We start from the raw sequence: 115,343 nt of genomic DNA, 5'->3' as shown, positions 1-115,343 counted from the left end.
AGGATGCGCTCGGCCTTGGGCGCGGCATCGGCAATGCCGGCAAGTTCGAGCACGTTGACGATGTAGGCGCGGTACGCCTCGCGCATCTGCGCCATGCGCCCGCCATCCAGATAGAAGCTGCGCTCGGGCATGCCCAGGCCGCCTTGCACCAGGTACGGCACATACCGCTGCGGATGATGCAGGTCTTGCGACACCCATAAGCCGAACAGGCGATCGGTGTAGAAATCGGTGGAATTGAGCAGGTCCACATCGGCGCGCAATTGACCGCCAAGGGTGCGCGCCAAGGCTTGCTTGTCCTCGAGTTGCGCGATGGCATCCAAGGCCGGTTGCACCGGGCTCACGCCCTTGGCCTCGATGCCGGCCTCGTCCATGTAGGCGGCGTAGTAGTCGCCAATCTGCTTGTCTTCGCCGGTGACGCGGTCGTTGGCGGCGTCGCCTTCGATGATGTCGCGGCTGTGCTGCTCGGTCTTCACGGTGATGCTGGTGAAGCTGTTGAAGCTGGAGCGGTCTTCCGGAATCTGCGTGGTCTTGACCCAGGTGCCGTTGGCGTAGTCGAAGAAGTCGTCGCCCGGCGCCACGCTGCGGTCCATGCCGGCCACATCGAAACCGAAGTCGCCCAGTTGCGGAGTGCTGGGCGCCGCCTTGCTGGCATTGTTCGCCGCCGAGGTGCCGCCATCGTGGTGGCAGGCGGTCGTGACCAGCAGCGTGGCCATGGTGGCGGCGATCAGGACAGGGCGGTGCAAAGAGACCATGCGGTGCAACTCGAAACCGGAACAGACTTCGCAGTGTAGGTCTCTGGCGCAGTCGCGTCCTGGCTCTGGCGGGTGGTTCGCGTGAGGACGGGTCTTGCGGACACGCCTGGTTCAGCGCCGCCGTTGATACCAGAAGCCCAGCGCGTCGCGGGTCTGCAACATGCGCCGCCCGCGCCACAGGAACCGCAACAGCAAGCCCACATGCTCGCGCTTGGAAAAACTGCGCAGCTTGCGATCGGAGGTGTGCACGGTCTGGCGCAGGATCACAAAACGCCCGCAGCGCGCCAGGCTGCGGCTGAGCGCGACATCTTCGCCGGCGTAGTAGCGCGTATCGAAGCCGCCGGCGCTGGCGAATGCCGCGCGGGTACAGAACAAAAAGCAGCCTGGCGCAATGCCGCTGAGCCGGAAGATCCAGCCGAACACGGCCTGGGCCATGCGCTCCACCCACACGCGCTTGCCATGCAGGTGCACGCGCGCGCCACCGCCCACCGCACCGGCATCCAGTGCCGCAAGCGCGGCGGCCATCACCTGCGGATTCACCTGCGTATCGGCATCCAGAAACAGCAGGCGATCACCTTGGGCGGCCTGGGCGCCGGCATTGCGGGTGGCGGCGATGTGCCGCAACTCCACCTCGATCACGCTAGCGCCGTTGGCACGCGCGATCGCCGCGGTGTCGTCGCTGCAGGCATCGGCCACCACGATGGCTTCGTAGTCCAGTTGCATGGCCTGCGCGCAGGCATGCAGGCACTGCAGCGTCTGCCCGATCAACGCGGCCTCGTCATGGGCGGGAATCACGCAGGAGAGCATTGCAGTTGCACTCGGTGGCCTAACGACCCGCGCAGTGTGCAGGGGATGCGCGGGCCATGGCGTGAGCTGACGCGTCCGCAGCGCCTGCGGACGCTTGGTGTGGCTCAGCGGTTGACCGCGCCCATCATCGCTTCGGGATAGCGGGTGCCTGCCGCTGCCTGGGGCGGAAAGATGGCATCGATGCGGGCGAGCTCGTCCGGCATCAGCGCCACGTCCAGTGCGGCGATGTTTTCTTCCAGATAGGCCAACCGCTTGGTGCCCGGGATCGGCACCAGGTCCTGGCCCTGCGCCAGCACCCAGGCCAATGCCAGCTGCCCGGGCGTGACGCCCTTGTCGGTCGCGATCGCCTTGACCTGTTCCACCAGCTGCAGATTGCGGGTGAAGTTCTCGCCCTGGAAACGCGGCGAATGGCGGCGATAGTCGTCGGCATCGAAGTCGTCCGGCGAGGCGAACGCGCCGGTCAGGAAGCCACGCCCCAGCGGCGAATATGGCACGAATCCGATCCCCAGCTCGCGCACGGTGGCGAACACGCCGTTGTCTTCGGGCTCGCGCGACCACAGCGAATATTCGGTCTGCACGGCGGTGATCGGGTGCACCGCGTGCGCGCGGCGGATGGTGTCGGCGGCGGCTTCGGACAGGCCCAGGAAGCGCACCTTGCCCTGTTCGACCAGGCGCGCCATGGCGCCCACGGTGTCTTCGATCGGCACGTTCGGGTCCACGCGATGCTGGTAGTACAGATCGATGTGCTCCACGCCCAGGCGGCGCAGGCTGGCCTCGCACGCGCTCTGCACGTAGGCCGGGCTGCCGTCGATGCCGCGCACGGATGGGTCGTTGGGATCGAGCTTGATGCCGAACTTGGTGGCCAGGAACACTTCATGCCGGCGCGAGGCGATCGCCTTGCCGACCAGCACTTCGTTGGTGTGCGGGCCGTACATGTCGGCGGTATCGAGCAGGCTGATGCCGCGGTCGAGTGCGCGGTGGATCACCGCGATCGAGCCAGCCTCGTCGCTGCGATCGCCATAAAAGGCGCTCATGCCCATGCAGCCGAGGCCCAGGGCGGAAACGGTGGGGCCGGAACGGCCAAGCGAGCGGGTGTGCATGGTGGGGGAAACTCCGTGCAGGGGTGAGAGGGCGGCAGGATCGCGCGCGGGGTGTTAGTGCGGCGTGGCCCGTTGATCGGGCGTGCCCAACGTGGACATGCGATGCGGGTGTCAATCAGGTGCGTGTGGTGACCGCTGAGCGGCATGCGCGCGCTGCGCCCCTGGTGTTGCGGTTGTGGGGGCGTGAGGTGCGATCAATGCGGCAGAGGTCGAACGGCAGTGTGCGGTGGCGACCTTTCGCGATCGAAATGCGTCAAGTCCGCAACGACCACGACGCAGCAGCGCCATTGGTCTACAGCGACACCGTGCATTTCTCGTTTGCGTACCATTGACTGCTGCGGCGCACGTGCACAACAACTGCAATGCTCCGCCTGCAGGCCGGCTACCGCGCGACGCGCGACCACCCGCACTTACAACGTCACAACCTGCGCGCAGCGCCGCAATCAACGCCGCAACGGACTGCGCGCAAGGCCAGGCATGCACACAGCACATGTCTGGCCCTGCACTGGATCAGCCCTTGAGCTTGGCGGCGATGTCAGCCACGCGCTTGCCGAGCAACTTTGCGGTTTCCAGATCGCCGCTGCGCGGTGCTTCCTCCGGCGATGCGTCCGAGGGCGAGATGGCCAGTGCACCGCCCCAGCCGGCGGTCCAGTTGATGTCCTGCGGGCCGTGCGCCTTGGTGTTGGACGGCGGCAGGCCGGTGCCGACCCAGACCTGGCCATGCTGCTGCGACAGGGTCCAGAAGTACTGGATGGTGGCGTACTTGTCGCCGTTCACCGAGGCCGAGTTGGTGAAGCCGGCGGCGACCTTGTCCTTCCACGCCTGCGTGAACCACGGCTTGGAACTGACATCGGCGAACTTCTTGAACTGCCAGGCCGGCCCGCCCATGTAGGTGGGGCTGCCGTAGATGATGGCATCGGCCGCGCCGATCGCTTCCCAGGCCTCGTCGGGCAGGTTGCCGTCCTGGTCGATGCGGTACAGCGTGGCCTCGCCAACGCTGGCGGCACCGGCGTGCACAGCCTCGGCCTGCTTGACGGTATGGCCGTAGCCACTGAAATAGACGATGGCGATCTTGGTCATGTGCACTCCTGGGTTAAGGGAAGCGCCCATGGAAGCACGCGCCAGCGTGCAGATTAATGACCGCGGGCGGGACGAACTGTTGCCGAGGCCGCCAGGCCCGGGGCTGGGTCGCCGATGTGTTCCACCAGGTAGTCGATGAAGCTGCGCACCTTCGGCGCCAGGTGGCTGCGGCTGGTGTACACCGCATAGATGCCGATGTCGGCCAGGTGGTAGTCGGGCAGGATGCGCACCAGGCGGCCGGCAGCGATGTGCTCGTCGGCGAGGAAATCCGGCTGGATCACCACCCCCTGGCCAGCCACTGCGGCCGCGCTCAGCACGTGGCCGTTGTTGGCGCGCAGGCCACCGCGCAGGCGCACGTCGATATCGCCGTCGGGCCCGTGAAAGCGCACATCGTCGCCGGTGGGCGCGTAGTGATACAGCAGGCATTCGTGGCCGGCCAGGTCGGCCGGATGCTGCGGGGTGCCTGCGCGTGCCAGATAGGCCGGGGCCGCGCAGGGCACCAGTCGCACCGTGCCCAGCTGCCGGGCAATCAGGGTGGGCGCGGGCTGGCGGGTGATGCGCAGCGCGACATCGAAGCCTTCTTCGACCATGTCCACCAGGCGGTCGGACAGCGACAGGTCCAGTTCCACCTGCGGGAAACGCGCGCGGAAGCCGGGCAGCAAGGCGGCCAACTGCACGATGCCGAAACTCACCGGCGCGTTGACCCGCAGCAGCCCGGATGGCGCCAGCGCCTGCGCGCCCACCGTGGCTTCCAGGTCGTCCAGGTCGGCCAGCAGCTGCAGGCAGCGCTGGTAATAGGCGGTGCCGGCGCTGGTCAGGCTGACCCGCCGGGTGGTGCGGTTGAGCAGGCGGGTGCCCAGCCGTTGTTCCAGCGCGGCCACCTGCCGGGTGATGTTGGCAGTGGAGCGGTCCAGTGCATCGGCGGCGGCGCTGAAACCGCTGCGCTCGGCTACCGCCACGAACACGCGCATTGCATCCAGGGTATCCATTGGCGGTCGATTGTTGCCGTAGTCGCAATAAATTATCCGAATTGGCGCGGTTTATCCGATTTTTGCACCGCATACCCTGTGCACCTTGGCTGCCATACCGGCGCCGCCCCGGAGTTCGCCCATGTCCGTCCTGCCCTCGCTGTACATCTCGCATGGCTCGCCCATGACCGCGCTGCGGCCGGGCGAGCTGGGGACGCAACTGGCCGCGCTGGCGCAGGGCCTGCCGCGCCCGCGCGCGATCGTGGTGGCCAGCGCGCACTGGTTGGCACGGCGGCCGCTGGTGGGTGCTGCCTCCAAACCCGTCACCATTCACGATTTCGGCGGTTTCCCGCCGCCGTTGTACGAGATCGAGTATCCGGCGCCGGGTGCCCCGGCGTTGGCGCAGCAGGTGACGCGCCTGCTGGAACTGGCCGGCCTGCATCCGCATCAGGACCCGCAGCGCGGCCTCGACCACGGCATCTGGGTGCCGCTGCGCATGCTCTACCCGCAGGCCGACATCCCGGTGGTGCCGCTGTCGATCCAGCCGGAACTGGGCCCGGCCCACCAGTTTGCGGTGGGTCGCGCGCTGGCGCCGCTACGTGCGGAAGGCGTGCTGGTGATCGGCTCGGGCAGCATCACCCACAACCTGCACGACCTGCACCAGGGCTATAGCGCCGAGCGCGAGGCGCCGTATGTGCGCCCGTTCATCGATTGGACCGAGCGCAGGCTGGCCGACGACGACGTACCCGCGTTGCTCGATTACCGGCGCCAGGCACCGCACGCCGCGCGTGCGCATCCCACCGACGAGCATCTGTTGCCGTTGTACGTGGCGATGGGCGCGGCCGGTGGCGACCGGCTCGGTGCGCAGCGCATCGACGCCGGCATCGATCAGGGCCTGATCGGCATGGATATCTACCGCTTCGATGGTGCGCCGGCGGTGGACCAACCGGTGGCTGCGTAATCGGGCGTGCGGGGGTGCTGTTCATGAGATCGACTCAGTGGTTGGATGGCTGCCGCATGGCCATCGTTACCAAGTGCCGCGCCGCGATGCGTGAGCGGCGGGCTTCACGCAGGGCCGCATCACGGTGATGCCGCATGAGGTGAACAGGCGCGGCGCGCTGCATGGCGCGCCAGCCCTGAAGGGTTCACCGGCTCAGGGCGCCAGTCTCACGGAGTGAGACGCAAACCGGCATGCTGTCTGGGTGAAACTCCTCGACAAGCTCGCTGTCCTCGCCGACGCCGCCAAGTACGACGCGTCCTGCGCCTCCAGTGGCGCCAACAAGCGCAATTCGCTCGGCACCGGGGGCATCGGCAGTACCGAGGGCATGGGCATCTGCCACTCGTACACGCCCGACGGCCGCTGCGTGTCGCTGCTGAAGATCCTGCTCACCAACTTCTGCGTGTTCGATTGTGCGTACTGCGTCAATCGGGTGTCTAGCAACGTGCGCCGCGCGCGCTTCACGCCGGAAGAAGTGGTGACGCTCACGCTGGATTTCTACAAGCGCAATTACATCGAAGGACTGTTCCTGTCCAGCGGCATCATCCGCAATTCCGACTACACCATGGAGCAGTTGGTGGAAGTGGCGCGGCAGCTGCGCGAAGAGCATCACTTCGCCGGTTACATCCACCTCAAGACCATCCCCGATGCGTCGCCGGAATTGCTGGCCGCCGCCGGCCGCTACGCCGATCGTCTGAGCATCAATATCGAATTGCCGACCGAGCAGGGGCTGACCCAGCTGGCGCCGGAAAAGAGCGTAGGCGGCATCCGCGCAGCGATGGGTGAGCTACGCTGGCGCATCGAAGAAAACCAGCTGGAGCGCAAGGCCGAGAAAGTGCGCCGCGCCAAGCCGCCCAGGTTTGCGCCGGCCGGGCAGAGCACGCAGATGATTGTGGGTGCCGACGGTGCCAACGATCGCAGCATCCTGGACACCAGCCACAATCTTTACGGCAATTACCGGATGCGCCGGGTGTATTACTCGGCCTTCAGCCCGATCCCGGATGCCTCCTCCAAGCTGCCGCTGCAGGCACCGCCGCTGCAACGCGAGCATCGGCTGTATCAGGCCGATTGGTTGCTGCGTTTCTACGAATTCAGCGTGGAAGAAATCGCGCCGTCGCAGTCCAGCGGCATGCTGGACCTGGACGTTGACCCGAAGCTGGCCTGGGCGCTGCGCAATCCGGAGCGGTTTCCTGTGGACTTGAATCAGGCGCCGCGCGAGATGTTGTTGCGGGTGCCGGGCCTGGGCACGCGCAATGTAGAGCGGTTGTTGTTGTCGCGGCGGCATGCGCGGTTGCGGGTGGGAGATCTGGCGCGGTTGCGGGTGCCGATGAAGAAGCTGCTGCCGTTTGTGAGTGTGCTGGATCATCATCCGCGGCAGCGGTTGGATGATCCAGCGCGGTTGCGGGCGCAGTTGGCGCCTGCGCCGCGGCAGGCAAGTTTGTTCGATTGACGCCGGTCCCTTCTCCCGTCGGGAGAAGGTGCCCGAAGGGCGGATGAGGGTACGGTTGCGCGCGATCATGGGTGCTTGTGTCTTGTTCGACTCATTAAGTGCAGAGCTTTCGCGCCTGTCGGCGCGAGTCACTTTTGTTTCGGCAAAAGTCACCACAACCATTTCGCCTGACGTGATCCGGTGCGATACAGCCGCACCATTGCCCTGTGCTCCTCGCCATACGCGGCACGGCGCCCAAACTCGCTGCGCTCAGACAGGGCGCCTCTTCGGCCACGCATGGCTGCGGTGCGCGGCTCGCTCCAAGGCGACTTGGTGAAGCAAAATCACCTGCGACACGCGACACGCGACACGCGACACGCGACACGCAACAAGCAATCAGCCGTATCAGTAGCAGCAATAACCGCAAAAGCCCGCGAAAAAATCGCAACAACGCGACGAGAGTGCTGCCAGTAGAGCGCTGGCGAAATCGGAAATCTTGAGGTCAGGTGCAAGCGATGTTCAGCGCTGAAGTTGAGCCAGGTTGGAGTCTTGATGCGTGGCGTGCGTTGGCGCGGGCGGGGTGGTGTGCGCAGGTGGGGCCGGATGCGATGGACTGGAATGGGGGCGCGCAGGGTGGGTTGTTGATGGGGCAGGGGGTGCTGGATTTGCCGGCGGTGGTGGCGGGGCCGCGGGTGTCTGCGGAGTTTCTGCAGCTGGCGTCGGCGGTGTTGTGCCATCGCGATGTGCAGCGGCATGCGGTGCTGTACCGGTTGTTGTGGCGGATTGCGTCCGGTGAGCGGGCGTTGCTGGAGCGGGCCACCGATGTGGATGTGCATCGGGTGATGCAGTGGCAGAAGGCCGTGCAGCGCGATTCGCACAAGATGAAGGCCTTTGTGCGCTTCCGGCGCTTGCCGGGTGAGGAAGAAGAATTCGTGGCCTGGTTCGAGCCCGAACACTGGATCCTGGACCGCGTGGCGCCGTTCTTTGCGCGGCGGTTTGCCGGCATGCGTTGGGCGATTCTCACGCCGTACCGCAGCGTGCGCTGGGATGGCGAAGCGTTGACGTTTGGCGAGGGCGCGGCGCGCAACCAGGTGCCCGCCGACGATGCGCAGGAAACGCTGTGGCGGACCTACTACGCGCACATCTTCAATCCGGCGCGGCTCAATCCCACCATGATGCGGCAGGAAATGCCGCAGAAATACTGGAAGAACCTGCCCGAGGCCACGCTGCTGCCGGAGCTGATCCGCGAGGCCGGCGTGCGTGTGCGCGAGATGGCTGAACGCGCGCCCGAGCCGGTGCGGCGACGGGTGCCGGCAGCGCCTGCGGCGCTACCAGCCGTGGCTGCGCAGAGTCTTGCGCAGCTGCGCGTGGCCGCGCGCGATTGCCGGCGCTGCGACCTATGGCAGCCGGCAACACAGACGGTGTTCGGCGAAGGGCCGGACGACGCGGCGGTGATGGTGATCGGCGAGCAGCCGGGCGACGAAGAGGATCTGAGCGGGCGGCCGTTTGTGGGCCCGGCCGGGCGCTTGTTCAATCAGGCACTCGGTGAGCTGGGGATCGATCGGCAGCGTTTCTATGTCACCAATGCGGTGAAGCATTTCCGTTTCGAGCAACGCGGCAAGCGCCGCTTGCATCGCAATCCCGAACGCAGCCATGTGCAGGCGTGCAATGGCTGGTTACAGGCCGAGCGTGCGCAGCTGCGGCCCGCACAGATTGTGTGCCTGGGCGCGACGGCGGCGCAGGCGGTATTGGGGCCGGGCTTTCGCTTGATGCAGGAACGCGGGCAATGGCAGCGTTTGGACGATGGCACACCGGTGCTGGCCACGGTGCATCCATCCTGGGTCTTGCGGCAGGGCACGCCGTCGGCGCGCGACGCCGGCTACCGCGGATTTGTCGCGGATCTGGGCCAGCTGTTGCAGGCACCGCCGGCGTAGTTGCCGGTGTCGGCGCAAAAAAAATGCGCGTGCAAACGCACGCGCACGGTGTCGCAGTTCGAACGACACCAAGGGAACGGCGTGAATACCGGCCGTTCCGTCACCGCCGCTTCGCGGTGATGTCGCAGCCTGCGAGAGGTGCACCTGAAGCGACTGGACGTCACAACGGTGCCGCATGTCACAGGCCTGCACAGGCGTAGGAGCGCCCCAGCACGCAATCAGGCATCCCAGTGACGCGTCACGCGTGCCGGGGCGCTCCTACATGAAGCAGTGCAACGCGCTCTGAAAAAAACCGCCTGTGCGCGTGATCGATCACCGCTGGCAAGCAGCGGTGATCAGCCGCACAGGCATGCCGATTACGGCATCAGCACCTTGTCGATCACGTGGATCACGCCATTGCTCTGCATGACGTCGGCCGTTGTGACGGTGGCGGTGTTGCCCTTGGCATCGGTCAGGGTGACCTTCTTGCCGTTGAGCTTTGCAGTGAGCGGCTCGCCCTGCACGGTGGTGAGCGTGGCGCTACCGCCGCCGGCCTTGATCTTGGCGATCAGCGAGGCGGCGTCCACCTTGCCGGCCACCACGTGGTAGGTCAGCACCTTGGTCAGCGTGGGCTTGGATTCGGGCTTGAGCAGCGTGTCCACGGTGCCGGCCGGCAGTGCGGCAAACGCGGCATTGGTGGGCGCGAACACGGTGAACGGGCCCGGGCCCTTGAGCGTGTCGACCAGGCCGGCCGCCTTTACTGCGGCAACCAGGGTGGTGTGGTCCTTGGAATTGACGGCGTTGTCGACAATGTCCTTGGTGACCAGCATCGGTGCGCCACCCACCATGGGGTTGGAGGCGGCGTAGACCGGCGCAACGGCGCTGGACAGGGCAATGGCGGTGGCAATGGCAAGCGACTGGAGAGACGTCTTCATGGACAGCGATCCTTTGAGTGGACGATCGCCTGGATGGCAACCGTACGCTTCAATACGCCGGCCACTCCGGGGCGGATGCATCACGCCGCGTCGACATTTCCGCTTGCGTTCGGACTCGTGACAGAAACGTTATGCCGCTGCACGCTGAGATCGCCGGCCGGCGCGCCCACCTGTCGCCGCACCGCATGCATGTCGCGGACCGGGCGCACTTCGATACAGCCGGTGGCCGCCCAGGGGAAGGTGGCCGCGATGCGCAACGCCTCGTCCATGTCGGCGGCCTCGATCAGGTTGAAGCCGCCCAGCACTTCCTTGGTTTCGGCAAACGGCCCATCGCTTACGCGGACCGCGCCGCTACGTACGCGCACGCTGCGTGCGGTGGTCGCCGGCTCCAGTTGTTGCGCCTGCAGCAGCTGGCCTTGCTGGTGCATGACATCGGCGTTGGCGAAGCAGTGCCGCATCATGCTGTCGGCCTCTCCATCCGGCAGCGTATCCAGCAAGGTGGCATCCAGATAGACCAGCAACAGAAACTGCATCGGCGCGTCCTCGCAATCGTCTGCTGCCGAGTGTAGCCGGCAGGCCTTGCGCTGCGGCGGTTCCACCCCCGCGCGCAAACGCGGTATGTTCCATCATCGGTGCCGTGTTGCGGTGCCACATGCCTTGCCGCGCCGCGGCCGATTTTTTTCTGGGTTTTGCATGCATTCGATTGATGTCGTCCTCGCCATGTTGCTGGCGGTCGCGGCCAGCGGTTACCTGATCCGCATCCTGCCGTTCTCGTTGCCCTTGCCGTTGGTCCAGATCGCGCTCGGCGCGGTGGTCTCCGGTGTGTTCGATGCCGGACACGAGCTGGAACCGGAGTTGTTCTTCCTGCTGTTCCTGCCGCCGCTGCTGTTCCTGGATGGCTGGCGCATTCCCAAACAAGGCCTGTTCCGCGACAAGGCGGCCATCCTCGAACTGGCGCTGGGGCTGGTGGTGTTCACCGTGGTCGGGGCGGGCCTGCTGATCCACTGGCTGATCCCGGCGATGCCGCTGGCGGTGGCGTTCGCGCTGGCGGCGATCATCTCGCCGACCGACCCGGTGGCGGTGTCGTCGATCGCCTCCAAGGTGCAGATTCCCAAGCGACTGATGCACATCCTGGAAGGCGAGTCGCTGCTCAACGATGCCTCCGGCCTGGTGTGTTTCCAGTTTGCGGTGGCTGCGGTGCTCACCGGCACCTTCTCGGTGGCGACCGCATCGCTGACCTTCCTGTGGGTGGCACTGGCCGGCCTGGGCCTGGGCGTGGCGACCACCTTCGGGTTGAGCCGCATCCAGGCCTGGATCTGGCGCCACTTCGGCGAAGAACCCGGTTCGGCGATCCTGGTCAACCTGCTGACGCCCTTTGCCGCCTACCTGCTGGCCGAAGCCTTCCACGCCTCGGGCATCCTGGCGGCCGTGGCCGCCGGCATCACCATGAGCTACGTGGAAATGGCCGGCAACGCGCCGGGCAACATGCGCCTGCAGCGCTCGGCGGTGTGGGACACGGTGCAGTTCACCTTCAACGGCATCATCTTCGTGCTGCTGGGCGAGCAGCTGCCGGGCATCCTGGACGGTGCGGTGCGCAGCGTGCAGGAAGCCGGGCACCTCAATCCGTGGTGGCTGGCGGTCTACGTGGCCACCATCAGCGCCAGCCTGATGGCGCTGCGCTTTGTGTGGGTGTTCCTGTCGCTGCGTTGGAACCTCTTCAAGGCGCAGCGGCGTGGCGAGGCGCATGTGAGCCCGCCATGGCGGATCGTGGTGGCGGTGTCGCTGGCCGGCGTGCGCGGCGCGATCACCCTGGCCGGCGTGCTCACGCTGCCGCTGGTGCTGGAAGACGGCTCGCCGTTCCCGGCCCGGCAGCTGGCGATCTTTCTGGCCGCCTCGGTGATCCTGGTGTCGCTGCTGGTGGCCAGCGTGGCGTTGCCGCGCCTGCTGCGTGGCCTGGAGTTGCCCGAGGAAGAAGACGAGCAGCTGAAGGAAGACCTGGCGGTGAAGGCCGCTTCGCAGGCGGCGCTGGAGGCGGTGGAAAAACTGCGCCAGCGGTTGGTGGAAGACAGCGCGCATGCCGAGCGCTACAACGCCGCCGCCAACCAGGTCAGCCAGCGCTATCAGCGCAAGCTGGGCGCGGTGGACATGGCCGAAACCGACCCGGAAGAGGCGGGCGCCTTCGAACAGGCACTGCGCCAATTCCGCCACGCCGCGCTGGTGGCCGAGCGCAACGAGCTGTTCAAGCTCGCCCGCCGCCGCGAGATCTCCGACGACCTGTCGCGCCGGCTGGTGCGCAATCTGGATCTGATCGAGTCGCGAAAGCGGGCGTGAGCGCGCCTGCGGCGCGCGGGAATTGGGAATTGGGAGTGGGGAATCGTAGAAGCCGGGGCGGCGCTGCTGCCTCTGCTGCGTAGGAGCGCGCTTGCGCGCGATGGGGCTCTCTCGGTGAAGCCGGTCGATCGGGAATCGAGAATCGATAAGCGTAAAACCCAGCGCGGCAGTGCGGCTCTGGCTGCGTAGGAGCGCGCTCGCGCGCGATGGAGCCGTCCCGGTGAAACTTCTCCCGCACAGATGCGCGCGTGCATCTCACATCGGCCATTCGCGACACGCACTCCAACGGCTGCGTTCGCTATGCACAGGCACGCGCTGACAACGGTCGGGAGACACCATCCCATCTTTACGCCTCCCATCTTCATGGCGCACGGCCTACCCTGTGACGCTGATCGTTCCAGTGCAGAACCCAATGACTCCGATCGTTTCCATCCAGGGACTCAGCAAGACCTACGCCGGAGGTTTCCAGGCGCTCAAACGTGTGGATCTGGACATCCAGCGCGGTGAGATCTTTGCATTGCTCGGCCCCAACGGCGCCGGCAAGACCACCTTGATCAGCATCATCTGCGGGCTGGTCAATCCAAGCACCGGCACCGTGCTGGCCGATGGCCACGACATCGTGCGCGACTACCGCGCCGCGCGTGCCAGCATCGGGCTGGTGCCGCAGGAGCTGGCCACCGATGCGTTCGAAACCGTGTGGGCCACGGTGCACTTCAGCCGCGGCCTGTTCGGCAAGCCGGCCAACCCGCAATATCTGGAGTCGGTGCTGCGCCAGCTGTCGTTGTGGGACAAGCGCAACAGCAAGATCTCCACCCTGTCCGGCGGCATGAAGCGGCGCGTGCTGATCGCCAAGGCGCTGGCGCACGAGCCACGCATCCTGTTCCTGGACGAACCCACCGCCGGCGTGGACGTGGAACTGCGCCACGACATGTGGCAGATGGTGCGGCGGCTGCGCGAGCAGGGCACCACGGTGATCCTGACCACCCATTACATCGAAGAAGCCGAAGACATGGCCGACCGGGTCGGTGTCATCAACCGCGGCGAATTGGTGCTGGTGGAAGACAAGCACACGCTGATGCGCAAGCTCGGCAAGAAGCAGCTCAGCTTGAGCCTGCAGGCGCCGCTGCAGGTGATTCCCGCACCGCTTGCCGACCTGCCGCTGGAACTGTCCGCCGATGGCAGCAGCCTGATCTACACCTTCGACACTCAGGCCGAGCAGACCGGCATCGGTGCGCTGCTGCGCCGGCTCAACGAGCAGGGCATCGACTTCAAGGACCTGCATTCCAGCGAGAGTTCGCTGGAAGAGATCTTCGTCAACCTGGTGCATGGCGCACGCAACGCGGAGGTGCGCGCATGAACCTGCATGCGATCGGTGCGATCTACCGCTTCGAAATGGCGCGCGCGTTCCGCACGCTCACCCAGTCGATTGCCTCGCCGGTGTTGTCGACCTCGTTGTATTTCGTGGTATTCGGTGCGGCGATCGGCTCGCGCATGGGCGCTATCGACGGCATCAGCTACGGCGCCTTCATCATCCCCGGGCTGGTGATGCTGTCGCTGCTCAACGAAAGCATCTCCAACGCCTCGTTCGGCATCTACATGCCGCGCTGGGCCGGCACCATCTACGAGGTGTTGTCCGCACCGGTGGCGTGGTGGGAGATCGTGATCGGCTATGTGGGCGCGGCGGCGACCAAGTCGGTGATGCTGGGCTTGCTGATCCTGCTCACTGCGCGGCTGTTCGTGCCTTACGAGATCGCGCACCCGGTGTGGATGCTGGGCTTTCTGGTGCTCACCGCGCTGACCTTCAGCCTGTTCGGTTTCATCATCGGCATCTGGGCCGACGGCTTCGAAAAATTGCAGGTGATCCCGTTGATGGTGGTGACGCCGCTGACCTTCCTGGGCGGCAGCTTCTACTCGATCAACATGCTGCCGCCGATCTGGCAGAAGGTCACCTTGTTCAACCCGGTGGTCTACCTGATCAGCGGGTTCCGCTGGAGCTTCTACGGCAAGGCAGACGTGCACATCGCGGTGAGTACCGGCATGACCTTCCTGTTCCTGCTGGTGTGCCTGGGCGTGGTCGCGGCGATCTTCCGCAGTGGGTATCGGCTCAAGGCGTGAGGCGTGAGTGCAGTGGTTTTGTCGGCCGCATTTTGATGGATGCCGTCGGAAGTCCGGGTCAAACGCGTCGGAAGTCCGGATCAAACGCTGAGTGGGTCGAGGGCGCGGTGCCCTCACCAGAACGTCTGCTGGCTGGTTCGTTGAAAGCCATGCACACCGGCCATTGGATGCCGACGGAAGTTCAGGTCAAACGCGTCGGAAGTCCAGACCAAACGCTGAGTGGGTCGAGGGCACCGCACCAGAACGTCTGCTGGTTGCTTCGTTGAAAGCCATGCATACCGACCATCGTGACTGGTCCTCGCCCGCTAACCGTCGCGGGACCTGACGCGGCATGGATGCCGCGTAGCGCCGACATGGACGTGCGGACAGCGTCTCCCGCGACGGTGGGCGGGTGAGCCCTGTACCTAGTGCGCTGATTAGCCGGCCTGTCGTCGCCTGGCGTGACGTGGGTTTGTCAGCCGCGCTTACTCGGCAGCAGGCTTGGCGTCGCTCTTGGTGTCCAGGTAATAGGCCACCACCTCGCCCTTGACCTTCATGGTCATCGGATTGCCGCGGCGATCGCGCGCCTTGCCGGCCTGGACCTTGATCCAGCCTTCGCTGATCGAATACTCCTCGACGTTGTCGCGCTCGATGCCGTTGAAGCGCACGCCAACACCGCGGCTCAGGGCGTCGGCATCGTGAAACGGGCTGCGTGCATCGATGGCCAGATGATCGGGAGGGGTATCGCTCATGGGAAAGGGCGTCATGACGACCGGGATGACCGTCTTCGGCCGCACAGGATACGGGCCTGCGCGGCGATGACCAGCCCCCTGCAGGTGGCCGCGGGCGGCGTAACGGTTTGCATGGCGCGCGTCAGGCGGCACACTTCACGCTGAATCTTTCTGTGAGACCCCGCCATGCCCGACAACAGCGCCGATTACGAAGACGACGACGGCCTGCCCTCCGATCTGGAGGAGGCCGATGACGTCGACGATCATCCTGGGCGGGTCTGGAACCTGCTGGTGCTGATCAATCCCGGCGACGAAGAAACCGCGCTGGGCCAGTTCGACGCCTGGCGCGAAGCGCAGGCCGAGGCGGACGAGGACGACGAAGACGATGCCTGGCTGTGGGCGCTGAAGGACGCCATCGACTGGCGCTCGGGGTTTTACGTCGACTGGAAGGACACCGATTCGTTCATCGCTGCCATCGACGAGCTCAGTTCGCGCTGGAACCTGCGCATCGACTGGGGCGGCGACCTGGATGACGAAGACTTCGCCAACGGCCTGGGCGTACCCGACCTGATGGCGGTGGCCTTCGACCGCCTGCGCGAGCACGGGTATTCGCTGTGGAACTGGAACACCGGCGGCGACGCCTACGCCGGCTGGATCGCGCTCAGCCGCGACGACGACGCGATGCTGGCACTGACCTCGTTGATGGACGTGGAAGTGCGGCTGGGGAATGAGGCGTTCTGAGGGCTGGGATTGGGGATTCGGGAGTGGGGATTCGCAAGAGCGGTCCCCGGGGGCTGTTGCAGTGTGGGGCGCTTAGGGACGCGCGCTGTGGCGGGGAGTGGAAGCGTGGCCTGGCGCTGGGTCATGCAGGCTGTGCAGCGGCGCGACGCCTTTGGGGGGGGGGGCTAGTTGGGTGATGTGGCAAGCATGCCGAGCATCCACGAAGACCGCCACAAACGCCGCGTAGGAGCGCAGGTCACTGCAGTCTGGATGGTTGTTGCCCCGACGCGCGTGCGTGCGTGGGAAAGCCCGGCAGTCGAAGGCATCAGGCCGGAAGAACTGCCGCGTAGGAGCGCGCTCGCGTGCGATGAAGTCCTCACGGTAACGCCCCATCGCGCGCAAGCGCGCTCCTACACAAGCGTGATGTCGCTGCGGTTTGGATGGTCGTTGCCCTGATGCGCGTGCGTGCGTGGGCAAGCCGGCAATCGAAGGCCTCAGGCCGGAAGACCCGTCTCGTAGGAGCGCGCTCGCGCGCGATGAAGCTCTCCCGATAACGCCCCATCGCGCGCAAGCGCGCTCCTACACAAGCGTGATGTCACCTGCGGTCTGTGTTGTTGCTCCGACGCGCGTGCGTGCATGGGAAAGCCCGGCAGTCGAAGGCATCAGGCCGGAAGACATGCCGCGTAGGAGCGCGCTCGCGCGCGATGAAGCTCTCCCGGTAACGCCTCATCGCGCGCAAGCGCGCTCCTACACAAGCGTGATGTCACTGCGGTCTGTATGGTTCTGCTCCGACCCGCGTGCGTGCGTGCGTGGGCAAGCCTTGCAGTCGAACGCATCCAGGCCGGAAGGCCTGTTTCGTAGGAGCGCGCTCGCGCGCGATGAAGCTCTCCCGATAACGCCCATCGCGCGCAAGCGCATTCCTACACAAGCGTGATGTCGCTGCGTTCTGGATGGTTGCTGCTCCGACGCGCGTGCGTGGGCAAGCCTTGCAGTCGAAGGCATCAGGCCGGAAGACCTGCCGCGTAGGAGCGCGCTTGCGCGCGATGAAGCTCTCCCGGTAACGCCTCATCGCGCGCAAGCGCGCTCCTACACAAGCGTGACGTCATTGCGGTCTGGTACTCGGGCATGCAACTGGCGACACCCACCGATCAGGCGCAGTTACCAATCAGGCCGCAGCCACCGCTTTTACGATCCCGATTCCCAACTCCCCAATCCCCGCCTCCTCAAGGCACCTCCCCCCGGGCCTGCGCGCGCGCATTGGCGATCAGCGCCTTGAGCAGGGCGCGGTCGGTGTGGCGGGAGATGGCGATGGCGCCGAGGGAGATCGCCTCGGTGCGTAGCGGGGCGGGCACGTCGTAGTGCGCGCCGCTGAGTTTGTTCTGGAAGGCGCGGCGGGGAATGCCCAGCCGCGCCGCCATTGCATGCAGCTCGTCCAAGGTATCGCCGAGCAGGTGCGCCCAGCGCTGGTCGCGCCACAGGTGCACGGCATCGTCGACGTAGACGGCCACCGGCTGGCCTCAGGCCTTCTTGCTCTTCTTTTTCTTAGCGCCGTCGGTGGCGTCGGCGTCGTCCTGCGCGGTTTCGGCCGCGCTGTCGTCAGCATCGGCGTCCGTGGCATCGGCGTCCGCATCGGCCGCATCAGCGGCGTCATCCGCATCGGCTGCCACTGCATCGCTGTCGCTGTCGCTGTCGTCTTCGCCTTCTTCGCCTTCGCCTTCGCCAGCGTCATCGCCGTCGGCGTTTTCGAACTCGGACACCAGCGTGGTCAGGTATTCCTCGGCGGTCTTGCCTTCTTCGGCGGCCAGGTCGTCGATCATCTGCTGCAGCTGGGTCGAATATTCCAGCGAGATGGTCTTGCCTTCCTTCTCCTGCAGGTTGGCCAGGTGCTTGAGCATGGCCAGCATCGGGACCGGGTTGTCGGCGCTGCCCATGGTCTGGCCGCCGATCGACAGCATCCACTCGCTGCCGCCCTGCAAACCGATCGCGGCGACGACGCGGCCGTCGGCATCCTGCAGCACGGCGTGGTTGGTGACCTGGGGCGCCTGGCCCAGACGGACGATCGGGCGCTTGGGTTGCTGCTTCTTGCGCTTGTCGCGCTTGGCCTTGGAATTGCGGGACATGGTGTTCTCGACGCTGGAAATGGCCGGCCATTCTAGGCGCTTGTGCGCGCCACGGCTCGGACGGGCCCTGTGGTCCGCGCGGGGACGCTCCCGATCAGCGCGCCAGGCGGTGCGAAAGCCCACCCGCCAGCGACGCCTGGCGCGTCAGTTCGGCTGTGCCGACTCGCTGGTGGCCACCCGTGGCGCGGCGATGGCCGCTTCGGCTGCCTTGGCGAGCGCGGCCGCCGAGGCCACCTGCGCGCTGGACGACACCCGCGGCGGCGCTGGCTTGGTGCCGGCCGCAGCAGGCGCAGGCACCGGCGTTGCGGTGCCGGCAGCGGCCGGTGCAGGTGCCATTGTGCTGCTTCCGGCCGCTGCAGGTGTGCCCACCGTGGCGGTCCCGGTGGCGGCAGCGCCGCTCAGGTCCGGCACATGGGTGTCGGCATCGGGAATGGGCTTGCCCAGTGCCACGCCCTGGTCACTGCCGGCCAGGGCCGCCTGCTCGGCGTCCTGGGTCATCACCACGATGCTGATGCGGCGGTTGATCGGGTTCTGCGGGTTGGTCTTGTCGAACAGCACCGACGAGGACAGCCCCACCACGCGGGTCACCTTGGCATCGGCCATGCCACCGCCCACCAGCGCGCGGCGGGCGGCGTTGGCGCGGTCGGCGCTGAGTTCCCAGTTGGTGTAACCGGCATCGCTGCTGTAGGCGGTGGTGTCGGTGTGGCCGGTGATGCTGATGTGGTTGGGCACCTGATTGATGAAGCTGGAGAGCTCGCGCAGGATGTCCACCGTGTAGGGCTTGAGCTGGTCGCGGCCGATGTCGAACATCGGGCGGTTCTGCTTGTCCACGATCTGGATGCGCAGGCCGTCGGGCGTGAGGTCGAGCAGCAACTGGTCCTTGAACGGCTCCAGCGCCTGGCTCTTGTCGATGGCTTCCTTCAGGTCCTGCATCAGCGCTTCCAGGCGCTTCTTGTCCTTGGCGCGGCTATCCACGTCGGTATCGGCGGCGTTGTCGCGCTTGCGGCCCATTTCGTCCTTCTGCCCCTTGGCCATGTCGGCGGTGCCGCCGAGCTTGATCATCGAGGTGCTGGCGCCGCCGGGCCCGTTCATGCCGGGCGAGGGCGCCGGCGATTTGCCGGACAGCGGGCTGGGATTGCGGAAATATTCGGAGATCGCCGCGCGCTGTTCCTTGGTGGTGGCCGCCATCAGCCACAGCACCAGGAAGAAGGCCATCATCGCGGTCACAAAGTCGGCGAACGCCACCTTCCAGGCGCCGCCATGGTGGCCGCCGCCCTGGACCTTCTTGACCCGTCGGATGATGACGGTGGATTTGCCCTCGGCCATGACCGCGGCCCTACTTGATCGTCTTCAGGTGCGTTTCGAAATCACCGAAGCTCGGGCGCACGTTGGAGGGCAGGGTCTTGCGCGCGAATTCCAGCGCAATCTTCGGGTTGTAGCCACGCAGGCAGGCCAGCAGCGCGGTCTTGACCGCTTCGTAGATGCGCCCGTCCTGCTCGGCGCGCGCTTCCATCGCCGCCGACAACGGCGACACGAAGCCATACGCCAGCAGGATGCCAAGGAAGGTGCCGACCAGTGCAGCGCCGACGTGGTGGCCGATCTCTTCGATCGGCCCGCCAATCGAGCCCATGGTGATCACGATGCCGAGTACCGCCGCCACGATGCCGAAGCCGGGCAGGCCATCGGACACCTTGCTCAGCGCATGCGCCGGTGCCAGGGCTTCGTGGTGATGCTTTTCCAGTTCCAGCTCGAGCAGCGGCTCCAGCTCGTGCGGCTCGATGTTGCTGCCGATCATCAGGCGCAGGCAGTCGGTGATGAAGTCCAGCAGATGGTGATCGGCCAGCACCTTGGGATAGGTGCCGAAGATGGTGCTGTCCTGCGGCTTTTCGACATGGTCTTCCAGGGCCATGAAGCCGTCGCGGCGGGCCTTGTTCAACAACTCGTAAATCAGGCTCAGGGTGTCCTTGTAGTCGTCGGACTTGTACTGCGGGCCCTTGAACACGCCCATGACGCCGGTCAACGTTTCCTTGACGATCTTGCCTGGCGTGCTCACCAGGAACGCGCCCAGCGCCGCGCCGCCGATGATCATCAGCTCGTACGGTTGCCACAATGCGCCCAGCTTTCCGTGCGACAGCACATAGCCGCCGAGGACACTGACGATGACGACGATGAAGCCGATGATGATGAGCATGGCGCAGCCGGGAGCAAGCTAGGGTTGCTGTTTGTTTCGGCCCGGGCGGCGGATTCTTGAAGCGCGTGACGTGAAGATGTGCGCTGCGACTGAACGCATTAGCCCCTGCATCAGCCCACGCCGCTCGCGTCCGCCTGCGTGCATTTGACGGCCTCGCCGCCCGCCAGCGTTAGCGTTGCCTCGCCCGCGTGCGCCCAGAAGGCGTTGCCGTGGATGTCCGCGTAGCGGGCGCCAGTCGGGGCGTCGGCATGCGTGAGCAGTAGGGTGCGGCCGTTCACGTTCAGCTGCACGGCCTGGGTCGCCGCATCCGTATGCACGCCCACCACCTGCTCGCCGCAGCGCCACTGCGCAGTGGCCGATGGAGCGGGAGTTGGCGCGGTTGGGGAGACGCCCGCCGGGCGGGGCGGCGGGCCGCCCACGCTGGCGTCGATGATGGCCGGCGTGCTGCCGGCCGCTGGTGAGTCGGCTGCGGCAGGCGGGCGATCGTTGCCGTTGCAGCTTGTCAGGGCCAGGGCCAGGGCGAGCAGGCTGGCCAGGCGTAGCGGGGAGACCGGGTGCATGTGACGCCTCCTGTCGGATCAGGGTGCCGCAGCGCCGGTTGACGCTGCGGGACTGTCAGGACCGGTGCGCCGCCGCGCGCATCAGGCCGGTTGGGTGTCGGCGCCTGCACGCTGCAGCGGATTGGGCAGCGGCTGGCCGTCTTCGGTGAACGCCAGCGAGACCGAATTGAGGCAGTGGCGCTCGCCGGTGGGCGGCGGACCGTCGGGAAACACGTGGCCCAGGTGGCTGTCGCAGCGCGCGCAGACGATTTCGGTGCGGATCATGCCGTAACCGGTATCGCGGATCTCGCGCACATGCGCCGGGTCGTAGGGCGCAAAGAAGCTGGGCCAACCGGTGCCGGAATCGAACTTGGCATTGGAGCGGAACAGCGGCAGCCCGCACAGGCGGCAGGTGTAGACCCCGTCGAGCTTGTTGTCCAGGAACACACCGCAGAACGGGGCCTCGGTGCCGTGGTGCAACAGCACGCGCTGCTCCTCGTCGCTGAGCCCGGCAATCAGGGCATCGCGCTGGGCGGGGGAGGGCGGGGTGAGGTCGAACTGGCTCATGGGGCTCTCGCATGCGCTCGCTGGCGGGGTGCCGGCGCCTGCCCCTGTGATGTGGGCAGTGCGCGCTGGGTTCAACCGCTGGCGCGAAGCCGACCGGCGCGCTGGTCGTCACTGGAGGAACGCAATGAATGCTGTGCGGCCGTGTCGGTACCGATGCCCGGAGATCCTGCGGGGGAGGAGCGCTGCGTTTTCGCATGGCGCCGACGTCGCCGAAGCGTTCAGGGCCCGGCGGGGTCCGTGTATTGCCGCCGCGTGCCGGCGGCCCCATTGATTGCCTATCTCTCATGCAACGTGGTGCCCGACATGACGATCTCATCCTCAACGCGCGGCCTGGTGCTGTGTGGCCTGCTGGCTGCCGCCGGCACGGTACTGGCGCAGTCGGCCACCACCACCCGCTCGTCCAACACCCTGCAGCCCATCACCACGCCCACGCCGGTGCAGCCCACGGTCGCGCCGCCGCGCCCGGTACAGCCAACCCCCACGATGACGCCGGTGCCGTCGCAGTTGGGCCAGCGCCCCAACGCCCCGACCATCCCGACCCGCGGACCGGCACAGACGCCGGTGGCCCCGGCCGGCAGCCAGGTGCCGGCCAGCACGCCGATGGTCTACGACCGCAACGGGCGTTTGCTGCAAGGCATGCAGCCGGCCGGCCCCAACCGCGTGCTGGACACCAAGACCGGCCGCTACTACGACGCATTACCAGCCGGCGACGGCATGCGCGTGGTGCGCTGAGAGCGCTGTGCGGGCCGCCGCGTGCTGAAGCACGCGGCGGCGGTGTGGCCATGAAGTTCGCAGCTCGCAGTGCTTTTAGCGGCGAACTTGTTTAGCGGCGAACTTGCGCAAAGCTGCGCAAAACTCAATGGCGATTCGGCAGGTGGAAGGCAGTCTCGGCAGGTTTGCGGCAACCGACCAACGTCCGCCAGCTTCGACTACGCCGGTAGTTCCACTTCGCCATCAGTCGGCCAGAAGCCCTTAGTCACACCATCCCGTCAAGCATTGCGACCCCGCGGGGCATCTGCGCAACTCGGCCGCTAACCCGCTAACCCGCTAACCCGCTAACCCGCTAACCCGCTAACCGGACCGGTCACGGTCAACCGCGAATCCCGATTCCCCAATCCCGATTCCCGACTTCCATTCCTACCCCTCAATCGGCAACGCCAGCGTCTCCTTCACCTCTTCCATTACGATATAGCTCTTGGATTCGCGCACGTGCGGCAGGGTCAGCAAGGTGCTGCCTAGCAACTTGCGGTACGAGGCCATCTCGCTGATGCGGGCCTTGAGCAGGTAATCGAAATCCCCCGAGACCAGATGGCACTCCAGCACGTTGGGCAGCTTGAGCGCGGCGCGGCGAAATTCTTCGAAGATGTCGCCGGATTTGTAGGCCAGGCTGATCTCCACGAACACCAGCAGGCTGGCCTTGAGGTAGTGCGGATCCAAGCGCGCGTAATAGCCGGTGATGGCGCCATCGCGCTCCAGCCGGCGCACGCGCTCGGTGCAGGGCGTAGTGGACAAACCCACCCGTTCGCCCAGTTCGGTAAAGGAAATCCGGCCCTCCTGCTGCAGGATGCGCAGGAGCTTGCGGTCGATCTTGTCCAGCTCACGCGCGCGGGTGGCCATGGGGTCTGTGTCCAGGCGGATTTGACAGGAAGTTTCGCTGCGAAGCAGTACTGATTCCAGAAATAGCACTGCCTGGCTCGCAATATACTGCGTCTAAACGTCTCCCTCGGCACCTGGTTCTGGGGGAATGCTCTCTTTGAGGAGAACGACATGCGGGTGCTCATTCTCGGTAGCGGCGTCATCGGCACCACCACCGCCTGGTATCTGGCGCAGTCCGGCTGCGAGGTCACCGTGGTGGACCGGCAACCGGCTTCCGGGCTGGAAACCAGCTACGCCAATGCCGGCCAGCTCTCCTTCGGCTACACCTCGCCGTGGGCCGCCCCCGGCGTGCCGGGCAAGGCGGTGAAGTGGCTGTTCGAACAGCATGCCCCGCTGTCGATCCGGCCCACCCGCGATCTGCGCCAGCTGGCCTGGCTCAGCCAGATGCTGCGTAACTGCACCGCCGAGCGCTACGCGGTGAACAAGGCGCGCATGGTGCGTTTGTCCGATTACAGCCGTGACTGTCTCAATGCGCTGCGTGCCAGCACCGGGCTGGAATTCGAAGGCCGTCAACTCGGCACCACCCAGCTGTTCCGTACCCAGCAGCAGCTGGACGCAGCCGCGCAGGACATCGAGGTGCTGGCGCAGTACGGCGTGCCCTACGAGCTGCTGTCCCCGGCGCAGATTGCCCAGTACGAGCCTGGCCTGGCCGGCGGTGGCGCGCAGATGGCCGGCGCTTTGCACCTGCCCGAAGACCAGACCGGCGACTGCCGGCTGTTCACCCAGCGCCTGGCCGACCTGGCCACGCAGGCCGGCGTGCAATTCCGCTATGGGCAGCAGATCGAGCGCCTGGAGCATGCCGGCGGCGAAATCACCGGCGTGCAGATCGACGGCCGCCTGGTCACCGCCGACCGCTATGTGCTGGCACTGGGCAGCTACTCGGCCGATCTGCTGCTGTCGCTGGGCCTGCATCTGCCGGTGTACCCGCTCAAGGGCTATTCGCTGACCATCCCGATCGTGGACGCGCAACGCGCGCCAACTTCCACGGTGCTGGACGAGAGCTACAAGATCGCGCTGACCCGCTTCGATGAGCGCATCCGCGTCGGGGGCATGGCCGAGGTGGCCGGCTTCGACCTGTCGTTGAATCCGCGCCGCCGCGCCACCCTGGAAATGGTGGTCAACGACCTGTTCCCCGGTGCTGGCGATCTGGCCCAGGCCGAGTTCTGGACCGGCCTGCGCCCGGCCACGCCGGACGGCACCCCGGTGGTGGGCGCCACGCCGTACGCCAACCTGTTCCTCAACACCGGCCACGGCACGCTGGGCTGGACCATGGCCTGCGGCTCCGGCCGCTACCTGGCCGACCTGATGCAGGGCCGCACGCCCGAGATCGATACCGAAGGCCTGGACGTGTTCCGTTATCTGTCCACGCGCAGCACGCGCCCGCACCGGGAGGCCGCGTAGTGCGTCCTGCGCAAGCGTTGATCGACCTGGACGCGTTGCGTCACAACTACCGCCTGGCCCGGCAACTGGGTGGCGGCAAGGCACTGGCAGTGGTCAAGGCCGACGCCTACGGCCACGGCGCGGTGCGCTGTGCGCAGGCGCTGGAACCGGAGGCCGACGGCTTTGCGGTGGCCTGCATCGAAGAAGCGCTGGAGCTGCGCCAGGCCGGCGTGCGCGCGCCGATCCTGCTGCTGGAAGGTTTTTTCGAGCATGACGAGCTGGCGCTGATTGCCGAACACGATCTATGGACGGTGGTCGCCACGCCCTGGCAGGTGCGCGCGCTGGCCGAGTTCCGCAGCCCGCGCCCTTTGCGGGTGTGGTTGAAGCTGGACAGCGGCATGCATCGGCTCGGCCTGTCGCCGGAAGATTTTCGCGCCGCATGGCTGCATTTGCGCGGCTTGCCGCAGATCGACTCGCTGGTGCTGATGACGCATCTGGCACAGGCCGACGAGCTGGAGTGCAGCCGCACCGACGAACAGGCCGTGGCGTTCGCGCTGACCTGCGGCGGCATGCGCGCGGAAACCAGCCTGCGCAATTCGCCCGGCCTGCTCGGCTGGCCAGCGCTGCGCAACGATTGGTCACGCCCGGGGCTGATGCTGTACGGCGCCAACCCGTTCCCGCAGCCGAGCGAGCTCACCGCGCAACTGCGCCCGGTGATGACGGTGCGCTCGCGCATCATCAGCGTGCGCGACCTGCCGGCCGGCGAGCCGGTTGGCTATGGCGCGCGCTTCGTTGCCGAACGGCCCACGCGCGTGGGCGTGGTGGCGATGGGCTATGCCGACGGCTACCCGCAGTTCGCGCCCAACGGCACGCCGGTGCTGGTGGATGGCAAGGTGTGCCCGCTGATCGGCCGTGTGTCGATGGACATGCTCACTGTGGATCTCACCGAGCATCCGCACGCCGATGTGGGAACGCCCGTGCAGCTGTGGGGCGACGCGCCGCAGGTGAGCACGTTGGCCGCGCAGTGCAATGTCAGTGCATACCAGCTGCTGTGTGGACTCAAGCGCGTTCCGCGTCACTACAGCACCCCTGCACACGCGTAACGCCGCTGCGCGCTAACAACACTGCTTCGCAGGCTTGAGCTGTAGGGCGTGGCGCAGTGGATGCCCAGATCAACACGAACGCAACAACGGCGCCCTGAGGCGCCGTTGTCTGTTCCAGCATGGCGTGCGTGTCGCGCTTTGCGCGTGCTGCATCAGCGCTGCGCGGTATTTCGATCACGATCGCCGCGGAACTGCTTGCGCACCCAGTCGTCGATCATCGCTTTTTCAAAGCGCATCGGGTCGGTGTCGTTCACGCGCGGGCCGCTCGTCAGGAACGCCGAATCCACCAGCTTGCGTTCGCCCTGGTCGATCACCGCGCCACTGGCATCGGTCAACGTGTATTCGAAGCTCATGCGCGGCGGGTAGATGTCCTTGACCACGCGCACGTCCTGCATGCGTGGGCCATGCCATGGCTCGTACTGGCCGGCGCGGCGGATATCGGTGATGGCCACGCTGAGGAGTTGGCCGTCCGGCAGCTGCCGCTCGGCGCTGCGCTGGAAATAGGTGGCCAGCTGCGTCACCCAATCGCCGCGCTGTGCTTCCCAGCGGTTGCCGCTGTAGCGGATATCGGAGAACTGCGCCGGGTCGGTCCAGCGCACTTGCACCGGGCCATCGCTGGACAGGGCGCGCGGGGCCTCCGGATCGGTCACGTTGCGCACCCCGGCGGTGGCCCCGGTGCTGGCAAGCAGGCCGGCGAGCAGCAGGGTCGCGCTGGACACAAGCAAACGTTTCATGGAAAGCCTCCAGAAGAGATGGCCGGCAACGCCGGGCACAGGATCAGTGTGGGGCCGCCCTGCACGCCCCGCAACGCACGCTGCGCCTGGGGCTGGCATCGCGTTGCCGCCCGGTTAATGCAGGTGGCCGCGGTGCTGACGGAGGGTTCACCAGGCCTGCGCTTCCGCTTCACGGCCCAGCCCGGAAGATCGCTGCCATGGACACCTACCCCCGCACAAAATCAGCCCCCTCGGCGCCGGCACACATGCCGTCGGACGTGCGACTGCAGTTCATCGATTGGGCAAAGCAGCACGGCCACAATCCGGCCACCGGCGCTGCCGCCTTCGTGGCCCTGCAGAGCGATCTCGACCTGGACATGGCCACCCGCAGCATGCCGTTGGAACCGGGTGCCGACGCCCGCGAAGCACTGCGCGAGCATCTGGCCGCGCTGGCGCGCCAGGTCGATGTGGCCGTGCAGTTTCCACCCGTGTACGCCTACACCTCGGCCACCGGCGCGGAGTACCGCTACTCGCTGATGCTGGTCATCGCCGAGGATTGTGTGGAGTGGACCGGGCGCGTCTGGCAGGGCCTGGACTACCAGGGAATGCTGACCGGCCGCGGCCAGGGCCCGCGCGCCAACTACACCCAGCTCGCACGCATGGCGCTGGAGCGCGAACTCGACCAGGAGCGGCCGCGTTATGTCCAGTCCTGATCTGGAACTCATCCTGCCGCAAGGAGCGCATGTCGCCGATGCGGACGACAGCTTCAGCCAGCAATGCCGCGATGAATGCGCCCGGCTCGGTCTGTCGCGGGTGCGCCTGCTGCTGCTGGACGTCGACTACGCGCGTTCGGGCCTGTGGCGCGAAGAGGCGCAGCGTTGGGTGGACGAGCAACTGCGGCGCGAAGGTGAATGGGCATTTCGCGGGCTGGTGGCCGGCATCATGCTGCTGAGCGCAGGCATCGTGGCGGTGGCCGCGCTGCTCTGGTAGCAGGGCGGCAGGTTGGGCGATCCTGCGGCGTGCGAGCGCGATGTGCACCCGCCGACGACATCGGACATGGTTTCATCCGCTCGTCATCCGCCCTGGCATCACCCGTGGACCCTGATTTGAGCACTTCAGCCCTCAGCCCCGAATCGATCGTCGCCGCATCGGCGCCCGTCGCAGAGCCGACGCTGGATTCGGGCATGTACCGCGAAATCTTCGACAACGTGGACGCCGGCTTCTGCATCATCGACATGGTGTTTGAAGGCGACCGGCCCACCGATTACATCTTCCGCGTCACCAACGAGGCATTCCAGCGCTACACCGGCCTGTCCGAGGTCGCCAATGTCTCGATGCGCAGCCTGCGCGCCGATCATGAGCAGGAATGGTTCGACCGCTACGGGCATGTGGCGCTAACCGGCAACCGCATCCACTTTGAAATGCAGGCCAAGGCGCTGAACCGCTGGTACTCGGTGGACGCGTTTCGGGTGGGGCCGCCGGAGCTCAAGCGGGTGGCCGTGCTGTTCATGGACATCACCGAGCGCAAGCGCGTGGAGCGCGAGCTGGCCGAAAGCGAGGCGCGCTTCAGCGCGCTGGCCGACGGCCTGCCGATGCCGGTCTGGGTGCTCGATGCGCAAGGTGTGGTGCGTTTCGTCAATAGCGCCTATGGCGAATTTTTCGGCGTGGATATTTCCAGCGGTACCGTGTCGGCCTGGAGCGAACTGCTGCATCCAGAAGACGTGCCGGTGTTCCAGTTTGAGTTGGCGGCCTCGCTGGAAGAACAGCGCGGCCTGCACGCGCTGGTGCGCGCGCGCCGCCACGACGGCCAGTGGCGTTGGATCGAAATGACCGCCACTCCGCGTTATTCCGCAGACGGCCGTTTCATTGGCCTGGCGGGCAGCAGCCCGGACGTGACCGAACAGCGCGAAATCGCCCTGGCGCGTGAGCAACTGCTCGAATCCGAGCGCAGTGCCCGCAACGAGGCCGAAAGCATGGCGCGGCTCAAGGACGAGTTCCTGGCCACCTTGTCGCACGAGCTGCGCACGCCGCTCACCACCATCCTGGGCTGGAGCGAGCTGCTGTTGCAGCGGGTCGAAGAGGGCCACCCGAACTACAAGGGCCTGTCGGTCATCGCCAGCAGCGCCCGCGCGCAAAAACGCCTGATCTCCGACATGCTCGACCTCAGCAGCATGCTGCTGGGCAAGGTGCAGCTGGAAGTGGAATCGCTGGATCTGGCCGAGCAGGTGCGCGAAGCCCTGGGCGCGCAGGAGCCGGTGGCCGAGGGCAAGGATCAGGTCCTGCAGCTGCATGTGCCGCCCACACCGTGTCTGGTGCTGGGCGATGCCACTCGGCTGCAGCAGGTGTTCTGGAATCTGTTGTCCAACGCGATCAAGTTCACGCCCGCGCACGGCCGCATCGATGTGACCGTGGAGCACGACGACGGCCACTTCATCGTTTCGGTGCGCGATTCCGGCGACGGCATCGCTTCGGAATTCCTGCCGCATCTGTTCGGCCGGTTCCGCCAGGCCGACGCCACCACCACCCGTCAGCACGGCGGCCTGGGCCTGGGCCTGGCCATCGTGCAGCAGCTGGTGGAAATGCATGGCGGCCAGGTCGGTGCCACCAGCGGCGGGCGCGGCAAGGGAGCCACCTTCACCGTGCGCCTGCCCGAGCATCAGCCCGACCAGGCCAAGCGGCCGCGGCTTGAGCTGCGTCGGCGGCTGATGTCCGAGCAGATCGTGGAAGCGCGCGCGCTCAATGGCCTGCGCTTGCTGGCGGTGGAAGACCAGCCGGACATGCTCGACTATCTGCGCCGCCTGCTGGAAGAGCAGGGTGCCGAAGTGGTGACCGCCGGCAGCGCCACCGATGCGTTGGCCCTGATCGACCACCGGGGCTATGCACGCTTCGATCTGATGCTCACCGACATCGGCATGCCGGGCATGGACGGCTACGGGCTGATCCGCACCGTGCGCGAGAACATGGGCCTGGATGCGACCGCATTGCCGGCGGTGGCGGTCACTGCGTTGGCACGCGACGACGATCGCCAGCGCGCGCTGGCCTCCGGCTTTCAGGAACATTTGGCCAAGCCCTACAGCGTGGCGCAGTTGGTGACCGCGGTGCGCGCCGCACGCGAACCGGCCGAATGATGCAACGCGCATGATGCGATGCGATGCGGCCGGGTTGCCGCATTGCATCGCATTTCGGCGACCAGGCAACTCGGTGTGTTTGCTGCATCGTTCACGGCCGATGGCCTAGCGTGCGGGCTCCACTTTCGGAGATCGCGCGATGCCCAAATACGCCCCCCATGTCTATACCGAACAGGCGCAGATCGCCACGCTGGAGCATTGGGTGAAGCTGCTCGACGGGCAGGAACGCGTGCGCATCGAGCTGGACGACGGCAGCATGATCGCCGGCACCGTGGCGGTGCGTCCCACCATCCAGACCTATCGCGACGAACAGGAGCGCGAAGGCAGCAATGGCCAGCTGCGCATCGACCATCTGGATGCCTCGCAGGAGCCGCAATGGATCTGGATGGATCGCATCGTGGCGGTGCATCCGATGCCGCTGGGCGCCCCGCAAGTCATGCCCTGACAGGCGGCCTTTACAGGGTGTTTACTTCTCGCAGGCGCGTCACCGGCATCATGCCCGACTGTCGCAACTGTTCAGGATTCCGCCCGCAATGAATGCTCCCGTCTTGAAGCTCGCCCGTTGGCCGCTGCCGCTGCTGACCGCCGCCGTGCTCGCCGCCTGCGGCGATACCGCCACGCTTGAGATCGCACAGGGCACCGGGCCGAATCCGCAATTGCCCGAACCGGTGAAACGGCTGATCCCCACCGTCAAGGTGGCACCGGTCAAGCGGTGGGCCGCCAACGCCAAGCCGATCGCTGCCGACGATCTGCAGGTCAATGCGTTCGCGCGTGATCTGGATCACCCGCGCTGGGTGTATGTGCTGCCCAACGGCGACGTGCTGGTGGCCGAAACCGCCGAACCGCCCAAGCCCGACGATGCCGGCGGCGGTGGCCTGCGCAAGAAAGTGCAGGGCGCGATGATGAAGAAAGCCGGCGCGGTGGTGCCCAGCGCCAACCGCATCACCTTGCTGCGCGATGCCGATGGCGACGGTGTGGCAGAAGTGCGCACGCAGTTCATCAGCGGCCTGTTTTCGCCGTTCGGCATGGCGCTGGTGGGCGATCGTTTCTACGTGGCCAATGCCGATGCGCTGGTGAGTTTTCCGTATGCGCCCGGCGACACCCACATCACCGCCAAGCCGACCTTCGTGGCCAATTTGCCGGGCGGCCTCAACCATCACTGGACCAAGTCGCTGCTGGCCAGCGCCGATGGCAGCAAGCTGTATGTGGGTGTGGGTTCCAACAGCAACGTGGCAGAGAACGGCATGGAGGCCGAGCTCAATCGCGCTGCCATCCTGGAGATCGACCCGGCCACCGGCAGCAGCCGCGTGTTCGCCAGCGGCCTGCGCAACCCGGTCGGCACCGCCTGGGAGCCGCAGAGCCAATCCTTATGGGTGGTGGTCAACGAGCGCGATGAAATCGGCAGCGATCTGGTGCCCGATTACCTCACCTCGGTGCGCGACGGCGGTTTCTACGGCTGGCCGTACAGCTACTACGGGCAGCACGTGGACGAACGCGTGGAGCCGCAAAATGCCGAGCTGGTGGCCAAGGCGATCAAGCCGGATTATGCGCTGGGCCCGCACACCGCCTCGCTGGGGCTGAGTTTCGCCAGTGGCAGCCTGTTGCCACAGCGTTTCCGCCAGGGCGCCTTCATCGGCCAGCACGGCTCGTGGAATCGCGACCCGCCCAGTGGCTACAAGGTCATCTTCGTGCCGTTTGCCAACGGCAAACCCGCCGGCAACCCGATCACGGTGCTGGATGGGTTCCTGGATGCCGAAGGCAATGCCCAGGGCCGGCCGGTCGGGGTGACGCCGGACAACAGCGGCGCGCTGCTGGTGGCGGATGATGTGGGCAACGTGATCTGGCGGGTGACACCAAAAACGCGCTGAGGCTGGCGCGGCACAAAAAAACCGGGCAGTGCCCGGTTTTTTGCTGCGCGTGCGGTGGGCCGCTAGCGCGGCGCTTCCGGAGAGGCATTGAAGCGGCGAGCGTAGTCGCGTTCTTCGCTGATCCGGGTGACTTCCTCATCGGCCATTTCCGGCGCGCCATACACCGCGTAGGCCACGCTGCCGTCGTCGCGTTCACCGACCTGATGCAGCCGGTAGCGGGGCCGCCCGGCGCCGGTGTTTTCCGGGTAATGCAGCGGTGGCGGGGTGTCATCCAGGTCCATCTCGCTGTTGTCTACAACTCCACCTACGAACAGGGCTCGCATTGCGTATCTCCAGTGTGGGCGTAATTGCAGCCTAGGTCGGTGGATGTTGCGTGCGCATCAATACCCCGTATAGGCGCCGCAACGAGCGCGGCAGGCAGCCCGCACCGGTCCCTTACAATGGGGGCCTGTTCCTGACCCGATGATCCGATGGCTGGCCCGCACGATGCTCCGCTTCAAGCCCTGTTCCTGCCGTTCGCGCAAGGGGTGCTGTCCTGGCCACAAGGCCCGGTGCTGTTCCTGCGCGCGCGCGATGGCTGGCCGCTGCGCGAGCATGCCGTGGCCGAGGCGCTGACCTGCGAACAAAGCTTCCGCCCGTTCGCCGAGGCGCTGGAGCGCAGCGGCTGGCAGGTGCGCGAGGAAACCGAGATCGAGGCCGACACCACCCGCTATGCGATGGTGCTGGTGCTGCCGCCCCGCCAGCGCGAAGAGGCCCGCGCCCTGTTTGCGCGTGCGGTGGCGCTGACCGCCCGCGGCGGCTGCGTGGTGGCCTGCCAATCCAACAACGAGGGTGCGCGCTCGGGCGAGGCCGATTTGCGCCAGCTCACCGGCCTGGCCGGCAGCCTCACCAAGCATCACTGCCGCACGTACTGGAGCGGCCCGCTGCCGGGCAGTACCGATGCGGCCTTGCAGGCGCGCTGGGCGGCACTGGATGCGCCGCGCAAGATCCTGGACGGGCGCTTCGTCAGCCGCCCGGGCGTGTTCGCCTGGGACCGCATCGACCCGGCGTCGGCGTTGCTGGTCGAGCATCTGCCAACCACCCTGGCCGGCCATGGCGCCGATCTGGGTGCCGGCTTCGGCTATCTCTCCGCCGAAGTGCTGGCGCGGTGCCCCAAGGTCACCGCACTGGATGTCTACGAAGCCGAAGCGCGTGCGCTGAACCTGGCGCGGCGCAACCTGCAAGGCAGCGCGCATCCGGCGCAGCTGCACTACCACTGGCGCGATGTCACCGCCGGGCTGGTCGCGCAATACGACTTCATTGTCAGCAACCCGCCGTTCCACACGCCCTCGCGCGCCGACCGGCCGGACATCGGGCAACGCTTCATCGCGGTGGCCGCGCAGGCGTTGCGCCCGGGCGGGCAACTGTTGCTGGTGGCCAACCGACATCTGCCCTATGAGCAGGTGCTCAACGACAGCTTCGGCCAGGTCCGCGTGGCGGCCGAGCGCGATGGCTTCAAGCTTATCGCCGCCGTGCGCGGGCGAGGAGCGCGCGCATGAAGCTGGTCAAGCACATTGCCAATCTCGGCTATGGCAGCCGCAAGCAGGTGACGCAGCTGTTCCGGCAGGGCGCCATCACCGATGCGGCCGGCGAGGTGTTGTACGCCGACGATCAGGTGGACCACGCCGCGATCCGCATCGATGGCGAGCCACTGGATCCGCCGCCCGGCTTCAGCGTGCTGCTGCACAAACCCAGCGGCTACACCTGCTCGACCAAGGACACCGGCCGGCTCATCTATGAGCTGCTGCCACCGCGCTTTCGCCTGCGTGCGCCGGTGCTGGCGCCGGTGGGGCGGCTGGACCGCGAGACCAGCGGCATGTTGCTGATGACCGACGACGGCGCGCTGCTGCACCGGATCATTTCGCCCAAATCCGCGTTGGACAAGGTCTACGACGTCACCCTGGCCGAGGACCTGCGCGGCGATGAGGCGGCCTTGTTCGCCAGCGGGACGCTGCTGCTGGAAGGCGAAACCAAGCCGCTGCTGCCGGCCGAGCTGGAGGTGCTGGGCGCGCGTCAGGCGCGGCTGACCCTGCATGAAGGCCGCTACCACCAGGTACGCCGCATGTTCGCCGCCGCCGGCAACCACGTGGTGGCGCTGCACCGCAGCCGCATCGGCGGGCTGTCGCTGGATGGGCTGGACGCCGGGCATTGGCGCCCGTTGGGGCCGGACGATCTGGAAGTGTTGTTCGGGCGCGGTGACGCCGCATGAGCGCCACCACGCCGCTGCCGTTCTGGCCGCAAGCGGTGATCTTCGACATGGATGGCCTGATGCTCGACAGCGAGCGCGCCATTACCGCCTGCCTGGCACAGGCCGCCGACGAGCATGGGCTGCAGATCGAGCCCGCATTCTGGTTGCGCATGGTCGGCACCGGTGATGCCGCGTGCCGGCGCCTGCTTGGCGAGCGCATCGGCACCACGGCCATGGAGCACGTGCTGGCGCGCTGCCAAGGCTTGTACGACGCCGCGGTCAGCGCGGGCATTGCGCATCGACCCGGCATCATTGCGCTGCTGGAGTTCCTCGGCGCGCACGGCATGCCGCGTGCGGTGGCCACCTCCACCCAGCGCCCGCTCGCGTTGCGCAAGCTGGCTGCCTCCGATCTGTTGTGGCGTTTCGATGCGGTGTGCACCGCCAGCGATGTCGCGCACCCCAAGCCGGCGCCGGATATCTACCTGCTGGCCGCGCGCACGCTGGGCGTGGACCCTGCGCAGTGCCTGGTGCTGGAAGATTCACCCACCGGCGTGCGTGCTGCACTCGCTGCGGGCATGGCCCCGATCCAGGTGCCGGACCTGCTCGCGCCCGATGCCGAGGTGCGTGCGCTCGGCCATCGCATCGTTGCCTCGTTGATGGATGCGCAAACGTTGCTGGAAGCGCGGCTGGCCTGAGATGGTACGGGTGGTGGCAATCGCGCCATGGCCTCAACGTTCGTCATCGCTGCGTAGTTGCGCGCGCGATGTTTGCTCTAGTGCAGGTGGTGATATGTCGCAGCGATTGGTTGATTCGCAATGCCTAGTCACCGCTGCGTGCGCTGCAGCGGATACGCAACCAACCTGTGTCTAGATAAAACTCGCCGCACAGACGATGCCGCCTCAGACGTACTGCATCTTGCGCGACATGCCGCCGTCGACAATGAAGTCCTGCCCGGTCACAAAGCCCGACAGCTGCGGCGCCAGCAGATATACCGCCAATTGCGCGATGTCCTCCGGCGTGCCGACGCGGCCAACCGGATGCTGGGCATGATCGCGCCGCGAGAGCTTGGGTGCGCGTCGGCGCGCCGGTGCACGCCAGGCATCGGTACTGATCCAGCCAGGGCTGATGCTGTTGACGCGCACCTGCGGGCCTTCGCTCAGCGCCAGCGCATGCGTCATCGCCACCAGGCCACCTTTGGCGGCGGCATACGCTTCGCTATGGGGTTCGGATTGCCAGGCGCGCGTGGAGGCGATGTTGACGATGGCGCCGCCATCGGCGGCCTTTGCGAGCGCGGGCAGGGCATGCTTGCTGCACAGAAACGCGCCATGCAGGCTCGAGAGCCGGCGCTGCCATTCCTGCCATTCCAGTTGCGCCAGCGCGGCGATATGCGGGTCGGGAACGCCGGCGTTGTTGACCAGGCCGTCGAGCCGCCCGAAACGTTCGAGCGCGGTGGCGACCAGGCGCGCGGCATGTGGTTCGCGCGCGGCGTCGGCACGCACGAAGGCGCTGCGGCGCGGCAGTGCCCAGTCCTGCAGGCAGGCCTTGCCCGCATCGGCATCCAGGTCGCCAATCACCACGCTGCCGCCGGCACCGAGCACGGCCTGCGCAATGCCGCGGCCAATGCCTTGCGCACCACCGGTGATGATCACCACGCGGTCCTGCAACGGTGCGGGATTCCAGTCGGAAACAGCGGGAACCAGAGCCATGGCGTGCGACTGCGTCAGCGAACGGGAATTCCACTGTAACCGTTGTGATGTCAGCGCCACAGCAAGATGCGGTGCGCTTGTGGCCGCTTCGCACACCTCGCGCATGTCATCAGCATTTCATACGAATTTCTTTTCATGGCGCGCGCCGACATGGCCGCCAGGGAGCGGTCCGGCTCCTCCCCCATCGGAAAACCTCATGACCTTTGCTCCCGTGCATCCTGCGCGTCGTCCTCGCCATGCCGTGCTGATGCTCGCCGTCACTGCCGCGCTCACCTCCGCCACCGTGCAGGCACAACAGGCCGGCGCTACGTTCACGCAGACCACCGAGCTGGATCGCGTGCAGGTATTGGGCAGCTATGCGTCCAGCCTGGAGCGTGCGCTCAACGACAAACGCTATGCGCCCAGCGTGATCGATTCGATCGAAGCCGAAGACATCGGCAAGTTGCCTGCGCAGAACGTGGCCGAAGCACTGCAACGCCTGCCGGGTGTGACGATCGAACGTGATCGCGGCGAAGGCGTGTATGTGCGCGTGCGCGGCCTGGGGCCGAATTTTCAGGTCACCACGCTCAATGGGCAGACCATGGCGGTGAACGAGAACGTGCGCAATTCCGGGCAGACCGGCCGCCAGTTCCGCTTCGACACCTTGCCGGCCGAACTGGTGTCGGGCCTGGAAGTGATCAAGAGCCCGACCGCCGCGCTGGATGAAGGCGCCATCGGCGGCGTGGTCAACGTCAAGACCTTTCGTCCGCTGCAATTGGGCAATGCAGAAACGCATCTGTCGGCCGAACTCAGCCACCCGCAGCTGGCCGATGAGAACGACCCGCGCGTGTCCGGCCTGTACAACTGGGTCAATGCCGACAAGAGCCTGGGTGTGCTGTTCGCCGCTGCCTACGCCGAGCGCAGTCTGCGCCAGGATCGTGTCAACGAAACCTACTGGGAGCACTACGCCGATGGTATCGACGGCAACGGCGATGGCATTGCCGATACCGGCGCCATCTACGCGCCCTCGGCCATCCGCCCGACACTGGAACTGGAGCAGCGCAAGCGGATCGGCGTGGCCAGCTCGATCCAGTTCGCGCCCAGCGAGGCGCTGGAATTCAACCTTGACCTGTTCTACGCGCGCCAGCAGGTGGACTACGACGAGTTCGCGATCGGCACCGGCTGGGAGCCGCGCAACATGCGCAATCTCAGCATCGCCGGCAATGCGGTCACCGCGTTCGATTACCAGAACGGCCAGGTGCAGCTCTCGCGCGAAACCTCCGGCATGACCGACGAAAACCGCAGCGTGCGTTTCAGCGGTGCCTGGCAGGGCAATGCGTGGAAGCTGCAGGGCACCGGCTTTGTGTCGCGTGCGCACAGCTGGAACGATGCACCGATCCGCCGCACCCGTCTGCGCACCGGCACCACCGTCGATCAGCGCGTGGTGTTCCCCACCGCCTCCGGCAACAATCTGCCGCAGTGGTCCTTCACCGATGGCTATGACCCGACCGATCCGGCGCAGACGCCAGGCCGCCGGCTGGAGTGGCGCATCATCGACGCGGTAGACCACGAGCGCGCGCTGCAGTTCGATGCCGACCGCATGCTGGAAGGCGGCGTGTTCAGTGCGCTCAAGCTGGGCGCCAAATACCGCACCCGCGAGCGCCGCTATGACCGCACCGACCTGGTCAACAACAGCATTGCCGGCCGGCGCTTTGATGCCAGCTATTTCTACCCCTCATTGCCGGTGAGCGACATGCTGGACGGTGGTAACGGGCAACTGCCGCGGCAGTGGCTGGCACCGAGCGAAGCGCCGTTCTGGGGTGACTGGCCGACTGCGGCGGATCTGGCCAACAGCCCCACCAGCGAAGACCTGCAAAATTCCTACCGCGTGCTCGAAGACATTAGCTCGGCGTATGCGATGCTGGAATTCTCCACGCCACTGGGCGGGCGCGATGTGCGCGGCAATGTCGGTGTCCGCGGCGTGCATACTCAACAACGCACCGAAGGCCATGCCAATCTCGACGGCGCCGCACAACCGGTGGTGTTCGAGCGCAGCTACAACGATGTGCTGCCGTCCTTGAACGTGGCCTACGACCTGCGCCCGACCATGGTGCTGCGCGGCGCCGCGGCCAAGGTGATCACCCGCCCGGATCTCACTGATCTGTCTTCCAAGCTCACCTTCAATTCCAGCGGCGAAGTGCTCACCGCCAGCGGCGGCAACCCGAACCTGGAGCCGTTCGAGGCACTGCAGTACGACCTCACCTTCGAGTGGTACACCTCGCCGTCGTCGGCGCTGGTGGCCGGCGTGTTCTACAAGGACATCAGCCGGTTCGTGCAGACCCAATTCTCCAACCTGGACTACCAGGGCCGCCGCTATCTGCTCTCGTCCAAGGTCAACGGTGGCAAAGCCAAGGTACAGGGCGTGGAGCTGGCCTGGCAGCAGGTCTTCACCGGCTTGCCGGCGCCGTTCGATGGCCTGGGCATGCAGGCCAACTACACCTGGACCGACAGCGAAGCCAACTACGTGGACGGAGACACCACCTTCCAGGATGCGTTGGAAGTTGTGGCCAAGAACAGCTACAACCTGGTCGGTTTCTACGAGAAGGGGCCGCTGTCGGTGCGGCTGAGTTACAGCTGGCGCGACGACATCGTCAACTCGGTGGGCACCGCCGATATCGCCACCAACAACACCCGCGCCTACGGCACGCTGGACGGCAATATTTCCTGGCAGATCACCCCGGCGCTGGCCGTGTTCGCCAATGCCATCAACCTGACCGGTGAGGTGCAGAACATGTATGTCGGCGACCACCTGTTCTCCGGCTATACCGACTACGGGCGCACCTACTCGCTCGGCCTGCGGGCGAACTTCTGATGCGCACGCTGCAGACCCTCGCGGCGGCCGTGTGCCTGTTGCTGAGCAGCGCGGCGCCGGCGGCGCAGGTGGAGGTTGATACCGCGCCGCCGGCTGCCACAGACCAGGACGCCGCGCCACGCCAGTGGCTGGCCGGCGACCATCATGTGCATAGCGAATGGAGCGTGACCTGGGACCGGTCCACGACGCCGCCCACGCCGATCCGCGGCGGTGATTCGCCGTACACGCGCAGCCGCAATGCGCAGCAGGCCGCCGCCAACGGGCTTGCGTGGATGGTGCATACCGATCATGGCGGCCCGGGCCATTCGCGGGTGACCCGCACCCAGGCCTGGCCAGCGCTGCAGCAGGCCAGGCGCGCGGTGCCGGCGCTGATCCAGTTCCATGGGATGGAATTCGATGTGCCGGCGGCCGAGCATGCGTCGCTGATCATCGCACCGGGTGCCGACGAGCAAGCGCAGCTGGAGCGGCTGGAGCGCGACTACAACCGCGCCGAACTGCTGGACGGCAGCCTCCGCGATACCGAGCCGGCGATGCTGGCGGCGCTGCACGCCATGCAGGCGATGCAGCCGCAGCCGCTGCTGATCGTCAACCATCCTTCGCGCACAGCAACAGCGCCCGGGGTCTGGGGCAAGGTCACTCCGGCGGAGTTGCGTGCATGGCAGGACGCTGCGCCGCAGGTGGTGATCGGCATGGAAGGCGCACCCGGGCACCAGGCCGACACCGCGCATCGTGGGCTGTATCGCAATGCCGGCGCGCCGACGTTGGGGGGCTTCGACCAGATGACCGCACAGGTGGGCGGCGTGTGGGACAGCCTGCTGGCCGAAGGCCGCCATTTCTGGATCACCGCCACCTCCGATTCGCACCGCAACTGGCGTGATGGCGGGGCGGAATTCGACCCGGGCGAATACAGCAAGACCTATGTGTGGGCGCACCGCGATCCGGCCGACATCCTGCGCGCGTTGCGGGCCGGGCAGAGTTTTGCGGTGACCGGCGATCTGATCGATGCACTGGAGCTGCGTGTGGAGTCGGTTGCGGCCGATGGCCGCGCCCGCGCGCACGCCGGGATGGGCGGCACGCTGCAGGCTGTGGCAGGCACGACGCTGCAAGTGCGCGTGCGCATGCACGAACCGCAGCAGCCCAACCGCCACGGCCAGCGTCCGCAGGTGGCGCAGCTGGAGGTCATCACCGGTGGCACGCAGCGTGGCGGCGGTGTGCGCACGCAGGTGCATCGCATTGCGCGCGCGGCGTTGCTGTCGCAGGACGGTTGGCTGAGCGCGCAGGTGGACGTGCCGGAGTTGGCCGGTGGTGGCTTCGTGCGCGTGCGCGGCAGCAACACGGACGAACCCACCCCGCAGCCAGATGGCGCCGGCGAAGATCCCTGGCAGGATCTGTGGTTCTATTCCAACCCGGTGTTCGTCACGCCGGCGCGGTGAGCTGCGGCGCGTGGCGATCTGGCCCTTGCGGGCGCGCAGCTGTGACCAGGCGTGATCGGCGCGTGTCAGCACGCGGACGTGAGGCCCACGCCGCCCGCATGCAGGCGACGTGGTAATGCGCGGTGCCTCAATGCGCGGCGCCGTGCAACACCCGCTCCCAGCCATCGCGGCCGAGGCGTTCGAGCGTTTCGATATTGCGCTCCACGATCACATCCGGGTCCGGGAAGGCGGCCACCGCGCGTTCCACGCTGTCTTCGCGCAACAGGTGCAGGGTGGGGAAGGGCGAGCGGTTGGTGAAGTTGGCCACGTCATCGGCTGCGGCGCCGGCAAACTGATAGTCCGGATGAAAACTGGCCACCTGCAGCACGCCCTGCAGATCCAGCGCCTCCACCGCCGCGTCGGCATTGTCGAGGAAGTCGTTGTAGTCCAGGAAATCGGTGAGCACGTCCGGGTGCACGATCAGCGTGGTGTCGATCTGCTCGGCCGGCGTGTCGCGCAGCAGCACCAGTTCCTCGGCCAGCTGTTCCAGCAGCGCCTCGGGCGTGCTCGCATCGCTGAGCACCAGCCGCACCTGTTCCTTGACGTAGACCGCCTTGGCGAACGGGCACAGGTTCAGGCCGATCACCGCGCGCTCGATCCACTGGCGGGTGGCGATCAGGGGATCGGTGGGGTCGAGTGTGGAGGTCATCGTGGCGGCAGCAGCGTGATGGCGCGCCAGTGTATGCGATCGGGCTTTGGGCACGCGCTGCGGGCGCGGATGACGGTTCGCTCTGCTGTTGCCAGCGGAGCGGGCGACGGCCATGGCGCGCCAGCCGCCCACTCACCATCGATGCGTCAGTCAGGCACTCAACGCCGCATCAATCGCGGAAATTGTCGAACTGCAGCGGCAGCTCGAAGTCGGCCTTCTTCAATACTGCGATCGCGTCCTGCAGGTCGTCGCGCTTCTTGCCGGTGACGCGCAGCTTGTCGCCGTTGATCTGCGCTTCGACCTTGAGCTTGGCTTCCTTCAACTTGGCCACCAGCTGCTTGGCCTGCTTCTGCTCGATGCCCTGCTTGACGGTGACCTTCTGCCGCGCACCGGCCAGGTTGGTCTCCACATCGCCAAACTCCAGGCAGCGCACATCGATGCCACGGGCCAGCAGGCGCGCGCGCAGGATGTCGGTCATCTGCTTGACCTGGAAATCGCTGGGCGCGGACTGGTTGATCACCTTGCCGTCTTCCAGTTCGAACTTGGCTTCCACGCCCTTGAAGTCGAAGCGGGTGTCCAGCTCGCGGTTGGCCTGATCCACCGCATTGGTCAGTTCGTGCTTGTCGACTTCGGAAATCACGTCGAAGGACGGCATGGCAATTCCTCTTCAAAAGATCGGCAGCCAGTTTAAGACCCACCCGCATGCGATGACAGGGGCAGCGGTGGCGCGTGCACCGGTTGCGGCTGGCAGGGATGGGCGTGCGCGCGAATGCCAAGCACGTACATCGACGATGCAGCCCGCGCACCTGCACGCGATTACGCGCGCCCAGACCCTGCGCGACGCCGGGCAGCGCAGGCGCTGCATGCACCGCAGCGGTCGCGAACCACCGTCTGCCCCGGCGATAATGCCGCATGTCTTTGACCGCGCCCGCTCCCCGCTCCCCGTTGCCTGCCATCGCCTGGATGGTGGCGGCAGTGGCGTGCTTTTCGCTGATGGATGCCGGCATGAAGCTGTTGTCGGCCAGCTACCCGCCCTTGCAGGTGACCTTGTTGCGTGGCGCGGCGTCGTTGCCGTTCGTGCTGGTGTGGGTGTTCGCCACCGCCGGGCCACGCGCCATCATCCCGGTGCGCTGGGGCCTGCATCTGCTGCGCGGGGTGCTGGGCATGGTGATGATCGGCTGCTTCGTCTACGGGCTGAAGCGCATGCCGCTGTCCACCGCCTACACGCTGTATTTCGTCGCGCCGTTGCTGGTGGCCGCGCTATCGGTGCCGCTGCTGGGCGAACACGTCGGGCCGCGGCGCTGGACGGCCATTGCCATCGGCCTGGTCGGCGTGATCGTGGTGCTGCGGCCGGGCGTGAACGGGCTGATCTCCTTGCCCGGCCTGATGGTGCTGCTGGCGGCCACCGCCTATGCCATCGCCGCGATCACCGTGAGCTTGTTGACCCGTACCGACACCCCGCAGGCGATGGTGGTGTGGTTCCTGCTGTTCATGGCGATCGGCGCCGGCCTGCTGGCCGTCCCGGATTGGGTGCCGTTGCGCGCCGAGCACGCCTGGCTGATCGCCGGCATGGGCCTGGCCGGGGCGTTGGGGCAGGTGGCGCTGACCCAGGCCTTCATGCGGGGCGAGGCCTCGATGATCGCCCCGCTCGAATACACCGGGCTGGTCTGGGTGATCGGCTGGGACTGGCTGCTGTGGCAGACCCTGCCCGACGCGTGGACCTGGACCGGCGCCGGCATCATCGTCGCCAGCGGCCTGTATTTGTTGCGCCGGGAGCGGATCCGGCAGGCCGACAGGCCGCCGCCGTTGGATAGGCCGTGATTGGGGATTCGGGATTCGGCATTCGGGATTCGGCATTCGGGACTGGCAACAGCAGGACTGCCGTTGTCCTTGCGATTCCCCAATCCCCAATCCCGACTCCCGGTTGTGAACATTGACTGGTAGGCTTCACGACCCCCCAATCGGTCCCGCGCGGTGATCCAGTTCCAGCGCCTGCACAAGTCCTACACCGTCGACGGTCGCCAGATCGTGGCGCTGCATCCGCTCGACCTGCGGATCGGCCCCGGTGAGGTGTTCGGCATCATCGGCCATTCCGGCGCCGGCAAGTCCACGCTGATCCGGCTGATCAACCGGCTGGAAGAGCCCACCGGCGGGCGCCTGTTGATTGGCGACGAAGACGTCACCGCGCTGAACAGCACCGGCTTGCGCGCGCTGCGGCGCCGGGTCGGGATGATCTTCCAGCACTTCAACCTGCTGTCTTCGCGCACGGTAGCCGGCAACGTGGCGTTCCCGCTGGAGCTGGCCGGCACGCCGCGCGCAGAGATCGATGCGCGCGTGGCCGAACTGCTGGCGCGGGTGGGCCTGGAGCAGCACGCCACCAAGTACCCGGCGCAGCTGTCCGGTGGGCAGAAGCAGCGCGTGGGTATTGCGCGGGCGCTGGCCACCCGCCCGCAGATCCTGTTGTGCGACGAAGCCACCAGCGCGCTGGACCCGCAGACCACGGCCTCGGTGCTGCAGCTGCTGGCGCAGATCAACCGCGAGCTGGGCCTGACCATCGTGCTGATCACTCACGAGATGGAGGTGATCCGCCGCGTCTGCGACCGCGTTGCGGTGCTGGACGCCGGCAAGCTGGTCGAAACCGGCCCGGTGACGGAGGTGTTCCTGCATCCGCAGCACCCCACCACCCGGCGCTTCGTGTCCGAAGCCGAGCATGTGGACGAAGCCGAGCTGCACCGCGATTTCGAAGCGGTGGGCGGGCGCATCGTGCGGCTGACCTTCCTGGGCAACGGCACCTACGAGCCGGTCCTGGGCCGCATCGCCCGCGAAACCGGTGTGGACTACAACATCCTGTCCGGGCGCGTGGACCGCATCAAGGACACGCCCTACGGGCAGCTCACCGTTGCCCTGACCGGTGGCGACCAGAACGCGGCACGTGCCGGGTTCGTGGCCGCCGGTGTGCATGTCGAGGACCTGCGCGTATGAACCTGCTGCCGATCGCCGCCGCGCCCGGCTTCTTCCGGAATCTCGATGCCGCCAAGTGGGGTGACATCGGCCAGGCCACGCTGGACACCTTGCTGATGCTGGCCGGCGCGCTGCCGTTGACCTTGCTGATCGGGCTGCCGCTGGGCGTGGCGCTGTTCCTGTGCGGGGCGCCGCAACTGCGCCGCCGGCCGGTGCTGTACGGCGCGCTGGCCGCGGTGATCAACCTGCTGCGCTCGGTGCCCTTCATCATCCTGATGATCGCGATGATCCCGCTCACGCTGATGCTGATGGGCACCTCGCTGGGCGTGCGCGGCGCGATCCTGCCGTTGGTGGTGGGCGCCGCGCCGTTCTATGCGCGGCTGGTGGAAACCGCCCTGCGCGAAGTGGACCGCGGCATCATCGAGGCCAGCCAGGCAATGGGCGCGACCACCCGCCAACTGGTCTGGCGCGTGCTGCTGCCCGAAGCGCGGCCCGGCCTGATCGCTGGCGCCACCGTCACCACCATCGCGCTGATCGGCTTCACCGCCATGGGCGGCGCAATCGGCTCCGGCGGCCTGGGTGATGTGGCCTACCGCGAAGGCTATCTGCGCTCGCATTCGGATGTCGCGCTGATCACCGTCATCGCGCTGCTGGTGCTGGTGCAGTTGCTGCAGATGCTCGGCGACCGCCTGGTGGCGCGTTACAGCCGCCGTTGAAGTACATGGCCTGCGGGGCGGTGGCCGATGCCCTCGGGGCCATCGCTGGCCCGCACGGGGCAGCGTGCGCCACCGCAGCCAGTGGGCGCGTGCGCTGCCGCAGTCCGGCAGGCCCGCGCCTGCATCGCCCCGGCGCGGGCGGTCTGCTAGGTTTGTCGTCTGCGGCGGCGCCGCGGTCCTCCTCCTCCCACGGATCCCTACATGAGCACATTTGCGTTTCGTTCCCTTCTGGCTGCCGCCACGCTGGCGCTGGCGTCCTGCGGCGGCGGTGGCAGCAGTGGCGGTGACACCCTCACCGTGGCCGCCACCGCGGTCCCGCATGCCGAAATCCTGGAAGTGGTCGAACCGCTGCTGGCCAAGGACGGCGTGAAGCTGGACGTGCGCGTGTTCAACGACTATGTGCAGCCCAATGACCAGGTCGTGCAGAAGCAGATCGACGTCAACTACTTCCAGACCGAGCCCTACCTGGACGCCTACAACCGCGACCGCAAGAGCCAGCTGGTGACCGTGGTGGGCGTGCATATCGAACCGTTCGGCGCGTACTCGCGGCGCTTCAAGTCGCTGGCCGACCTGCCCAGCGGCGCGGACGTGGTCATTCCCAACGACCCGAGCAACAACAGCCGCGCGCTGATCCTGCTCGACAAGGCCGGCGTGATCAAACTCAAGGATCCCAGCAACGCGTTGTCGTCGCAGCGCGACATCGTGGACAACCCCAAGCAGCTGAAATTCCGCGAGCTCGATTCGGCGATGCTGCCGCGCGTGCTGGACCAGGTGGATCTGGCCCTGATCAACACCAATTACGCGCTCGACGCCGGGCTCAATCCCACCCGCGATGCTCTGGCGATCGAAAGCAAGGACTCGCCGTACGTGAACTTCCTGGTCGCACGCGCCGACAACAAGGACGATCCGCGCGTGCAGAAGCTCGCCAAGGCACTGACCAGCCCGGAAGTGAAGGCTTTCATCGAGCAGAAGTACAAGGGCGCGGTGCTGCCGGCGTTTTAAGAGCCGCCATCAAAACGGCTATGCAGTGGCCAGGCGGGTACGATTGTTACCCGTCGCGGCACATATCACTCGTGCACTGCGGTTCTGAGCGCGCCGTCCACGTACGCCTGACGTGCGCCCGCGACGTTTTGCTAACCAGTCGCCCCTGAAAAACCCCCTTCAAGCACCAAGTGTCATCGGCGACAGCGGCACGGCGCTAAAGGATGGCCATCCCATCGCCCGCATCCAGGCACGCAAAAACGCGATCCAGCGCAGCAGCCAGCGCAGGTTGTAGCCGGCGGCGCAGCCGAGTACGTGCAGCGCATCGCCTTGTGCACCTTTCAGCCTGCAGCGACGCAACCTGCAGTCGTCTTTCAGATGTCCGATCACCGGTTCCACCGCCTGCCGTCGTTTGATCCAGCGCCATTGCCGTCGCGTCAGCGTCTTGGCCTTGCCACGATGGAGCACCTGCACGCCATCGACCTCGCGCCCGCGATAGCCCAGGTCCACGATCGCCACCGTCGGTTCTACGCTCAGATCCTGCAGCAACCCGCGTGTCTGCTCCAGCTGCTCGGCCAAGGTGTCGCCGTCGTACGGGTTGCCCGGGAAGCTACGCGCACCCACGACCAATCCCTTGCAGGCGGTGACCGCAATGCCGACCTTGACGCCGAATTCGTACGCTTGACGCGCCTTGCCCTTACCGATGCATTCCACTTCCGGGGCATGCAATGCGTACAGTTTTTGTTTGTCCTTCGGACGCTGCGTGTACAGCCGTTGCGCACGTTCCAGCCAGACCGCGATGCGCTCGCGCACGCCGGGTTCCACCTGGTCCAGCTTGCGCGCGATATCGCGCAACACCCGCCCCAAGACCGTGCGTTGACGTCGCAGCACGCGCTGCATGCGCTTGAACTGGCGTGCATGCGCATAGCGGCCCGCCTTGCGGCTCAGGGCCGGACCTTGCCGTGCGTAGCTCTGCCGCAACCCGATGCCGTAACGCTTGGCCAGCAGCACCAGTTTCTTGCGTGCCACCTCCAGCAACCGACTATCGGTCGGATAGGCAATCGCCTTTTCCTGCACCGTGGTGTCCACGATCACCCGCGACAACTCGCGTGCGTCCACCGCCTGCATGGCATGTGCAGCGTTGATGGTGTGTGCCAGCAACTCTTCCATCCCCGCTTCGTCAAGCCGCTGACGCCAGCGCGTCAGCGAGCTGGCATCGCACGGCAAGCGCGTCTGGAACACGACCTCGCCAGTGAAAAACTGCCAATACGGATTTTCCAGCCAACGCTCGCACACCGCCTCATCGGACAGGTCGTAGGCGTGTTTGAGGTAGAGCAAACCGGCGATCAGCCGCACCGGCAATGCCGGCCGACCGCCACCAGCCTGGGTGGCCGGCAAGCGCGATGAAAGTGCTTGCTCCAACGCCGTCCACGGCATCCGTTGGCTCAGCTGCGCCAGCGGATGCCGCAGATCGATCTGGTTCTCCAGGCGCGAACGAAACAACTCCTCGGCAGGCATGTGCTCGGCAGCAGGACGGCGTGTATGCATGAGTGGAAATTGCCAGAAACCAGCCTTCAGCGTAGCGAAAACTGGTAGTTCTGGCACGCCACTGCAGACATCAAGGCCTTGCGGGCGTTGGGTGATTGGGGGTTTTTCAGGGGCGACTATTTACTCTGGGCCACGCTGCCTTCCGCGCGATGATCGAAGCCAAGACCCGCTGCTTTGCTCGGGGGGCAGGCCCGCTCACCGGCCACGCAAGCCGAGCGCCATCGCCTGATAAGTTAACCTGATTCCGCTACTCCAACCCAGTTAGTGGCGCCTTTACTTTCTAACGGCTGCGATCGCCAACGCGCGAATCCCAAGCCAGGTTGGTCTAAACCCATCAAAAGACACCACATCGAATGGCGGAGCCTTGTCTTTCACCTGACTGGCAAACCCGGCTTTAGATAAAAGAACGGAAGCGCCATCGTGAACCCGGGCAACCTGATCACTCACAACGATCGCCTTCTTCTTAGGATGCAAGCACTTATACAACCCGTCATGCGAAAAACCACTGGCACTATCGAATTCATCACCAAAAAATAATCGCCTACCGGAACCATCAACTAAAGTTGCATCTGATCGCGAATATAGCGACTCGATGCAAAAATTATTTGAAATGCTCGTGCCAGGCGGCGCCAAACAAAATGCGTAGACCCGCGGCCCCAATTGGATGTTCCCGCCGGGGACCAGCGACGTCTTCTTCATGAATGCCGGGCTATCGCAATCAAAAACACCTATAGTCAATTCATTAACATCAGCTTTCGCAATACGCAACAAAGTTTCCCACAACTCTGAATCACCCACATCTCCGAGGAAATTTTGAAACCTAGGGCGAACATCTAGAAAACCTCCACTTTTCCGAAGATAATCGAGCGCAGCCTCCAAATGCAGAAGGTCCGTCGGACCTTCTGCCATAATTCTAAATGAAACACCATCATTTGAAATCGGCATTAATGATGCAAGAGATGGAAAGTTTCTGCGCAACGCATCAGTAGCCAAATGATTAGCCACTTTATCAATCCATTTAAGATAGCCAAGCTTCCCTCTAATAGTGCGAAGCACATCCCCAGGCTCTTTACGAAAAAATCCAGAAGTCCAGCCAGAAATTATTTCTACTCCAGCAGCTTCGCCATACTTATCAATAACATGAAGTGAAGATCTTAGTTGATCCCTCCATCTGCTTGGCGTCGACACACCCTTATTAACCACGAGCCCAGTAACCAATTTCCTGTCGCGCCCCTCGTGAACACGAAATTTCGAAAAATTAATTTCAAAGCCATTGGAGCAAATAAGCTGCTTCAAACCAGCGCCAGGAACCCATCCATGCTCATTGACGAAATCGCAAATTTCGACTGAAACACGCTTACGGTTCGTGGAAAAGCAAATGTCATCAGCATACCTGCTGACCCCACAGCCCGCCTGCTTCGCCAGCTCAAGCAGCTGACGATCAAGTTTTCTGCAAATCAAATTGGAAATAACCGGTGACGAAGGCGCCCCTTGTGGTAGCTCACCCGCTCTTGTACACAGCTGAGCAACAGCGACCGCCACTTCATTTTCCAAAGAAAATGGAGGCGCACGCAGAAGTCCGAGAACTCGTCCAAAATTTATTGAAGGGAAAAAACTTTTCAGATCAACAAGAACGACCCACTTCTTGGATCGATGCATTTTTGCATGGTCGTAGATGCTTCGACCAGGCACATAGCCTTTCGCTATTTGACGGACAGGAACAACGCCCGCAAGGGCATGTGCAACTTTATTCTGGAGATATTTTAGCGCCTTTTTAGGCGCATGAATTTCTCGCAAACCACCATTCCGCTTTCGAATCGAGAAGGTGCTGTACTTATCCCCATCACCAAGCCGATACAGCATATATCGTAGAGCTCTATCTGATACACCCAACCAGGACGCGAGATCCTTTCGGGTCTTGAGGCCCAGCAATAACTCAGTAGATGCATAATCGGGGAGCGGGGGCATGGCTCATCAACTTAACGCTTATAGGTTACTGAGAGTGACTGACAGTTACATTTAGCGACATCATGGAACGTTGAGCGGCGATGCTCTTGACTCCACAAGTCCTTTTCTGGTCGACGAATACGACGACGAACGACATGAACCATACCCCCGTTGGCGATTATTAATCAAATATAAAAATTTTCCAAGTAAAAAAACGGCCTTGCGGCCGTTTTTTTTGGTAGCGATCAAACCCCAACAGGATTCGCCTTCTCAGGATCAATCTTGTACTGCTTGATCGCCCGGGACACATCCTTGCCCGTCATCTTGCCGTCCTTCGCCAGCGCGGCAATCGCCGCATGCGCGATGTAGTAACGGTCGACCTCGAAGAAGCGACGCAGGTTGGCACGCGTGTCCGAACGACCGAACCCATCCGTGCCAAGCACGCTGTAGGTCATCGGGACGAAGGCGCGGATCTGGTCGGCGAACAGGCGCACGTAATCCGTTGCGGCAATCGCCGGGCCCTGGCGGCCTTCCAGCAGTTGGGTGACGTACGGCTTGCGCTGTTCGGCTTCCGGGTGCAGGCGGTTCCAACGTTCGGCGTCGAAGCCGTCGCGGCGCAATTCGTTAAAGCTGGGGCAGGACCAGATGTCGGCGGTGACGCCGAAGTCCTTGTCCAGCAGCTCGGCTGCGGCAATGGCCTCACGCAGGATGGTGCCACTGCCCAGCAGCTGCACGCGCAGCTCGCCCTTCTTGGGCTTGCCGGCGTCCTTGAGCAGGTACATGCCCTTGATGATGCCTTCCTGCGCACCGTCCGGCATGCCGGGGTGTGCGTAGTTCTCGTTCATCAGGGTGATGTAGTAGTACTCGTCGATCTGGTCTTCCATCATCGCCTTCATGCCGTGCTGCATGATGACGGTGACTTCGAAACCGAAGGTCGGGTCGTAGCTACGCACATTCGGGATGGAGCCGGCGATGACCTGGCTGAAGCCGTCTTCGTGCTGCAGGCCTTCGCCATTGAGCGTGGTGCGGCCGGCAGTGCCGCCGAGCAGGAAGCCACGCGTGCGCATGTCCGCGGCCTGCCAGGCGATGTCGCCCACGCGCTGGAAGCCGAACATGGAGTAGTAGATGTAGAACGGCAGCATCGGCACGTCGGAGACCGAGTAGCTGGTGCCGGCGGCCATCCACGAGGCGATGGCGCCCGGCTCGCTGATGCCCTGCTGCAGCACCTGGCCGGTCTGGTCTTCGCGGTAGTACATCAGCTGGTCGGCATCGACCGGCTTGTACTTCTGGCCGAACGGGGCATAGATGCCGATCTGGCGGAACATGCCTTCCATGCCGAAGGTGCGCGCTTCATCGGCCACGATCGGCACGATGCGCGGGCCCAGTTCCTTGTCGCGCAGGGCGATGTTGAGGCTCTGCACAAACGACATGGTGGTGGAATAGCTGCGCTCGCCGCTGTCCTTGAGCAGGCGCTCGAACTTGTCGAGCGTGGGCGCGACAAACGACTTGCTGGCCTTGGGACGGCGCGACGGCAGGAAGCCGCCCAGCACGTTGCGGCGCTCTTTGAGGTACTGCACTTCCGGGGAGTCTTCGCCGGGGTGGTAGAACGGCACCTTGCCGTCTTCCAGCTGCGCGTCGGTGACCGGAATGTTGAAGCGGTCGCGGAAGTGCTTGACCGCTGCGTCGTCCAGCTTCTTGGTCTGGTGGGTGGGGTTGAGCGCCTCACCGGCCGAGCCCATGCCGTAGCCCTTGACGGTCTTGGCCAGGATCACGGTGGGCATGCCCTTGGTGTTCACGGCCTGGTTGTAGGCGGCGTACACCTTGTGCGGGTCGTGGCCGCCACGGTTCAGCCGCCAGATGTCGTCGTCGGACAGGCCGGCGACCATGGCCGCGGTCTCCGGGTATTTGCCGAAGAAGTTGGCGCGCGTGTAGGCGCCACCGAAGGCCTTGCAGTTCTGGTATTCGCCGTCGACGGTTTCCATCATCAGCTTGCGCAGAACGCCGTCGGTGTCCTTGGCCAGCAGGGCATCCCAGTAACCGCCCCACAGCAGCTTGATGACATTCCAGCCGCCGCCACGGAACACGCCTTCCAGTTCCTGGATGATCTTGCCGTTGCCGCGCACCGGACCGTCCAGGCGCTGCAGGTTGCAGTTGACCACGAAGATGAGGTTGTCCAGGCCTTCGCGGCCGGCCAGTGCGATGGCGCCGAGGGTTTCGGGCTCATCCGACTCGCCGTCGCCGATGAAGCACCACACCTTGCGGTCGGACTTCTCGATGAGCCCGCGGTTTTCCAGGTAGCGCATGAACTGCGCCTGGTAGATGGCGGCCAGCGGGCCCAGGCCCATCGACACGGTGGGGGTCTGCCAGAACTCGGGCATCAGCCACGGGTGCGGGTAGGACGAGATGCCCTGGCCGTCCACTTCCATGCGGAAGTTGTCCAGCTGGGCTTCGTTGATGCGGCCTTCCAGGAAGGCGCGGGCGTAGATGCCCGGCGCGCTATGGCCCTGGATGAACAGCAGGTCGCCCGGGTGCTGGTCGCTGGGCGCACGCCAGAAGTGGTTGAAGCCCACGTCGTAGAGCGTGGCGCTGGACGCGAACGAGGCAATGTGGCCGCCCAGGTCGCCCGGCTTGCGGTTGGCCCGCACGACGGTGGCCATGGCGTTCCAGCGGATGATCGAGCGGATCTTCCACTCCAGCGCGGAGTCGCCGGGGTTCTTGGCCTCGTTGGCCGGAGAGATGGTGTTGACGTACTCGGTGGTGGGCGAGAACGGCAGGTAAGCGCCGGCGCGGCGGGTCTGTTCGACCATGCCTTCCAGCAGCTGATGGGCGCGCTCCGGGCCTTCGACGTCGATGACGGCCTTGATCGATTCGAGCCACTCCTGGGTCTCGAGCGGGTTCGGATCGTTGTGCAGCACTTCGTTCAACCAGTTCATTAGCGCTCCCGGGGGGACACACCCCGCGGGTGTGTCGACATCGTGAATTCGTGAACCCCCAAGTGTACCGCACGCACCTGTTGCCATTCCTCGCTACGGGTGCGTATGGAATGGGACGGTGTTGTGCGGTGAATGCGTTGGTGGCGGATGCCACGCATGCGGCCGCTACTGGTGGACGACCAAAGGATAAGGGCCGCTGGCGGCGGAGTCGCCGCATGCCCCCCCCCTTCTCCCATCGGGAGAAGGTGCCCCGCAGGGGCGGATGAGGGTACGGGCGAAGCCTCGTGCAGTTGTAATTACACGAGGGCTTCACCCCGTACCCTCACCCCAACCCCCCGCTGCGCGCCCCGGCCCGCGCTTGCGGCGCGGGCGCTCCAAGGCACGCGCGCCAGTGGCGCGCAAGCCGTGCCTTCTTGCCCCGAGGGGAGAGGGGCGGCGAGTGGGCAAGCAAACGAGGCCGATCAGAACGCCTGCAGTGCTTCGGTGAGCCGGCCGTTGTTGTCGACGGCGCCCATCGTGTAGCCCTGCCAGCCTGGGTAGGCGTTGGGTTCCCAATAGAAGATGCCGAGCATGCGTGAGCCGATGGCGTTGCTGCGGGTGATCAGGTTGCCGAGCATGGCGCGGGTGGTGGCGGCCTGCTGCCAGTCCATGCCGACTTCGGCCACGATCACGTCGCTGCCGTAGCGGGAGATCATGTCGCGCAGGTTGGTGTCCAGCCGGGCGTTGTAATCCTGCCAGCTGCCGACCGGCGGGTAATGCGACATGCCGATGACGTCCCACTTGCCGCCGGCCGAACGCAGGTTGTCGAAGAACCAGCGGAAGTTGGCGTTGTCGTAGCCGTTGGCCAGATGCACGATGACCTTGGCGTTGGGATACACCGCCTTGGTGGCGTTGTAGCCGCTGTTGATGAACTGGCCGAGGTTGGCAAAGTTGGGCGTCTTGCCCTGGTCCCACAGCATGCCGCTGTTGATCTCGTTGCCCACCTGCACCCAGGTGACGGTGATGCCGTTGTCCTTGAGATACTTGAGGATGCCCTGGGTGTGGTTGTAGACGTCGGTGTTGAGCTGGGCCACCGAATGACTGGCCCAGGCGGCCGGTTTGGTCTGCTTGCCCGGGTCGGCCCAGCTATCGCTGTAGTGGAAGTCGATCATGATGCGCATGCCCTGCGCGGCGGCGCGCTTGGCCTTGTCGAGGGTGTCGCGGCCATCGTTCCAGCCGCCTTGCGGGTTCACCCACACGCGCAGGCGGATGGCGTTGCCGCCCACGTCCTTGAACAGCTTGATGAAGTCGGTGGTCTTGCCCGATGCATCCTGAAATACCTGCGGCGGGTTGGCGGCGGCCTGCTGATTGATCCAGCTGACATCGGCGCCCTTGGCCAGCCCTTGCGCGCCAGCACCAGCGCTGACCATGCACAGCACCAGGATCAGCAGCAGACGGGTGTGACGCGTAGAAAACATCCTCATGAAACGCTCCCTTGATCGATGGATGACGCGCCAGGTGGCGCTGTACCGGATCCCCCCGATGTGCACTGCGTCGCGCGCACGTACTGCTGTTTCCAGCTGGCCAGGTGCCACGACGAACCGCTGGCGATTCAAGCATGGCGATCCAGCGCGGTCGAGGTCGCTATAGGCGAACTGTGATTGCGGAATATCTCAGCGCGAGAAAACACCGCATTGGCGCACCTGCGCATTGGTTGCGGGCGGTCCTGTTGTGCGTGTGCAGCACAAAACCGGTGCATCCGTGCGCAAACAGGCAACAAAAACGCCGGCAAGCCGGCGTTGTGTCGAGGTGCTGGAGGCTGCGCGATGCGGAGCAGGCCACGCCGCACCAATTGCAACCGCGTAGCGCACTCAGCCCATGGCGCGCGTGCCCTGCTGCTGTTGCTGGGTCTGCGTCTGCTGCTGTTCCAGCGCCACGGCCTGACGCGCGGAGTTTTCTGCCACGCGCTGGCTGCTCTGCTCCAGCGGGGTGTTCATTGCGGTCATGGTGTCGACGCTGACGCGCAGCTGCGCCGGATCATCGGCACGGCCCTGCACCGCGAACGTGCGCGCCGCATCCGGACTCATCGCCACCGAATCGATACGCTGGCCGCCAGCGGCATGCATCTCCGAGGCGAGCACGCCCGAGAGCTGCGCGCTTTGGTGATCCGGCGCACGGCCGGCACGCAGGTCCTGCGCATGCACGCCGCGCTGGGCGTCCTGGAACAACGGGTTGCCGGTGTGGCCGGGCTGATCGATGCGCAGCGAGGTGTGGTCGTTGCTGTGATCGCGCTTGGCGGGCTCGCCCGGGGCTAGCGGGCCGCGGACGGCGTTGATTGCATCCTTAGCAAGTCCTTCCGGGCCTCCCGTAAGCACTCCCGTAGTTGCTCGAATAGTATTCAAGTCACTGCGATAATCATCAATCATGCGCTTGTTTTGTTCTGCAAGCGGACGCGCATTGGGATCCTTCAGCGCAGAACCTTCGCCAAGAAAATTTCCAAGCTTATGCGACCCGACAGATACGACAGCGGCGGCGAGCGGGTCATCCGGGATCAGAAAGCTGGCCCTACTGTTGCTATAGCCAGTACCAGCTAGCAACGTAATTTCGCTCGGCTTTGCATAAACACGCACTTCGCCGAAGTGTGGTGAGGCGGCGCTCACGGGGTCTGCCGCCATCACATGATTCACGACGCTGTGGCCACCTTCTGGAATGCGATAGTTGAGGCTGGCAGCGCCGTACGCATTAAAGGTCTCTCCCTTGAGCCCGTAGTGGTGCGCGGAGATCTGTGCGAGCGCGCCGCCGAGCGAATGACCGGTGACGGTCACTTCAGGTGCGCGCCCTTCTTCTTTCCCGATTTCCTTTGCATAACTCAAGGCATGCTTGGTCAACGCCAACGCATCGGCTGCCTGCGGATTGGTCCGCGAGGTAACCATGGTTGCATCAGTGAGGATGTCATTGACCGCGCCCTCGGTGCCGCGGTGCGCCACCACTATCTCGCCGCTGCCTTCGCGGCGATAGATCGTGCCCTGGTAGCCATTCGCCTTGTTATTGACATGCTCGAGAACAGCGTAGCGCTGTCCTTCGATCGTGACGATCTCTTCTTGCCCAGGTGCGCGCCGACCTACTGCACGGTCCTTGTAGACGTCATCGGAAAGGCCGGCATATTGCGGAGACGGGATGGTCATGGCGCAACTTCCTTGGCGGCCAACGTGATAGTAAAGAGCTTGTCGCGAATTTCCGGCTTGAATTCTTCAGCGTTAGGCTTGCCCATGTCCGGAAAGTTACTCATCTCAGAACGCGGATAGCGCTCGCTCCAGTAATACTCCGTCGACGCCTGCTGCGCCATCACCGTCTTGGCTTCGATAAACGAAAGGAACCGCGTCTCTTCTTCCGCACCAGTCGCCTTGAGCATCACGCTGGCGCCACTGAATTCCCAATGGCAGACGCCACGACCGTAATAGTCTTCGTCTTGCATCAGGTCCAGGTACACCGTGCCGCGGTATTCGGTGTCGGACACCTTCTTCAGCGCGAAATCTTCCTGGCTGGTGATGCGCCCGGCGGTCCCGGTTTCCGGCTGGATCTTTCCGCACGCGTCTTCGTTGCTGACGTCGTATTGCGCCGCACCCTGGACAAGGCCGAAGGCGCCTGGGGCATTTTTCAGGGTAAGCGTGACTTCGACGGCCTTGCGCGGGTTGGGATTCAACTTGGCAAGGCCGCGGCCGCCCGCTTCGACGTCAGCTTCTGCGGCGGCCTCGGTGGCGGGGGATTGGGTCTGGGTCATGCTGGTCTCCGGGGCGCTACAGGCCGAAAGCAAAAGGGCCAGCAGGCTCGGGGTAAGAATCTGGCGCAAGGCCGGCCTCCATGGCGGTAGGGGGGCCAATCTAGTCCGCTTGAGCCCGCGAGGTCAATTTACGGCAGCTAAGAGCGGCTAACAAAACGTAGCGAGCAGCCGTCAGGTGGGTGCGGGCGGCGCGGAGGAACCGGAGTGTACGTGGGTACATGCCGATTCCGAGCACCGGCCGCGCCCGCCTGGCGGCTGCGCAGTCGTTTTGATAGCTGCTCTAAGCCTGCGCCCGACGTGAGGCCATTGTGGGGGGCCGCAAAGCTGCGATGATCCTGGGCATCTGCCAGGGAGCGCATGCCATCACCACCGGCCCCATTCCACCTGTTGATCGGGCTGCGGTCATCACCCCGCGCGTGCGCTGGCAGCGCAGCCTGCGCATGCGTGTGCTGCTGGCGGCCACCGGCGTGCTGGTGGTGTTGCTGGCGGTGCTGGGCACGCTGTTTTATCTGGGCGCCCGCGCAGAGCTGGTGGATGCCGCACGCAACGAGGTGGACGGGCTGACCGAGCAGACCGCGCGCAGCCTGGCGGCGATGCTGGATTCGGTGCAGGTGAGCGGGCGCACGCTGGCGGCGAGCAGCAGCGCGGTGGGGCTGCAGCCGTTCAACCTGCGGGCGTTGTTGCTGGCCACGCTCAGCGGCGACCCGGATACCGGTGCGGCGCGCCTGATCATTGCGCCCGGCACGCAGAAGGCCAACGACACCGGATTTGTCTGGTACGTGCGCCGCGATGGCACGCGCATGGTCGAGCATTCCGCGCAAGAGCTGGGCTACGACTACCGACGCATGCCGTGGTACCTGCGCACCCAGCGTGAGGGGCATGCGTGGTGGTCCGAGCCGTCCGTCAACAGCGCCGGTGGCGGCGAGTTGTACACCAGCTACAACCTGCCGTTGCGCCGGCCCGGCGATGCGCCCGATGCCGCGCCAGTGGGCATGGTGAGTGTGGATCTGCCGCTGCGGCATCTGCGCGAGATCATCGACCAGCTACCGCGCGATATCGGCATCCAGCCGATGCTGTTGTCGCCGGAAGGCATGCTGGTGTTCAGCCCGGACCCGGCGCTCAACCTGCGCCGCTCGCTGGCATCCTACGTAGCCCGTTCGCGGCCGGATCTGGCGCCGTTGCTCAAGGCCGTGGCCGCCGGCCAGCCGATTTCGTTTTCGCATACCGCGCCCGATGGCGAGCGCTTCCTTACCCATAGCGCAGCGGTGGGGCATAGCGGGTGGACGTTTGTGCTCTCGGCCTCCGAAGGCTATGTGTTGTCCGGCCTGAACTGGCTGGCGGCCTGGGTGGCCCTGGCGGCCTTGGTGGGTGCGTTGGTGTGGTGGTGGCTGATGCAGCGCATCACCCGCAAGCTAACGCGGCCGATCGAGGAACTGACCGATACCGCCGAGCATTTCCGTCGCGGCGAATTCGAGTACCCGCTGCGGCATATCGAACGCGACGACGAAGTGGGCGTGATGGCGCGTGCGTTCGATAGCGCGCGCGGCGCGATCCGCGACCATATCGCCGAGATTGGCGAGATGACCGCCGCGCGCGAACGCATGCAGAGCGAGCTGCAGATTGCGCGCGAAATCCAGCAAGCGATGCTGCCCTCCGGGCGCACCTTCGACCGCGCCAGTTCGCACCTGGAAACCTGCGCATGGCTGGAGCCGGCCAAGATGGTGGGCGGGGACTTCTACCACTTCGTGGAGACCGAACCGGGGCTGCTGTGGTTCGTGGTGGGCGATGTCTCCGACAAGGGCGTGCCGGCGGCCTTGTTCATGGCGCGCGCGGTGAGCGTGCTGGAGATTGCCGCGCGCCGCCACACGCGCCCGGACGGGATCTTGATCGCCGCCTCCACACGGCTGGCCGAGAACAACGAAACCTGCATGTTCGCCACCGTGCTGTGCGGGTTGATCAACGTGGTGAGCGGTGACTACTGGCTGGCCAGTGCCGGGCACGAGCCGCCGCTGTTGATCGACCTGGACGGCCAGGCGCGGCCGCTGCCGCTGGAAACCGGCGCGCCACTCGGCATCGAGGTGCAGGACCATTACCCGGTGCTGCAGGGGCGCATGACGGCCGGGCAGACCTTGCTGGGCTACACCGACGGCGTGATCGAGGCGATGGACGAACACGGCGCCAGTTACGGCCTGCCGCGGCTGCTGGCGGCCATGCACCCGCGGCGCAGCGCGGCGGCGCAATGCAAGGCGCTGATCGCGGACATTGCCCGCTTCACCGGCCAGGCCGACCAATACGACGACATCACCCTGCTGGCGATCCGGCTGCGCCAGGAGCATGCTGGCACGGTCGACACCGCTGGCCGGGAGGATCCCGGGGAGGCCGGGACCTAAATGAAGCTCGATCTGGCCATCGCCCCGTCGCTGGCGCAGCTGGCCGGCGCCAACGACGTACTGGAAGACTCGCTGGCCCGTGAAGGCCTGCACGCCGAGCGCATCGGCCAGGTGCGGCTGATTGTGGAGGAGCTCGGTTGCAACGCGCTCACCCATGGCCAGTGCGCCGAGCAGCCGCTGCAGCTGTATCTGCAGCTGGACGCGCAGGCGCTGGTGCTGGAATTGCGCGACCCCGGCAGCGCATTCGACCCCTGCCAGGCCGGCACGCCGGAATTGGAGGCCGACCTGGAGGCCCGCCCCATCGGCGGTCTGGGCCTGTATCTGGTGCATCAGTTCGCCGATCACATCCACTACCACCGCGATGGCGCATACAACGTGGTGCGCATCACCCTGTTACAGCCGTACGCCCCCGTCCCCGAGGCATTGCCATGACCACGCTCGCCATTCAGATCGACCCGCCGCAAGACACCCGCCAACGCGTCACCCTCAGCGGGCGCCTGGACACCCATACCTTCCACGACCTGGACGAAGCGCTGTCGCCGCTGCTGGCCACCCCCATCACCACCCTGGTGCTGGACCTGGCCGACCTGGAGTACATCTCCAGCGCCGGCATCCGCAGCATCTTCAAGGCACGCAAGGCCCTGGCCACGCGGCACGGCAAGGTGCTGGTGGCGCACCCGCAGCCGCAGATCCGCAAGGTCTTCGACATGGTCAAGGCGGTGCCGTTGAGCGATGTGTTCGCCTCCACCGAAGAACTGGACGCGTACCTGTCCACCATGCAACGCAAGGTGATCGAAGAACACGCCAACGGCGATGCGCCGATCGTGTCGCACTTCGCCAACGCCTGACGCCGTCGCCTGCGCGCACACGTGGGGACGTGTGTGCGTGCGGCGAACGTGTGCCGGCGCGTACGCTAGGGCGCCAATACCCCTACATTGCGATGCCTGCACTGATCATTTTCGATTTCGACGGCACGTTGGCCGATTCGTTCGGTTTTTTCCTGAGCACCCAGCGCACCCTGGCCGCCCGTCACGGCTTCCGCGCCGCCGAAGCGCATGAAGTGGATGCCGCGCGCCGGCTGACCACCCGCGAATTACTCAAACACTCAGGCCTACGCAGCTGGCGTGTGCCGCTGGTGGCCGCCGACTTCATCCGCCTGATGCGCGCTGCACCGCCGCCCGCACTGTTCCCGGGCGTGGACGCGGCACTGCGCGCGCTCCACGCCAGCGGCACACGGCTGGCCCTGGTGTCGTCCAACTCTGTGGATAACGTGCAACGCGCCCTCGGCGCGGAACTAAGCGCCCTGTTCGCCGTCTTCGAAGGCGGCGCCCACCTGCTAGGCAAACACCGCGCCCTGCGCCGCGTGCTACGCGCCACCGGCCACACCGCGGCACAAGCCATCTACGTCGGCGACCAAGTCGCCGACTGGGAAGCCGCACAGGTGCTTGGCCTCCCATTTGCTGCGGTTGCCTGGGGTTACGCCCATCCGGACGTTTTCATGCAACTGCCAAACACACACCTGATTGAAGAGGTTGAGGGGTTGATTGCTTTGCCTGGGCATTAGCGCTTCAACTGTCGCCTGGCCTGTCCTTTGGATCGTTGTTCGAGGAAAGCCAAACGTGCTGGACGCATCTGCCCAACATGCACTGATTGAACAGGTTGAGGGATCGCTTGCGTTGCCCGAGCGTTAGCGCTGCAGCCGCAGCCTCGTCTATTTGTTAGGCACCTTGCCGGAGCAGAGCCGGAAGTGCTGGACGCATCTACCCAACATGCACTGATTGAACAAGTTGAACGATTGCTTGCGATGCCCGAGCGTTAGCACTGCAGCCGCCTCGTCTTTTCCTTTTGCGCCTTCCCGGATGAGAGCCGGACGTACTGACGCGACTGCCCAACACGCACCTGATTGAACATCTGAGCGGATTTACTCGAATTGCATGGGCCTATTGCAGCACCGCGCTCTCATGACCTTCGGGAACCTTTCCAAGAGGAACCGGACGTACGACGCACCTCTCCACATACACCTGACGACCACTGCGCTGGCTGCTAGCGTTGGCCAAGCGTAGTGCAGCACCCGTACCCTCATCCGCCCTTCGGGCACCTTCTCCCGAGGGGAGAAGGGAGTGGTTTACGTGTTCGTGCGGATCGCCTCTGCCTCTGCCTCTGCCCATATTTTGAGCGTCGGCCTTTGCTCTGTCGTTGACCTTTGCTCTGCCGTTGACCTTTGCTCTGCCGTTGACCTTTGCTCTGCCGTTGACCTTTGCTCTGCCGTTGGCCTTTGCTCTGCCGTTGGCCTTTGCTCTGCCGTTGGCTTTTGCTCTGTTGTTGGCCTTGCTCTGCCGTTTGCCTTGGCTCCCTCCAAGTCGCCTTAAAGCAAGCCGAGCACCGCAGTCACGCGTGGCCGAAGAGGCGCCCTTGTCTGAGCGTAGCGAGTTTGGGCGCCGTGCCGCGCGTGGCGAGGAGCGCAGGGCACCGGTGCGGCTTCACCGCACCGGATTGCGTCGGCGACAGCGGTTTTGGTTCCTTTTGCCAAGACAAAAGGAACTCGCGCCGCAGGCGCGAAAGCCCTGCACTTGCCGTGCCCTGCACTTTGCCGTGCTCCGCACTTCGCAATTGCACCGCACTTAGAACACCCCGAAATACTGCCCAAGATTCGCGACAGCGAAACAGCCACATGCCGCTGCACCCTCACCCACCCAGCGAACAACGCCCCCCAACAGCAGAACAAAAACCCCCTAAACCCCACCCGACCGCGGCAACGGCGCAGGCACATTCAACATCCCCCCCGCCGCCACATACGCCGCCAACGCCTGCCCCTGACTCAACAGATGCGTGTGCATGGTCCGCTCGGCACCTTCCGCATCGCCGCGCCTCACGCACTCCATCAATTCCCGATGCTCGGCCAACGACTGCGCCATGCGTCCGGGCGTGAGCAACTGCCTGCCGCGGTGCATCTTGAGAATGCGGTGCAGATCGTGGGTGACGCGGATCAACCACGGATTGCCGGCGTAGTGCTGCACGGTTTCGTGGATCAGATAATTGTTGCGGTAGTACTCGGCAAGGTCGCCAGCAGCAGAGGCCGCTTCCATCGCCGCATGCAGTTCCTCCAATCGCTGCACGCCGGCCGCGTCGATGCGCTTGACCGCGTCGTGCGCGCAGCGGCCTTCCAGCATCGCCATCACCGGGAACAGCTGGTTGAGGTCTTCCAGCGACAAGCGCGTGACCCGGCTGCCACGGCCGGCGTCCAGCTGCACCAGGCCTTCGGCCGCCAGCAGCTTGAGGCTCTCGCGCAGCGGGGTACGGCTGATGCCCAGTTCCTCGGCCAGGGCGGGTTCGTCGATCCATTCGCCCGGTGGCAGCACGTAGTCGTAGATCTTCTGGCGCAGGCGCTCGGCCACTTCCTCGTAGAGCGGTACGCGCTTCTTGGTCGTGCGCGAATCGGGGGCGAGGGTCATGGCGGGAACATCGTCGTGGCAAGGAAGAGGGCGCCCATTCTACGGGCGCGCCCCCCTGCCCTGCTGGCGGCATGCCGGCTCACAGCCAACCCGGCACCACGAACAGCAGCCACGCCGCCAGAGGGCCGAGCACCACTACCAGGCCGCTATAGACCAGGAAACGGCGGAACAGCGCGTCGCGCTCTTCCTTGGCGGCCGAGGCCACCACCAGCGCGCCATTGGTGGAAAACGGGCTGACATCGACGATGGTGGACGACACCGCCAATGCGCAGATCACACCGGCCGCGCCCAGATGCCCTTGCATCAGGAACGGCACCGCCAGCGGAATGGTGGCACCGAGCACCGCCGCCGACGAGGCAAACGCCGACACGATGCCGCCCACGTAGCAGACCAGCAACGCGCCCAGCAGCGGCATGCCGATGTGCGAGACGCCGGTGCCGATGTAATCCACCGCACCAGCCTCTTCCAGCACCGCCACATAGGTCACCACGCCGCTGATCAACAACACCGTGGACCAGCTGATGCCATCCACTGCGCCTTTCTGCGCGCTGGGCGAAATCAGCGCCAGTGCCACCGCAACGGTGATCGACACCAGGCCGACGTTGAGGTTGTAGACCAGCGCAGCCACGCCCAGCCCGAGCAGGCCGACCAGGGTGATCACGCGGTCGCGGGTGATGGCCACCGCTTCCAGCGCGAGCGGGTTGGTCGACAAGGTGCCGCCGCCGGCCGCCACCAACGCACCGTGGCCTTCGATGGCGAACGGGCGCTTGGAGGCCTGGTCGTCGGCCACCGGCACGTACTGCGCATCGGCCAGCGACAGCTCGTTGCGGCGCATCAACTGCAGGCCACCAAAGGCGCAGAAGCAAATGATCGCCATCATCAGGTTGAAGCCCAGGCTGGTGAGGAATACGGCCATCTCGGTGACATCGAGCCCGGCCTTTTCCACCACCTTGTTGGTGATGCCGCCATACACGCTGATGGGCGAAAACCCGCCGCCCTGCGCGCCGTGGATCACCAGCAGGCCCATCATCAAGGGATTGATGCGGTATTGCTTGGCAAAGCGCAGTGCCACCGGGCCGATGATGGCCACTGCCGCCGGCCCCAACGCACCAAACGCGGTGAGCAGGCCGGTGATGACGAACATCACCCACGGGATGGCCACAATGCGCCCACGCACTGCGCGGACCGCCCAGTGCACCAGCAGATCGATGGTGCCGTTCTTCTGCGCGATGGCGAACAGATAGGTGATGCCGACCAGGGTGAGGAACAGATCGCCCGGGAAGCCGGCCAGGACCTCCTTGCCGTCCAGCCCCACCCACACGCCACCGATGATGAAGGCCAGCGCGAAGGCCACCGCACCCATGTTGATGGGCAATGCGGTGGCCACGATGAACATGATCACCAAGCCAAGAATCGTTGCAATTTGCGGGGTCATGCGCCCTCCCAGACACCTGATACGCGTACAGCACGGATGGCCGCCCGCCACCCCAGGGTTACTACCTGTGCACCACGGTCAACCGCACCTCACGCCACACGCTCGCAGGCGGCGCTCACCCACTCGGCGGCACCGTCCAGGCTGTGGAAATCTTCCACCGAGCGCGCTTCGCACGCGGGCAGCAGCTCACGCGCCATGCGTGCCAGCGCGCTGCCCGGGCCAAGTTCGAGAAACACCCGCGCGCCACGTTCGGCGGCCTGCACCAGCACGTCATGCCAGCGCACGGTGCGCGCGATCTGCGCAGACAGGCTGCTCACCACCGCCTGTGGCGTAGTAACGGCACGCGCATCGATGCCGGCCAGCACGCGATGCATTGGCGCACGCACGGCGCTGTCCTGCAGCACCGCGGCGAACGCATCGGCGGCCGGCTGCAGCCAGTGCGTATGCGCCGGCACGCTGACCGGCAAGTGGGTGACGCGGGCCCCGCGCGCGGAGGCATCGTTGCCCAGTGCGGCCAGCGCACTGCGCGGCCCGCCGAGCACGGCATGGTCGTCGCCGTTGATGATCGCTAGGGCCACGCCATGGCTCTGGCAGAGCGCGTCCAAGGCGGTGATCGGCAGGCCGACCACGGCCATCAGGCCGGCGTCTGCCGGGCTGGCGGCATCCATCACCCGTGCGCGGGTGGCCGCGAGGTGCAGGCAGGTAGGGATATCGATGCTGCCGGCCACCGCGTGCGCGGTAAGCTCGCCCACGCTGTAGCCGAGCACCAGGGTTGGGGTGGGCAACTGCGCACGCAATGCCTGCCAATGCGCCAACGTGCCGGCGCAGACCAGCGGTTGCGCAATGGCGTTGTCGAAGCGACGCGGATCGGCAGCGAGTGCGATGGGATCGGCGCCAAGCACGCTGGCAGCGGTGGCGATCACCTCGGAGGCCACGGGCAGCTGCGCGATGCGCGCGAACATGCCGGCGTGTTGGCCGCCCTGCCCTGGGCACAGGATGGCGAGGCTCATGCGCAGCCTCGCGATGTGTGCGCCTGACGCGTGCCGCGCGTGTCGTTGTGGCGGCGTGCGCGCTGGCCATTGCCGCGCAGGTATTGCTGTTTGCCCTGCAGACCTGACGCGCATCCAGCCGGCACACTTGAAAGCTGTGCTGCCAGCAGTGCGGTGCGCATGCTTACAGCGCCTCCTGCGCATGCAAAAACCACGCACAGGCCAACAGGTCGGCGCTGCCGCCCGGGCTGAGCCGGCGGACGACGAATCCGTCACCGATCCGTGCCAGCTGCGCACGCCAGCCCGCCTGTGCAATGCCGCCGGCCGCCAGGAACGCGCGCGCCTGCTGTTGCGCATGTGCCAAGCCGGCCTGGCCGCCACGATGCAGCAGATTGAGATCGTCTACCTCGGCGATGAGCTGCATCAACGTCTGCGCCAAGGCCGCCTCACGCGATGCGCCGCCAGCCAGCGCGGCACGCAGCGACGGCAAGGCCACATCGCGTAGCAGGGGGTAGCCGGCTGCGGCCTGCTCGCGCACACCGGCCACGCGGTACTGCGCACGCATGCGTTGGCCGTGACTTTGGGAATCCAGCGGTGCGGCCTGCAGCGCGGCGCTCCACGCCTGCACTGCGCAACACACCTGCTCGCCGCTGGGCTGGCGCCCATGCACCGCACGCAGGCGCGCTGCCTGTGCAGTGAGCAGGCCGAGGCTGAAGATGGCGCCACGGTGGGTGTTGATGCCGCCGGTGGCACGCGCCATCGCGGCCTCGGCAGCAATGCCGAGCTGGCGCAGGTGCTCGAACGGCGCCTGCGCAATTCCGGCCTGTGCGATGGCCACAAAATAGCCACGCAACGCAAACAGGCTGCGCAGGAAGGTGGACGCATCCATGTCGGTATGGCTGCCTGCATCGAACGGCGTGACCAGGCCCGGCTTGGGCGCGCAGGCCAGCTCGGCGTGCAGTGCGCATACCGCCAGGCGGCCCAGGCGGTGGGCCAGGTGCGATGCAGTTGCTGCAGATGGCACGCCCGCGGGGGTGTGCGTCTCCGTGTCAGTGATAGCGCTTGCGTGTGGAACGTGGCGCGGTCTTTCGCCTGTGGACACTGGAACTTGCCGAGGCGCCGCATCGGCGTGGAGTGCCTGCGTAGCGCGATTCGGCAGCGTGCTGCTGCTTACGATGCCAGGCGCTGACGCTAGGCCAGTGGTGACCGAGGACAGACGAGTGCCCTCCATATCGATAGCGCACGCTGTTTCGGGCGCGTTACCGGGAATGCCCGTCGCGCCCGGGCGCGCTCCTACGGGGGCTGCGGTGATGCCCCGCGATGCAGGGTGATGTGCTGCACGCATATTCATGCTGCGCACCGCTCTGGAAACAGCGCGGTGCGCGGCAGCAACCGGCATCCGTCGTTGCGCTTCACCAGCACCTGCTGCGCGTCCCCGGCATATTCGCGCCAGTTCACCGCGTTGCCGTCGGGCAGCAGCAGTTCGCCATCGGCACGTCGTGCCGTGACGTGTTCCCACTGCTGCAGCAGCGTGACCACCGCGTGCGCCTGCGTTGGCGTGTCCAGTGTCCACAGCAGATCCACGTCCGAAGCGGCATGCACATACGGCAGCCCGGTCACTGCCTGAAACGCAAAGCTGCCGAAGACGCGCGGCTGCATGCCGATGGCTGTGGCCTGCGCCTGCAGCGCGTGCAGCGCGGCCTGCCACTGCGGTGGCGCATGCGAGATGACCTCGGGCAAGGCCAGCGCAGGCACGCTGCGGGCGATGTCGCTCACTTGCGCGCACAACGCAATGCGCTGTTTGCCTTGCGCAGGTGGCAAGGGCACGCCCAACCGCACCTGGCCGGGCTGTTCAGCGCCATCGCGGCGTGCAACCACTGCCGGAAACCCCGCTGCAAACCAGGCCTGCAGCCGCGGCTGTGCGCCAGGCGTGAGCGCCTGCGAGGGCGCATCTGCCCGTAACCACACCAGGGCGTGGCGGCCGGCCATGCTCAGGCCTCGCCCGCTGCCACGGCGGCGCTGACATCGCGCGCCAGCGTGCGGCCACCGCGCTCGGCACCGAGCGTCCGCCGCTGATCACCGGTGCTGGGCGTTGCCAGGGCATCGAGCAAGGCTTGCGCCAGGTCGCCGTCCCACAGCGATTCCACTGCGCCCATACGCACGTAGTTTTCGACGCCCGGCGCGAACACCGGCGAGCTCTTGCTCAAGGCCTGCAGCGTGTCCACGGTCTGCTTGGTTACGCGCGCCATCGCACGCAGATCCATCACGCGGATCTGCGCATCCGGCAGAGCGTGGATGTGATCGGCCATCAAGCCGAACGACAGAAACCCGCCGCTCACCGATTCGCCGTACACCAGTGTGACCAGGCGTGCGCCGCGTGCGCGTGCCAGATCGAGCGACTTGGCCAGATGCGCGAAATAGCCATTGATGCCGAGCAATTCGTCACCCCGTGCCAGCCGTTGCCCGGCGGTGTCGGCCAGCATCACGATCGGCCGTTGCGGATGCGTGCGCGTGCTGGCCAACACCGTGGCAGCCAGGGCGAGCGCATGGTCCACACCGACCTCCAGCTTGTTGGCGGTGCCGATCACGGTGACCTCGCCGGCCGCGGTGGTGGCGCTGCCGGTCAGCACATCGTCGTGGCAGGCGATGGCGTGGCCCAGCGGAAACAGCTGGTCGAATAACGCGCTCAGGGTCATGGCGTGCTCCGGTCGGCAGTGGCCGCGAGGAAGGCGTCGGTGTCCAGCAGCGGCAAGCGCTCCGGGTCGGCAATGCCCTGGCGGCGCCAGATCTCCACCCCGTCGCGGCAGTCGCCATACGCGGTGATGCGCGCCGCCAGCGCGTGGTGTTCGCGCTCCAGTGCCTGCAACGCGGCATCGCCCTGCGGCTCGGCCAGTGTGTCCAGCGTGGTGGCCGCGGCGTCTGCGAACGCGGCAATGCGGTCGGGCACCAGCGTCTGTGCATCGCCGATCAAATAGCGGTGCTTGCCGCCGGTGACGCGCCATACCAGCGCGCGGTCCCGTGCGTCGAATTCTTCCACGCCACGCACGGTTTCGATCACGTCCGGGCCGGACAACGACAGCCGCCCTTCTTCGGACATGATCACCGCGCTGCAGCAGCGCGCCACGATGCCCATGCCGCCGAAGGCGCCATTGCCGCTGCCGATCAGCGCCAGCACCGGCACGCCGGCCGCGCGGGCACCCAGGGTGGCGCGCATGATTTCGGAGATGGCGATCAAGCCGGCATTGGCTTCGTGAAGGCGCACGCCGCCGGTGTCGAGCAGCAGCACCACCGCATCGGGCGTGGTGGCTGCGGCGCGTTCCAGCAAGCCGGTGAGTTTGGCGCCATGCACTTCGCCAACGCCACCGCCCATGAAGGCGCCTTGCTGGGCGGCGATGAGCACGTGGCGTCCGCGCAGGCGCCCTTCGCCGACCACGATGCCGTCGTCGAACGCGCCGGGCGTGTCGAGTTGCGCCAGGTGCGGGCTGATCAGGCGGCGACGTGGGCCGACGAATTCAGTGAAGCTGCCGGCGTCCAGCAGCCCGTCGATGCGCTCGCGCGCGTCGGCTTCGTAGTAGCTGCGCTCGGCCATGGGAACGGTGGTGCTCATGCGCGGCTCCTGATGGTGTGCGTAGCAGCGCAGGTGGGCGCGATTGAGGCGTTGTTACTGGTAATGCCCATCGCGCGCGAGCGTGCTCCTACGGTGCTGATGCGTTGGCTGGCGACTGCTTGCGTCGGAGCGCACTTGTGCGCGATCGAGGCATTACCGGTAACGCCCATCGCGCGCGAGCGCGCTCCTACGGTGCTGATGCGTTGGCTGGAAACTGCTTGCGTAGGAGCGCACTTGTGCGCGATTGAGGCTCTACCGGTCATGCCCCTCGCGCGCGAGCGCGCTCCTACGGTGCTGATGCATCGGCTGGTGACTGCTTGCGTAGGAGCGCACTTGTGCGCGATTGAGGCCTTACCGGTCATGCCTCTCGCGCGCAAGCGCGCTCCTACGAGGTCATGGGTGTGTGCTGGATCGTGGCGGCTCATGCGTCGGCTCCTTGCAGCACGTCGATGGCCTGCTCCAGACGCAGGCTCACCACCGCCGGCGTAGCGCCGACATCGTTGATGCTGATGCGCACGTCCTGCAGCGAATGACGCGCGGCGAAATCGTCCAGCACCGCTTGCCAGATCTCACCGAAGCCGCGTGCGGCGGTGACGATTTCGATCTCCATCGCGCCGCCCAGCGGCACGCGCTCGACCAGCACTTCCAGATTGCCGGAGGCGACCACGCCGACCAGGGCGTGATCGAGCCCGGTGCGTGCGCCATTGCGGCCATCGAAGCGATAACGCAGGGTTTCCATGCAATACCCCTACCAGTTGCGAAAACGTTTCGGCGGGTCGTACAACCCACCGGACCAGCGCACCAGGTCCTTGACCGTGCGCGCGGCAAGCAGATCGCGAGTGGCGTCGCGCGGGCGGATGCCCAGATCATCGGGACGCTTGATGACCCCGCGGTCGCGCAGGTTTTCCACCATGCGCTTGTCGCGGCCCAGGCCGACCGTGGTGTAACCGGACACGCCGCGAATCGCCTGCTCGCGTTCTTCCGGCGTGCGGCACAGCAGCAGATTGGCGATGCCTTCTTCGGTGAGCACATGGCTGACGTCGTCGCCGTAAATCATCACCGGCGGCAGCGGCAGGTTGGCGCGCTCGGCCAGCTCCCACGCATCGAGCTTGTCGACGAAGGCCGGCGCCATGTGTTCGCGAAAGGTTTCCACCATCTGCACCACCAGCTTGCGCCCGCGCGGCATCTCGCCCGGCCGCGCGGCTTCACGGCCGGCCTTGAGCCAGGCGGCGCTGGCATGGCGGCGGCCACGCGCATCCGAGCCCATATTCGGCGCACCCCCGAAGCCGGCGATGCGGTCGCGCGTGGCGGTGGAACTGTTGCCTTGCAAATCGATCTGCAAGGTGGAGCCAATGAACATGTCGCACGCATATAAACCCGCGGTCTGCGAAAGCGCACGGTTGGAACGCATGCTGCCGTCGGCACCGGTGAAGAACACATCCGGGCGCGCGGCGATGTACTTCTCCATGCCCAGTTCCGAGCCGAACGAATGCACCGATTGCACGAAGCCCGACTCAATCGCCGGGATCAGCGCCGGATGCGGATTCAGCGCCCAATGCCGGCAGATTTTGCCCTTCAGCCCTAGCGACTCGGCGTAGGTGGGCAGCAGCAATTCGATGGCAGCGGTATCGAAACCGATGCCGTGATTGAGCCGGTCCACACCGTATTCGGCGTAGATGCCCTTGATGGCCATCATCGCCATCAGCACCTGGATCTCAGAGATCTGCGCCGGGTCGCGGGTGAACAGCGGTTCGATGTAATTGGGCTTGGGCGCGTGGGTCACGAAGTCCACCCAGTCGGCCGGGATATCCACGCGCGGCAGCGTGTCCAGGATTTCGTTGACCTGCGCAATGACGATGCCGCCCTTGAACGCGGTGGCCTCCACGATCACCGGCGTGTCTTCGGTGTTGGGCCCGGTGTAGAGATTGCCGTGGCGGTCGGCGGCCTGCGCGGTGACGAGCGCGATGCGCGGGGTGAGGTCGATGAAATAGCGGCCGAACAGTTCCAGGTATGTGTGGATGGCGCCGATCTCGATGCGCCCTTCGCTCACCAGCCCGGCCAGGCGCGCGGCCTGCGGGCCGGAGAACGAGAAATCCAGGCGCTTGGCGATGCCGCGTTCGAACACGTCCAGGTGCGCGGGCAGCGACAGCACCGACTGCACCATGTGCAGGTCGTGCACGCGCGTGGGGTCTACCTCGGTGAGGCAGCGCGCCAGGAAATCGGCCTGCTTCTGGTTGTTGCCTTCCAGGCAGACGCGGTCGCCCGGCTCGATCACCGCTTCCAGCAGCGCCACCACATCGTCGGCGGCCACCACCCGCCCGCGGGGCGCGAGCGCGGCGGCGCGCTGCAGGCGCTGGCGGCGGCTCTCGGCCTGGGTGTCCCACTGTCGACTCATCGCGTACGCCTCACCGGGCCGAGCCCGTAATGTCGAAGTAATTACATCGTAATTATGCAACCTTTCCCTGTCTAGCGGCGCTGCAGCATCAAGCTGCGCCAAGCAGTTTCTGTGCCGTGCAAGTCAGCTGGGCGACAGTTGCACGCTTGCCGCAGCCTGCCTTTCGATATATCGTTTCGAAAACTTCGATATATCGAATGCAAACTCCCTCAGACCCCATCGCCGCGCCAGATTTCGACACTCCCGCCGGGCGCGCCCGACGGGGCGGCACCGCCCGCCCGCTTGGCCACGGCGACCTGCGCCTGCTGTTGCTGGCGCTGATCGAGCAGCAGCCGCGCCATGGGTACGAGTTGATGCGCCAGATCGCCCAGCTGTTCAAGGGGCTGTATACGCCCAGTGCCGGCACGATTTACCCGGCGCTGGCGCAGTTGGAAGCCGACGGTTGGGTGCTCACCGACCAGGACCAGGGGCGCAAGCGTTACCAGATCACCGAGGCCGGCCGCGGCCACGCCAGTGCGCACCGCGATGCGCTGGACGCCGCCCTGGCACGCACGCACCGGCGCGCGCGCGACCTGATCAAGGCACAGACACCGCCGCCGATCCGCGACGCCATCCACCGCATCAAACACGGCCTGTTCGCCCGGCATGGGCAATGGACCGAGGCCGAAACCGCGCGCATTGCCGCGCTGCTCAACGCCGCCGCCGACGGCATGGAGCCAGGCGACACCTGAGCCTGCGCACCGCGCTTGTACCGTGACATTGGCCCGCCGCCGCCAGCCTGACCGCGCCGATGCGCCCATCCCCCCGCCACGCGTTGCGTGGCCTTCCCCAGGAATTGCACTCCATGGCTGTCCACACCAATACCCAAGTTCGCCGCGACCCCCGCCTGCGCTCCGTACAGGTACTGCGCTGCGAAACGATCACCCCGCAGATGCGCCGCATCGTGTTTGGCGGCAGCGAGTTGGCCGGCTTCCAGAGCGATGCCCCGGACGACCACGTCAAACTGTTCTTTCCCAATGCCGACGGCGCCTTCGTGCTGCCGACAATGACGGCCGAAGGCCCGCGCTACGACGCGGGCGCCGTGCCCTCGCCCGGCCGCGACTACACGCCGCGCTATTTCGACCCGCAGAGTAGCGAATTGAGCATCGATTTCGTGCTGCATGGCGATGGCGTGGCCTCCAGCTGGGCGGCACAGGCGCAGCCCGGCGATGACTTGAAGATCGGCGGCCCACGCGGCTCGTTCCTGGTAGCCGACGACTACGACCACTATGTGCTGCTCGGCGACGAAACTGCATTGCCCGCAATCGGCCGCTGGCTGGAAGCCATGCCGGCCGACATGCACGCGGAGGTCTACATCGAAATTGCCGACGCGGCCGAGCGCCAGGAGCTGCTCAGCGCTGCCGACGCGGATATCTACTGGCTGGAGCGCAACGGCTTCGACGCTGCGACGAGCACGCTGCTGGAAGACAGCCTGCGCGACTACGAGCCGCACGACGGCGACACGTTCTACTGGATCGGCGCCGAATCGATGCGCGCGCGGGCAATGCGCAAGTTTCTGGAAGAGCACCTGCAAGTGGACAAGGAGTCAGTGCGTGCGAAGGGCTATTGGAAGGCGGATCCGGCTGGGGAATGAGGCGTTGGTGCGTGGTTTACGGCGTGCGTGGTGCGTGGTGTTGGGCTGAGGGTGGAGCCCCTCGCGGCCTAGGCCGCTCCTACACGAGCTGACTGGTCGTGCGTGGTGTTGGGCTGACGGTGGAGCCCCTCGCGGCCTAGGCCGCTCCTACACGAGCTGATTGGTCGTGCGTGGTGTTTGGGCTGAGGGTGAAGCCCTCGCGGCCAAGGCCGCTCCTACACGAGCTGAGCGGTTGTAGTTCACCGCATCACTGCATGGCGCCGGTCACGCGCACAAACAAAAAGCCCGCCAATTGGCGGGCTTTTTGTATTCCACACATCGGTGCGATTGCGCGCACCGGTGCATCGACAGCGCGGCGAATTACTTCGCGGCAGCGTCGCCGGCCTTGGCCTGCAGGGCCTCGGTGGTGATGCGGATCTTGACTTCGTCGCTGACGTTCGGCGCGTACTGGCCAACGCCGAAATCGCTGCGCTTGATCGTGGTGGTGGCGTCGAAACCAGCGGCCGGCACCTTCTTCATCGGGTGCTCGCCGGCACCGTTGAGGGTGACGTCCAGCACGACCGGCTTGGTCTGGTCCTTGATGGTCAGATCGCCGGTGACGGTCAGCTTGTTGGTGCCGGCCGACTCGACCTTGGTGCTCTTGAAGGTGGCGCTCGGGAACTTGGCCGCGTCGAAGAAATCACCGCTCTTCAGGTGTTCGTCGAACTTGGCGGTGAAGCTGTTCAAGCCGGACAGCGGCAGGGTCACCTGCACGGTCGACTTGGTCACGTCGGCAGCGTCGTACACCAGGGTGCCGTCGACATTGCCGAAGTGCGCGGTGGGGTTGGAGAAGCCGAAGTGGCTCCACTGCGCCAGCACGTCGGTGTGGGTCGGGTCCAGCGTGTAGGTGCCGGAGGCCACCTGCACGGCCGGCGCGGTCGACGCATCGGCAGCCGGTGCGGGCGCAGCAGCGGCGGCATCGGCCGGGGCGGTGGCGGCCGGGGTTTCGGCAGCCGGCGCGGCGGCGTTGTCGGCCGGCTTCGAGCAGCCGGCGATGGCCAGGGTCAGGGCGAGCGGCAGCAACAGCTTATGGGTGGTCTTCATTGAAACTCCTTGAGATGGGTGAGCGCGCCGAGGCGACGCGATGGGACAGGGGCAGACGGACGAGGACTGCGGGAAACAGCGACCGCGCGCTTAAGCGATGCGTGCGGCTTCGTCGAAACTCAGGCGCGGCAGGCGCGGGAACAGCCCGGCCGGGTCACCGTACCCGAGATTGACCAGAAAGTTGGATTTAATCGGCGTGCCGGCAAAGAACGCAGCATCCACCTTGGCATTGTCGAAGCCGGACATCGGGCCGGCATCCAGGCCCAGCGCACGCGCGGCCAGGATCAGGTACGCGCCCTGCAGCGAGCTGTTGCGGAATGCCGACTCGGTGCGCGCCGTGCGCGGGCCGTCGAACCAGCTCTTGGCATCGGCATGCGGGAACAGGTACGGCAGCTTCTCGTGGAAGTCTTCGTCAAACCCAATGATCGCCGTCACCGGTGCGGCCAGGGTCTTGGCGGCGTTGCCTTCGGACAATGCCGGCTTGAGCTTTTCCTTGCCCTCGGCGGTGGTCACGAACACGAACCGCGCCGGCGAGCCGTTGGCCGCGGTGGGGCCCCACTTGACCAGGTCATAGAGCTCGCGCAACAGGTCTTCGCTGACCGGCGTATCGAGGAAGGCGTTTTGCGTGCGGGCGGTGCGAAACAGCTGATCCAGCGCGGCAGCGTTGAGCAGGTCGGACATGGAGACTCCGGGAGACAGTGGGATGGCGACAGTAGGGTGCAGCAACGGCGCCAGTGTGAAGACCCGCAGTGTAGAGTGGTGCGATTGCTGGAACACACGCTCAATCTGAAACAAATCTATGTCGGATCTGAAACGATGGCAGTGACCTGGGCGGTAAGCGACGGGCGCGCCGGCAATGCCCGCCAGGCCGAAGCGCTGGCCCGCGCCCTGCACCCCGACACCGTGCATGCACTGCATCTGCAGGCCAGAGCGCCCTGGCGCTGGGCCGCGCCGCGGCGCCTGCCCGGCGCCAACTCGGCCTTCGGGCCGGCATTTGCCGCGCAACTGCAACAGCCGCCCGGCCTGGTGATTGGGTGCGGACGCCAGGCGGCGTTGGCCACGCGCCTGCTGCGCGCCCGCGGCAGCGTGGCGGTGCAGATCCTGGACCCGCGGCTCGACCGGCGCCAGTGGGACTTGGTGGTGGTGCCCGAGCACGATGCACTGCGTGGCGAGAACGTGCTCACCCTGCTTGGCAGCCTGCATCCGGTGGACGACGCCTGGCTGGCCGCCGGGCGCGCGGCATTCCCTGCTGTAGGCGCACTGCCGGGCCCACGCGTGGCGCTGTTGATCGGCGGGCCCACCACGCAGGTGCCGTGGACACTGCAGGCGCTGGCCGCGCAGTGCAATGCCGTGCAGGCACAGGTGCGCGCCGCAGGCGGCAGCCTGCTGATCACCGCCTCGCGCCGCACGCCGCCGGAGGTGGTTGCGCTGTTGCGCACCCTGCAGCAGGGCAACCCCGGCCTGCTGTGGTGCGACGCGCGCGATGGCGCCAACCCGTATGCCGGCCTGCTGGGCTGGGCGGACGCGATCGTGGCCAGCGCCGATTCCGTCAACCTGCTCTCCGAAGCCTGCGCCACACCCGTGCCGGTGGTGGCGGCCTGTGCGGAATTCGCGCGCGGCCGTGTCGGCGCCTATGTGCAGGCACTGCAGCAGCGCCAGCGCCTGTGCGCGGCCGATGAAGTTCTGGCTACCACGGCCGCTATGACACCGGTACGCGAAACCGAACGGATTGCGGCGCAGGTGCGTATGCGCCTGGGCTTATGACCGGGCCAACAGCAACGCCATGACCGCACAAGGAAGATGCCCCCAGATGCAGCGCTCTCACGGACACCGCATGCGCTACGCAATGGCGATCATGCTGTTCCTTGCCACCCTACCTGCGATCGGTGCGCCGACCTGCATCCCGCACTACCCGACACCGGCCACGCTGGCGGCCATGTTCGACCTGGCCCGGTCCACGCAGCAGGCGCTGGACAGGCTGGACGGTGCACGCGTCGTCCTGTTGGCACGCGGTGGCCAGGACCTGAGCCGGTATGGGCTGAAACATAGTCATCTCGCCTTCGCACTGCGCGAGGACGATGGCAACTGGCGCATCAAGCACCTGCTCAATCACTGCAAATCCGACACCTCCGAGCTCTATCGCGAAGGGCTGAGCAATTTCATCGGCGAAAGCGCGCTGCATGCGGATCTGCGCGTCGGCGTGCCCTCGCCTGAGGTGCAACAAACGCTGCAGCGCTTGTTGCAGGATCCCGGTACCCTGGCGCACGCCCTGCACACGCCGCGCTACAGCATGATCGCCTACCCGTTTTCTACCGATTACCAGAACTCCAATCAGTGGGTGCTGGAGATACTGGCCGCCGCGCTTGCGCAATCCGACCCACAGACCACAGCGGTGGCGGCGCCAGTTGTGGATCGCCGTAGCGCGCAGGCCTGGCTCAAGCATGCCGATTACCAACCCACCCGCCTGCATCTCGATTTGAGTAAACGCATTGGGGCCCGCTTCTTTGTGGCCAATGCGGCAGTGACCGACCATCCGGCCAGCGAACGTATCTCCGGCAATTACTCGGTGATCACGGTCGAGTCGGTGTTCGACTTGCTGCAACAGCGCAAGGCGCTGCCGCAGGAGTTCTCCATTCCACGCAGCGCTGCCGCGCACGGAGCATCTCCATGACCTCATCCTTCCGATCCGTCAGCCTCGTGGCGCTGCTGGCGCTCAGCGCCGGCCAGCCGATGCAGGCGCAGGCCGGCCTGACCACCATCACCCGTGGCGACGCGTCTGCGATGTCGGCCATTCTGGTGATCTCCGCGCCGTACTTCGTGTCGTTGGCGCTGACGCACAGCGCAGTAGCGGGCTCGGAGGCGCTCAGCCACGCGTCGAACAAGGCATCCGCCGGGCCGTTGCCCCCGATGCGCGTGACATCGGTAGGCCCCACGCCCGATGGCGGCAGCGAGGTCCAGCTCCAGGATCCTGCGCAAGCTGCCAACACCGCATTGCTACGTTGGCCTGTCCGCAATGACGCACCGGCGGCAGGGTTCCGCGTTGGCGAGACGGTGACCTTCCAGCCAAGCCCCGCCGGTGCGGGCTGGACCGTGCAATCGGCGCAGGGCGAGGCGCTGGCATTCGTGCCGACTGCGGAATCGGCTGCACAGAACAGCAGCCAGGCCTGGTAACACGGCCCTGGCGAATAGCGCGCTGTGAGCCTGCAACAGCACATCGCACGCATTGCCTACTGCAGCTGATCGCTGTGTGTTGGCTGTTTCGCGCCCTTCTTTCGCGCGAGCGTGCCTCAGTCCGTGATGACCGCTGTTAGCACAGTGAAGTCTGACCAGAAGCCGCAGTAGCCCATACGCGGCGACGCACGGATAATTAGCGCCGTCCACGACTGCTGTTGTCCCGCCATGCCTGCCGCGCCTGCTCCCACCTTTGCACCGCTCACCGTTCGCGCCCTGTTGTGGGCGGTCTCGGCCATGGGCGCAGTGGTGCTGCTGTCCAACATCCTGGTGCAGTACCCGATCAACGACTGGCTGACGTGGGGCGCGTTTTTGTATCCGTTGGCGTTTCTGGTGAGCAACCTGATCAATCGGCGCTTCGGCCCGCGCGCGGCGCGCATGGTGGCCTGGTGCGGGTTTGCGCTGGCGGTGGTGTTGTCGATCTGGCTGGCGACGCCACGGATCGCAATCGCGTCGTGCAGCGCGTTTATCGCTGCGCAGTTGCTGGATATCAGCGTGTTCGATCGTCTGCGTAATGGCAACTGGTGGCGCGCGCCGATCGTGGCGACCACCTGCAGCGCCACGCTGGATACGGCGATCTTCTGGAGCATCGCCTTTGCCGGCGCCGGCCTGCCGTGGATCAGCTGGGCGGCCGGCGATCTGGCGGTGAAGCTGGGCATGGGCGTGTTTCTGCTCGGACCGTTCCGCGCACTGCTGTGGCGGAGTGCGCCGCGCGCGAGCGGGTGACTGCAGCACACACCTGGATCGACATGATACGGGTACGTCCTGCATCCAACGGCAGTGCATCGATCGCACACGCTCCTGATACGAGCCACAGCGTGGCTGCTCGCTTATGACATCACATCTTCGCAGTCGAAATGGAAGCGTGCGCAGATCTGCGGCACAGTCGTCCTGTGAGTCAACTGGGATCAAAAACGCTTGGTTTACAGGTCGACTACGGTTGATGCGCCCACCCTGTTGCACGCACCATCGAGAACACCGGCATATCGCGTTTGGTCAGCAACGTCCTAGTACAGGAAAATCCAGGTGACTCCACCGTGATAAGGCGTATTCATTATCACGTGGCGGAACGAGAGATTGCTTACACTAAATTGATTGGGCGGTCCGCATCTTCAATCACAGAGCTGACCGATGATGGATGAAACCACCAGACGGCACCCGCAAACGTCGTGCTACGCCCCTCAATTCTCTACTACGTACGCTCTGTTCATTACGTTCGGTCATAGGCCCGTCTAGCATCGACTCAACCGGCATCGTTGATTTCCGTCCTGCACTCTAGGAGACCCATCATGCGAACAAAAACCTCACTGCCGTTGGCCACCGTCCAGCGGCTACTGACCCCTGGCACCTCCACCGGGTTATCCACCCCCGCGTCGGCGTCAGCCACTCCCTGTGCAGAAACGACGGCAGGCTTACTGGGAGCGTTGCCAGCTCGAAAGAACAAGCAAAAACAGCAAAGCCAGCGTCCACCCAATACGCAGGACGGTACACCAAAGAATGGCAGAGACCATGGCGGACAGTGGGCAACACGAGCTGCCAAGTACGCTCTTGGCATTGCTGGCGCAGGCTATGTGGCAGACAACTTCTTTCTTTCAACGACCTCGCTCCGCGACGGCAAGGCCGGATTTAGCAGCAATGATCGGCTTGAGAAAGCATGCGTGAAAGCGGAGAGCTATCACGCGCGGTATCACAGCGCTACCGAAGGAGAACGCGCATCGCACAGCCGTCCCTTCGTACCGATCAGAACGTGCGGGTCCAACCAGTTCGCCACCATGAGCGACTACCGTGCGGCGACCAAGGTTCATATCGGCCACCTCTTCGACAGCCAGCACGCACGGCAATCGCTGCTCACCAACCTTGCCTGCCTCAAGGGCGAGCGCATCAGGGACGAGTGCATTGCCCAGTACGCCCCTACGCATGTCCCGGCCAATCCGGACCTGAGTAGAAGCCCGCTCTACGAAACCAAGAACAAGTACTCTCTGACCGGCGTACCCAATGCTCAGACCGGTGCAAGCGGATATACCTCACGATCAATCACCCAGCCCTTCATCAATCGCGGCATGCAGCATTTCAAGCAGGATTCCCAGAGCGACAGAGCGTTGTCGCTCAAACAGTGCATGGAATTGCTTGAACGTACACTGGAGGGCGACGACAAACTTGGCAAGCAGGCACAACACGCTGCCGGCCAAGCGATCCTGAATTTCCGTCAGGTGTATGCCGCCGACGAGCATTGGGGCCACCCCGAAAAAGTCATCATGAAAACGTTGATCGCCAACGGGCTGCTATCGCAGGAGCAAACGGACAGGATCGATGCGACCCTGATGTTCGAAGATCCGTCCATCAGCGTATTGAAAAAAAACACCAGTGTCGCCGGGCCGTTATTGCAACATTTGGAAACGAAGTTCCAGTCCAGGCGCCTGCAGGATCGACCCGAAGCTCTTGCAGACTTCATGGAGATGGCGAAACAGAAGAATATGGAAGGCCTGCCGATCGTGCACTTCAAGCTCAACGCGCAAGGCAATGGCTTCGAAGACTGTTCCGGGTTAGGCGATTCATTCACCAGCGCAAATGCCGTTGCATGCATCAACCACGCACGCTTGATGAGCGGTGAGCCCCGTCTTTCCAAACAGGATGTAGGGGTAGTGGTGGCATGCCTCAATGCTGTATACGACGATGCGAGCAGCGTCAGGCATACGTTGCATGAAATCGCGCGCGGATGCTTCGTCGGAGCCGGCTACACCACCGAGGATGCCGATGTATTTTACGAGAATGTCTGTAAGGATGCTGCACAGGCGTTCTATGCAGGAAGGTCCATGACCAGAAACGCCTAGACCCGAGCGAGTGCTGATGCGTAGCGCACAAGGACTGCCGGGCGTGCCGCACTGCGGAGAACGGCTGGCTCCGCCGACGTCTTTAGGCACCTTTTCCTGGCTGAAATCGCAACTGCTGCGCATCTGCAATCGCTGCAACAATTTGGCAAGCATCCCGAATCGGAGGCGTGGAGACCACCAAGCGTGGCCGACGGTCCAATGTGCAACTCAGGCCCGCCTCCACCAACGTGGCGTGGGCGTGATGCAGCGGCGCTGCACTCTCGGCCGGTAGCCACTGCACCTGCACCAGCGCGTCGATCAATGCGGGCGTGGCGCAGGCCAACAGCAACGCCGGATGCTGGGCGGCCTGGCCGAGCACGCCGGCCTGCAACAGGAATTCCAGGTCGACCAGACCGCCGGCCCCCTGCTTGAGATCCAGTCGCCCGGCATCGCTGCGATCGAGTTCGCTGCGCATGCGTGCACGCATCTTGCGCACGTCCTCGTGCAGCAGAGCGGGGTCGCGCACGCGTGTCAGCGTCTCGCGACGCACCTGCACGAACGCTTCGCAAAGCGCGGCATCGCCGGCCACCGCACGTGCGCGCACCAGCGCCTGATGCTCCCAGGTCCAGGCACGATCGCGTTGATAGTCGCGATAGCTGGCGAGCGAGGACACCAACGCACCCTTGCCGCCGTCCGGGCGCAGCCGCACATCGATGTCGTAGAGACGGCCGGCGCCGGTTTCGGCGCCCAGCAATGTCATCACCTTCTGCGCAAGCCGCGCAAACCAGCGCCCGGCTTCCAGCGGTCGCTTGCCATCGGAGGCTTCCACCTCGCGTGGGTGATCGTAGAGAAACACCAGATCCAGATCCGAGCCGAAGCCCAGCTCCAGGCCGCCCAGACTGCCATAGCCGATGATGGCGAACGCGCCACCGGGCACCTGCCCATGCGCGGCGACCAATTCGCGGCGCGCCAGTTGCAACACCGTCTGCACCACCGCCTCGGCAAGCCAGGCCAGTTGCTGGGTACTGTCCACGGGTTGCTGGCGACCATCGAGGGTGGCCAGTGCAATGCGGAAGCTCAACGCAAGCCGGCGCTCGTTGAGTTCGCGCAAGGCCGCTTCGGTATCGTCGATCTGCAAGGTGTCGACGCATGCGGTATGCAGTGCGGCGCGGTCGGGCAACGGACCGCTGATGCGGGTATCGAGCAGTTCGTCCAGCAGCAGCGGATACGCAGCCAGGCGCTCGGCCAACAAGGCACTGCGCGAGAGCACATCGACCAGGCGAGCCAGCGCGCTGGGTTGCTCGTCGAGCAGCGCCAGGTAGCTGGTGCGGCGCAGCGTGGCCTGCAGCAGGCCGAGCACGCGCCGCAACGCGGCGTCTGGCTGGGTCGCGCGGATCGCCGCATGCAGCAGCGCCGGCATCACCCGGTCCAGCCGCGTGCGCGCGCCATCGGAGAGCGCGCGCACGCCGGAGGACTGTGCGAAATCGGCCAGCATGTGATGCGCGTTGTTGGGATCGTGCAGGCCGATGCCCAGCAACGGCGCCGCATCGCCCTCGGGCAGCGCGCGCCAGTAATCGGCCAGCGTATCGGGCGCGGTAGCGTGCACGCGTGGTGCCAGCAACTCGGCAAATTCCGCCGCCACCCGCGTGCGGTGCGGTGCCAACGCTTCCAGCAATGCCTGCCAGTGCGCATAGCCCAGACCGAGCGCGATGCGTTCGCGCTCCGGCTCGCCCTGCGGCAAGGCATGCGTTTGTGCATCGCGCAGCATCTGCAGGCGGTTCTCCACCCGGCGCAGGAAGCGGTAGGCATCGGCCAATGCCTGACCGGTGGGCGGATCGATCTGCCCGAGGTCCACCAGCGCCTGCAAGGCTGGCAACAAACGGCGCTCGCGCAAGCTGGCTTCGCGCCCACCGCGAATAAGCTGCAGCGATTGAGCCAGGAATTCGATCTCACGGATGCCGCCCGGCCCGCGCTTGATGTCGTCCAGGCGTGCATGGTGCGCCACTTCGGCGGTGATCGCGGCCTTCATGTCGCGCAGCCCGTCGAGCGCAGTGAAATCCAGGTAGCGGCGATACACGAACGGGCGCAGCGTTTCCAGCCACGCCTCGCCGGCGGCGATGTCGCCGGCCACCGCGCGTGCCTTCAACCAGGCATAGCGCTCCCAGTCACGGCCTTCGCGCTGGAAGTACTGGTCCATGCCGTTGAACGACAACGCCACCCGCCCAGCACTGCCAAACGGGCGCAGGCGCAGGTCCACGCGATGGCTGAAGCCATCGGCGGTGGTTTCGTCGAGCAGCCTGGCCAGCTGTTGGCCCAGCCGCGCGAAATATTCTTCGGCCGCCAGCGGGCGCGCGCCATCGGACTGCCCGGCCTGCGGATACGCATAGACCAGATCCACGTCGGAGGAAAAATTCAGTTCGCCACCGCCGAGCTTGCCCAGCCCGAACACCACCAGCCGCTGCACGCTGCCGTCTTCGGCAATCACCTGCCCGTGGCGGGTGGAAAACTGTTGTTCCAGTGCCTGCAGCGCGCATTGCAGGCAGGTTTCCGCCAGCGTGGTGGCACCGGCCAGAGTGGCGTCTACATCGTCCAGGCCGAGCACGTCGCGCCACACCAGGCGCGCGGAGGCGGCTGCGCGGTAACGGCGCAGTTGTGCGGCCCACTCCTGCGGCTGCGCCGGGTCCAGGCGTGGCACCGGCAGCGGCGGCGGGTCTGGCTGTGCCAGGTGGGCGAGCAGCGCAGGTTGGCGGGCGAGCGTGTCGACCACGAAGTCACTGGCCAGCGCTACGCGTGCCAGCGGGTGCTCAACACCTTCGGGCCACGGCGCATCGGCAGGCAGGGCGTGGCGGACGCGCGCCACGGCCCGCTCGATCAGAGCGGCCAGCGCAGGAGAGGCAGACGGAATGGGCTGTGACATGGCCCGATTCTGGCATCCCTGCCGGGTAGCACCATGTGCAGGCGCGCTGCCGCGCGTGCACCGCCACCGCCGTGCCCTGTAGGAGCGCACGCGTGCGCGAACGCGTCACCGGCGCTGCCAAGCTCGCGCGCAAGCGCGCCTACCCAGGCAAGGACGCGCCCGCGTACGCATCTGCGCACTGCGCTCGCGCTAGCCGAGCCCCAGCACCGCGCCAGCCGCAGCCACGCCGCCCAGGCATCCCACCGTTACCGCCACCCAGGCATTGCGGCGCGGTGCATATGCCAGCCCCAGCGCCACCCACAAGGCCCCGGCGCTCGCCATGCCCAGCCATAGCACCGCGCCCGCACTGCCGCCCCAGGCGCGCACGCACACGCCCAGTGCGCTCAGCAGCAGGCATGCACCGAGCACGCGCAACTGCCAGCGCTGCGCACGCGGTGCGGTGCGCTGGCCGGTGAGTTGTTCGTAATGGCGATGCATCGCCACGCAAATCGCCAACATGCCGGCGTGGCACAGCGCCAACGCCGTGAGCGAGGCGATCATGCCGGCCATGCACTGCCCCGCAGCACCCAGTCGATGCCTGCCAGCACCGCCAGCGCGACGAGCATCGACAACCACATCCGCCACGCACTGCGCGCGCGGAACATCCACATTGCCAGCAGCGTGTAGACCACGAAACTCAGCAGCGTGGTCACCAGCACCGCAACGGCCGGCGCCACGCCTGCCACGCGGGCCAGCAGCTGCGCGGCCACGCCGCTGCCACTGGCGGTGAGCGCATAGCCGCCCATGCTGGCCGCCAGCACGCGCCCAGCGACAGCGCTGCGGTAACGCCATGGCGATGCCTGTGGCGGTTTACTCATGCACCGGGCTCCGCTGTCTGCGTGCGCCGCGCCGCACGCATGGGTGGCGGCGCACTGACGCGCTGCTGCACGCGATACGCGGCATAGGCAACGCTCACACCGAAGCCCAGGGCGGTGAGTTCCACCGCAGCGCGCTGCAGGTCGCCATCGAGCAGATAGCGGCCAACATGCTGCCCCGTACTGGCCGCGTTGAGCAGTGGCAGGCCAATGCACAATGCGGCGGTGATACCTAATTGCTCCACCCAGGCGCGCAGCGGTGGGCGCAGCAGGCCATGTAGCAACGTGCCGGCCCACACCCACAGAAACACCCGGATTTCCATCTGCGCACGCGCCTCCAGCTCTGCCGGCAGCAAGCGGTTTGCATAGAAGTACGCAATGCACGCCAACGCGGTGCCGGCCAGTGCGGCCACGTTGCACGCTTCCACCACCCGATAGATGCCGGCCGTGGCAGTGCCGAATTCCTGCTCGCTGCGGCGCCGGCGCTTGAAGGTGAACAACACCGTGCCGGTGGCGATCATCGCGGTACCGGCCAGGCCACAGACGAAGTACAGCCACTTGGCGGTCCAGCCGCCAAACCCGGCCACATGCAAGGTCTTGATCGTCGCATCCACATCGGCGGCTTGCAGCGGTGTGTGCGCCGCAACGGCATGCCGCTCCAGTAGCGCGCCACTGCCGGTATCGAACACCACGCTGGCCGGTGGATTGAGCAACTGCCGCGAGTGCGCGGTGTCTGCAACACGCGCAATTACACGCAGCGTGCCACCAGGCTGGTCCGGGCGTTGAATGACCAGTGTTTGCGCAGGCTGACCATTGAGCGCTGCGGCGCGCTGCACAAGATCGGGCAGATAGGTCTGCATCCGCTCGTGCTGGGTTGGCTGCGTCGCCGGTACCGCGGCGGCAGGCGACAACGCCGCCTCGTACCGGGCGTAGGCGTCTTCGTCCTGGCCATACAGCGCGTGCAGCGGCGCGGAGAGATAGCTGGTGGAGAAATACGCCAGCCCGGTGTAGACGATCATCAACAGGAACGGCAGCGTGAGCACGGCGGTGGCGTTGTGCGCATCCAGCCACGAGCGCTGCCCCTTGCCCGGGCGGAAGGTGAAAAAGTCCAGGAAGATGCGCTTGTGCACTACCACGCCGGACACAAACGCAATCAATCCGCACATCGATACCCAGCCCACCAGCCAGTAGCCGGGAATGCCGCCCTGCAAGGTGTAGTGGAAGCTCATGAAATGCCGCCCGCCTTCAGTCTGGCGGCCCCACGGCGTGGGCAGGACTTCGCCGGTGATGGGGCTCAGCGTGGCCTGGCCGGCGCCAGCGGGGCCACGCCAGACCACATCCAGCGTGTCGCCCAAGTGCACCGGCAAACTGATGCGCCACAACGTGGCCTGCGCCGCCTGTTGGCGCAGGTGTGCCAGCGCGCGTGGCACCAGCTGTGCCTGGGGCAGCGACGCGTGCGTGGCGGCGCCGGGCAGTGTTGGCCTGGCCTGCATCCAGCTGGTGATCGGGTCGCGGAACACGCTGAGCGTGCCGGTGAGGAAGATCGCGCACAGCAGCCAGCCGCAGGTGAGGCCGCACCAGGTATGCAGCCACGCCATGCTTTGCCGAAACCCCTCCCTCATGCGGCCATCGTCCCGTGCATGCAGCGGCGCATCACAGCGCGCCGCGCAGGGTCACCATCACGTTGCGCGGCTCGCCGTAATAGCGGCCATTCACGAAGCTCGACAAGGTGCTGTAGTAGCGCTTGTCGAACACGTTGTTGAGGTTCACCGCCAGCGACCACTGCCGGTTCACCTGATAACGCGCCAGCGCATTCCACACCGCACGCCCGGGAATATCTGCAGTGGCCGCGCCGATCTGCCGATACGCCGCACTCTGCGCGCTCACGCCGCCCCCCACGGTGACGTCCTGCAACACGCCCGGCAGCCGGTAGGTGGTCCACACCCGCAGCAGGTGCTTGGGCGTGTAGCTGTTGAAGGTCTGGCCCTGGCTGCTGACATCCTGCAGATAGGTGGTGCGGTTGAAGGTGTAGCCGGCGAACAGGTTCCAGTCGCGCAGCACTTCGCCACTGACTTCCGCATCGAAGCCGCGGCTGCGCACCTTGCCGCTGTCGATGTAGCAGAAGTCGTTGTTGCGGCAGGTGGGGCTGGTGCTCAGGTCGGCCTGCGCGCGGTTCTTCTGCTCCACCTGGAACAGCGCAAAGGCGGTATTGATGCGGCCATCCAGCCACTCGCCCTTGAGCCCCAGCTCGTAGTTGGCGCCGGTCATGGGCTTGAGCATGTCGCCGGCTTCGTTCTGCGCGTTCTGCGGCTGGAAAATATCCGCATAACTGGCATACGCCGACCAGGTGGGCGTGAGCGCGTACAGCAGGCCGGCATACGGGGTGACCTGCCCGGTTTCGCGGGTGTGTTCGATCGACTGCGAGGGCGACAGCCCGGTGGTGGTGGTGTTCCATTTGGTGTCGTGCCAGCTCACGCGTGCACCCACGATCGCCTTCAGCGGGTCGGTCAGTTGCCAGCGCAACGCGCTGTACAGACCCAGCTCGCGCGAGGTGCCGTGACGCGCCTCGCGCGCACTGGCAAAGATTTCTTCATCGCTGATTGCACGCACGTTGCGTTGCAGCGAGAACACGTTGAAGGTCTGAAAGTTGTTCTTGTTGCCGTAGACCGTATCCACTGTGGTTTCGGCGTAGTTGCTACCTAACACCAACTCGTGGCGCCGCCCGAGCGCGTTGAAATGCCCGATCACATTGGCATCCACGCCGGCCACGTCCGCTTCGGAAATCGTGCGTGCTGCCAGCAGGGCGCCGGTGCCGTTGGCCGGGTTGATCGCGCGGCTGGAGCTGGCGTACTTGAGGTTGTGCCGCTCATGCACCTGCACCGCGCTGAGCTTGAACACCCAATCGGCGTTGAAGCGATGGTCCAGGTCCAGGTACAGGCCGCGGTTGGACGAGGATTGCCGGTTCCACTGCGCGCCCAGGTTGGTGCTGCGCGGCAGGCCGATATCGCGGCCGTCGGTGTAACTCGGCAGGCCGCCAAAAAATGGCCGGCCTTCGAATTCTTCGTAGCTGGCGGCCAGGCTGACCTGGGTCTGCGGCGAGACGCTGTAATCCAGCGTGCCGTAATAGGTGGGCGTGCGCCGCTCCACACCATCGACGAACGAGCGCTGGTCCTGGTAGTCGATCACGCCACGCGCGCGCAAGGCACCATCGTCGGTGAGGTTGGCGCTGGCATCCAGCAAGGCGCCATAGCGGTCCCAGGAGCCGGCCTGCAGCATCACGCTCACGCCGGGCACATCCAGCGGGCGCTTGCGCACCAGGTTCACCGCACCGCTGGGGTTGCCGGCACCCTGCAGCAGGCCGGCGGCGCCGCGCAGCACTTCGGCACGGTCGTAGATGCCCATGTTGGCGCTGTAGTTGCTGGCGCGGCCATACATGCCGCGATTGAGCGGCACGCCGTCGTACTGCACGGTGGTGATGTCGAAACCGCGCGCATAGATGTATTTGCCACCCTGCGGGCTCTGCACGATGGTGATGCCGGTGGTGCTGGCCAGCGCGTCGTAGACCGAGGTGATGTTCTGCTCGTCCATCAGTTGGCGGGTCACCACGCTGATCGACTGCGGGATGTCCTTCAGGCGCTGCTCGCCACGGCCGATGCTGACCGCGCGCGCGGTATAGCTGCCGGTGCCGCTGGTGGCGGCGCGGCGTTCGGCCTGTGCGGTGACTTTCACCGTCGGCAGCAGCCAGGCATCCACTTCGCCCTGGCTGGTCACCGCCGCGGGCGCCGGGCGCAATACGTAGCCGCCGGTCTGCAGTGGCACGGCCTGCAACCCACTGCCGGCCAGCACCGCAGTCAGCGCGCCGGCAGCGGTGTAGTCGCCGTCCAGCCCGGCGGTGGTGCGTCCATCGGTCTGCGCAGCGGTGAAGCTCAGCAGCAGGTTGGCCGAGCCGGCCAGACTGCGCAGGGCCGGTGCCAGTGGCCCGGCCGGGATGCTGTAGCGCTGCCGGGCCGCGGACGCGGTTTGGGCATCCTGCGCGGCGGCAGCGGGACTGGTGGCGAGCACCGTCAGGCCGCACAGGGCCAGCGCAATCGCGGTGGCGATGGGCCTGGGCAGTGCGGCGCGCGGCAATGAGAGGTGCAGCGAAACAGCGTGGTGGCCGCGGCGGCGGTCGGAGATGGACATGGGGGTTCCCGCAATCTGAGGTGGCGTCGCACTGACACCGTCATCAAGGAGGTGCCACGAGCGCGCCGATCGGGCAGCCCATCTCGCAATTTTTTTCAGGTCTCGCGGCGTCGGTGTCTGCCGGGCGTCCGCAGACCCGGGCCGGACTGGCTGATGACCGCAGCGCGCGGTCGTCGGACAGAGGTGTCTTGCGCGAGCACCCGCAGAGAGCGCGTTCGGAACTTCGGGCGCATACCGACTCGCCGACACCACGGCGTTGCGTGTCTGGCAGCCGCACCGGCGGCCTGACCAGCCCGGCGATGCGCACCTCGCCCATCGGACGTGCCCGCCCAGTTTTATTCAGCGCTGCGCCGCGTACGGCACGATCTGCAAAGCGCCGCAGCGCGATCGCCGCGCTTGGATACGCGAAAAACGTAGCGAGCAATCGTCAGCAGATGCGGACGGCGCGGAGGAACTGGAGTGTCCGTAGGACCATAGGATTTCGAGTAACGGCCGCACCCGCCTCGCAGCTACGCAGTCGTTGATCGCTGCGCCTAACCGGCCGCCTGGATGCTCACCCAGTAGCGGCTGCGCTGGCGTACCCGCACTGGCAGCACGCTGGGCAGCATGGCCAGGATGCGGTCGGTATCGTCCAGCGGAAACACCCCGGAGACGCGCAAGCCGGCCACCGCCGGGTCGCAGCGCAGCAGCCCGGGGCGATAGCGCTCCAGCTCGGCCACGAACGCATCCAGCCGCAACTCGTCGGCAATCAACTGGCCACGCTCCCAGGCGGTGGCCTGCGCATCGGCCGGCCCGGGCGCCTGCAGGAACGCGGCATTGAACACGCATTGCTGGCCGGCCTGCACGCGGCGCGCGGCGTGAGTGGCATCACGCGGACGAATCTCCACCGCGCTCTCCAGCACCGTGACCCGGCTCTGCGCCTGGTCCTGGCGTACACAAAAGCGCGTGCCCAGCGCGCGGACATCGCCGTGCACGGTGCGCACCAGCAGTGGGCGCGGGTCCTGCGCGGCGCCCAGCGCGTGCGCGGTCACCACCATGATCTCGCCGGCCACCAGATCCAGCAGGCGCTGGTGCGTATCGAAGCGCACATCCACCGCGCTGCGCGTGTTGAGGGTCAGGCGGGTGCCGTCGCCCAGTTGCAGCATCCGGCGCTGCCCGGTGGCGGTGGCGTAGTCGGCCGTTGCCTGCTGCCAGCGCTGGGTGCGGGTGGCCAGCAGCCCGGCGGCGCCGGCCACCCCGCCCCACAGCACCAGGTTGAGCGCCTTGCGTCGGCCTGGCGAGGCGGGGCGCTTGCCATCGGCATACGGCGACAGGCTGCGGTAGGCCGCCTGCGGTGCCAACGTCTTCAGTCGCCCGGTCACCGCCTCCAGATGCGCCCAGGCCCGCGCGTGGTCCGGATGCGCGGCGCGCCAGTGTTCCCAGTCACGTAATTGCGCCGCGCTGGCGGTGCCGGACATCAGCACCGTCAGCCACTCGGCGGCCTGGTCGGCCACCTCTGCGCTGATCGGCTGCCCGCCGGCCAGGGGCGTGCGCGGCGTGCTGGCGTTGCTCGCAGACATCGGTGCCACCACTCAGGCCGACACAGCGAACAGGCACTGCCGGTTGGCGCGCGTGAGGTATTGCTTGACCGAGCTGCTGGACACCCCCAGGCGCTGCGCGATCTGCGCGTAGCTGAGCTCGTGCAGGTGCGCCAGCAGGAAGGCCTCCTTCACTTTCGGCGGCAGGCCGTCCAGCGCCTGGTCCAGCTGCTGCACCGCCTCCAGCGCCAGCAGGTGCAGCTCCGGCGAAGGCGCCAGCTCTTCCGGCAACGTGGCCAGCATCTCCAGGTAGCTGGCCTCCAGCAGCTTGCGCCGCTGGCGGTGCGCCATCAGCCGCCGCGCGATGGTGGCCAGGAACGGCCGCGGCTCGCGGATCTGGTCGGCCGCGCCGGCATCGATCACGCTGATGAAGGTGTCCTGGGCCAGGTCGGCCGCCACGCACCCGTCGCCCAGCTTGCGCCGCAACCAGCCCTGTAGCCAGCCGTGGTGGTCGGTGTACAGGCGCTCCACCTGCTGCTGAAGCGCGACTTGCGTGGCCGACACGATGACCTCCTGGACGCCGGACCCGGGCAGGGGTGCGCCCGGGATTAAATGAGAATGGATCTCATTCTAACGGATGCGGCGCCGTGTTGCAGACGCGACCGGGTCTGCGCTGTTCCGGCGGGCAGCGCTGCTTGGCGGCAACGGAGCTCAGTTGCCACTGGCGGAATTCCTGGAATGCCAGTCGTCTGTGGATGGACAGCGATACACGGCGGCAATCGCAGGACGTGCCTCTCGCGCTCACGCGCCAGACAGTGCAGCTGAAGCTGCGCTCGCGACCGACGCGCCTGCCCGAACTGCGCGCCAAGGCATGCCGTGCTGATGTCATCGCCATCGTCAGCAAGGCCACGCGCACCTGCCAGCAACGCGCATGCACCCGTCCACAGTCGCCCTGTGCACCGGTTCGACCTTTTACGCCTCGCAGACAACGCCCTGACAAACGCCATGCTGCACTGCGGTTTTCGCACGAGGTCACCGCATGTCGCCCACCCTGTTGCCCGCCGTGGCCCTGCCCTCGCAGGTCGCGCTGCATAACGACGGTACCGATCAGTCCCTGCCGCCTAACCTGCCGTTCCTGCACCTGTGGACCGGCCCGGACGGGCTGAGCCGGCTCAATGCCTCGCAGTTGGCCGGCTTCCAGAGCAAAAGCGTGGGCGGTGGCGCGGCGCCGCAGTGGCTGCGGCCGTTTCCCGGCGAGGTGGTGGGCGTGCAGTTTGCGGTGCTGCCGGTGGGCTGGGTCGGCGACTGGCACGAAAGCCCGCACCCGCAGTGGGTGATCGCGCTGCGCGGGCGCTGGTTCATCGAAACCGGCGACGGCACGCGCGTGGAGATGGGCCCCGGCGATATCCACTTCGGCCAGGACCAAGGCACCACCGACGCACGCGGCCACCGCTCCGGCCAACTGGGCGACACGCCCTGCCTGCAGATGATGGTGCAGTTTGCGCACTCCCCCGGCGTGGCGGCAGCGCATCCGTTCGATGAAACAGCGGCGCCATGATGGACAGCCATTGCCGCGTCCGCCCGGCCGGCCCGGCCGTTCCCGCCGACTGCGACCCGCCCCGCACCACGCACGCCGCGCTGGCCGCACGGTTGGGCGATGCGCGCCTGCTCACCCTCTACGACCAGGCCACCTGGAGCGAAGGCCCGGCTTGGTGGGAGGCCCAGCGCACGCTGGTGTGGAGCGACCTGGTTGGCCGCCGCGTGCTGGGGTGGCGGGAAGACGGCACCGTAGATGTGCTGCTGGATGCCACCGCCTTCACCAATGGCAACGCGGTGGATGCGCAGCAGCGCCTGGTGCACTGCGAACACGGCCGGCGCGCCATCACCCGCAGCGATGCCGATGGCCAGGCCCACCTGCTGGTGGGCCGTTATGCCGGCAAGCGGCTCAACTCGCCCAATGACCTGATCGTGGCGCGCGATGGCGCGATCTGGTTCACCGACCCGCCGTTCGGCCTGCGCAAGCCCAGCCAGGGCTGCCCGGCCGATCCGGAGCTCGCCCACCACAGCGTGTACCGGCTGCCGCCGGACGGCAGCCCGCTGCAGCGCATGGCCGACCTGGACCACCCCAACGGGCTGGCGTTCTCGCCCGACGAGCAGACCTTGTACGTCTCGCAGACGCCGGAGCAGGGACACGGCAGCGTGGAAATCACCGCGTTTGCCTGGCGCGATGGCGCGCTGCACGACCGCCGCCACTTCGCCAGCGTCCCGGACGGGCTGCCGGATGGCTTCTGTGTGGATCGCGGCGGCTGGCTGTGGAGCAGCTCCGGCACCGGCGTGTGCGTATTCGACAGCGACGGGCAGCTGCTTGGGCACATCCCCACCCCGGGCACCGCCTCCAACTGCACCTTCGACCAAGCACAGCAGCGGCTGTTCATCACCGGCGGGCCGTGTCTGTGGATGCTGCCGCTGCCCTGAGCACGTGCGCAGACGCGCGGCGTAGACTGTTCAGGCAATAAAAAAGCCCGCTTGCAGCGAACTGCCAGCGGGCTTTGCTCCCTCCCCCACGTCGGGATGCAGGATCATAGTGCGCGCCTGTTCGGCGACTTGCACGCTGCACTGCAAAACAATACCCGGCAGTACAGAACTAGAGTGTTTCCTTCACCTCGGATTCGCCACGTGCGGGCCTCAGCGCAACAGATCCGACTGCGCGCGGTACCACTCGGCAGCGCGTAGCAGATGCCATTCGGGCGTGTCGTTGCGCAAGCCCACCGCCGCACTCAATACACCCCAGCGCGCCAACAGGCTGCCGCTGCGCTGCGTGCCACGCAGACGCAAACGTGCATCCACCTGATAACGCGCGTTGTGCGCCTGCAAGCGATCCACGATCACTTCATCGCCTTGCCAATGCACGCGCGCGGTGAGCTGCGCCTGGCCAGCATCCACCAGCCGCACCATCCAGTTGGGCAACGACCGATCGCGTGCATAGATGGCCATCAAGAACGCCAGGTCACGCACGTCGATGCGCACGCGTCCGTCCACACCTACTGGCGCATGCCAGTGCATGTGCGTGTCATCCAGCACGATGCGCGCCCACCAGCCATCGCGCCGCTGTCCATCGGGCCCGGTGAAACCGACATTGCGCAGGTTGATCTGGCTGGCATCAAGGCGGAAATTTTCTGCACGCAGATCGCCGCGTTGCAGTTGCAGGTTTGCATCCACATCGCCGCGCAACGCGAGCCCGGCGAACTGCAGGCGTGCCGCCCGTGCGGCGATGCGTAAACCGCCCTTGCCGATACGTCCGCCCGGCTCGATCTGCAGATCGCCACTGAGCGCACCGCTGCCCCCATCGAACCGCAGCTGCTGTTGCGGCAGGTAGCGGTTATAGGCACGCAGGTCTGGCACCCGCGCATTGGTGAATACCAGATGCGCGCGGGTGGTGTCGCGCAAGCTGGCCAGGGTGCGTGCGTCGGCGCGGGTCTGCAGGTCCAGGCGCAGATCGCGCCCTTGCACGAACGGGCGCGCAAGCGCCGGGCGGTGGGCGATTGAAAACTGCTGCATGCGCAGTGCCAGCGATGGCAGCAGATGGCCGGCGGCATCGGCCTCCACGCGCAGGTCAGCGCTGGCCTGGCCTTCGATGGCGTGTTCCATCACGCCCACGCGCGCAGTGACGCGCGGCACCTGCAATCGGCTGCCGGCGGCCAGCTGCCCGCGCACGATGCGCAGGTCTGCATCCACCAGGCCGTCGCCTTCCAGCGTCAGCCAGTCCACGCCGGGAAACAACGCCGGAATCCAGCTCAGCGAGGCCAGCTGCCAATGCATGCGCGCGTGCCCGGACGTCCGCGGCAACAGGTTGCGCGGCGCCTGCAGTGGCAACCGCCGGCCCTGCACGCGCAGGTCCGCATCCAACGTCAGGCCGGCATCGGCCGGCTCGGGCATGCTGACGCGCAGACGCATGTCCTGATCCACCTGCAACTGCGCGGCCAACTCGCCCAGCAATGCGTTTGGTGTGCGGGTGCCGTCATGCAACGGCGTCCGCCATTGCAGGTGGCTCCCCGGCTGCAATTCACCGCGCGCCCAGCGCAGCTCACCATCGGCACGGCCTTGCCCGGCCCGCGTCTTGAGCCTGGTTTTTCCTTGCGCATCGCGTGTCACTTCCAGCGCGGCGGTATCGCCACGCACACCGATCAGCGCATCGGTGAGTTGCAACACCGCCAACCCACGCGCCTGCGCCGCGGTATGCCGCGCAATGCTGGCTTCCATCCGTAGCTGGCCGTTGCGCAGCAGTTCGGTGCCCGCCCAGTGCAGCGTGGCGTGCTCGAACACCGCGCGCGATGGAAACACTTCGATCGGTCCGCCGCGCAGTTGCTTGAACAGACCAAATTGCAGCTGCCCGTCACCGGCGATTTGTAACTGGCGAAGTGTCAGCGCCTGCACCTGCTCGGCGACGATGCGATCGAACTGCAACGTCCACGCGGGGGAGTGGGTTTGACTGCGGGTGGAGCGTGCTGCCGGCTGCGTGGTTGCCGTGGCGGCTGCGTTGGGCGCGGTGGCTGCAGTGGCAACGGGGGGTGCTTCGCCCGCCGCGGCGTTGGATGCGTTCGCTGCATTGGTTGCAGCAGGATCGACTGGCATCCCATCGGCTTGCGAAGTGCGCGGCGCAGATACGCCGTTCGTAGTTGTCGCTGTCGCTGTGGCGCTAGATGCAGTTGCGGTTGCCGATGAAGAGGCGGGCGCGGGAGATACCACAACGGCGCCAGGCAGATCGGACGCATGCAAGCCGCCGCGTACACCCTGTGCATGCAGCTCCGGCACCAGTAGTTGGCGATGCAACAGCGGCAGCAAGCGCACCTGGCCATGCAGGCGGTCCGCGCTCGCCTCCCAACGGCTGCGCGTCGTGCGGCCGTGCAAGTTGACGTCCCACAAGGTCAGGCGTCCGGGCCACCAGGTCAGCCCCGCGCGCCACTGCATGGCGAAGCGGTCCGGCGTGCGATTGAGTGCGGCAGTGCCCAGCGGCGTGTTGAGGAACAGATTGCCGAGCAGCAGGTACGCGGCGTACAGCGCCACCACCGCAAGCACCGGCCAACGCACGGCGCGGGGCACGGCACGCCAACGGGCGCGGACAGGCATCGTCATGACGGCAAGCTCCTGAAGACCGCGCAGGCGGCACAGCGCAGTGTGCCAAGCCACGCGTGATTGTCACGCGCAGCGGCGCGCGTCGCGATTGGTGTGATCGGGGCATTGCCAGCATCTGCGGCGATCCCATCGCTCATAGCATTTCGTAGGAACGCACCCGGGCGCGACGGGCATTACCGGGAAATCCTTGTCGCGCCCAGGTGTGCTCCTACGTGGCTATTCGCGTCACCAACGCTGTGTAAGCATGCCGATGACGATAGACCGCGACAAACGTGGTTACCCACGAACTAAATGCATTGGTAGTTGCTCCCGCGTATCCGCTCAGCCGCAGCAGACCGTAGCAGCGCACCCAGGTGCGCTCCTACGCACGCGCTCACTTCTTGTTCGCCATCGGCGGCAGCAAGGATGGGCGCCCCTCGTACCACTCGCGTGCGCCGGCTAGATGCCATTGGCGCTGTTGGCCATCGAGCTCGATGCCTGCACCAAGCACGCCCCAGCGCAGATACAGGTCGCCTCGCTTGTGATCATCGTCAATTGCCAGGCGCGCGCGCAGCGACAGGCGTGCGTTCTCCGCGTGCAGGTCGTCCACCACCTGCTGCTTGCGCCAGCGCAGCCGGCCGGTGGCGTCGAGCTGGCCGGCATCCAGCAGGCCCAGCACCCAGCGCGGGTAATCGGCGCGTTGTGCGAACACCGACAGCAGCGGCGCGGCATCGCGCATGCGCACTGCCGCATCGGCATCCACCTGGAAGGGCGCGGTGGCCTGAATCGTGCCGGCCGGCACCTCCACCTCACCCCACCAGGCGGCATCGGTGGCGGCGTCGCCCACGCGCATGTTGCGCAAGCGAATGTGCGTGCCGCTCAGGTCGAAGAACTTGGCCTTGAAGTCGGCACGCCGCAGGTTCGCCTGCAATTGCGCATCGCCGCGCATCTGGATGCCGGCGATGGACAGGTGCGCGCCCTGCCCGCGCAGGTCCGCATGGCCGTTGCCCACTTCACCGGCCGCATTGAGCGCCACGTCGCCACTCAGCCGGCCGCTGCCTCCCAACAGGCGCACGGTCTTGCCGGAGAGATAGCGGTTGTAGACGGTGAGGTCCGGCACGCGCGCATCGCTGAAACGCAGCTGCGCCTTCATTGTCTCGCGCAGCCGCGCCAACTCCGCATCGCCCTGCATGGCCAATTGCAGGTCGCGGCCGTCCAGCAGCACCTGCCGTGGCGCATCGCTGGGCGTGGCCCTGAACGTGGGGATACCCACATCCAGATGCGCCTGCGGCGTGGCGGCATCGTCGATGTGCCCGTGTGCCTTGGCAACACCGGCCAGGCGGGTGCCCGCCACCTGTGCCACCGCTTCCACCCGCGGGATATCCAGCGTGCTGCCACTGGCCAGCCGCCCCTGCGCCAGGCGCAGATCCGCCTCGACCAGGCCACCGCCTTCCAGCTGGAACCACGGCTTGCGCACGAACAACTCGGCGATCCAGTTCAGCGATTCGAACTTCCAGCGGCCGCGCACCTGCCCGGACAGGCGCGGCAGCAGTTGCGCCGGTGCGGCGAACGGAATGCTGCGGCCGGCGATGCGCAGATCCGCATCGAGTTCGCTGCCGGTGTCGGCATCGCGCGGCAGCCGTGCCTGCACGCGGATGTCCTGCGCCACATCCAGCTGCAGCGCGAGCATGCCGCGATCGGTGGCACCCACACCGGCCAGCAACGGCAGCCGCCACACCGCGCGGCTACCCGGCTTCAAGGCGCCGTTTTCCAGGGTGATATCGGCCTCCACGCGTGCGGCGGAGGGGCCGCTGCTGATGTCCACGTGCGGCGCGCCGGTGTCGATCTTCAGCGCCACCGTGCTGGCGTTGAGCTTCAGGCGTGCACGGGTGATGCCGAGCTTGCGCAGGCCCGGCGCCTGGTCGCGGTAATGGCGGGGGAACTGGAACTGCGCGTCCAATTGCGCGCCGTTGAACACCTGCACGCCGTCGTAGCTGACCACCGCATCGGTAAAGCCCGCTTCGGAAGGAAACAACTCCGATGGCCCGCCCTTGAGCTGTTTGAGAAAACCCACCGTGCCGTGGCCGTGCCCGGCGATGAGCAGCTTGCCCAGGCGTGCACTGCGGATGCTGGTACTGCTGATCGCATCGAAGCGCAGCGTCCAGCCGCGGTTGCCGCGCGGCGGCGGCGGGATGGCCTTTTCGGCGGTTTCGACCTCGGCACTGAGGCCGGACGCATGCAGCCACGGCAGCCGCACCTCGCGCCGCAACAACGGCAGCAGCGCGATGCGCGCATGCGCGCGGTCGGCATGGAAGACGTACACGGTCCGGTTGGCCTGCCCACGCATGCGCACGTTCCAGGCCATCACCTGCCCCGGAAATACCGTGATTGCCGGGCCGGTCTGCATGGTGAACTTGTGCGGCTGACGGTTGGTAGTGGCATCGAACAGCGGCGTGTTGAGAAAAATATTGCCTGCCAGCAGATACAGCACGTACAGCGCCAGCAACACGACCACTGCAATGCGCCATGGCCGGGGCCAGCGCTGGAAGCGATCGCGAAGAGAGGGCATGGATGCGCAGTGTGATGAGTCTGCCGCCACTATCCCGGTTGGGCCGACGGCAAGGCGTGAATGCCTTCCCGCCGCCTGACCGCATACACCATTGCACCATCGTCGAAGCCCCGCCCAGGCAACGCAGCGGCGATAATTTGGCTTCCCCCGTCACACGCTATGCCCCCATGTCCGACGAACGCATCCTCAACGCGCCGCTGCGCGACCACCTGGTCTCTGCCGAGGCCGCTGCTGCGCTGATCCAGCCCGGCGAGACCGTGGCGATGAGCGGCTTCACCGGGTCGGGTTATCCCAAGGCAGTGCCGATGGCGCTGGCGCAGCGCATCGAAGCGGCGCACCTGCAGGGCGAAGCGTTCCAGATCAAGCTGATGACCGGCGCCTCCACCGCGCCCGAGCTCGATGGCGCGCTGGCCAAGGCCGACGGCATCGCCATGCGCATGCCGTTCCAGTCCGACCCGGATGCGCGCCAACGCATCAATGCCGGCACGCTGGACTACATCGATATCCATCTGAGCCACGTTGCCCAGCACGTGTGGTTCGGCTTCTACGGGCAGATCGACACCGCGGTGGTGGAAGTGTCGGCGATCCGCGCCGATGGCAGCCTGGTGCCGTCCACCTCCATCGGTAACAACAAGACCTGGCTGGACCTGGCCAGGAAAGTGATCATCGAGGTCAACGACTGGCAACCGGCCGGCCTGGATGGCATGCACGATGTGTATTACGGCACCGCGCTGCCACCGCACCGCAAACCGATTCCGCTGCTGCACGGCGACGACCGCATCGGCGAGCCCAGCCTGCGCTGCGACCCGGACAAGATCGTGGCCGTGGTGCGTACGCATGGCCCGGACCGCAACAGCCCGTTTGCCGCTGCCGATGACAGCAGCGAGCGCATCGCCGAACACCTGATCGCCTTCCTGCGACACGAGGTGAGCAAGGGCCGGCTGCCGGCGAACCTGCTGCCGCTGCAATCGGGCGTGGGCAATATTCCCAATGCGGTGCTGGCCGGCCTGGCACGTAGCGGTTTCCGCGACCTGGAAGCCTTCACCGAAGTGATCCAGGACGGCATGCTGGCGCTGCTGCGCGATGGCGTCTTGCGTTATGCCTCGTGCACCGGTTTTGCGCTCAGCCCGGAAGGCAACGAAGAATTCAAGCGCAACATCGATTTCTACCGGCAGCGCATCGTGATGCGCACGCAGGAGATCTCCAACCATCCCGAGCTGGTGCGGCGGCTGGGCTGCATCGGCATGAACGGCATGATCGAGGCCGACCTGTACGGCAACGTCAATTCCACCCATGTCATGGGCAGCCGCATCATGAACGGCATCGGCGGCTCCGGCGATTTCGCGCGCAACGGGTTCCTGTCGATCTTCCTCAGCCCCAGCATCGCCAAGGCCGGCAGTATTTCCTCAATCGTGCCGATGGTCAGCCATGTCGACCACACCGAACACGACGTCTCAGTGATCGTGACCGAACAAGGCCTGGCCGACCTGCGCGGCCTGACGCCCAAGCAACGTGCACGCCAGCTGCTAGAGCACTGCGTGCATCCGCGTTACCGCGACGCGCTGGAAGACTACGTGGCACGTGCCAATCGCGACAGCTATGGCAAGCACACGCCGCATCTGCTGACCGAAGCATTGGCGTGGCACCAGCGGTGGCTGGAGACTGGAGATATGTTGGGGTGAGTTGGGGATTCGGGATTCGGGATTCGTCAGTTTCAGCCGCTCTTTGCAGCGCGATCAATGTGTTGCACGAACTTCAACTTGGGCCGGTGCTTTGCCGTAGATACTTGGCCGCGCCGCAGCCTTAGCGGCTCGCATCATGGGTGTCGTCGCTTTTCGCAACACGCATAAATCATGCTGTGGCAATGCGAACTGCCATGCTATTGCTATTGCTGTTGCTATTGCTATTGCTGTTGCTATTGCTATTGCTATTGCTGTTGCTATTGCTATTGCTGTTGCTATTGCTATTGCTATTGCTGTTGCTATTGCTGTTGCTATTGCTGTTGCTATTGCTGTTGCTATTGCTGTTGCTGTTGCTGTTGCTGTTGCTATTGCTATTGCTATTGCTATTGCTGTTGCTGTTGCTGTTATTGCTGTTGCTGTTGCTGTTGTTGCTGTTGTTGCTGTTGTTGCTGTTGTTGCTGTTGTTGCTGTTGTTGCTGTTGTTGCTGTTGTTGTTGTTGCTGTTGTTGTTGTTGTTGTTGTTGTTGTTGCTGTTGTTGTTGCTGCGCTGAAGCTGCGCAGCATGGTGCTTTCGGGGACGCCATGGTTCGACGGCAACGCGCCTACCCTTCTGATTCTTGCGGCATGCGAACGCTGCGCTGCAGCCCTGCTTTTGTCGGTGAGCACGCACAGCACAGAGCTCAACGTGCGATTGCCATACCTGGCATTTAACGCTTCCCAAACTTCATTGCTGGTGTTGCCACGCTGCGACATCGCGCTGGCACGTGCGTCGCGGATAACATTCCTGCCCGCCCGTCACCGGCGGCAGGAAGCCCCTCTCTCCCCTCCTGCCGCCGGTGGCATCGGGTCATCACTGGGTGGTGTCCAATCCGTCGGGCCGGCTCCCTGTGCCGCCCCGACGTTCTTGTTTTAGAACGCCATCGACCAACACTAGTGTGCTCACCGTCAGGCTACTCGATACGTTTTGGTGGCCGCTCGTGCCAACGAGATTATCGCCGCCGGCGTGCAAGCACTTGTTTGGATGTGCTGCGTTTGGATGCGCCGCGTTTTTTATGTGTTGCGCTTTGAATATCTCGAACGCTGCTTGACGATGCCGAACCATGAATGTGCTGCGCGTTTGATGTGCTGCACTCAAATGTTCTGGGCTTTGAATCTGTTGCACATGCGCGCTTGTTGCGGCGTCAGGTCAGTTGCAGGCACACGGCTTGGGATGGCTGTCTTCCGCCGCACCCTCACCCCAACCCCTCTCCCGGCGGGAGAGGGGCTTTATCCCTTCTCCCACCGGGAGAAGGTGGCGCGGAGCGCCGGATGAGGGTGCGGGCGAAGCCTCGTATTCTCACGCCACCGCCTCAACGATCACGCAGCCTCGGCAACCCGCCGCGCACGACGTGCACGCACCGCAATCGCCAAGCGCTCCAGCACCTGCAGCGAGGCGTCCCAATCCAGGCAGCCGTCGGTGATGCTTTGGCCGTAGGTCAGCGTGCCGCCCGGCACCAGTTCCTGCCGGCCGCCGACCAGGTGGCTTTCCACCATCACGCCAACGATGCGCGTCTCGCCGCCCTCCAGCTGCGTGGCGATGTCGTCGATGACCTTGGGCTGGTTGTCCGGGTTCTTGCCGCTGTTGGCGTGGCTGGCGTCGATCATCAGCCGCGCCGGCAAGCCGGCCTTGTTGAGCACCTGGCTGGATGCTTCCACATTGGCCGCGTCGAAGTTAGGCTGCTTGCCGCCACGCAAAATCACATGACAATCCGGGTTGCCCGCGGTGGCCGCCACCGCCGTGTGGCCATCCTTGGTCACCGCCAGGAAATGATGCGGATGCGAGGCCGCACCCACCGCGTCCACGGCAATCTTGACGTCGCCACCGGTGCCGTTCTTGAACCCCACTGGGCACGACAGGCCGGAGGCCATTTCGCGATGCACCTGGCTTTCGGTGGTCCGCGCACCGATCGCGCCCCAGGCCACCAAGTCAGCGATGTACTGCGGCGAGATGATGTCGAGAAATTCCACGCCGGCCGGCAGGCCGAGGTTGTTGATATCGCGCAGCAAGCCACGCGCCACGCGCAGGCCCTTGTTGATCTGGAAACTGCCATCCAGGTCCGGGTCGTTGATCAGGCCCTTCCAGCCAATGGTGGTGCGCGGCTTTTCGAAGTACACGCGCATCACGATTTCCAGCGCGTCGCCAAACTGCTCACGCAAGGGGCGCAGACGCTGCGCGTACTCCATGGCAGCCACAGGGTCGTGGATCGAACAGGGGCCGATCACCACCGCCAGGCGGTCATCGCGCCCGTGCAGAATCTCGTGCAGGGCGGCACGTGCGTTGGTGACGGTTTCGGAAGCGCGCTCATCGCAGGGCAGCAGCGACAGCAGCTGCGAGGGCGGGGTCAACGGTTCGATCTTGCGGATACGCAGGTCATCGGTCAGCGGCGGCATAACGTTGTCTCGGGTCGGCGGTGCATCAGGGAAGCCAGGCGAGGCGGCAACAAAAAAGCCGCCAGTGTGCGCTGGCGGCTTTTCGGGAATGCTGCTGAAGTTTCCTTCAGGGTGAGCGCACTCCTTCCTCCGCCAGCGGCATCGGAAAACCGTAGTACCAAAAATAAAATTGGCTGCGGGGTGCGTTCATGGGATGCATTGATAACACGCACGTTTCGGGCGTGCCACTGTTTCATCGGCAACGGAAAAGTGCAGCTGCGCGTTCGCGCTACCTTCTCGCCTACCCCGAGTCACACTGACGTTGCGCGCAGCACTCCACGTCGCATCATTCGCCCAGGAGGGCCACTTACCATTGCGTGTGGCCTGCGCAAGCTGGATGCAGATCGGACGCAATGTGCGACTTAGCGCGGCTAACAAAACGTAGCGAGCAGCCGTCAGGTGGGCGCGGACGGCGCGGAGGAACCAGAGTGTACGGGGGTACATAGTCGCCCCTGAAAAACCCCCAATCACCCAACGCCCGCAAGGCCTTGATGTCTGCAGTGGCGTGCCAGAACTACCAGTTTTCGCTACGCTGAAGGCTGGTTTCTGGCAATTTCCACTCATGCATACACGCCGTCCTGCTGCCGAGCACATGCCTGCCGAGGAGTTGTTTCGTTCGCGCCTGGAGAACCAGATCGATCTGCGGCATCCGCTGGCGCAGCTGAGCCAACGGATGCCGTGGACGGCGTTGGAGCAAGCACTTTCATCGCGCTTGCCGGCCACCCAGGCTGGTGGCGGTCGGCCGGCATTGCCGGTGCGGCTGATCGCCGGTTTGCTCTACCTCAAACACGCCTACGACCTGTCCGATGAGGCGGTGTGCGAGCGTTGGCTGGAAAATCCGTATTGGCAGTTTTTCACTGGCGAGGTCGTGTTCCAGACGCGCTTGCCGTGCGATGCCAGCTCGCTGACGCGCTGGCGTCAGCGGCTTGACGAAGCGGGGATGGAAGAGTTGCTGGCACACACCATCAACGCTGCACATGCCATGCAGGCGGTGGACGCACGCGAGTTGTCGCGGGTGATCGTGGACACCACGGTGCAGGAAAAGGCGATTGCCTATCCGACCGATAGTCGGTTGCTGGAGGTGGCACGCAAGAAACTGGTGCTGCTGGCCAAGCGTTACGGCATCGGGTTGCGGCAGAGCTACGCACGGCAAGGTCCGGCCCTGAGCCGCAAGGCGGGCCGCTATGCGCATGCACGCCAGTTCAAGCGCATGCAGCGCGTGCTGCGACGTCAACGCACGGTCTTGGGGCGGGTGTTGCGCGATATCGCGCGCAAGCTGGACCAGGTGGAACCCGGCGTGCGCGAGCGCATCGCGGTCTGGCTGGAACGTGCGCAACGGCTGTACACGCAGCGTCCGAAGGACAAACAAAAACTGTACGCATTGCATGCCCCGGAAGTGGAATGCATCGGTAAGGGCAAGGCGCGTCAAGCGTACGAATTCGGCGTCAAGGTCGGCATTGCGGTCACCGCCTGCAAGGGATTGGTCGTGGGTGCGCGTAGCTTCCCGGGCAACCCGTACGACGGCGACACCTTGGCCGAGCAGCTGGAGCAGACACGCGGGTTGCTGCAGGATCTGAGCGTAGAACCGACGGTGGCGATCGTGGACCTGGGCTATCGCGGGCGCGAGGTCGATGGCGTGCAGGTGCTCCATCGTGGCAAGGCCAAGACGCTGACGCGACGGCAATGGCGCTGGATCAAACGACGGCAGGCGGTGGAACCGGTGATCGGACATCTGAAAGACGACTGCAGGTTGCGTCGCTGCAGGCTGAAAGGTGCACAAGGCGATGCGCTGCACGTACTCGGCTGCGCCGCCGGCTACAACCTGCGCTGGCTGCTGCGCTGGATCGCGTTTTTGCGTGCCTGGATGCGGGCGATGGGATGGCCATCCTTTAGCGCCGTGCCGCTGTCGCCGATGACACTTGGTGCTTGAAGGGGGTTTTTCAGGGGCGACCAAATACTTCAAAATCAGCGCCAGCCCCAACGCGGTGAGCGTGGGATTCGTGGGGCGCGTGTCGCGCATTGCCCGTGTGCATCAAGAGGGACTGAACGAGCAGGTACGCCCCAACGGACCTAGGGATGGTCTGATCAACGGCGTCGGAGGATGAGCCCAACTACATCGGCCAGGCTGACGGCGCTCAGATCCTCGATTTTTTTGCCGTTTCCGGCGCGTTTGCAGGGTGTTGCCTGCGTTACAGGCGCACGCTCCCCATAGCAGGCAATAACTGCTTTCGCTTCATCCACAGGTTTGACAGCGCAAACAGCGTCAGCACCTGCGCGGTGTTCTTCGCCAGGCCGCGATAGCGGACCTTGGTGTAACCGAACTGGCGCTTGATCACCCGGAACGGATGCTCCACCTTCGCACGCACGCTGGCCTTGAAGTGTTCCCAGCGCTGTTCCCGAGCACGCTCCCGCTTGTTGCCGATGGCTTGAAGCACCGAACGCTTGGCAGCAATGAAAAATGCAGCCTCGCAGTCCTGCAGTTCTTCGCGCTTATCCGCACCGGTGTAGCCGCTGTCGCCAAACACGCTGTCTTCTTTGCCATGCAGCAATGCGTGCGTCACCGTGACATCGGCGACGTTGGCGGCCGTGCAATGGACGTGGTGCACCAACCCGGAAAATTCATCCACGCCGATGTGCGCCTTCATCCCGAAATACCACTGATTGCCCTTCTTGGTCTGATGCATCTCGGGGTCGCGCGCATGGTCGGCGTTCTTGGTCGAACTGGGCGCCGCGATCAGCGTCGCATCGACGATCGTGCCCGACCGCAGGCTCTGGCCCTTGCGCGCCAGATGCGCGTTGACAGCTTCCAGCATCCGCGCGGCAAGGCCATGGGTCTCCAGCAGGCGGCGAAAGTTGAGAATCGTGGTCTCGTCCGGAACGTTGTCCAAGCCACCGAGCTGGGCAAACCGCCGCAAGGTCGGGATCTCGTGCAGTGCTTCTTCCATCGCCGGATCGCTCAACGCATACCACTGCTGCAGCAAATGAATCCGCAACATCGTCGCCAGTGCGTACGGCTGCCGACCTGGCCGGCCCGACACGGGATAGTGCGGCGCGACCAGCCCGAGCAATTGCTGCCACGGGACGACCTGCTCCATCTCGGCCAGGAAGATCTCCCGGCGCGTCTGCTTGCGCTTGCCCAGGCCCTCAGCGTCACCGAACGTCAGTTGCATGGATCACCCCTCAACATCAGGCGGGTAGTGTCGCGTATCTGTGGTGCGTTGTTCAGAGGTTCCCTAGTGCACGATACGAGAGGCGCATACTACTGGGCGTCTCATTGTTAGATCGTCACGTTACACAAAACGCGATTCCAAGCCACTTCTCAGGTAAATAATTCTCCCAAGATCGCGAGGTCATCTTGCGGAGCAAATGCTCCGCAAGATGGTTTAATACTAATTATCAATAGAACACAGTAACTGAAGTATCAGTTGTTTTTACGCCATAATTACATTGCGGAGTGAGCCCCGCAGCAGCCGGCCCATTACTATCCCATGGCGGGGACGAAACGCGAATCATATTTCGATCATAGACAGCGATGTTGCTAAACGTAAGAAATCCACCGTCCGGAAACTCGTCACAACTGGTAACATCGTATACTTCCAGAGCTCCGCCGAAGATCAAACTTGGGTTTCCGTAGGGGGCAGTTGTTAGTCGTACGCTGCGTCCCGACGTGACATTTTTCGTATCAATATTCCAACGATTACAGGCCATGCCAGCCGCGCAAGTGGAGTACGTATCACCAACTATTTGATCGCCAGATTTTGCTGGGATATAATCACTAGTCCACACGGTCCCATCTTTGCAACAATTCCAGCTACTGAGATCCCAAGTATTGGATTCTCCTCGATACCCCAATACTGGCTGTAGAATTGTATCGCCTTGCATCCCCGGGAAAAAATAGATTGTCTGCTTGGATCGAACTCGTGGATTCGGCGGAACTTTCCAACTAGCGATGATTCTGCCAATCGGTTGAGATGTGATATAACTTCCGTCAGCTAGATATTCATGGGCAATTGTGGGGGGGTGGACTGCCTTGGTTTCTGCTAGTGAATTGCCATCACTTGTTCGAGCCAGCTTGCCTTCCAACGTTCGTCCGTCAGACTTAACGCGAACACCATCACGCGTGAAGTTGTCCTGATTACAGATCTTCCGCTGCTCTAACGAGCCGGTGACACGCTGAATTCCTCCATCCTGCGTGATATGGTCTCCATCGTGAATCTGCTGAACACAGGCAGGCGAAAAATAACCGAACGGAGTTATCACGTAGTCGGCTGGGACACCCGCTGGTCTAGCCCCAAGATTTCGCTCAGCAGCGGTAGCAAAGCCGGCCCCTGCAATTGAAGCAATCAAAACAAGCCCTGCAGCCAATCTTCCCACGCTAAATTTTACGCAAGACGTTTCTGAAATTTTCATATAACCTTCTTTTCAATAAATGATTATTTTATATGCAATAGCCGCTAGAACGGCAGTCGCGGCCGCATTAGGCGCCAACAATTACTAATAGGCCGTGCGCCAAGTCACTAAAATCAAAAATCAGCCAAAACTCACCTTCGAAATAATTAATACAACCTATCATCCTGCACTACCTAAGGTGGACGTATTAAATTTACATTTGATAAGCCGAACAGGCCTTTATTTGACTCAATAATCTGAATTTCATAGGGGCCACCCGGCAGAAAGCACTGATACGCCCAGGGTTTCCTAGACATCTCAAGGCCATGGAAAATGGTCGATTCGGAGGTGTCTATGAGCAGCAAGCGGTATACGGATGAGTTCAAGATCGAGGCGGTCCGGCAAGTGACTGATCGTGGGTTCAAGGTGGCAGAAGTCGCCGAGCGGCTGGGTGTCACCACGCACAGCCTGTACGCCTGGCTGCGCACGTTCGGCAAGTCTGGCGTGGTGCATCGCGCCGAGGTGGACCAGAGCGCCGAGGTTCGGCGGCTGAAGGCAGAGTTGCGTCGAGTGACCGAGGAGCGCGACATCCTAAAAAAGGCCGCCGCGTACTTTGCCAAGGGGTAAAGGCAAAGTACGCCTTCATGCAAGCCCACTGCGGGGAATTCAGGGTGTGTGCAATGTGCCGGGTATTGCGGGTCAACCGGTCGGGTTATTACGCCTGGTTGTGCTCGCCCAACAGTGAGCGCGCCAAGGAAGATGATCGCTTGCTTGGACTAATCAAGCACCACTGGCTGGCCAGCGGCAGTGTCTATGGGCATCGCAAGATCACCACGGATCTGCGCGATCTGGGTGAGCGTTGTAGTCGTCATCGGGTGCATCGGCTGATGCGCACCGAGGGACTGCGTGCCCAGGTGGGCTATGGTCGCAAACCGCGCTTCCATGGAGGAATGCAGTGCAAGGCGGCGGCCAACCTGCTTGACCGACAGTTCGACGTGACGGAGCCGGACACGGCCTGGGCGAGCGATTTCACCTTCATCCGCACGCATGAAGGCTGGATGTATTTGGCTGTTGTGATCGATCTGTTTTCCAGGCAGGTCGTCGGCTGGGCGATGCGCGATCGGGCCGACACCGAGTTGGTCGTGCAGGCGGTGTTGTCTGCGGTGTGGCGGCGCAAACCCAACGCTGGTTGCTTGGTTCATTCGGACCAAGGGTCTGTCTACACCAGCGATGACTTGACCTGCCCCCGCTGAGCCGTACCACGTGAAGCTGTAAAGTCCGTCAACCACGAGGACGGACATGAAGAAGAGTCGTTTCACCACCGAGCAGATCATCGGATTCATCAAGCAGGCGGATGCCGGGATGGCGGTGGCTGAGCTGTGCCGCCAGCACGGTTTCAGCCCGGCCAGCTTCTACCAGTGGCGGGCCAAGTACGGCGGCATGGAGGCCGAAGACGCGAAGCGCCTGAAGGAGCTGGAGCAGGAGAACAACCGCCTGAAGCGGTTGCTGGCCGAGGCGCACCTGGACATCGAGGCGCTGAAGGTCGGGTTCGGGGTAAAACGCTAGCCCCGCAACGCAAGCGCGAGGCAATCCGGCGCATGTGCGAGCTGACGTCGATCAGCGAGCGCCGGGCTTGTCGCCTTGCGGGGATCTCCCGCGATGCTTTCCGCCACGCGCCGACACCCACGCCGGCGACGCAAACCCTGTCGGCCAGACTGGTGGAACTGGCGCAGGCGCGTCGCCGCTTCGGCTATCGCCGCCTGCACGACCTGCTGCGCCCGGAGTTTCCGCAGGTGAACCATAAGAAGATCTACCGTCTGTACCGCGAGGCGAAGCTGAGCGTGCGCCGGCGCAAGAAGGCCAAGTTCCCGGCGGCACAGCGGCAGCCGTTACGGCCAGCGCGGCATCCCAACGAGGTAATCAGCATGGACTTCGTCTTTGATCAGTTGGCCAGTGGCCGCCGCATCAAATGCCTGACCGTCGCCGACGACTTCACCCATGAATGCGTGGACATCGCGGTGGACCATGGCATCAGCGGGGCTTACGTGGTGCGTGTGCTGGAGCAGATCGCCTGCTTCCGCGGCTATCCCCGCGCGGTGCGCACGGACAACGGCCCGGAGTTCACCAGCCGCGCCTTCATCACTTGGGCACAGCAGCGTGGCATCGAACACATCCTGATCGAACCCGGCAAACCCATGCAGAACGGCTACATCGAGAGCTTCAACGGCAAGTTCCGCGACGAATGTCTCAACGAACACTGGTTCACGTCGCTGATCCAGGCTCGCGAGGTCATCGCCGATTGGCGGCGTGACTTCAACGAGGTACGTCCGCACAGCAGCTGTGGTCGCATCCCGCCAGCGCAGTTTGCCTCCAACCACCGAGCACAAACCGGCAACAACGCAGTACCCTTCAACCCCGGGCTTTATCAGTAATCACTGGTATGGCCGGTGGGGGCAGGTCAGACTGGCGCAGTTTCCTGGCGTCCCATGGCTTGGTGTGCAGCATGAGTCGGCGTGGCAACTGCCACGACAACGCACCCGTGGAGAGCTTCTTCGGCCTGCTCAAACGCGAGCGGATCAGGCGGCGGACCTATCCCACCAAGGACGCCGCTCGCGCCGAGGTATTCGACTACATCGAGATGTTCTACAACCCCAACCGCCGCCACGGTTCAACTGGCGACCTGTCACCTGTAGAGTTTGAACGGCGCTACGCGCAACGAGGGTCTTGAGTGTCTACGGAACCCTGGGCGTATCAAGTCGCTCGCCGCGTCGGGTCAAACTGTCTTCCAGCGCCTGGCCGTAGCGATGTGATTTCAGATCGCGAAATGCAAGCTCGATCTGCATCCGTCGTGCGTACACATTAACCAACTGCTTTGCGCTGGGCGCCTGCAGCTGCGGGGATGCAACGATGAGCCAAGGCTCGCGCTCGCGCGCTGCGGCCTTCAGACTCGATGACGCACGCGAGACTTTGGCGGGTGAGCGGCGATTGCACTGTTTGCGCCCTTGCCGTGCCTTGGCGTAAATCACCAACCTGCAATCGAGTGGATCGCTGCGATTGGCCTGCATCGGCGGTAACTCGCATGCACGATTGGACGCCAACACATGCAGTTTCCGGCTGTCGATCCACTGATCTGCTTCATCCCGCACGTCCTGCGGCTTGACTTGCGTGCGCCCGCGCAGTCGCCCAACCCAACACCAGCCCATGGCCGATACAGCGCGGAACCACGGTGTCCGGAAGCCGGCGTCAGTGACCAGGATCGGGCGAACATCGTCCGGAACCAGTGCCCTCAGTTGTTGCAAGAAGCGTCTTTCTGCACCAGGCGATCCCTGCTGCTTTCCTGGCACTACCATGTCCAGCAAGGTAAGCGTGCGGCCGCCCACCGGCACCGCTGCGCGCAGCAGACACCACGATTTGTCTGGCTTCAGATCGCTCCAGTCGATGACGATTACCGGCTGCGCGCCGCGCAGCAGCCAGTGCGCCATCTCGTGGTCGATCACTGATCGCTCGACCTGCAAATTGCGATTACTCAACAGGCGATCAACTGCCTTGAGCGGCGCGCGCACCCGCAGTGCGCTCGGCCACGAACGTGCGATGTCCATCAGTGTCAGCCTGCGTCCGTGCAACAACGCCTCGACCGCATGCAGCAACGCGCGTTCGCGCAACGCATGCATCCCGGACAGTGAGTTGGGCAGGCACTTCTGCAATACTTCGCTGGCGCGCATGGTCGTCAACCTTCTCTGGCTTAGTCACCTTGAAGATTGCGCCATGCGCGCACTTTCTTCCAGGCAATTACGTCGCAAGTGATTGATTTGCCAGGAGGAAATGTGGGGAAACCTCAGAGGTGGGTACCGCTCTCTGAGGAGTTTCGACGCTCCTTGAGGCAAAGATTGCGATGCGATAGATACGATGTCAACTGCCGGAGGCGAGGCTTGGACTAAGCTAGCCGTCGCGCTATTCCCACAGAACTTCTTCTGGCCGTCTGCTGCTGACCTGCGCCTCATAATCAGCGTCAATGTGTTCAAGAAACTGTTCTGTACTTGCGAAGCCGCCTTCCAGCCGCAACTTGGTCACCTCGGCAGCCAAGCCGGCTCCATTGAGCAACAAAACGGGGTACTGATCGTCGTGTACTTCTCGCTGCACGGCTTCGGAAAAGAACGAGGTAGTCACGTACGCACCTAGCCACCCCCGACGCAGACGGGCCACAGTCCGGGCGATGTGGACGCCACCGGTGGGAGCATCGATCTTCTCGCACTTGGCTTGGCCCAGGACAACAAGCTTGGTTCCCCATAGCCCTTCACCAATATCGATGCGGCCGACGAAATCCAAGCCGCCATCACCTGTGCCTCGCGTTAGCCAACCACGGTGGTACTCGGCACCTGTACCGCGAACCATAGACTCGCACGCCAAGCTTGCCAATGCTTCGAAGCGATGCCGCTTCGGTTCGTAGAACCTGTAGATGGCTTCCAGGGTCTTGCCGCCTTCTGAGCTAACTGGAGCAACCTGATCCCGCTTGGGCAAGATGTGATATCGCGCAACCCGTCGCTTGATACGCTCAATCTCCGGGCTACCGAACTTCACCCAGCGCTGCCACGCCTTCGGTGCCATTGCATTAGCAACGCCACACGCACGCGATGGATCACGACGATCATGGATCCAAAGCATCGCTAGGCTTTCGTCTTCTTCCGTCAAAGACAAGACGGCCAGATCGAAGAGGTAGTTCGTGAAGAACCCGCCGTTCTTCTCAGAGAATTGCGTAACCCGCCGCGCTCCGACGATAAGCGCAAGTCCCGAAAACTCCTTAAAGCCTTTCTTCGTTGAACGAAACAGTAGCACCGGCGCTGCTCGCTCACGCTTTCCTTGATCCGGAGAAGTATGGAACTCGAATTGGCGAAGCAGGGTTCGATTGCCAATAGCAGTCCCCGGATCTACATCGGGAGTTCTGTTGTCGCCGAAGTAGCGCGCAAAGCCTTCGTCAGGTGCGAGCGTGTCGTGCCATGGATTTTCCATCGATCCACGCTTGTGCTCGTTACTCGCTAGAAGAACCACGGCGACCCGGTCCCCATCAATGGCACGGGTTACGCTCGGCGCATTGATCCGCCTCTCAAGCTGCAATGAAGGCGAGCCAGGAGCTGCAACGACGTAGTGAAAATTCGAGATTCCATCGATCTCGAGCACTTCTGGCAGAGCGGGCCTGGCGTAGCGATACAACTCACCCATCCGGAATCGTTTCATCAAGATATTTTCCTGGCTAGGTGACCAGGTTAGCTAAAGCCTTGTTGTTCGGCCGACGCCCCCCCGCCCTGAGTAGCGGCCTGGTTTAGAGTCCGGGGTTGATGATATCGGTGTTTGCCAGATGTTGGGCATACGCAGCCGGCGTCATGCCGCCGATTGCTTTCTTGGGTCGGTCCTCGTTGTATTCGCGTCGCCAGCGTTCGATTTCGGTGCGCGCGTGCAGTAACGTCGGGAACCAGTGCTCGTTGAGGCATTCGTCGCGCAGTCGGCCGTTGAAGGATTCAACATAGGCGTTCTGGTTCGGTTTGCCTGGCTGGATGAGCCGTAGTTGCACATTACGGGCATGCGCCCAAGCGACCATCGCCTTACCGCAAAACTCCTTGCCGTTGTCAGTGCGGATCACCTTCGGCAAACCGCGACTGTGCGCCAGTCGGTCCAGCACGCGCGTCACCCCGTGCCCGGAGATCGCGCGCTCCACTTCGATGGCGACCGCTTCGTGGGTTGCATCGTCCACGATCACCAGACACTTGATCACCCGGCCTTCCGCGGTGCGGTCGAACACAAAGTCCATCGACCACACCTGGTTGGCCTGCGATGGCCGCAGCAGCGGTTGACGCTCGCCTATTGGGACCTTCTTGCGCTTGCGGCGGCGCACTTGCAGCTGCTGCTCGCGATACAACCGTTCCACACGCTTGTAGTTCACGATGCGCCCTTCTTGCCGCAATTTGAGATAGATCATTCCCACGCCATAGCGGCGATGGCGATGTGCCAACGCACAGATGCGTTCGCGCAGTTCGCCATTGCGATCTTCGCGCGGGCAATACCGCAGTGCACTGGCGCTCATGCCGATCACTGCCAACGCACGACGCTCGCTGGCACCACGCCCGATCCATTCGCGCACCAGCGTCCGACGCGCCGGTGCGCTTACCACTTTTTTCGCAGTGCATCCTTGATCAGGTCGTTCTCGAACAACTGCTCGGCCAGCAACTTCTTCAGCCGCGCGTTCTCGGACTCGAGGTCCTTGAGCCGCTTGGCATCGGGCACGCTCATCCCACCGAACTTGCTGCGCCACAGGTAGTACGAGGCCTCGCTGAAGCCATGCCGCCGGCACAGATCCTTGATGGCGACGCCGCTTTCGGCTTCGCGCAGAAAGCCGATGACCTGCTCGTCAGTAAAACGTTTCTTCACGTCCAATCTCCTCGGGGTAGGGAATTGGACTCCAAACTGAGGCGCTACTCAAAATTGGGGGGACGTCGGATATCCTTTGACTAGTTGAGATGGGGAATTTTTTTTCAGAATTTTGGTGCATTTGGCTGCTTTGAATATGTCACCATCGATTTACTTATTGTTGATCTGCAAATACAAATTCGACCTGTGGATAAATTATTTACGTAAACGGCTAACGGTTGATTGGACACTACAGCCATTGATTGGGAATGCTTCGCTACGGCGTTCTTCGATTCGGGATCCAGGACTTGTTATCGTTTTTTTTTCGCTAAATTCAAATTCTCAATCTAGCAAGAGATTCTGCTATGCCCGTCAATCGATCTGGCTCCTCAAGTTCAGTAGTTCGCGAATGGTCACCTCTGTGCGATATCCATGATGACCGCCTGCAAGAAATCACAGGAAATTTTTCACCTGATCCGGTTGCCGTTTCCCGTAAGACCTTTGAGGCGATGGGGCTGGCAAGCAGGGTTGTGAAGAAAACAGGTTATAAGACGTTCCCTGATGGCCCTGGAAATCAAGAGGCAGCAATATGCATGAGCGGCGGTCGTAGCTGGACTCGTATGAAATTAGCCCGTGACATGATTAATGGAGGGCATTGCTCTGACGAATTTGAGGAGCTGAAAACAGTTAAAGAGTTTGGCGGAGGCAGCTGTGGGGAACATCGACGATTGAGTGCAGCTGAACTACGTAGCATGCCTCGAAAAATGCCAGTAATTCAGGTTAGGGATAGTGGGCAGGATCACAATTACGTGATAATCGGAGACTGGCGCGATAGAACGGTAGGTGACCATGCAGTCGTGGTTGATCCGTGGCCAATGCTGAAGAAGGTTCATACTTATGGAGAGAGACTAGAAAGCTCCACTCCAATCCCCTTGATGTCTTATCCTCCAGGCCCAGCAGAGCCAAACCCCTCGCTTAGTGAAGCGCTTGCGGCAGAACCTGCAGAGAATTCAAAGATGGATCGCTTCACCAAAATGAGGACGAAATCTCCGGCGGGTCCACAGGCTGCTTCAGCACTGGTTCGTGGATTAAGAGAAAATAATAGTTGCTGGGACTTAGCCTCTAGCACGAACAATCTTCATCAAGTCTATGTGAGTCCAGATGGCGATTGGTCTGCTTTTAACGATGCTCCAACGGACTACGTGAATGATTATTTAAACGCAAAGAATTTCTTAAAAAGCATCTAAAAGTGGTTAAAAAATTTACAGAGCATTCGTCAGGTGGGTGTGGACGGCACGGAGGGACGGAAGTCTAAGATTGGTACATGCCGTTCCGAGTACCGGTCGTGCTCGCCTGACGACTGCACAGTAGTTTTGTTAGCCACTCTAAGGTTAATCTTGAGTACATTGGCCTATTGCTCCGGGCCGCCGCTGAGCGCGCGACCGGCGGTCACGCCGGTGGTCTTGTGGTGCTTGAGGCTGATCCCGCCGCCGAGCACGTCGGTGGTTGCCGTCGCGGTACCGGTGATGGTGGCATCACCATTGAGCATCGTTTCGCCGTTGACCGTCAGCGGGCCGTTGAGCGTGATGCCGCCATCGGCGGTAATGGTCGCGGTGCCGCCGCTGGGCAATGTCGCCTGCAGCGCGTGCGCCTCGGTGTCGTAGTGGATCTGCGCGCCATCGGTAAAGCGCAGCACGTGTAGCGTGTCGGATGCGGCAGGCGCTGCGAATTGGTCGGAGTACAAGCCGCGTAGCACCAGGCTGTCGACTCCCCGCAATTCAATGCCAGATAAAGCTAGAGGTCTGCGGTTGATGTTGCTCACGGAACTCGGCGGGCGTTAGCCCGCCCAGGCTGTCGTGCGGTATTTGTTGGTTGTAGTCGGCCAGCCACTGTTCGGTCTGTTCGCGGACCTCGCTCAGCGTGCGGAATATGTGCATATCCAATACGCCACGCCGGTAGCTGCCGTTGAAGCGTTCGATAAAACCGTTCTGCATCGGACGCCCCGGCTCGATGAAATCCAACGCGATACCCTTGCGCTCAGCCCACTCGGCCAAGGCCAATGCAACAAATTCCGGGCCATTGTCCAAACGCAGCTTGTTCGGATAGCCGCGCCAAGCTGCGATACGTTCCAACGTGCGGATGACGCGGGCAGCCGGAAGATTCAGGTCCACATCGATGGCCAAGGCTTCCCGACTGAAATCGTCGATGACATTGAACGTGCGGAACCGTCGACCATCCCATAGCGCATCAGACATGAAATCGATCGACCATCCAGCGTTGGGTCGATCACCGCATGCCAGCGGCTGTGGATGACGCGTCGGTACCCGGCGCTTGCTGCGGCGACGTTGATTGAGTTTCATCAAGCAGTACACGCGCCAGACCCTCTTGTGATTCCACAGATGTCCGCGACGACGGATGATCTGAAAAAGCTTTCCAAATCCGCGCTCGGGAAAACGCTCGGCCAACTCGGACAACAGCGCAATAACCTCCTCATCCCGATCGGGACGGCGCCGATAACGTGCTGTCGAGCGAGCCACGCCAACCACCGCACAAGCCCGGCGCTCGCTCCAGCCATGCTGCTCGATGAGCCAGGCAAGAAGCGGGCGCTTATGCGCCGGGTCTACAGCTTTTTTGCGATGACATCCTTCAATGCATGGTTTTCCATCGCGAGATCGGCGTACATACGTTTGAGCTTGTTGTGCTCAGTCTCCAGGTCGCGGAGGCGTTGCACGTCAGCGGCCTCCATGCCGCCGTACTTGGACTTCCAGACGTAGTACGTCGCATCGGAAATGCCCAGCTCGCGACAGACATCCTTGACCTGGCGACCGCCCTCGACCTGCTTCAGCGTGGCGACGATCTGGCTCTCGGTGAACTTGCTCTTGCGCATTGGTGGTCTCCTTGGTGGCTAGTGTGCCCGGAGACCTCTAGTTATGGATGGATCAATTTTACGGGGAGTCGACACCAAGACCCGCCGCTTTGCGGGCATCGGGCCCGCGCACCGGCCACGCAAGCCGAGCGCCATCGACTAATAAGTGAACCTGACCCTGAGGTTTCCCCACATTTCCTCCTGGCAAATCAATCACTTGCGACGTAATTGCCTGGAAGAAAGTGCGCGCATGGCGCAATCTTCAAGGTGACTAAGCCAGAGAAGGTTGACGACCATGCGCGCCAGCGAAGTATTGCAGAAGTGCCTGCCCAACTCACTGTCCGGGATGCATGCGTTGCGCGAACGCGCGTTGCTGCATGCGGTCGAGGCGTTGTTGCACGGACGCAGGCTGACACTGATGGACATCGCACGTTCGTGGCCGAGCGCACTGCGGGTGCGCGCGCCGCTCAAGGCAGTTGATCGCCTGTTGAGTAATCGCAATTTGCAGGTCGAGCGATCAGTGATCGACCACGAGATGGCGCACTGGCTGCTGCGCGGCGCGCAGCCGGTAATCGTCATCGACTGGAGCGATCTGAAGCCAGACAAATCGTGGTGTCTGCTGCGCGCAGCGGTGCCGGTGGGCGGCCGCACGCTTACCTTGCTGGACATGGTAGTGCCAGGAAAGCAGCAGGGATCGCCTGGTGCAGAAAGACGCTTCTTGCAACAACTGAGGGCACTGGTTCCGGACGATGTTCGCCCGATCCTGGTCACTGACGCCGGCTTCCGGACACCGTGGTTCCGCGCTGTATCGGCCATGGGCTGGTGTTGGGTTGGGCGACTGCGCGGGCGCACGCAAGTCAAGCCGCAGGACGTGCGGGATGAAGCAGATCAGTGGATCGACAGCCGGAAACTGCATGTGTTGGCGTCCAATCGTGCATGCGAGTTACCGCCGATGCAGGCCAATCGCAGCGATCCACTCGATTGCAGGTTGGTGATTTACGCCAAGGCACGGCAAGGGCGCAAACAGTGCAATCGCCGCTCACCCGCCAAAGTCTCGCGTGCGTCATCGAGTCTGAAGGCCGCAGCGCGCGAGCGCGAGCCTTGGCTCATCGTTGCATCCCCGCAGCTGCAGGCGCCCAGCGCAAAGCAGTTGGTCAATGTGTACGCACGACGGATGCAGATCGAGCTTGCATTTCGCGATCTGAAATCACATCGCTACGGCCAGGCGCTGGAAGACAGTTTGACCCGACGCGGCGAGCGACTGCAGATCCTGCTGCTGATCAATACGTTGGCTGCATTCGCCAGCTGGTTGGCGGGGCTGGGATGCGAAGCGACCGGTATCGCCCAGTGGCTGTCTCCTCGCAACAGCACACGCAAGCTTTACTCCACGCTACGCATCGGCCGAGAAGCGCTGGTCAGGCAGTGGCCGATGGAACCCGTCTCACGGTGGATAGGGCGCTTGCGCGCACTGCCTGCGGCAGTGCGCGAGCAGATGACGCTTACGGTGTAAAACGTGGGGATACCTTAGTACCCACCTCCGTCAAACCGGTGGGTTTTTTGTGCCTGCATCCCGCAGGTACAACCGATGCGATGCCTGCGTCGGGAGGGCGGCTAATACAACACCCGCAAGGGGAATACGCCCGCCGGCTCTCTGCGGTTTCGAACCTCCCGACATCCCGTCGCCGTTGGCGGCGGTTCTTGGGTTGTTCCAGGAGGGCGTTGCCATGCCTACCGCACCATCCATGCCGGCAGCGGTGCCGGGTTATCTGTTGCCAGCCTCCGCTCACGGCCTGCTGTGGGATGTAGGCGAGGTGCTGCGCCGGCTGGCTGCACGCGCAGCTATTGAGCAGGCCAGCGACGATCCCGCGCAGCAGCTGCTCAGTCAACCCGGCGTGTTGTCGCAGGCCTTGCGCAGCCTGTCCGCCCGCATCGACGTGGCCTTGCAGCAGTGCGTTGCTGCACCTATCACCAACACTCGCCACCCGGGGGCGCCATGACGCGCCGCCGCCCACCCAACGCGTCCGCCACCGCACGGCCCACCCGTCAACGTGCGCGCCCCGCGCCACCCAAGCGGGTGCAGTGGGTCATCGTCGAACCCGATCGCACCCAACTGCCACCGATGCTGCCGCCCGAGCCGGACACAACGCCGCAAGGCCCCGGCCGTTTGCATGCACCCCGCCGCGCCCGCCGCCCGCGCCAATGCACCGTCAGCTACACCCTCTACCCCGGCGCCCACGACCACGCCGGCGACCAGCACGTGCCCCACGTCCGCCTCAGCGGCCTATGGCTGCAGCAACTGGGCTTTGCCATCGGCACCAAGCTACGCATCACCGCCAGCGTGGGGCGGTTGTTGATGGAGGTGTTGCCGCCGGTGGGAGTGCCTGCAAAATGACTTAGGACGCGTCGCTAGCACCGCCGGCCGCATTCAGGTGCATGCCTGTGCGCCGCTGGTCGATCTTGCAACCGCAAACCACGTGAGGCGGATTGCT

Annotated in this window: 96 protein-coding genes, 3 other RNA genes and 6 pseudogenes (1 of these 105 running past the window's edge); 48 read left to right on the top strand and 57 right to left on the bottom strand. The window is 64.9% G+C overall.

Features of this window, described 5'->3' with window-relative positions; genetic code table 11:
• The 5 genes from XCC_RS19015 to XCC_RS18995 form a co-directional block, all read right to left on the bottom strand.
• On the bottom strand, positions 1-752 hold the 5' end (the start) of the coding sequence (locus XCC_RS19015; RefSeq protein WP_019238014.1) for a M13 family metallopeptidase. Its footprint begins 1,354 nt before the window's first position; the window shows 752 of its 2,106 coding nt (coding positions 1-752); the start codon lies at positions 750-752; its stop codon lies beyond the left edge, outside the window.
• Positions 753-863: 111 nt separating this feature from the next.
• The gene (locus XCC_RS19010; RefSeq protein ID WP_011038753.1) at positions 864-1,559 is read right to left on the bottom strand and encodes a glycosyltransferase; all 696 of its coding nucleotides are present in this window, start codon (positions 1,557-1,559) and stop codon (positions 864-866) included.
• 104 nt (positions 1,560-1,663) lie between these two features.
• Positions 1,664-2,659 carry an aldo/keto reductase gene (locus XCC_RS19005; protein WP_011038752.1) on the bottom strand — a complete coding sequence of 332 codons (996 nt, stop codon included), beginning with the start codon at positions 2,657-2,659 and terminating at the stop codon, positions 1,664-1,666.
• 510 nt (positions 2,660-3,169) lie between these two features.
• Positions 3,170-3,739, bottom strand: coding sequence for a flavodoxin family protein (locus tag XCC_RS19000; protein ID WP_011038751.1), 570 nt, complete (start codon positions 3,737-3,739; stop codon positions 3,170-3,172).
• Positions 3,740-3,792: 53 nt separating this feature from the next.
• Positions 3,793-4,728 carry a LysR family transcriptional regulator gene (locus tag XCC_RS18995; RefSeq protein ID WP_011038750.1) on the bottom strand — a complete coding sequence of 312 codons (936 nt, stop codon included), beginning with the start codon at positions 4,726-4,728 and terminating at the stop codon, positions 3,793-3,795.
• A gap of 121 nt (positions 4,729-4,849) precedes the next feature.
• On the opposite strand from XCC_RS18995, the gene XCC_RS18990 reads away from it, so the two are divergent.
• The 3 genes from XCC_RS18990 to XCC_RS18980 all read left to right on the top strand — a co-directional run bounded on the left by XCC_RS18990 (position 4,850) and on the right by XCC_RS18980 (position 9,067).
• Positions 4,850-5,668, top strand: coding sequence for a DODA-type extradiol aromatic ring-opening family dioxygenase (locus tag XCC_RS18990; RefSeq protein WP_011038749.1), 819 nt, complete (start codon positions 4,850-4,852; stop codon positions 5,666-5,668).
• 241 nt (positions 5,669-5,909) lie between these two features.
• Entirely contained in the window at positions 5,910-7,154 is a 1,245-nt protein-coding gene (locus XCC_RS18985) for a putative DNA modification/repair radical SAM protein (protein ID WP_011038748.1), read from the top strand.
• A 494-nt stretch (positions 7,155-7,648) separates the two neighbouring features.
• Complete coding sequence (locus tag XCC_RS18980; protein ID WP_029629061.1) at positions 7,649-9,067, top strand: UdgX family uracil-DNA binding protein; 1,419 nt, start codon at positions 7,649-7,651, stop codon at positions 9,065-9,067.
• Between the two features lie 356 nt (positions 9,068-9,423).
• Here XCC_RS18980 and XCC_RS18975 read toward each other — a convergent pair whose 3' ends face one another.
• Positions 9,424-9,981 carry a fasciclin domain-containing protein gene (locus XCC_RS18975; RefSeq protein WP_012439348.1) on the bottom strand — a complete coding sequence of 186 codons (558 nt, stop codon included), beginning with the start codon at positions 9,979-9,981 and terminating at the stop codon, positions 9,424-9,426.
• Between the two features lie 80 nt (positions 9,982-10,061).
• The gene (locus tag XCC_RS18970; RefSeq protein WP_011038745.1) at positions 10,062-10,514 is read right to left on the bottom strand and encodes a YciI family protein; all 453 of its coding nucleotides are present in this window, start codon (positions 10,512-10,514) and stop codon (positions 10,062-10,064) included.
• A gap of 160 nt (positions 10,515-10,674) precedes the next feature.
• Here XCC_RS18970 and XCC_RS18965 point away from each other — a divergent pair, with 160 nt between their 5' ends.
• The 3 genes from XCC_RS18965 to XCC_RS18955 all read left to right on the top strand — a co-directional run bounded on the left by XCC_RS18965 (position 10,675) and on the right by XCC_RS18955 (position 14,427).
• Complete coding sequence (locus tag XCC_RS18965; RefSeq protein WP_011038744.1) at positions 10,675-12,312, top strand: Na+/H+ antiporter; 1,638 nt, start codon at positions 10,675-10,677, stop codon at positions 12,310-12,312.
• Between the two features lie 412 nt (positions 12,313-12,724).
• Positions 12,725-13,669, top strand: a complete 945-nt coding sequence (locus tag XCC_RS18960) for an ABC transporter ATP-binding protein (RefSeq protein ID WP_011038743.1) — start codon at positions 12,725-12,727, stop codon at positions 13,667-13,669.
• Complete coding sequence (locus tag XCC_RS18955) at positions 13,666-14,427, top strand: ABC transporter permease (RefSeq protein ID WP_011038742.1); 762 nt, start codon at positions 13,666-13,668, stop codon at positions 14,425-14,427. Before XCC_RS18960 ends, XCC_RS18955 begins: the two co-directional genes overlap by 4 nt.
• 464 nt (positions 14,428-14,891) lie before the next feature.
• On the opposite strand, the gene XCC_RS18950 is transcribed toward XCC_RS18955, so the two are convergent.
• Complete coding sequence (locus XCC_RS18950; RefSeq protein ID WP_011038741.1) at positions 14,892-15,158, bottom strand: DUF3297 family protein; 267 nt, start codon at positions 15,156-15,158, stop codon at positions 14,892-14,894.
• Between the two features lie 165 nt (positions 15,159-15,323).
• Here XCC_RS18950 and XCC_RS18945 point away from each other — a divergent pair, with 165 nt between their 5' ends.
• The gene (locus XCC_RS18945; protein WP_011038740.1) at positions 15,324-15,878 is read left to right on the top strand and encodes a DUF6630 family protein; all 555 of its coding nucleotides are present in this window, start codon (positions 15,324-15,326) and stop codon (positions 15,876-15,878) included.
• 1,202 nt (positions 15,879-17,080) lie between these two features.
• Here the strand turns inward: XCC_RS18945 and XCC_RS18940 are convergent.
• The 6 genes from XCC_RS18940 to msrB form a co-directional block, all read right to left on the bottom strand.
• On the bottom strand, positions 17,081-17,365 hold the full coding sequence (locus tag XCC_RS18940; protein ID WP_019238009.1) for a DUF4031 domain-containing protein: 285 nt from the start codon (positions 17,363-17,365) through the stop codon (positions 17,081-17,083).
• Positions 17,366-17,374: 9 nt separating this feature from the next.
• On the bottom strand, positions 17,375-18,100 hold the full coding sequence (locus tag XCC_RS18935) for a hypothetical protein (RefSeq protein ID WP_011038738.1): 726 nt from the start codon (positions 18,098-18,100) through the stop codon (positions 17,375-17,377).
• A gap of 21 nt (positions 18,101-18,121) precedes the next feature.
• Positions 18,122-19,303, bottom strand: a complete 1,182-nt coding sequence (motB, locus tag XCC_RS18930) for a flagellar motor protein MotB (protein ID WP_011038737.1) — start codon at positions 19,301-19,303, stop codon at positions 18,122-18,124.
• Positions 19,304-19,313: 10 nt separating this feature from the next.
• Positions 19,314-20,168: a flagellar motor stator protein MotA gene (gene motA, locus XCC_RS18925; RefSeq protein ID WP_011038736.1), complete on the bottom strand. Its 855-nt coding sequence runs from the start codon at positions 20,166-20,168 to the stop codon at positions 19,314-19,316.
• Between the two features lie 110 nt (positions 20,169-20,278).
• Positions 20,279-20,728, bottom strand: coding sequence for an MliC family protein (locus XCC_RS18920; RefSeq protein WP_011038735.1), 450 nt, complete (start codon positions 20,726-20,728; stop codon positions 20,279-20,281).
• An 81-nt stretch (positions 20,729-20,809) separates the two neighbouring features.
• The gene (gene msrB / locus XCC_RS18915) at positions 20,810-21,274 is read right to left on the bottom strand and encodes a peptide-methionine (R)-S-oxide reductase MsrB (protein WP_011038734.1); all 465 of its coding nucleotides are present in this window, start codon (positions 21,272-21,274) and stop codon (positions 20,810-20,812) included.
• A gap of 303 nt (positions 21,275-21,577) precedes the next feature.
• Between msrB and XCC_RS18910 the strand changes: the two genes are divergently transcribed.
• Positions 21,578-22,006: a hypothetical protein gene (locus XCC_RS18910; RefSeq protein WP_029629060.1), complete on the top strand. Its 429-nt coding sequence runs from the start codon at positions 21,578-21,580 to the stop codon at positions 22,004-22,006.
• 405 nt (positions 22,007-22,411) lie between these two features.
• On the opposite strand, the gene XCC_RS18905 is transcribed toward XCC_RS18910, so the two are convergent.
• Positions 22,412-22,891: an Lrp/AsnC ligand binding domain-containing protein gene (locus XCC_RS18905; protein WP_011038732.1), complete on the bottom strand. Its 480-nt coding sequence runs from the start codon at positions 22,889-22,891 to the stop codon at positions 22,412-22,414.
• 150 nt (positions 22,892-23,041) lie between these two features.
• On the opposite strand from XCC_RS18905, the gene XCC_RS18900 reads away from it, so the two are divergent.
• Together XCC_RS18900 and alr are read left to right on the top strand one after the other, a co-directional pair.
• Positions 23,042-24,331 carry a D-amino acid dehydrogenase gene (locus XCC_RS18900; protein WP_011038731.1) on the top strand — a complete coding sequence of 430 codons (1,290 nt, stop codon included), beginning with the start codon at positions 23,042-23,044 and terminating at the stop codon, positions 24,329-24,331.
• Positions 24,331-25,413: an alanine racemase gene (gene alr / locus XCC_RS18895; RefSeq protein ID WP_011038730.1), complete on the top strand. Its 1,083-nt coding sequence runs from the start codon at positions 24,331-24,333 to the stop codon at positions 25,411-25,413. Before XCC_RS18900 ends, alr begins: the two co-directional genes overlap by 1 nt.
• 152 nt (positions 25,414-25,565) lie before the next feature.
• Here alr and XCC_RS18890 read toward each other — a convergent pair whose 3' ends face one another.
• Positions 25,566-26,147 (bottom strand): DUF3016 domain-containing protein, encoded by a 582-nt coding sequence (locus XCC_RS18890; RefSeq protein ID WP_019238004.1) that lies wholly within the window; start codon positions 26,145-26,147, stop codon positions 25,566-25,568.
• Between the two features lie 245 nt (positions 26,148-26,392).
• Here XCC_RS18890 and XCC_RS18885 point away from each other — a divergent pair, with 245 nt between their 5' ends.
• From XCC_RS18885 to XCC_RS18865, 5 genes are all read left to right on the top strand, one after another.
• Positions 26,393-26,839, top strand: coding sequence for a hypothetical protein (locus XCC_RS18885; RefSeq protein ID WP_014506489.1), 447 nt, complete (start codon positions 26,393-26,395; stop codon positions 26,837-26,839).
• Positions 26,826-27,116 (top strand): hypothetical protein, encoded by a 291-nt coding sequence (locus tag XCC_RS18880; RefSeq protein WP_019238003.1) that lies wholly within the window; start codon positions 26,826-26,828, stop codon positions 27,114-27,116. The genes XCC_RS18885 and XCC_RS18880 overlap by 14 nt, the downstream gene beginning before the upstream one ends.
• Positions 27,117-27,220: 104 nt before the next feature.
• Positions 27,221-29,254, top strand: coding sequence for a PAS domain-containing hybrid sensor histidine kinase/response regulator (locus XCC_RS18875; protein ID WP_019238002.1), 2,034 nt, complete (start codon positions 27,221-27,223; stop codon positions 29,252-29,254).
• Between the two features lie 139 nt (positions 29,255-29,393).
• A complete protein-coding gene (locus tag XCC_RS18870) occupies positions 29,394-29,699 on the top strand; it encodes a DUF3247 family protein (RefSeq protein WP_011038725.1) in 306 nt (101 codons plus the stop codon).
• Positions 29,700-29,787: 88 nt separating this feature from the next.
• A complete protein-coding gene (locus XCC_RS18865) occupies positions 29,788-31,122 on the top strand; it encodes a PQQ-dependent sugar dehydrogenase (protein WP_011038724.1) in 1,335 nt (444 codons plus the stop codon).
• 62 nt (positions 31,123-31,184) lie between these two features.
• Here XCC_RS18865 and XCC_RS18860 read toward each other — a convergent pair whose 3' ends face one another.
• Positions 31,185-31,445: a hypothetical protein gene (locus XCC_RS18860; RefSeq protein ID WP_011038723.1), complete on the bottom strand. Its 261-nt coding sequence runs from the start codon at positions 31,443-31,445 to the stop codon at positions 31,185-31,187.
• Between the two features lie 147 nt (positions 31,446-31,592).
• Between XCC_RS18860 and XCC_RS18855 the strand changes: the two genes are divergently transcribed.
• Genes XCC_RS18855 through XCC_RS18845 form a run of 3 tightly spaced genes read left to right on the top strand, consistent with a single transcriptional unit; the run spans position 31,593 to position 34,044 of the window.
• Complete coding sequence (locus tag XCC_RS18855) at positions 31,593-32,660, top strand: class I SAM-dependent methyltransferase (RefSeq protein ID WP_011038722.1); 1,068 nt, start codon at positions 31,593-31,595, stop codon at positions 32,658-32,660.
• Positions 32,657-33,370 (top strand): pseudouridine synthase, encoded by a 714-nt coding sequence (locus tag XCC_RS18850; protein WP_011038721.1) that lies wholly within the window; start codon positions 32,657-32,659, stop codon positions 33,368-33,370. Before XCC_RS18855 ends, XCC_RS18850 begins: the two co-directional genes overlap by 4 nt.
• Positions 33,367-34,044 carry an HAD family hydrolase gene (locus tag XCC_RS18845; RefSeq protein WP_011038720.1) on the top strand — a complete coding sequence of 226 codons (678 nt, stop codon included), beginning with the start codon at positions 33,367-33,369 and terminating at the stop codon, positions 34,042-34,044. Before XCC_RS18850 ends, XCC_RS18845 begins: the two co-directional genes overlap by 4 nt.
• A gap of 204 nt (positions 34,045-34,248) precedes the next feature.
• Here the strand turns inward: XCC_RS18845 and XCC_RS18840 are convergent, their stop codons facing one another.
• On the bottom strand, positions 34,249-35,055 hold the full coding sequence (locus XCC_RS18840) for an SDR family oxidoreductase (RefSeq protein ID WP_011038719.1): 807 nt from the start codon (positions 35,053-35,055) through the stop codon (positions 34,249-34,251).
• Between the two features lie 196 nt (positions 35,056-35,251).
• Here XCC_RS18840 and XCC_RS18835 point away from each other — a divergent pair, with 196 nt between their 5' ends.
• Together XCC_RS18835 and XCC_RS18830 are read left to right on the top strand one after the other, a co-directional pair.
• Positions 35,252-37,906: a TonB-dependent receptor gene (locus XCC_RS18835; protein WP_019237999.1), complete on the top strand. Its 2,655-nt coding sequence runs from the start codon at positions 35,252-35,254 to the stop codon at positions 37,904-37,906.
• Complete coding sequence (locus XCC_RS18830; protein WP_011038717.1) at positions 37,906-39,339, top strand: hypothetical protein; 1,434 nt, start codon at positions 37,906-37,908, stop codon at positions 39,337-39,339. The genes XCC_RS18835 and XCC_RS18830 overlap by 1 nt, the downstream gene beginning before the upstream one ends.
• A 127-nt stretch (positions 39,340-39,466) precedes the next feature.
• Here the strand turns inward: XCC_RS18830 and XCC_RS18825 are convergent, their stop codons facing one another.
• Positions 39,467-40,027, bottom strand: coding sequence for a DUF1415 domain-containing protein (locus XCC_RS18825; protein ID WP_011038716.1), 561 nt, complete (start codon positions 40,025-40,027; stop codon positions 39,467-39,469).
• Between the two features lie 169 nt (positions 40,028-40,196).
• Positions 40,197-40,682, bottom strand: a complete 486-nt coding sequence (locus XCC_RS18820; protein ID WP_011038715.1) for a YajQ family cyclic di-GMP-binding protein — start codon at positions 40,680-40,682, stop codon at positions 40,197-40,199.
• A gap of 257 nt (positions 40,683-40,939) precedes the next feature.
• On the opposite strand from XCC_RS18820, the gene XCC_RS18815 reads away from it, so the two are divergent.
• The 4 genes from XCC_RS18815 (at position 40,940) to XCC_RS18800 (ending at position 44,706) form a co-directional block, all read left to right on the top strand.
• A complete protein-coding gene (locus tag XCC_RS18815) occupies positions 40,940-41,848 on the top strand; it encodes a DMT family transporter (protein ID WP_011038714.1) in 909 nt (302 codons plus the stop codon).
• A gap of 153 nt (positions 41,849-42,001) precedes the next feature.
• Positions 42,002-43,009 (top strand): methionine ABC transporter ATP-binding protein, encoded by a 1,008-nt coding sequence (locus tag XCC_RS18810; protein ID WP_011038713.1) that lies wholly within the window; start codon positions 42,002-42,004, stop codon positions 43,007-43,009.
• A gap of 2 nt (positions 43,010-43,011) precedes the next feature.
• Positions 43,012-43,704, top strand: a complete 693-nt coding sequence (locus tag XCC_RS18805; RefSeq protein WP_029217164.1) for a methionine ABC transporter permease — start codon at positions 43,012-43,014, stop codon at positions 43,702-43,704.
• Positions 43,705-43,905: 201 nt separating this feature from the next.
• Positions 43,906-44,706, top strand: a complete 801-nt coding sequence (locus XCC_RS18800) for a MetQ/NlpA family ABC transporter substrate-binding protein (RefSeq protein ID WP_011038711.1) — start codon at positions 43,906-43,908, stop codon at positions 44,704-44,706.
• 159 nt (positions 44,707-44,865) lie between these two features.
• Here the strand turns inward: XCC_RS18800 and XCC_RS18795 are convergent, their stop codons facing one another.
• From XCC_RS18795 to XCC_RS18765, 7 genes are all read right to left on the bottom strand, one after another.
• The gene (locus tag XCC_RS18795) at positions 44,866-46,233 is read right to left on the bottom strand and encodes an IS5-like element IS1478 family transposase (protein WP_011035783.1); all 1,368 of its coding nucleotides are present in this window, start codon (positions 46,231-46,233) and stop codon (positions 44,866-44,868) included.
• A 273-nt stretch (positions 46,234-46,506) separates the two neighbouring features.
• Entirely contained in the window at positions 46,507-48,201 is a 1,695-nt protein-coding gene (locus tag XCC_RS18790) for a reverse transcriptase domain-containing protein (protein WP_011038710.1), read from the bottom strand.
• Positions 48,202-48,425: 224 nt separating this feature from the next.
• Complete coding sequence (aceE, locus tag XCC_RS18785; protein ID WP_011038709.1) at positions 48,426-51,113, bottom strand: pyruvate dehydrogenase (acetyl-transferring), homodimeric type; 2,688 nt, start codon at positions 51,111-51,113, stop codon at positions 48,426-48,428.
• A gap of 461 nt (positions 51,114-51,574) precedes the next feature.
• Positions 51,575-52,576, bottom strand: a complete 1,002-nt coding sequence (locus XCC_RS18780; protein ID WP_011038708.1) for an arabinogalactan endo-1,4-beta-galactosidase — start codon at positions 52,574-52,576, stop codon at positions 51,575-51,577.
• Positions 52,577-52,963: 387 nt separating this feature from the next.
• Entirely contained in the window at positions 52,964-54,277 is a 1,314-nt protein-coding gene (locus tag XCC_RS18775) for an XVIPCD domain-containing protein (RefSeq protein WP_011038707.1), read from the bottom strand.
• The gene (locus XCC_RS18770; RefSeq protein WP_019237357.1) at positions 54,274-54,873 is read right to left on the bottom strand and encodes a hypothetical protein; all 600 of its coding nucleotides are present in this window, start codon (positions 54,871-54,873) and stop codon (positions 54,274-54,276) included. Before XCC_RS18770 ends, XCC_RS18775 begins: the two co-directional genes overlap by 4 nt.
• Positions 54,874-55,018: 145 nt before the next feature.
• A non-coding RNA gene (locus tag XCC_RS18765) (sX9 sRNA) lies at positions 55,019-55,093 on the bottom strand.
• Positions 55,094-55,313: 220 nt separating this feature from the next.
• Between XCC_RS18765 and XCC_RS18760 the strand changes: the two genes are divergently transcribed.
• From XCC_RS18760 to XCC_RS18745, 4 genes are all read left to right on the top strand, one after another.
• Positions 55,314-57,263 carry a SpoIIE family protein phosphatase gene (locus XCC_RS18760; protein WP_228442269.1) on the top strand — a complete coding sequence of 650 codons (1,950 nt, stop codon included), beginning with the start codon at positions 55,314-55,316 and terminating at the stop codon, positions 57,261-57,263.
• Positions 57,264-57,695 carry an ATP-binding protein gene (locus tag XCC_RS18755; protein ID WP_011038704.1) on the top strand — a complete coding sequence of 144 codons (432 nt, stop codon included), beginning with the start codon at positions 57,264-57,266 and terminating at the stop codon, positions 57,693-57,695. It begins immediately after the preceding gene.
• On the top strand, positions 57,692-58,111 hold the full coding sequence (locus tag XCC_RS18750; RefSeq protein WP_011038703.1) for an STAS domain-containing protein: 420 nt from the start codon (positions 57,692-57,694) through the stop codon (positions 58,109-58,111). Before XCC_RS18755 ends, XCC_RS18750 begins: the two co-directional genes overlap by 4 nt.
• A gap of 92 nt (positions 58,112-58,203) precedes the next feature.
• On the top strand, positions 58,204-58,827 hold the full coding sequence (locus tag XCC_RS18745) for an HAD family hydrolase (protein WP_011038702.1): 624 nt from the start codon (positions 58,204-58,206) through the stop codon (positions 58,825-58,827).
• A gap of 1,168 nt (positions 58,828-59,995) precedes the next feature.
• On the opposite strand, the gene XCC_RS18740 is transcribed toward XCC_RS18745, so the two are convergent.
• The 9 genes from XCC_RS18740 to mdcA form a co-directional block, all read right to left on the bottom strand.
• Positions 59,996-60,715, bottom strand: coding sequence for a GntR family transcriptional regulator (locus XCC_RS18740; protein WP_011038701.1), 720 nt, complete (start codon positions 60,713-60,715; stop codon positions 59,996-59,998).
• A 79-nt stretch (positions 60,716-60,794) separates the two neighbouring features.
• Complete coding sequence (locus tag XCC_RS18735) at positions 60,795-62,150, bottom strand: SLC13 family permease (protein WP_011038700.1); 1,356 nt, start codon at positions 62,148-62,150, stop codon at positions 60,795-60,797.
• An 89-nt stretch (positions 62,151-62,239) separates the two neighbouring features.
• Positions 62,240-63,160 (bottom strand): malonate decarboxylase subunit epsilon, encoded by a 921-nt coding sequence (gene mdcH / locus XCC_RS18730; RefSeq protein ID WP_011038699.1) that lies wholly within the window; start codon positions 63,158-63,160, stop codon positions 62,240-62,242.
• A 163-nt stretch (positions 63,161-63,323) separates the two neighbouring features.
• Entirely contained in the window at positions 63,324-64,163 is an 840-nt protein-coding gene (gene mdcB, locus XCC_RS18725; RefSeq protein ID WP_011038698.1) for a triphosphoribosyl-dephospho-CoA synthase MdcB, read from the bottom strand.
• A gap of 323 nt (positions 64,164-64,486) precedes the next feature.
• The gene (gene mdcG / locus XCC_RS18720) at positions 64,487-65,128 is read right to left on the bottom strand and encodes a malonate decarboxylase holo-[acyl-carrier-protein] synthase (protein WP_011038697.1); all 642 of its coding nucleotides are present in this window, start codon (positions 65,126-65,128) and stop codon (positions 64,487-64,489) included.
• A 2-nt stretch (positions 65,129-65,130) separates the two neighbouring features.
• Positions 65,131-65,835, bottom strand: coding sequence for a biotin-independent malonate decarboxylase subunit gamma (gene mdcE / locus XCC_RS18715; protein ID WP_011038696.1), 705 nt, complete (start codon positions 65,833-65,835; stop codon positions 65,131-65,133).
• Positions 65,832-66,728, bottom strand: a complete 897-nt coding sequence (locus XCC_RS18710) for a biotin-independent malonate decarboxylase subunit beta (protein ID WP_029217125.1) — start codon at positions 66,726-66,728, stop codon at positions 65,832-65,834. The genes mdcE and XCC_RS18710 overlap by 4 nt, the downstream gene beginning before the upstream one ends.
• Positions 66,729-67,167: 439 nt before the next feature.
• On the bottom strand, positions 67,168-67,485 hold the full coding sequence (mdcC, locus tag XCC_RS18705; protein ID WP_011038694.1) for a malonate decarboxylase acyl carrier protein: 318 nt from the start codon (positions 67,483-67,485) through the stop codon (positions 67,168-67,170).
• A gap of 9 nt (positions 67,486-67,494) precedes the next feature.
• Entirely contained in the window at positions 67,495-69,141 is a 1,647-nt protein-coding gene (gene mdcA, locus XCC_RS18700) for a malonate decarboxylase subunit alpha (protein ID WP_011038693.1), read from the bottom strand.
• Positions 69,142-69,338: 197 nt separating this feature from the next.
• Between mdcA and XCC_RS18695 the strand changes: the two genes are divergently transcribed.
• Both XCC_RS18695 and XCC_RS18690 read left to right on the top strand, forming a co-directional pair.
• Positions 69,339-69,872, top strand: coding sequence for a PadR family transcriptional regulator (locus XCC_RS18695; RefSeq protein ID WP_011038692.1), 534 nt, complete (start codon positions 69,339-69,341; stop codon positions 69,870-69,872).
• 113 nt (positions 69,873-69,985) lie between these two features.
• Positions 69,986-70,774 (top strand): siderophore-interacting protein, encoded by a 789-nt coding sequence (locus tag XCC_RS18690; RefSeq protein WP_011038691.1) that lies wholly within the window; start codon positions 69,986-69,988, stop codon positions 70,772-70,774.
• A 360-nt stretch (positions 70,775-71,134) separates the two neighbouring features.
• Here XCC_RS18690 and XCC_RS18685 read toward each other — a convergent pair whose 3' ends face one another.
• Entirely contained in the window at positions 71,135-71,857 is a 723-nt protein-coding gene (locus tag XCC_RS18685; protein ID WP_011038690.1) for a YceI family protein, read from the bottom strand.
• Between the two features lie 90 nt (positions 71,858-71,947).
• Positions 71,948-72,538, bottom strand: a complete 591-nt coding sequence (locus XCC_RS18680) for a malonic semialdehyde reductase (protein ID WP_011038689.1) — start codon at positions 72,536-72,538, stop codon at positions 71,948-71,950.
• Between the two features lie 135 nt (positions 72,539-72,673).
• Here XCC_RS18680 and XCC_RS18675 point away from each other — a divergent pair, with 135 nt between their 5' ends.
• The 5 genes from XCC_RS18675 (at position 72,674) to xopAG (ending at position 77,919) form a co-directional block, all read left to right on the top strand.
• A complete protein-coding gene (locus tag XCC_RS18675; RefSeq protein ID WP_011038688.1) occupies positions 72,674-73,621 on the top strand; it encodes a mitochondrial fission ELM1 family protein in 948 nt (315 codons plus the stop codon).
• A 46-nt stretch (positions 73,622-73,667) separates the two neighbouring features.
• The gene (locus XCC_RS18670; protein WP_011038687.1) at positions 73,668-74,528 is read left to right on the top strand and encodes a DUF2145 domain-containing protein; all 861 of its coding nucleotides are present in this window, start codon (positions 73,668-73,670) and stop codon (positions 74,526-74,528) included.
• Positions 74,525-75,028 carry a hypothetical protein gene (locus XCC_RS18665; protein ID WP_011038686.1) on the top strand — a complete coding sequence of 168 codons (504 nt, stop codon included), beginning with the start codon at positions 74,525-74,527 and terminating at the stop codon, positions 75,026-75,028. Before XCC_RS18670 ends, XCC_RS18665 begins: the two co-directional genes overlap by 4 nt.
• 228 nt (positions 75,029-75,256) lie before the next feature.
• Positions 75,257-75,814, top strand: coding sequence for a VUT family protein (locus XCC_RS18660; protein WP_011038685.1), 558 nt, complete (start codon positions 75,257-75,259; stop codon positions 75,812-75,814).
• Between the two features lie 563 nt (positions 75,815-76,377).
• Entirely contained in the window at positions 76,378-77,919 is a 1,542-nt protein-coding gene (gene xopAG / locus XCC_RS22580) for a XopAG/AvrGf1 family type III secretion system effector (RefSeq protein WP_012437245.1), read from the top strand.
• Positions 77,920-78,001: 82 nt separating this feature from the next.
• Here the strand turns inward: xopAG and glnE are convergent, their stop codons facing one another.
• The 8 genes from glnE to XCC_RS18615 form a co-directional block, all read right to left on the bottom strand.
• Positions 78,002-80,815, bottom strand: a complete 2,814-nt coding sequence (glnE, locus tag XCC_RS18650) for a bifunctional [glutamate--ammonia ligase]-adenylyl-L-tyrosine phosphorylase/[glutamate--ammonia-ligase] adenylyltransferase (protein ID WP_011038683.1) — start codon at positions 80,813-80,815, stop codon at positions 78,002-78,004.
• 189 nt (positions 80,816-81,004) lie between these two features.
• Positions 81,005-81,355, bottom strand: coding sequence for a DUF3325 domain-containing protein (locus tag XCC_RS18645; protein WP_164923349.1), 351 nt, complete (start codon positions 81,353-81,355; stop codon positions 81,005-81,007).
• The gene (locus XCC_RS18640) at positions 81,352-81,672 is read right to left on the bottom strand and encodes a DUF3649 domain-containing protein (RefSeq protein WP_011038681.1); all 321 of its coding nucleotides are present in this window, start codon (positions 81,670-81,672) and stop codon (positions 81,352-81,354) included. The genes XCC_RS18645 and XCC_RS18640 overlap by 4 nt, the downstream gene beginning before the upstream one ends.
• Entirely contained in the window at positions 81,669-83,291 is a 1,623-nt protein-coding gene (locus XCC_RS18635; RefSeq protein ID WP_011038680.1) for a PepSY-associated TM helix domain-containing protein, read from the bottom strand. The genes XCC_RS18640 and XCC_RS18635 overlap by 4 nt, the downstream gene beginning before the upstream one ends.
• A 31-nt stretch (positions 83,292-83,322) precedes the next feature.
• A complete protein-coding gene (locus XCC_RS18630; protein ID WP_019237367.1) occupies positions 83,323-85,851 on the bottom strand; it encodes a TonB-dependent siderophore receptor in 2,529 nt (842 codons plus the stop codon).
• A 403-nt stretch (positions 85,852-86,254) separates the two neighbouring features.
• Positions 86,255-86,326, bottom strand: a non-coding RNA gene (locus XCC_RS18625) — sX9 sRNA.
• Positions 86,327-86,384: 58 nt separating this feature from the next.
• A complete protein-coding gene (locus tag XCC_RS18620) occupies positions 86,385-87,410 on the bottom strand; it encodes a FecR domain-containing protein (RefSeq protein WP_012437238.1) in 1,026 nt (341 codons plus the stop codon).
• A gap of 12 nt (positions 87,411-87,422) precedes the next feature.
• On the bottom strand, positions 87,423-87,932 hold the full coding sequence (locus tag XCC_RS18615; protein WP_011038677.1) for a sigma-70 family RNA polymerase sigma factor: 510 nt from the start codon (positions 87,930-87,932) through the stop codon (positions 87,423-87,425).
• A gap of 475 nt (positions 87,933-88,407) precedes the next feature.
• On the opposite strand from XCC_RS18615, the gene XCC_RS18610 reads away from it, so the two are divergent.
• Both XCC_RS18610 and XCC_RS18605 read left to right on the top strand, forming a co-directional pair.
• The gene (locus tag XCC_RS18610; RefSeq protein ID WP_011038676.1) at positions 88,408-88,926 is read left to right on the top strand and encodes a hypothetical protein; all 519 of its coding nucleotides are present in this window, start codon (positions 88,408-88,410) and stop codon (positions 88,924-88,926) included.
• Positions 88,926-89,843: an SMP-30/gluconolactonase/LRE family protein gene (locus XCC_RS18605; RefSeq protein ID WP_011038675.1), complete on the top strand. Its 918-nt coding sequence runs from the start codon at positions 88,926-88,928 to the stop codon at positions 89,841-89,843. Before XCC_RS18610 ends, XCC_RS18605 begins: the two co-directional genes overlap by 1 nt.
• A gap of 210 nt (positions 89,844-90,053) precedes the next feature.
• Here the strand turns inward: XCC_RS18605 and XCC_RS18600 are convergent, their stop codons facing one another.
• Both XCC_RS18600 and XCC_RS18595 read right to left on the bottom strand, forming a co-directional pair.
• Entirely contained in the window at positions 90,054-92,501 is a 2,448-nt protein-coding gene (locus XCC_RS18600) for a hypothetical protein (RefSeq protein ID WP_011038674.1), read from the bottom strand.
• 373 nt (positions 92,502-92,874) lie between these two features.
• Positions 92,875-95,049: a hypothetical protein gene (locus XCC_RS18595; protein ID WP_029628878.1), complete on the bottom strand. Its 2,175-nt coding sequence runs from the start codon at positions 95,047-95,049 to the stop codon at positions 92,875-92,877.
• A 167-nt stretch (positions 95,050-95,216) separates the two neighbouring features.
• On the opposite strand from XCC_RS18595, the gene XCC_RS18590 reads away from it, so the two are divergent.
• Together XCC_RS18590 and XCC_RS18585 are read left to right on the top strand one after the other, a co-directional pair.
• Positions 95,217-96,731, top strand: a complete 1,515-nt coding sequence (locus tag XCC_RS18590) for an acetyl-CoA hydrolase/transferase family protein (protein ID WP_011038672.1) — start codon at positions 95,217-95,219, stop codon at positions 96,729-96,731.
• Positions 96,732-96,867: 136 nt separating this feature from the next.
• The gene (locus XCC_RS18585; RefSeq protein WP_164923348.1) at positions 96,868-97,644 is read left to right on the top strand and encodes a hypothetical protein; all 777 of its coding nucleotides are present in this window, start codon (positions 96,868-96,870) and stop codon (positions 97,642-97,644) included.
• A 443-nt stretch (positions 97,645-98,087) separates the two neighbouring features.
• On the opposite strand, the gene XCC_RS18580 is transcribed toward XCC_RS18585, so the two are convergent.
• Both XCC_RS18580 and XCC_RS18575 read right to left on the bottom strand, forming a co-directional pair.
• Entirely contained in the window at positions 98,088-99,161 is a 1,074-nt protein-coding gene (locus tag XCC_RS18580; protein ID WP_011038671.1) for a 3-deoxy-7-phosphoheptulonate synthase, read from the bottom strand.
• Positions 99,162-99,569: 408 nt separating this feature from the next.
• A non-coding RNA gene (locus XCC_RS18575) (sX9 sRNA) lies at positions 99,570-99,644 on the bottom strand.
• Positions 99,645-99,762: 118 nt separating this feature from the next.
• Here XCC_RS18575 and XCC_RS18570 point away from each other — a divergent pair.
• Positions 99,763-101,130, top strand: coding sequence for an IS5-like element IS1478 family transposase (locus XCC_RS18570; protein WP_011035783.1), 1,368 nt, complete (start codon positions 99,763-99,765; stop codon positions 101,128-101,130).
• Between the two features lie 22 nt (positions 101,131-101,152).
• Positions 101,153-101,275, top strand: a pseudogene (locus XCC_RS18565) (phage virion morphogenesis protein); the annotation flags it as partial.
• A gap of 114 nt (positions 101,276-101,389) precedes the next feature.
• On the opposite strand, the gene XCC_RS18560 reads toward XCC_RS18565, so the two are convergent.
• Entirely contained in the window at positions 101,390-102,370 is a 981-nt protein-coding gene (locus XCC_RS18560; RefSeq protein ID WP_011035385.1) for an IS5-like element IS1646 family transposase, read from the bottom strand.
• Between the two features lie 226 nt (positions 102,371-102,596).
• Positions 102,597-103,610, bottom strand: a complete 1,014-nt coding sequence (locus XCC_RS18555) for a hypothetical protein (RefSeq protein ID WP_011038670.1) — start codon at positions 103,608-103,610, stop codon at positions 102,597-102,599.
• Between the two features lie 333 nt (positions 103,611-103,943).
• Between XCC_RS18555 and XCC_RS18550 the strand changes: the two are divergent.
• The 3 genes and pseudogenes from XCC_RS18550 to XCC_RS18540 all read left to right on the top strand — a co-directional run.
• A pseudogene (locus XCC_RS18550) lies at positions 103,944-104,824 on the top strand (IS3 family transposase); the annotation flags it as partial.
• Between the two features lie 64 nt (positions 104,825-104,888).
• A protein-coding gene (locus XCC_RS18545; protein ID WP_087942920.1) for an IS3-like element ISXca1 family transposase occupies positions 104,889-106,021 on the top strand; the annotation gives its coding sequence in 2 pieces (ribosomal slippage) (positions 104,889-105,144 and positions 105,144-106,021; 1,134 coding nt in all).
• Between the two features lie 29 nt (positions 106,022-106,050).
• Positions 106,051-106,317 (top strand): annotated as a pseudogene (locus tag XCC_RS18540) (IS3 family transposase); the annotation flags it as partial.
• Positions 106,318-106,342: 25 nt separating this feature from the next.
• On the opposite strand, the pseudogene XCC_RS18535 reads toward XCC_RS18540, so the two are convergent.
• From XCC_RS18535 to XCC_RS18525, 3 genes and pseudogenes are all read right to left on the bottom strand, one after another.
• Positions 106,343-107,311, bottom strand: a pseudogene (locus tag XCC_RS18535) (IS4-like element IS1481A family transposase); the annotation flags it as partial.
• Positions 107,312-107,540: 229 nt separating this feature from the next.
• The gene (locus XCC_RS18530) at positions 107,541-108,821 is read right to left on the bottom strand and encodes a restriction endonuclease (protein WP_011038665.1); all 1,281 of its coding nucleotides are present in this window, start codon (positions 108,819-108,821) and stop codon (positions 107,541-107,543) included.
• Between the two features lie 85 nt (positions 108,822-108,906).
• Positions 108,907-110,009, bottom strand: a pseudogene (locus XCC_RS18525) (IS3-like element IS1404 family transposase).
• Positions 110,010-110,353: 344 nt separating this feature from the next.
• Here XCC_RS18525 and XCC_RS18520 point away from each other — a divergent pair.
• Positions 110,354-111,235: a hypothetical protein gene (locus tag XCC_RS18520; protein ID WP_154727182.1), complete on the top strand. Its 882-nt coding sequence runs from the start codon at positions 110,354-110,356 to the stop codon at positions 111,233-111,235.
• Positions 111,236-111,399: 164 nt separating this feature from the next.
• Here XCC_RS18520 and XCC_RS18515 read toward each other — a convergent pair.
• Together XCC_RS18515 and XCC_RS18510 are read right to left on the bottom strand one after the other, a co-directional pair.
• Positions 111,400-111,753 (bottom strand): annotated as a pseudogene (locus XCC_RS18515) (phage baseplate assembly protein V); the annotation flags it as partial.
• Positions 111,754-111,766: 13 nt separating this feature from the next.
• Positions 111,767-112,875 (bottom strand): IS3 family transposase gene (locus XCC_RS18510; RefSeq protein ID WP_087942065.1). Its coding sequence is split into 2 segments (ribosomal slippage): positions 111,767-112,614 and positions 112,614-112,875, totalling 1,110 coding nucleotides; the frame shifts between segments, so codons are not numbered across the junction.
• A 274-nt stretch (positions 112,876-113,149) separates the two neighbouring features.
• On the opposite strand from XCC_RS18510, the gene XCC_RS18505 reads away from it, so the two are divergent.
• From XCC_RS18505 to XCC_RS18495, 3 genes are all read left to right on the top strand, one after another.
• Positions 113,150-114,364, top strand: coding sequence for an IS4-like element IS1481A family transposase (locus tag XCC_RS18505; RefSeq protein ID WP_011035386.1), 1,215 nt, complete (start codon positions 113,150-113,152; stop codon positions 114,362-114,364).
• Between the two features lie 214 nt (positions 114,365-114,578).
• Positions 114,579-114,851: an XAC0095 family protein gene (locus XCC_RS18500; RefSeq protein ID WP_012437267.1), complete on the top strand. Its 273-nt coding sequence runs from the start codon at positions 114,579-114,581 to the stop codon at positions 114,849-114,851.
• Positions 114,848-115,246, top strand: coding sequence for a SymE family type I addiction module toxin (locus XCC_RS18495; protein ID WP_012437268.1), 399 nt, complete (start codon positions 114,848-114,850; stop codon positions 115,244-115,246). Before XCC_RS18500 ends, XCC_RS18495 begins: the two co-directional genes overlap by 4 nt.
• The last annotated feature ends 97 nt before the right edge of the window (positions 115,247-115,343 follow it).

This window comes from Xanthomonas campestris pv. campestris str. ATCC 33913, assembly GCF_000007145.1.
Lineage (GTDB): Bacteria > Pseudomonadota > Gammaproteobacteria > Xanthomonadales > Xanthomonadaceae > Xanthomonas > Xanthomonas campestris.
This window is presented reverse-complemented; position numbering and strand designations above follow the sequence as displayed.

Bases quoted from the DNA above. Each gene is read 5' to 3' on its own strand.
- XCC_RS19010 (WP_011038753.1), bottom strand. From the start codon at position 1,559: ATGCTCTCCTGCGTGATTCCCGCCCATGACGAGGCCGCGTTGATCGGG.
- XCC_RS19005 (WP_011038752.1), bottom strand. From the start codon at position 2,659: ATGCACACCCGCTCGCTTGGCCGTTCCGGCCCCACCGTTTCCGCCCTG.
- XCC_RS19000 (WP_011038751.1), bottom strand. From the start codon at position 3,739: ATGACCAAGATCGCCATCGTCTATTTCAGTGGCTACGGCCATACCGTC.
- XCC_RS18995 (WP_011038750.1), bottom strand. From the start codon at position 4,728: ATGGATACCCTGGATGCAATGCGCGTGTTCGTGGCGGTAGCCGAGCGC.
- XCC_RS18990 (WP_011038749.1), top strand. From the start codon at position 4,850: ATGTCCGTCCTGCCCTCGCTGTACATCTCGCATGGCTCGCCCATGACC.
- XCC_RS18980 (WP_029629061.1), top strand. From the start codon at position 7,649: ATGTTCAGCGCTGAAGTTGAGCCAGGTTGGAGTCTTGATGCGTGGCGT.
- XCC_RS18975 (WP_012439348.1), bottom strand. From the start codon at position 9,981: ATGAAGACGTCTCTCCAGTCGCTTGCCATTGCCACCGCCATTGCCCTG.
- XCC_RS18970 (WP_011038745.1), bottom strand. From the start codon at position 10,514: ATGCAGTTTCTGTTGCTGGTCTATCTGGATGCCACCTTGCTGGATACG.
- XCC_RS18965 (WP_011038744.1), top strand. From the start codon at position 10,675: ATGCATTCGATTGATGTCGTCCTCGCCATGTTGCTGGCGGTCGCGGCC.
- XCC_RS18960 (WP_011038743.1), top strand. From the start codon at position 12,725: ATGACTCCGATCGTTTCCATCCAGGGACTCAGCAAGACCTACGCCGGA.
- XCC_RS18955 (WP_011038742.1), top strand. From the start codon at position 13,666: ATGAACCTGCATGCGATCGGTGCGATCTACCGCTTCGAAATGGCGCGC.
- XCC_RS18950 (WP_011038741.1), bottom strand. From the start codon at position 15,158: ATGAGCGATACCCCTCCCGATCATCTGGCCATCGATGCACGCAGCCCG.
- XCC_RS18945 (WP_011038740.1), top strand. From the start codon at position 15,324: ATGCCCGACAACAGCGCCGATTACGAAGACGACGACGGCCTGCCCTCC.
- motB (WP_011038737.1), bottom strand. From the start codon at position 19,303: ATGGCCGAGGGCAAATCCACCGTCATCATCCGACGGGTCAAGAAGGTC.
- motA (WP_011038736.1), bottom strand. From the start codon at position 20,168: ATGCTCATCATCATCGGCTTCATCGTCGTCATCGTCAGTGTCCTCGGC.
- XCC_RS18920 (WP_011038735.1), bottom strand. From the start codon at position 20,728: ATGCACCCGGTCTCCCCGCTACGCCTGGCCAGCCTGCTCGCCCTGGCC.
- msrB (WP_011038734.1), bottom strand. From the start codon at position 21,274: ATGAGCCAGTTCGACCTCACCCCGCCCTCCCCCGCCCAGCGCGATGCC.
- XCC_RS18910 (WP_029629060.1), top strand. From the start codon at position 21,578: ATGACGATCTCATCCTCAACGCGCGGCCTGGTGCTGTGTGGCCTGCTG.
- XCC_RS18905 (WP_011038732.1), bottom strand. From the start codon at position 22,891: ATGGCCACCCGCGCGCGTGAGCTGGACAAGATCGACCGCAAGCTCCTG.
- XCC_RS18900 (WP_011038731.1), top strand. From the start codon at position 23,042: ATGCGGGTGCTCATTCTCGGTAGCGGCGTCATCGGCACCACCACCGCC.
- XCC_RS18890 (WP_019238004.1), bottom strand. From the start codon at position 26,147: ATGAAACGTTTGCTTGTGTCCAGCGCGACCCTGCTGCTCGCCGGCCTG.
- XCC_RS18885 (WP_014506489.1), top strand. From the start codon at position 26,393: ATGCCGTCGGACGTGCGACTGCAGTTCATCGATTGGGCAAAGCAGCAC.
- XCC_RS18880 (WP_019238003.1), top strand. From the start codon at position 26,826: ATGTCCAGTCCTGATCTGGAACTCATCCTGCCGCAAGGAGCGCATGTC.
- XCC_RS18870 (WP_011038725.1), top strand. From the start codon at position 29,394: ATGCCCAAATACGCCCCCCATGTCTATACCGAACAGGCGCAGATCGCC.
- XCC_RS18865 (WP_011038724.1), top strand. From the start codon at position 29,788: ATGAATGCTCCCGTCTTGAAGCTCGCCCGTTGGCCGCTGCCGCTGCTG.
- XCC_RS18860 (WP_011038723.1), bottom strand. From the start codon at position 31,445: ATGCGAGCCCTGTTCGTAGGTGGAGTTGTAGACAACAGCGAGATGGAC.
- XCC_RS18855 (WP_011038722.1), top strand. From the start codon at position 31,593: ATGGCTGGCCCGCACGATGCTCCGCTTCAAGCCCTGTTCCTGCCGTTC.
- XCC_RS18850 (WP_011038721.1), top strand. From the start codon at position 32,657: ATGAAGCTGGTCAAGCACATTGCCAATCTCGGCTATGGCAGCCGCAAG.
- XCC_RS18845 (WP_011038720.1), top strand. From the start codon at position 33,367: ATGAGCGCCACCACGCCGCTGCCGTTCTGGCCGCAAGCGGTGATCTTC.
- XCC_RS18840 (WP_011038719.1), bottom strand. From the start codon at position 35,055: ATGGCTCTGGTTCCCGCTGTTTCCGACTGGAATCCCGCACCGTTGCAG.
- XCC_RS18835 (WP_019237999.1), top strand. From the start codon at position 35,252: ATGACCTTTGCTCCCGTGCATCCTGCGCGTCGTCCTCGCCATGCCGTG.
- XCC_RS18830 (WP_011038717.1), top strand. From the start codon at position 37,906: ATGCGCACGCTGCAGACCCTCGCGGCGGCCGTGTGCCTGTTGCTGAGC.
- XCC_RS18825 (WP_011038716.1), bottom strand. From the start codon at position 40,027: ATGACCTCCACACTCGACCCCACCGATCCCCTGATCGCCACCCGCCAG.
- XCC_RS18820 (WP_011038715.1), bottom strand. From the start codon at position 40,682: ATGCCGTCCTTCGACGTGATTTCCGAAGTCGACAAGCACGAACTGACC.
- XCC_RS18815 (WP_011038714.1), top strand. From the start codon at position 40,940: ATGTCTTTGACCGCGCCCGCTCCCCGCTCCCCGTTGCCTGCCATCGCC.
- XCC_RS18800 (WP_011038711.1), top strand. From the start codon at position 43,906: ATGAGCACATTTGCGTTTCGTTCCCTTCTGGCTGCCGCCACGCTGGCG.
- XCC_RS18795 (WP_011035783.1), bottom strand. From the start codon at position 46,233: ATGCATACACGCCGTCCTGCTGCCGAGCACATGCCTGCCGAGGAGTTG.
- XCC_RS18790 (WP_011038710.1), bottom strand. From the start codon at position 48,201: ATGCCCCCGCTCCCCGATTATGCATCTACTGAGTTATTGCTGGGCCTC.
- aceE (WP_011038709.1), bottom strand. From the start codon at position 51,113: ATGAACTGGTTGAACGAAGTGCTGCACAACGATCCGAACCCGCTCGAG.
- XCC_RS18780 (WP_011038708.1), bottom strand. From the start codon at position 52,576: ATGAGGATGTTTTCTACGCGTCACACCCGTCTGCTGCTGATCCTGGTG.
- XCC_RS18775 (WP_011038707.1), bottom strand. From the start codon at position 54,277: ATGACCATCCCGTCTCCGCAATATGCCGGCCTTTCCGATGACGTCTAC.
- XCC_RS18770 (WP_019237357.1), bottom strand. From the start codon at position 54,873: ATGACCCAGACCCAATCCCCCGCCACCGAGGCCGCCGCAGAAGCTGAC.
- XCC_RS18760 (WP_228442269.1), top strand. From the start codon at position 55,314: ATGCGTGTGCTGCTGGCGGCCACCGGCGTGCTGGTGGTGTTGCTGGCG.
- XCC_RS18755 (WP_011038704.1), top strand. From the start codon at position 57,264: ATGAAGCTCGATCTGGCCATCGCCCCGTCGCTGGCGCAGCTGGCCGGC.
- XCC_RS18750 (WP_011038703.1), top strand. From the start codon at position 57,692: ATGACCACGCTCGCCATTCAGATCGACCCGCCGCAAGACACCCGCCAA.
- XCC_RS18745 (WP_011038702.1), top strand. From the start codon at position 58,204: ATGCCTGCACTGATCATTTTCGATTTCGACGGCACGTTGGCCGATTCG.
- XCC_RS18740 (WP_011038701.1), bottom strand. From the start codon at position 60,715: ATGACCCTCGCCCCCGATTCGCGCACGACCAAGAAGCGCGTACCGCTC.
- XCC_RS18735 (WP_011038700.1), bottom strand. From the start codon at position 62,150: ATGACCCCGCAAATTGCAACGATTCTTGGCTTGGTGATCATGTTCATC.
- mdcH (WP_011038699.1), bottom strand. From the start codon at position 63,160: ATGAGCCTCGCCATCCTGTGCCCAGGGCAGGGCGGCCAACACGCCGGC.
- mdcG (WP_011038697.1), bottom strand. From the start codon at position 65,128: ATGGCCGGCCGCCACGCCCTGGTGTGGTTACGGGCAGATGCGCCCTCG.
- mdcE (WP_011038696.1), bottom strand. From the start codon at position 65,835: ATGACCCTGAGCGCGTTATTCGACCAGCTGTTTCCGCTGGGCCACGCC.
- XCC_RS18710 (WP_029217125.1), bottom strand. From the start codon at position 66,728: ATGGCCGAGCGCAGCTACTACGAAGCCGACGCGCGCGAGCGCATCGAC.
- mdcC (WP_011038694.1), bottom strand. From the start codon at position 67,485: ATGGAAACCCTGCGTTATCGCTTCGATGGCCGCAATGGCGCACGCACC.
- mdcA (WP_011038693.1), bottom strand. From the start codon at position 69,141: ATGAGTCGACAGTGGGACACCCAGGCCGAGAGCCGCCGCCAGCGCCTG.
- XCC_RS18695 (WP_011038692.1), top strand. From the start codon at position 69,339: ATGCAAACTCCCTCAGACCCCATCGCCGCGCCAGATTTCGACACTCCC.
- XCC_RS18690 (WP_011038691.1), top strand. From the start codon at position 69,986: ATGGCTGTCCACACCAATACCCAAGTTCGCCGCGACCCCCGCCTGCGC.
- XCC_RS18685 (WP_011038690.1), bottom strand. From the start codon at position 71,857: ATGAAGACCACCCATAAGCTGTTGCTGCCGCTCGCCCTGACCCTGGCC.
- XCC_RS18680 (WP_011038689.1), bottom strand. From the start codon at position 72,538: ATGTCCGACCTGCTCAACGCTGCCGCGCTGGATCAGCTGTTTCGCACC.
- XCC_RS18675 (WP_011038688.1), top strand. From the start codon at position 72,674: ATGGCAGTGACCTGGGCGGTAAGCGACGGGCGCGCCGGCAATGCCCGC.
- XCC_RS18670 (WP_011038687.1), top strand. From the start codon at position 73,668: ATGCAGCGCTCTCACGGACACCGCATGCGCTACGCAATGGCGATCATG.
- XCC_RS18665 (WP_011038686.1), top strand. From the start codon at position 74,525: ATGACCTCATCCTTCCGATCCGTCAGCCTCGTGGCGCTGCTGGCGCTC.
- XCC_RS18660 (WP_011038685.1), top strand. From the start codon at position 75,257: ATGCCTGCCGCGCCTGCTCCCACCTTTGCACCGCTCACCGTTCGCGCC.
- xopAG (WP_012437245.1), top strand. From the start codon at position 76,378: ATGCGAACAAAAACCTCACTGCCGTTGGCCACCGTCCAGCGGCTACTG.
- glnE (WP_011038683.1), bottom strand. From the start codon at position 80,815: ATGTCACAGCCCATTCCGTCTGCCTCTCCTGCGCTGGCCGCTCTGATC.
- XCC_RS18645 (WP_164923349.1), bottom strand. From the start codon at position 81,355: ATGATCGCCTCGCTCACGGCGTTGGCGCTGTGCCACGCCGGCATGTTG.
- XCC_RS18640 (WP_011038681.1), bottom strand. From the start codon at position 81,672: ATGAGTAAACCGCCACAGGCATCGCCATGGCGTTACCGCAGCGCTGTC.
- XCC_RS18635 (WP_011038680.1), bottom strand. From the start codon at position 83,291: ATGAGGGAGGGGTTTCGGCAAAGCATGGCGTGGCTGCATACCTGGTGC.
- XCC_RS18630 (WP_019237367.1), bottom strand. From the start codon at position 85,851: ATGTCCATCTCCGACCGCCGCCGCGGCCACCACGCTGTTTCGCTGCAC.
- XCC_RS18620 (WP_012437238.1), bottom strand. From the start codon at position 87,410: ATGTCTGCGAGCAACGCCAGCACGCCGCGCACGCCCCTGGCCGGCGGG.
- XCC_RS18610 (WP_011038676.1), top strand. From the start codon at position 88,408: ATGTCGCCCACCCTGTTGCCCGCCGTGGCCCTGCCCTCGCAGGTCGCG.
- XCC_RS18605 (WP_011038675.1), top strand. From the start codon at position 88,926: ATGGACAGCCATTGCCGCGTCCGCCCGGCCGGCCCGGCCGTTCCCGCC.
- XCC_RS18600 (WP_011038674.1), bottom strand. From the start codon at position 92,501: ATGACGATGCCTGTCCGCGCCCGTTGGCGTGCCGTGCCCCGCGCCGTG.
- XCC_RS18595 (WP_029628878.1), bottom strand. From the start codon at position 95,049: ATGCCCTCTCTTCGCGATCGCTTCCAGCGCTGGCCCCGGCCATGGCGC.
- XCC_RS18590 (WP_011038672.1), top strand. From the start codon at position 95,217: ATGTCCGACGAACGCATCCTCAACGCGCCGCTGCGCGACCACCTGGTC.
- XCC_RS18585 (WP_164923348.1), top strand. From the start codon at position 96,868: ATGGGTGTCGTCGCTTTTCGCAACACGCATAAATCATGCTGTGGCAAT.
- XCC_RS18580 (WP_011038671.1), bottom strand. From the start codon at position 99,161: ATGCCGCCGCTGACCGATGACCTGCGTATCCGCAAGATCGAACCGTTG.
- XCC_RS18570 (WP_011035783.1), top strand. From the start codon at position 99,763: ATGCATACACGCCGTCCTGCTGCCGAGCACATGCCTGCCGAGGAGTTG.
- XCC_RS18560 (WP_011035385.1), bottom strand. From the start codon at position 102,370: ATGCAACTGACGTTCGGTGACGCTGAGGGCCTGGGCAAGCGCAAGCAG.
- XCC_RS18555 (WP_011038670.1), bottom strand. From the start codon at position 103,610: ATGAAAATTTCAGAAACGTCTTGCGTAAAATTTAGCGTGGGAAGATTG.
- XCC_RS18530 (WP_011038665.1), bottom strand. From the start codon at position 108,821: ATGAAACGATTCCGGATGGGTGAGTTGTATCGCTACGCCAGGCCCGCT.
- XCC_RS18520 (WP_154727182.1), top strand. From the start codon at position 110,354: ATGCCCGTCAATCGATCTGGCTCCTCAAGTTCAGTAGTTCGCGAATGG.
- XCC_RS18505 (WP_011035386.1), top strand. From the start codon at position 113,150: ATGCGCGCCAGCGAAGTATTGCAGAAGTGCCTGCCCAACTCACTGTCC.
- XCC_RS18500 (WP_012437267.1), top strand. From the start codon at position 114,579: ATGCCTACCGCACCATCCATGCCGGCAGCGGTGCCGGGTTATCTGTTG.
- XCC_RS18495 (WP_012437268.1), top strand. From the start codon at position 114,848: ATGACGCGCCGCCGCCCACCCAACGCGTCCGCCACCGCACGGCCCACC.